104 protein-coding genes, 3 tRNA genes and 1 pseudogene (1 of these 108 running past the window's edge) are annotated in these 111,248 nt (G+C 66.8%); 52 read left to right on the plus strand and 56 right to left on the minus strand.

The features are described from left to right. Window positions 1–256 precede the first annotated feature (256 nt). The 3 genes from L3N39_RS06980 to L3N39_RS06990 are packed head-to-tail and all read left to right on the plus strand — an operon-like array spanning window position 257 to window position 3,823. The gene (locus L3N39_RS06980) at window positions 257–910 is read left to right on the plus strand and encodes a paraquat-inducible protein A (RefSeq protein ID WP_237256616.1); all 654 of its coding nucleotides are present in this window, start codon (window positions 257–259) and stop codon (window positions 908–910) included. Continuing rightward, window positions 897–1,514 carry a paraquat-inducible protein A gene (locus tag L3N39_RS06985; protein WP_237256618.1) on the plus strand — a complete coding sequence of 206 codons (618 nt, stop codon included), beginning with the start codon at window positions 897–899 and terminating at the stop codon, window positions 1,512–1,514. Before L3N39_RS06980 ends, L3N39_RS06985 begins: the two co-directional genes overlap by 14 nt. Continuing rightward, window positions 1,511–3,823 carry a PqiB family protein gene (locus L3N39_RS06990; protein ID WP_237256620.1) on the plus strand — a complete coding sequence of 771 codons (2,313 nt, stop codon included), beginning with the start codon at window positions 1,511–1,513 and terminating at the stop codon, window positions 3,821–3,823. The genes L3N39_RS06985 and L3N39_RS06990 overlap by 4 nt, the downstream gene beginning before the upstream one ends. Window positions 3,824–3,908: 85 nt before the next feature. Here the strand turns inward: L3N39_RS06990 and mksF are convergent, their stop codons facing one another. From mksF to mksB, 3 genes are all read right to left on the minus strand, one after another. After that, the gene (gene mksF, locus L3N39_RS06995; protein WP_237256621.1) at window positions 3,909–6,743 is read right to left on the minus strand and encodes an Mks condensin complex protein MksF; all 2,835 of its coding nucleotides are present in this window, start codon (window positions 6,741–6,743) and stop codon (window positions 3,909–3,911) included. Further along, entirely contained in the window at window positions 6,740–7,429 is a 690-nt protein-coding gene (mksE, locus tag L3N39_RS07000) for an Mks condensin complex protein MksE (protein WP_200593058.1), read from the minus strand. Before mksE ends, mksF begins: the two co-directional genes overlap by 4 nt. 183 nt (window positions 7,430–7,612) lie before the next feature. After that, on the minus strand, window positions 7,613–8,854 hold the full coding sequence (gene mksB / locus L3N39_RS07005) for an Mks condensin complex protein MksB (RefSeq protein WP_162483749.1): 1,242 nt from the start codon (window positions 8,852–8,854) through the stop codon (window positions 7,613–7,615). Window positions 8,855–9,153: 299 nt separating this feature from the next. Between mksB and L3N39_RS07010 the strand changes: the two genes are divergently transcribed. The 5 genes from L3N39_RS07010 (at window position 9,154) to rimI (ending at window position 14,629) form a co-directional block, all read left to right on the plus strand. Next, window positions 9,154–10,251 carry a carboxynorspermidine decarboxylase gene (locus tag L3N39_RS07010; protein WP_237256623.1) on the plus strand — a complete coding sequence of 366 codons (1,098 nt, stop codon included), beginning with the start codon at window positions 9,154–9,156 and terminating at the stop codon, window positions 10,249–10,251. A gap of 30 nt (window positions 10,252–10,281) precedes the next feature. Then, a complete protein-coding gene (locus L3N39_RS07015) occupies window positions 10,282–11,520 on the plus strand; it encodes a saccharopine dehydrogenase family protein (protein WP_043297461.1) in 1,239 nt (412 codons plus the stop codon). A gap of 318 nt (window positions 11,521–11,838) precedes the next feature. Next, window positions 11,839–13,383: a 2-isopropylmalate synthase gene (locus L3N39_RS07020; protein WP_237256624.1), complete on the plus strand. Its 1,545-nt coding sequence runs from the start codon at window positions 11,839–11,841 to the stop codon at window positions 13,381–13,383. After that, window positions 13,380–14,180 carry an energy transducer TonB gene (locus tag L3N39_RS07025; RefSeq protein WP_237256625.1) on the plus strand — a complete coding sequence of 267 codons (801 nt, stop codon included), beginning with the start codon at window positions 13,380–13,382 and terminating at the stop codon, window positions 14,178–14,180. The genes L3N39_RS07020 and L3N39_RS07025 overlap by 4 nt, the downstream gene beginning before the upstream one ends. Beyond that, window positions 14,177–14,629 (plus strand): ribosomal protein S18-alanine N-acetyltransferase, encoded by a 453-nt coding sequence (gene rimI / locus L3N39_RS07030; protein ID WP_237256626.1) that lies wholly within the window; start codon window positions 14,177–14,179, stop codon window positions 14,627–14,629. The genes L3N39_RS07025 and rimI overlap by 4 nt, the downstream gene beginning before the upstream one ends. Here the strand turns inward: rimI and L3N39_RS07035 are convergent, their stop codons facing one another. Continuing rightward, window positions 14,630–15,193, minus strand: a complete 564-nt coding sequence (locus tag L3N39_RS07035) for a hypothetical protein (RefSeq protein WP_237256627.1) — start codon at window positions 15,191–15,193, stop codon at window positions 14,630–14,632. Between the two features lie 151 nt (window positions 15,194–15,344). On the opposite strand from L3N39_RS07035, the gene otsB reads away from it, so the two are divergent. The 5 genes from otsB to L3N39_RS07060 all read left to right on the plus strand — a co-directional run bounded on the left by otsB (window position 15,345) and on the right by L3N39_RS07060 (window position 19,340). Further along, the gene (gene otsB, locus L3N39_RS07040; RefSeq protein ID WP_237256628.1) at window positions 15,345–16,133 is read left to right on the plus strand and encodes a trehalose-phosphatase; all 789 of its coding nucleotides are present in this window, start codon (window positions 15,345–15,347) and stop codon (window positions 16,131–16,133) included. After that, window positions 16,130–17,530, plus strand: a complete 1,401-nt coding sequence (otsA, locus tag L3N39_RS07045; protein ID WP_237256629.1) for an alpha,alpha-trehalose-phosphate synthase (UDP-forming) — start codon at window positions 16,130–16,132, stop codon at window positions 17,528–17,530. Before otsB ends, otsA begins: the two co-directional genes overlap by 4 nt. Window positions 17,531–17,611: 81 nt before the next feature. Then, the gene (gene can / locus L3N39_RS07050) at window positions 17,612–18,256 is read left to right on the plus strand and encodes a carbonate dehydratase (RefSeq protein WP_237256630.1); all 645 of its coding nucleotides are present in this window, start codon (window positions 17,612–17,614) and stop codon (window positions 18,254–18,256) included. Continuing rightward, window positions 18,253–19,161 carry a DMT family transporter gene (locus L3N39_RS07055; RefSeq protein WP_237257062.1) on the plus strand — a complete coding sequence of 303 codons (909 nt, stop codon included), beginning with the start codon at window positions 18,253–18,255 and terminating at the stop codon, window positions 19,159–19,161. The genes can and L3N39_RS07055 overlap by 4 nt, the downstream gene beginning before the upstream one ends. A 102-nt stretch (window positions 19,162–19,263) precedes the next feature. Continuing rightward, window positions 19,264–19,340 (plus strand) — tRNA-Met (locus L3N39_RS07060). A gap of 80 nt (window positions 19,341–19,420) precedes the next feature. Here L3N39_RS07060 and L3N39_RS07065 read toward each other — a convergent pair. From L3N39_RS07065 to L3N39_RS07080, 4 genes and pseudogenes are all read right to left on the minus strand, one after another. Beyond that, a complete protein-coding gene (locus tag L3N39_RS07065; protein WP_237256631.1) occupies window positions 19,421–19,846 on the minus strand; it encodes a type II toxin-antitoxin system VapC family toxin in 426 nt (141 codons plus the stop codon). Then, the gene (locus L3N39_RS07070; RefSeq protein WP_237257063.1) at window positions 19,843–20,088 is read right to left on the minus strand and encodes a FitA-like ribbon-helix-helix domain-containing protein; all 246 of its coding nucleotides are present in this window, start codon (window positions 20,086–20,088) and stop codon (window positions 19,843–19,845) included. The genes L3N39_RS07065 and L3N39_RS07070 overlap by 4 nt, the downstream gene beginning before the upstream one ends. A gap of 88 nt (window positions 20,089–20,176) precedes the next feature. Then, a pseudogene (gene pflM / locus L3N39_RS07075) lies at window positions 20,177–20,347 on the minus strand (lysogeny maintenance protein PflM); the annotation flags it as partial. Then, on the minus strand, window positions 20,344–20,616 hold the full coding sequence (locus tag L3N39_RS07080) for a hypothetical protein (RefSeq protein WP_023445839.1): 273 nt from the start codon (window positions 20,614–20,616) through the stop codon (window positions 20,344–20,346). The pseudogene pflM and the gene L3N39_RS07080, both read right to left, overlap by 4 nt. A 224-nt stretch (window positions 20,617–20,840) precedes the next feature. Between L3N39_RS07080 and L3N39_RS07085 the strand changes: the two genes are divergently transcribed. Then, window positions 20,841–21,170, plus strand: coding sequence for a hypothetical protein (locus L3N39_RS07085; RefSeq protein ID WP_237256633.1), 330 nt, complete (start codon window positions 20,841–20,843; stop codon window positions 21,168–21,170). A gap of 39 nt (window positions 21,171–21,209) precedes the next feature. On the opposite strand, the gene L3N39_RS07090 is transcribed toward L3N39_RS07085, so the two are convergent. The 8 genes from L3N39_RS07090 to L3N39_RS07125 form a co-directional block, all read right to left on the minus strand. Then, complete coding sequence (locus tag L3N39_RS07090; RefSeq protein WP_237256634.1) at window positions 21,210–22,487, minus strand: RelA/SpoT domain-containing protein; 1,278 nt, start codon at window positions 22,485–22,487, stop codon at window positions 21,210–21,212. Window positions 22,488–22,867: 380 nt separating this feature from the next. Next, window positions 22,868–23,263: a MerR family transcriptional regulator gene (locus L3N39_RS07095; RefSeq protein WP_237256635.1), complete on the minus strand. Its 396-nt coding sequence runs from the start codon at window positions 23,261–23,263 to the stop codon at window positions 22,868–22,870. A 54-nt stretch (window positions 23,264–23,317) separates the two neighbouring features. Beyond that, window positions 23,318–24,496: an acetyl-CoA C-acetyltransferase gene (locus tag L3N39_RS07100; protein ID WP_237256636.1), complete on the minus strand. Its 1,179-nt coding sequence runs from the start codon at window positions 24,494–24,496 to the stop codon at window positions 23,318–23,320. Window positions 24,497–24,617: 121 nt separating this feature from the next. After that, the gene (locus L3N39_RS07105) at window positions 24,618–25,520 is read right to left on the minus strand and encodes a hydroxymethylglutaryl-CoA lyase (protein WP_237256637.1); all 903 of its coding nucleotides are present in this window, start codon (window positions 25,518–25,520) and stop codon (window positions 24,618–24,620) included. A 162-nt stretch (window positions 25,521–25,682) separates the two neighbouring features. Next, window positions 25,683–27,593 (minus strand): acetyl-CoA carboxylase biotin carboxylase subunit, encoded by a 1,911-nt coding sequence (locus L3N39_RS07110; RefSeq protein ID WP_237256638.1) that lies wholly within the window; start codon window positions 27,591–27,593, stop codon window positions 25,683–25,685. Then, window positions 27,593–28,390, minus strand: coding sequence for a gamma-carboxygeranoyl-CoA hydratase (locus L3N39_RS07115; RefSeq protein ID WP_237256639.1), 798 nt, complete (start codon window positions 28,388–28,390; stop codon window positions 27,593–27,595). Before L3N39_RS07115 ends, L3N39_RS07110 begins: the two co-directional genes overlap by 1 nt. A 57-nt stretch (window positions 28,391–28,447) precedes the next feature. After that, window positions 28,448–30,055, minus strand: coding sequence for a carboxyl transferase domain-containing protein (locus L3N39_RS07120; RefSeq protein WP_043297477.1), 1,608 nt, complete (start codon window positions 30,053–30,055; stop codon window positions 28,448–28,450). 94 nt (window positions 30,056–30,149) lie between these two features. After that, a complete protein-coding gene (locus tag L3N39_RS07125; RefSeq protein ID WP_237256640.1) occupies window positions 30,150–31,313 on the minus strand; it encodes an isovaleryl-CoA dehydrogenase in 1,164 nt (387 codons plus the stop codon). A 323-nt stretch (window positions 31,314–31,636) separates the two neighbouring features. Between L3N39_RS07125 and L3N39_RS07130 the strand changes: the two genes are divergently transcribed. The 10 genes from L3N39_RS07130 to L3N39_RS07175 all read left to right on the plus strand — a co-directional run bounded on the left by L3N39_RS07130 (window position 31,637) and on the right by L3N39_RS07175 (window position 42,007). Next, window positions 31,637–32,659 (plus strand): apurinic/apyrimidinic endonuclease family protein, encoded by a 1,023-nt coding sequence (locus L3N39_RS07130; protein WP_237256641.1) that lies wholly within the window; start codon window positions 31,637–31,639, stop codon window positions 32,657–32,659. Window positions 32,660–33,051: 392 nt separating this feature from the next. Next, window positions 33,052–34,734 carry an AMP-binding protein gene (locus tag L3N39_RS07135; protein ID WP_237256642.1) on the plus strand — a complete coding sequence of 561 codons (1,683 nt, stop codon included), beginning with the start codon at window positions 33,052–33,054 and terminating at the stop codon, window positions 34,732–34,734. A gap of 55 nt (window positions 34,735–34,789) precedes the next feature. Then, window positions 34,790–35,383 carry a peroxidase-related enzyme gene (locus L3N39_RS07140; RefSeq protein ID WP_237256643.1) on the plus strand — a complete coding sequence of 198 codons (594 nt, stop codon included), beginning with the start codon at window positions 34,790–34,792 and terminating at the stop codon, window positions 35,381–35,383. A 98-nt stretch (window positions 35,384–35,481) separates the two neighbouring features. Next, window positions 35,482–36,753 (plus strand): OprD family porin, encoded by a 1,272-nt coding sequence (locus L3N39_RS07145; protein ID WP_237256644.1) that lies wholly within the window; start codon window positions 35,482–35,484, stop codon window positions 36,751–36,753. Between the two features lie 208 nt (window positions 36,754–36,961). Continuing rightward, the gene (locus L3N39_RS07150; RefSeq protein ID WP_237256645.1) at window positions 36,962–37,738 is read left to right on the plus strand and encodes an ABC transporter ATP-binding protein; all 777 of its coding nucleotides are present in this window, start codon (window positions 36,962–36,964) and stop codon (window positions 37,736–37,738) included. Further along, complete coding sequence (locus tag L3N39_RS07155) at window positions 37,735–38,451, plus strand: ABC transporter ATP-binding protein (protein WP_237256646.1); 717 nt, start codon at window positions 37,735–37,737, stop codon at window positions 38,449–38,451. The genes L3N39_RS07150 and L3N39_RS07155 overlap by 4 nt, the downstream gene beginning before the upstream one ends. Before the next feature lie 77 nt (window positions 38,452–38,528). Continuing rightward, a complete protein-coding gene (locus L3N39_RS07160) occupies window positions 38,529–39,746 on the plus strand; it encodes an ABC transporter substrate-binding protein (protein ID WP_237256647.1) in 1,218 nt (405 codons plus the stop codon). A gap of 69 nt (window positions 39,747–39,815) precedes the next feature. Further along, the gene (locus L3N39_RS07165; RefSeq protein ID WP_237256648.1) at window positions 39,816–40,703 is read left to right on the plus strand and encodes a branched-chain amino acid ABC transporter permease; all 888 of its coding nucleotides are present in this window, start codon (window positions 39,816–39,818) and stop codon (window positions 40,701–40,703) included. 2 nt (window positions 40,704–40,705) lie between these two features. Continuing rightward, window positions 40,706–41,713 carry a branched-chain amino acid ABC transporter permease gene (locus L3N39_RS07170; protein WP_237256649.1) on the plus strand — a complete coding sequence of 336 codons (1,008 nt, stop codon included), beginning with the start codon at window positions 40,706–40,708 and terminating at the stop codon, window positions 41,711–41,713. A 96-nt stretch (window positions 41,714–41,809) separates the two neighbouring features. Next, on the plus strand, window positions 41,810–42,007 hold the full coding sequence (locus tag L3N39_RS07175; protein ID WP_237256650.1) for a hypothetical protein: 198 nt from the start codon (window positions 41,810–41,812) through the stop codon (window positions 42,005–42,007). A gap of 15 nt (window positions 42,008–42,022) precedes the next feature. Here L3N39_RS07175 and L3N39_RS07180 read toward each other — a convergent pair whose 3' ends face one another. The 6 genes from L3N39_RS07180 to L3N39_RS07205 all read right to left on the minus strand — a co-directional run bounded on the left by L3N39_RS07180 (window position 42,023) and on the right by L3N39_RS07205 (window position 46,333). Continuing rightward, window positions 42,023–42,514 carry an Lrp/AsnC family transcriptional regulator gene (locus L3N39_RS07180; protein WP_237256651.1) on the minus strand — a complete coding sequence of 164 codons (492 nt, stop codon included), beginning with the start codon at window positions 42,512–42,514 and terminating at the stop codon, window positions 42,023–42,025. A gap of 16 nt (window positions 42,515–42,530) precedes the next feature. Next, window positions 42,531–43,292 (minus strand): ABC transporter ATP-binding protein, encoded by a 762-nt coding sequence (locus L3N39_RS07185; RefSeq protein WP_237257064.1) that lies wholly within the window; start codon window positions 43,290–43,292, stop codon window positions 42,531–42,533. Between the two features lie 96 nt (window positions 43,293–43,388). Then, window positions 43,389–44,102, minus strand: coding sequence for an ABC transporter permease (locus tag L3N39_RS07190; protein ID WP_237256652.1), 714 nt, complete (start codon window positions 44,100–44,102; stop codon window positions 43,389–43,391). After that, window positions 44,099–44,827 (minus strand): ABC transporter permease, encoded by a 729-nt coding sequence (locus tag L3N39_RS07195; protein WP_348983394.1) that lies wholly within the window; start codon window positions 44,825–44,827, stop codon window positions 44,099–44,101. The genes L3N39_RS07190 and L3N39_RS07195 overlap by 4 nt, the downstream gene beginning before the upstream one ends. A 66-nt stretch (window positions 44,828–44,893) precedes the next feature. Then, window positions 44,894–45,673, minus strand: coding sequence for an ABC transporter substrate-binding protein (locus L3N39_RS07200; RefSeq protein ID WP_237256653.1), 780 nt, complete (start codon window positions 45,671–45,673; stop codon window positions 44,894–44,896). A 228-nt stretch (window positions 45,674–45,901) separates the two neighbouring features. Then, a complete protein-coding gene (locus tag L3N39_RS07205) occupies window positions 45,902–46,333 on the minus strand; it encodes an Lrp/AsnC family transcriptional regulator (RefSeq protein ID WP_237256654.1) in 432 nt (143 codons plus the stop codon). Window positions 46,334–46,489: 156 nt separating this feature from the next. Between L3N39_RS07205 and rocF the strand changes: the two genes are divergently transcribed. Further along, complete coding sequence (gene rocF, locus L3N39_RS07210; protein WP_237256655.1) at window positions 46,490–47,437, plus strand: arginase; 948 nt, start codon at window positions 46,490–46,492, stop codon at window positions 47,435–47,437. Window positions 47,438–47,634: 197 nt separating this feature from the next. On the opposite strand, the gene L3N39_RS07215 is transcribed toward rocF, so the two are convergent. The 10 genes from L3N39_RS07215 to L3N39_RS07260 form a co-directional block, all read right to left on the minus strand. Continuing rightward, window positions 47,635–48,681: an ornithine cyclodeaminase gene (locus tag L3N39_RS07215; protein WP_237256656.1), complete on the minus strand. Its 1,047-nt coding sequence runs from the start codon at window positions 48,679–48,681 to the stop codon at window positions 47,635–47,637. Between the two features lie 272 nt (window positions 48,682–48,953). Further along, complete coding sequence (ychF, locus tag L3N39_RS07220) at window positions 48,954–50,054, minus strand: redox-regulated ATPase YchF (RefSeq protein WP_237256657.1); 1,101 nt, start codon at window positions 50,052–50,054, stop codon at window positions 48,954–48,956. A 24-nt stretch (window positions 50,055–50,078) separates the two neighbouring features. Beyond that, entirely contained in the window at window positions 50,079–50,663 is a 585-nt protein-coding gene (gene pth, locus L3N39_RS07225) for an aminoacyl-tRNA hydrolase (protein WP_237256658.1), read from the minus strand. Between the two features lie 31 nt (window positions 50,664–50,694). Beyond that, window positions 50,695–51,309 carry a 50S ribosomal protein L25/general stress protein Ctc gene (locus tag L3N39_RS07230; RefSeq protein WP_237256659.1) on the minus strand — a complete coding sequence of 205 codons (615 nt, stop codon included), beginning with the start codon at window positions 51,307–51,309 and terminating at the stop codon, window positions 50,695–50,697. A gap of 108 nt (window positions 51,310–51,417) precedes the next feature. Beyond that, window positions 51,418–52,359 (minus strand): ribose-phosphate pyrophosphokinase, encoded by a 942-nt coding sequence (locus L3N39_RS07235; RefSeq protein WP_041107585.1) that lies wholly within the window; start codon window positions 52,357–52,359, stop codon window positions 51,418–51,420. 78 nt (window positions 52,360–52,437) lie between these two features. Then, window positions 52,438–52,512 (minus strand) — tRNA-Gln (locus tag L3N39_RS07240). Window positions 52,513–52,559: 47 nt separating this feature from the next. Then, window positions 52,560–52,634: transfer RNA gene (locus L3N39_RS07245), tRNA-Gln, on the minus strand. An 18-nt stretch (window positions 52,635–52,652) separates the two neighbouring features. Continuing rightward, window positions 52,653–53,510 (minus strand): 4-(cytidine 5'-diphospho)-2-C-methyl-D-erythritol kinase, encoded by an 858-nt coding sequence (gene ispE / locus L3N39_RS07250; RefSeq protein WP_237256660.1) that lies wholly within the window; start codon window positions 53,508–53,510, stop codon window positions 52,653–52,655. Continuing rightward, complete coding sequence (lolB, locus tag L3N39_RS07255; protein ID WP_237256661.1) at window positions 53,510–54,130, minus strand: lipoprotein insertase outer membrane protein LolB; 621 nt, start codon at window positions 54,128–54,130, stop codon at window positions 53,510–53,512. The genes ispE and lolB overlap by 1 nt, the downstream gene beginning before the upstream one ends. 2 nt (window positions 54,131–54,132) lie before the next feature. Next, complete coding sequence (locus L3N39_RS07260) at window positions 54,133–55,860, minus strand: tetratricopeptide repeat protein (RefSeq protein ID WP_237256662.1); 1,728 nt, start codon at window positions 55,858–55,860, stop codon at window positions 54,133–54,135. 180 nt (window positions 55,861–56,040) lie between these two features. On the opposite strand from L3N39_RS07260, the gene hemA reads away from it, so the two are divergent. The 6 genes from hemA to L3N39_RS07290 all read left to right on the plus strand — a co-directional run bounded on the left by hemA (window position 56,041) and on the right by L3N39_RS07290 (window position 61,463). Beyond that, window positions 56,041–57,309: a glutamyl-tRNA reductase gene (gene hemA, locus L3N39_RS07265; RefSeq protein WP_237256663.1), complete on the plus strand. Its 1,269-nt coding sequence runs from the start codon at window positions 56,041–56,043 to the stop codon at window positions 57,307–57,309. Further along, window positions 57,306–58,388: a peptide chain release factor 1 gene (gene prfA / locus L3N39_RS07270; RefSeq protein WP_237256664.1), complete on the plus strand. Its 1,083-nt coding sequence runs from the start codon at window positions 57,306–57,308 to the stop codon at window positions 58,386–58,388. The genes hemA and prfA overlap by 4 nt, the downstream gene beginning before the upstream one ends. Window positions 58,389–58,467: 79 nt before the next feature. Beyond that, on the plus strand, window positions 58,468–59,295 hold the full coding sequence (gene prmC / locus L3N39_RS07275; RefSeq protein WP_237256665.1) for a peptide chain release factor N(5)-glutamine methyltransferase: 828 nt from the start codon (window positions 58,468–58,470) through the stop codon (window positions 59,293–59,295). A gap of 20 nt (window positions 59,296–59,315) precedes the next feature. Beyond that, window positions 59,316–60,071: a molybdopterin-synthase adenylyltransferase MoeB gene (locus tag L3N39_RS07280; protein WP_237256666.1), complete on the plus strand. Its 756-nt coding sequence runs from the start codon at window positions 59,316–59,318 to the stop codon at window positions 60,069–60,071. Continuing rightward, entirely contained in the window at window positions 60,064–60,864 is an 801-nt protein-coding gene (murI, locus tag L3N39_RS07285) for a glutamate racemase (protein WP_237256667.1), read from the plus strand. Before L3N39_RS07280 ends, murI begins: the two co-directional genes overlap by 8 nt. 80 nt (window positions 60,865–60,944) lie before the next feature. Beyond that, window positions 60,945–61,463, plus strand: a complete 519-nt coding sequence (locus L3N39_RS07290) for an acyloxyacyl hydrolase (RefSeq protein ID WP_237256668.1) — start codon at window positions 60,945–60,947, stop codon at window positions 61,461–61,463. 55 nt (window positions 61,464–61,518) lie between these two features. Here L3N39_RS07290 and L3N39_RS07295 read toward each other — a convergent pair whose 3' ends face one another. Next, window positions 61,519–62,778, minus strand: a complete 1,260-nt coding sequence (locus tag L3N39_RS07295; RefSeq protein WP_237256669.1) for a uracil-xanthine permease family protein — start codon at window positions 62,776–62,778, stop codon at window positions 61,519–61,521. 2 nt (window positions 62,779–62,780) lie between these two features. Then, window positions 62,781–63,419, minus strand: coding sequence for a uracil phosphoribosyltransferase (gene upp / locus L3N39_RS07300; RefSeq protein ID WP_237256670.1), 639 nt, complete (start codon window positions 63,417–63,419; stop codon window positions 62,781–62,783). Between the two features lie 227 nt (window positions 63,420–63,646). Here upp and L3N39_RS07305 point away from each other — a divergent pair, with 227 nt between their 5' ends. The 4 genes from L3N39_RS07305 (at window position 63,647) to L3N39_RS07320 (ending at window position 70,800) form a co-directional block, all read left to right on the plus strand. After that, on the plus strand, window positions 63,647–64,204 hold the full coding sequence (locus tag L3N39_RS07305; protein ID WP_237256671.1) for a hypoxanthine-guanine phosphoribosyltransferase: 558 nt from the start codon (window positions 63,647–63,649) through the stop codon (window positions 64,202–64,204). Between the two features lie 417 nt (window positions 64,205–64,621). Next, window positions 64,622–66,502 (plus strand): DUF1302 domain-containing protein, encoded by a 1,881-nt coding sequence (locus L3N39_RS07310; RefSeq protein ID WP_237256672.1) that lies wholly within the window; start codon window positions 64,622–64,624, stop codon window positions 66,500–66,502. Between the two features lie 91 nt (window positions 66,503–66,593). Continuing rightward, the gene (locus tag L3N39_RS07315; protein ID WP_237256673.1) at window positions 66,594–67,955 is read left to right on the plus strand and encodes a DUF1329 domain-containing protein; all 1,362 of its coding nucleotides are present in this window, start codon (window positions 66,594–66,596) and stop codon (window positions 67,953–67,955) included. Window positions 67,956–68,178: 223 nt separating this feature from the next. Continuing rightward, on the plus strand, window positions 68,179–70,800 hold the full coding sequence (locus L3N39_RS07320) for a LuxR C-terminal-related transcriptional regulator (protein WP_237256674.1): 2,622 nt from the start codon (window positions 68,179–68,181) through the stop codon (window positions 70,798–70,800). Between the two features lie 54 nt (window positions 70,801–70,854). Here the strand turns inward: L3N39_RS07320 and L3N39_RS07325 are convergent, their stop codons facing one another. The 4 genes from L3N39_RS07325 to L3N39_RS07340 all read right to left on the minus strand — a co-directional run bounded on the left by L3N39_RS07325 (window position 70,855) and on the right by L3N39_RS07340 (window position 72,556). Continuing rightward, window positions 70,855–71,115, minus strand: a complete 261-nt coding sequence (locus L3N39_RS07325; RefSeq protein WP_237256675.1) for a DUF3509 domain-containing protein — start codon at window positions 71,113–71,115, stop codon at window positions 70,855–70,857. 86 nt (window positions 71,116–71,201) lie between these two features. Continuing rightward, window positions 71,202–71,459: a YebG family protein gene (locus L3N39_RS07330; protein ID WP_237256676.1), complete on the minus strand. Its 258-nt coding sequence runs from the start codon at window positions 71,457–71,459 to the stop codon at window positions 71,202–71,204. A gap of 106 nt (window positions 71,460–71,565) precedes the next feature. After that, a complete protein-coding gene (locus tag L3N39_RS07335; RefSeq protein WP_237256677.1) occupies window positions 71,566–72,030 on the minus strand; it encodes a multidrug transporter in 465 nt (154 codons plus the stop codon). Between the two features lie 70 nt (window positions 72,031–72,100). Next, window positions 72,101–72,556, minus strand: coding sequence for a DciA family protein (locus L3N39_RS07340; RefSeq protein WP_237256678.1), 456 nt, complete (start codon window positions 72,554–72,556; stop codon window positions 72,101–72,103). Window positions 72,557–72,749: 193 nt separating this feature from the next. Between L3N39_RS07340 and secA the strand changes: the two genes are divergently transcribed. From secA to L3N39_RS07375, 7 genes are all read left to right on the plus strand, one after another. Next, the gene (gene secA / locus L3N39_RS07345; RefSeq protein ID WP_237256679.1) at window positions 72,750–75,491 is read left to right on the plus strand and encodes a preprotein translocase subunit SecA; all 2,742 of its coding nucleotides are present in this window, start codon (window positions 72,750–72,752) and stop codon (window positions 75,489–75,491) included. Between the two features lie 112 nt (window positions 75,492–75,603). Next, window positions 75,604–76,821, plus strand: a complete 1,218-nt coding sequence (gene argJ, locus L3N39_RS07350) for a bifunctional glutamate N-acetyltransferase/amino-acid acetyltransferase ArgJ (RefSeq protein WP_237256680.1) — start codon at window positions 75,604–75,606, stop codon at window positions 76,819–76,821. A 64-nt stretch (window positions 76,822–76,885) separates the two neighbouring features. Beyond that, window positions 76,886–77,827, plus strand: coding sequence for a Nudix family hydrolase (locus L3N39_RS07355; RefSeq protein WP_237256681.1), 942 nt, complete (start codon window positions 76,886–76,888; stop codon window positions 77,825–77,827). Window positions 77,828–77,995: 168 nt separating this feature from the next. Then, complete coding sequence (gene ahpC / locus L3N39_RS07360; RefSeq protein ID WP_237256682.1) at window positions 77,996–78,559, plus strand: alkyl hydroperoxide reductase subunit C; 564 nt, start codon at window positions 77,996–77,998, stop codon at window positions 78,557–78,559. A gap of 108 nt (window positions 78,560–78,667) precedes the next feature. Continuing rightward, on the plus strand, window positions 78,668–80,233 hold the full coding sequence (gene ahpF, locus L3N39_RS07365; RefSeq protein ID WP_237256683.1) for an alkyl hydroperoxide reductase subunit F: 1,566 nt from the start codon (window positions 78,668–78,670) through the stop codon (window positions 80,231–80,233). Window positions 80,234–80,438: 205 nt separating this feature from the next. Beyond that, entirely contained in the window at window positions 80,439–81,560 is a 1,122-nt protein-coding gene (locus L3N39_RS07370) for a DUF3182 family protein (protein ID WP_237256684.1), read from the plus strand. Further along, window positions 81,547–82,338: an alpha/beta hydrolase family protein gene (locus L3N39_RS07375; RefSeq protein WP_237256685.1), complete on the plus strand. Its 792-nt coding sequence runs from the start codon at window positions 81,547–81,549 to the stop codon at window positions 82,336–82,338. Before L3N39_RS07370 ends, L3N39_RS07375 begins: the two co-directional genes overlap by 14 nt. A 2-nt stretch (window positions 82,339–82,340) precedes the next feature. Here the strand turns inward: L3N39_RS07375 and L3N39_RS07380 are convergent, their stop codons facing one another. The 5 genes from L3N39_RS07380 to L3N39_RS07400 are packed head-to-tail and all read right to left on the minus strand — an operon-like array spanning window position 82,341 to window position 87,900. Beyond that, entirely contained in the window at window positions 82,341–83,378 is a 1,038-nt protein-coding gene (locus tag L3N39_RS07380) for an ion transporter (protein ID WP_237256686.1), read from the minus strand. Continuing rightward, on the minus strand, window positions 83,362–83,949 hold the full coding sequence (locus L3N39_RS07385; RefSeq protein WP_237256687.1) for a cob(I)yrinic acid a,c-diamide adenosyltransferase: 588 nt from the start codon (window positions 83,947–83,949) through the stop codon (window positions 83,362–83,364). The genes L3N39_RS07380 and L3N39_RS07385 overlap by 17 nt, the downstream gene beginning before the upstream one ends. Before the next feature lie 12 nt (window positions 83,950–83,961). After that, window positions 83,962–85,980 carry a sensor histidine kinase gene (locus tag L3N39_RS07390; protein WP_237256688.1) on the minus strand — a complete coding sequence of 673 codons (2,019 nt, stop codon included), beginning with the start codon at window positions 85,978–85,980 and terminating at the stop codon, window positions 83,962–83,964. 46 nt (window positions 85,981–86,026) lie between these two features. Continuing rightward, window positions 86,027–86,938 carry a putative 2-dehydropantoate 2-reductase gene (locus L3N39_RS07395; protein ID WP_237256689.1) on the minus strand — a complete coding sequence of 304 codons (912 nt, stop codon included), beginning with the start codon at window positions 86,936–86,938 and terminating at the stop codon, window positions 86,027–86,029. Further along, window positions 86,935–87,900 carry a response regulator gene (locus L3N39_RS07400; RefSeq protein WP_237256690.1) on the minus strand — a complete coding sequence of 322 codons (966 nt, stop codon included), beginning with the start codon at window positions 87,898–87,900 and terminating at the stop codon, window positions 86,935–86,937. Before L3N39_RS07400 ends, L3N39_RS07395 begins: the two co-directional genes overlap by 4 nt. 155 nt (window positions 87,901–88,055) lie before the next feature. On the opposite strand from L3N39_RS07400, the gene L3N39_RS07405 reads away from it, so the two are divergent. After that, window positions 88,056–88,535, plus strand: coding sequence for a YajQ family cyclic di-GMP-binding protein (locus L3N39_RS07405; RefSeq protein ID WP_237256691.1), 480 nt, complete (start codon window positions 88,056–88,058; stop codon window positions 88,533–88,535). Window positions 88,536–88,621: 86 nt separating this feature from the next. Further along, entirely contained in the window at window positions 88,622–89,452 is an 831-nt protein-coding gene (locus tag L3N39_RS07410; protein WP_237256692.1) for a mechanosensitive ion channel family protein, read from the plus strand. On the opposite strand, the gene L3N39_RS07415 is transcribed toward L3N39_RS07410, so the two are convergent. Further along, a complete protein-coding gene (locus L3N39_RS07415) occupies window positions 89,449–91,146 on the minus strand; it encodes an AmpG family muropeptide MFS transporter (RefSeq protein WP_237256693.1) in 1,698 nt (565 codons plus the stop codon). The two genes, L3N39_RS07410 and L3N39_RS07415, sit on opposite strands and share 4 nt — an antisense overlap. Before the next feature lie 38 nt (window positions 91,147–91,184). Beyond that, entirely contained in the window at window positions 91,185–91,541 is a 357-nt protein-coding gene (locus L3N39_RS07420) for an MGMT family protein (RefSeq protein WP_237256694.1), read from the minus strand. Between the two features lie 130 nt (window positions 91,542–91,671). Here L3N39_RS07420 and L3N39_RS07425 point away from each other — a divergent pair, with 130 nt between their 5' ends. After that, complete coding sequence (locus L3N39_RS07425) at window positions 91,672–92,676, plus strand: DUF481 domain-containing protein (RefSeq protein WP_237256695.1); 1,005 nt, start codon at window positions 91,672–91,674, stop codon at window positions 92,674–92,676. A gap of 41 nt (window positions 92,677–92,717) precedes the next feature. Here the strand turns inward: L3N39_RS07425 and L3N39_RS07430 are convergent, their stop codons facing one another. After that, the gene (locus L3N39_RS07430) at window positions 92,718–93,476 is read right to left on the minus strand and encodes an SDR family oxidoreductase (protein WP_237256696.1); all 759 of its coding nucleotides are present in this window, start codon (window positions 93,474–93,476) and stop codon (window positions 92,718–92,720) included. 89 nt (window positions 93,477–93,565) lie between these two features. On the opposite strand from L3N39_RS07430, the gene L3N39_RS07435 reads away from it, so the two are divergent. The 5 genes from L3N39_RS07435 (at window position 93,566) to L3N39_RS07455 (ending at window position 97,476) form a co-directional block, all read left to right on the plus strand. Continuing rightward, window positions 93,566–94,306: a HugZ family pyridoxamine 5'-phosphate oxidase gene (locus L3N39_RS07435; protein ID WP_237256697.1), complete on the plus strand. Its 741-nt coding sequence runs from the start codon at window positions 93,566–93,568 to the stop codon at window positions 94,304–94,306. 97 nt (window positions 94,307–94,403) lie between these two features. Continuing rightward, window positions 94,404–94,862: an FxsA family protein gene (locus L3N39_RS07440; protein WP_237256698.1), complete on the plus strand. Its 459-nt coding sequence runs from the start codon at window positions 94,404–94,406 to the stop codon at window positions 94,860–94,862. Window positions 94,863–95,105: 243 nt separating this feature from the next. Continuing rightward, window positions 95,106–95,399, plus strand: a complete 294-nt coding sequence (locus L3N39_RS07445) for a co-chaperone GroES (protein ID WP_011914234.1) — start codon at window positions 95,106–95,108, stop codon at window positions 95,397–95,399. Window positions 95,400–95,446: 47 nt separating this feature from the next. Next, window positions 95,447–97,087, plus strand: a complete 1,641-nt coding sequence (groL, locus tag L3N39_RS07450; RefSeq protein ID WP_237256699.1) for a chaperonin GroEL — start codon at window positions 95,447–95,449, stop codon at window positions 97,085–97,087. A gap of 161 nt (window positions 97,088–97,248) precedes the next feature. Continuing rightward, window positions 97,249–97,476, plus strand: a complete 228-nt coding sequence (locus L3N39_RS07455; protein WP_237256700.1) for a hypothetical protein — start codon at window positions 97,249–97,251, stop codon at window positions 97,474–97,476. A gap of 9 nt (window positions 97,477–97,485) precedes the next feature. On the opposite strand, the gene L3N39_RS07460 is transcribed toward L3N39_RS07455, so the two are convergent. From L3N39_RS07460 to L3N39_RS07495, 8 genes are all read right to left on the minus strand, one after another. After that, window positions 97,486–99,108: a methyl-accepting chemotaxis protein gene (locus tag L3N39_RS07460; protein ID WP_237256701.1), complete on the minus strand. Its 1,623-nt coding sequence runs from the start codon at window positions 99,106–99,108 to the stop codon at window positions 97,486–97,488. Between the two features lie 267 nt (window positions 99,109–99,375). Then, a complete protein-coding gene (locus L3N39_RS07465) occupies window positions 99,376–100,470 on the minus strand; it encodes a DUF1513 domain-containing protein (RefSeq protein ID WP_237256702.1) in 1,095 nt (364 codons plus the stop codon). Window positions 100,471–100,473: 3 nt separating this feature from the next. Then, on the minus strand, window positions 100,474–101,550 hold the full coding sequence (locus tag L3N39_RS07470) for an imelysin family protein (RefSeq protein WP_237256703.1): 1,077 nt from the start codon (window positions 101,548–101,550) through the stop codon (window positions 100,474–100,476). Between the two features lie 45 nt (window positions 101,551–101,595). Beyond that, complete coding sequence (locus L3N39_RS07475) at window positions 101,596–103,014, minus strand: di-heme oxidoreductase family protein (protein WP_237256704.1); 1,419 nt, start codon at window positions 103,012–103,014, stop codon at window positions 101,596–101,598. Window positions 103,015–103,134: 120 nt separating this feature from the next. Further along, entirely contained in the window at window positions 103,135–104,469 is a 1,335-nt protein-coding gene (locus L3N39_RS07480; RefSeq protein WP_237256705.1) for an imelysin family protein, read from the minus strand. A 139-nt stretch (window positions 104,470–104,608) separates the two neighbouring features. Further along, window positions 104,609–106,672, minus strand: coding sequence for a putative bifunctional diguanylate cyclase/phosphodiesterase (locus tag L3N39_RS07485; RefSeq protein ID WP_237256706.1), 2,064 nt, complete (start codon window positions 106,670–106,672; stop codon window positions 104,609–104,611). A gap of 252 nt (window positions 106,673–106,924) precedes the next feature. Then, window positions 106,925–107,506 (minus strand): superoxide dismutase, encoded by a 582-nt coding sequence (locus tag L3N39_RS07490; RefSeq protein WP_237256707.1) that lies wholly within the window; start codon window positions 107,504–107,506, stop codon window positions 106,925–106,927. A 323-nt stretch (window positions 107,507–107,829) separates the two neighbouring features. After that, window positions 107,830–108,441 carry a LysE/ArgO family amino acid transporter gene (locus L3N39_RS07495; RefSeq protein WP_237256708.1) on the minus strand — a complete coding sequence of 204 codons (612 nt, stop codon included), beginning with the start codon at window positions 108,439–108,441 and terminating at the stop codon, window positions 107,830–107,832. Window positions 108,442–108,533: 92 nt separating this feature from the next. Here L3N39_RS07495 and L3N39_RS07500 point away from each other — a divergent pair, with 92 nt between their 5' ends. After that, window positions 108,534–109,442 (plus strand): LysR family transcriptional regulator ArgP, encoded by a 909-nt coding sequence (locus L3N39_RS07500; protein ID WP_237256709.1) that lies wholly within the window; start codon window positions 108,534–108,536, stop codon window positions 109,440–109,442. Here the strand turns inward: L3N39_RS07500 and L3N39_RS07505 are convergent. Further along, window positions 109,433–109,699: a hypothetical protein gene (locus L3N39_RS07505; protein WP_237256710.1), complete on the minus strand. Its 267-nt coding sequence runs from the start codon at window positions 109,697–109,699 to the stop codon at window positions 109,433–109,435. The two genes, L3N39_RS07500 and L3N39_RS07505, sit on opposite strands and share 10 nt — an antisense overlap. 332 nt (window positions 109,700–110,031) lie before the next feature. Here L3N39_RS07505 and L3N39_RS07510 point away from each other — a divergent pair, with 332 nt between their 5' ends. After that, complete coding sequence (locus L3N39_RS07510) at window positions 110,032–110,919, plus strand: ATPase (RefSeq protein ID WP_237256711.1); 888 nt, start codon at window positions 110,032–110,034, stop codon at window positions 110,917–110,919. A gap of 39 nt (window positions 110,920–110,958) precedes the next feature. On the opposite strand, the gene L3N39_RS07515 is transcribed toward L3N39_RS07510, so the two are convergent. After that, on the minus strand, window positions 110,959–111,248 hold the 3' portion of the coding sequence (locus L3N39_RS07515; RefSeq protein WP_237256712.1) for an autotransporter domain-containing SGNH/GDSL hydrolase family protein. Its footprint extends 1,618 nt past the window's final position; only the last 290 of its 1,908 coding nucleotides appear in the window; the start codon falls outside the window, past its right edge; it ends in the stop codon at window positions 110,959–110,961.

The raw sequence follows: 111,248 nt of genomic DNA on the forward strand, positions 1-111,248 counted from the left end.
GACGCATCGCCGATGGTAGTGTGGGGCTTCCCCATGTGAGAGTAGGTCATCGTCAAGCACCTATACCAAACCCCCGACCCGCTATAGCGGATCGGGGGTTTGTCTTTTCCGTGCGGTAAGCCCCCATTGATTGGCTGTCACTTGTCGAGCGGGGCGGACTGATATTGCGTCCAGGCGAATCTGGCCCTGCTTCTGGCTAGGTCCCGACTGAGCGATGGTTTACTCTTCACAGCCTCGTAACCCGACTCTGGACAACATGCCGACGAACGACCCCGTCGCCTTGTACAACCTCCCCATCGATCAGCTGGTGGCTTGTCCCGAATGCGACCTGCTGATGCGCAGGGCCGCGGTCAGGCATGGCCAGGTGGCCGAATGTCCGCGCTGTGGCTATGAGCTGTTCCGCCTGCGACACGCGGTGGTGCGACCGGGGCTGGCGCTGGTGCTGACTGCGCTGTTGCTCTACTTTCCAGCGAATTTCCTGCCGATCATGCGCTTGAGCCTTTTGGGCAGATCGTCCTCGGATACGATCTGGTCGGGCGTCCTCGGGCTCTTCCAAACCGGCATGCAGGGCATCGCCGTGCTGGTCTTTCTCTGCAGCATGGCTGTTCCCTTGCTTAAACTGCTCTGCCAACTGGTGGTGCTCACGAGCATGGCGACCGGCCGTGGCCGCGCGCTGGGCATGCTGCTTTATCGTGCCTACCACCACCTGCGCGAGTGGGGGATGCTCGAGGTGTATCTGCTCGGGATCCTCGTGGCGATGATCAAGCTGCGGGACATGGCCGAGCTCAGCATCGGCGTCGGCCTGGGCTGCTTCATCGCCTTGCTGCTGGTCCAGGTATGGCTGGAACTGGTGATGTCGCCGCAGCAAGTCTGGCAGGCCTTGGCGGGGGACGCGGATGCGCGCGGCTGATCTGGGCCTGATGGTCTGCCTGGAGTGTCACCAGCTGAACGCCAGGTTGCCCGGTGAGCGAAGGCAGCGCTGTACGCGTTGTGGCGCTCGTATTCACCTGCGACGGCCCAACAGCATCGCGCGTACCTGGGCCCTGCTGGTGACCGCCGCACTGCTCTACCTGCCGGCCAACCTGTTGCCGATCATGACCGTCAGCACCTTCGGTAGCGGTACGCCGGATACCATCATGTCCGGCGTCGTGACGCTCGCCAAGCATGGCATGCTGCCTATCGCTGCGGTGGTGTTCGTAGCGAGCATCCTGGTGCCGACCTTCAAGCTGGTCGGAATCGCGCTGCTGCTGGTATCGGTCCAGCGCCGCCAGAAGCTCTCCGCGCACCAGCGGGTCCTGCTGTTTCGCTTCATCGAATGGATCGGTCGCTGGTCCATGCTGGACATCTTCGTCATCGCCATTCTCGTGGCCATCGTCAATTTCGGCAGCCTGGCGCGTGTCGAGGCCGGGCTTGGTGCGGTCGCCTTCGCCAGCGTGGTCATCCTGACGATGCTTGCGGCCATCAGCTTCGATCCACGCCTTATCTGGGATTCCTATTCGGAAGAGGACTCATGACTGAACTTCCCCACACCAGTGTGAGGCCGGCTTCGAGCTGGTCCGCCATCTGGGTGCTGCCGATCATCGCCCTGCTGATCGGTGGCTGGCTCGCATGGCAGGCCTATGCCCAGCGAGGCGTATCGATCCAGATCGTCTTCGACAGTGCCGAGGGAATCGAGGTCGGCAAGACCCACGTCACGCACAAGGGCATGACGATCGGCACGGTGCGCGGGCTCAGCCTCGAGCAGGACGGCCCTCAGCAGCACGTCGTCGCCGAGGTGGAGATGAACAAGGAGGTCGCCGACTACCTGCGCAGTGGCACGCGCTTCTGGCTGGTCCGCCCAAGCGTGACGCTGGCGGGTATCACCGGCCTGGAAACCCTGGTCTCGGGGAACTACATCGGCATCAGCCCGGCAGAGGGCGAGCCGGCTCGCCGGTTCATCGCCTTGACCGAGGAGCCGCCAATCCCGGAAGGGCGCGCTGGCTTGCACATCACCCTCAAGGCCGAGCGGCTTGGTTCGCTCAACCGCGGAAGCCCGGTTTTCTACCGGCAAATCCAGGTGGGCGAGGTGAAGAACTACGTGCTTGCCGAGGACAACGCGACGGTGGAGGTGCAGCTGTTCATCCAGCCGGAATTCGCTCATCTGGTGCGCAAGCACACGCGCTTCTGGAACGCCAGCGGTGTCACCGTCGACGCTGGCCTCACGGGGGTGAAGTTCCGCACCGAATCGCTGGCCAGCATCGTGGCGGGCGGTATCGCCTTTGCCACGCCGGAGCACCGCAAGGACAGTCCGCCTACCGATCCGAAGTTGCCGTTCCGCCTGTACGAGGATTTCGATGCGGCGCAGGCGGGGATCAAGGCGACGCTGACCCTCACCGATTTCGAAGGGCTGCAGGCCGGGCGCACGCCGCTGATCTACAAGGGCATGCAGGTCGGGATGCTCAAGGAGCTGGCGGTGGAGCCGGATCTTTCCCGGGCCGAGGCGACGCTGACGGTCGATCCGCTGATGGAGGACTATCTGGTCGAGGACACCGAGTTCTGGGTGGTCAAGCCATCCATCTCGCTGGCCGGCATCACCGGCCTGGAAGCGCTGGTGAAGGGCAACTACATTGCCGTGCGTCCCGGCGAGAAGGGTGGCGCGGTCAAGCGCAAGTTCGTCGCCCGGGCCAAGGCACCGCCGGTGGATATCCGTGCGCCGGGCCTGCACCTGGTGCTGACCAGCGAACAGCTCGGCTCGCTGGATGTCGGCAGTCCCGTGCTCTACCGGCAGGTGAAGGTTGGTTCGGTGCAGAGCTATCAATTCTCGCGCGACCGGCGGAAGGTCGTCATTGGCGTGCATATCGAGCAGCCCTATGCCGAGCTGGTCAATGCCTCGACCCGCTTCTGGAACGCCAGCGGTATCACCGTCAACGGCGGGCTTGCCGGCGTCGAGGTGCGTAGCGAGTCCCTGCAGAGCCTGCTGGCCGGCGGCATCGCCTTCGATACGCCCGATCCCGAGGCGCCGCTTTCGCGGCAGGTGCCGCAGTTCGTCCTGCACGATGACCGCGAGACGGCGCTGGCACGTGGCGAGGAGATCGAGATCCGCCTTGCCCGCGGCGATGGGCTGGCGGCCGGTACGCCGGTTCGCTACAAGGGCCTGGACGTCGGCAAGGTCCGCACGGTGTCGCTCAGCGACGACCTGGATGGCGTGGTGGTCAAGGCGCGCATCACTACCGGCGCACAGCGGATCGCCCGAGCGGGCAGCCAGTTCTGGGTGGTCCGACCGGAGCTTGGCCTGGTACGGACGGCGAACCTGGAGACGCTGGTTACCGGACCTTACCTGGAAGTCGAACCGGGCAACGCCGCTGCCGCCCGGCAGACGCGCTTCGCCGCGCTGGAGCACCAGCCTCGCGCGGCGGCGCCTGCGGGCCTGGCGCTCACGCTCAGCGCATCGCGGCTGGGCTCCATCCAGCCGGGCAACGCCGTGACCTATCGCGAGGTGAAGGTGGGCGAGGTGATCGATTATGCGCTGGGGCCGACCGCCGATCGCGTGCTGATCAAGGTGCTCATCGAGCCGCGCTATGCGCCGCTCGTGCACAGCGGCAGTCGCTTCTGGGAGACCAGCGGCTTCGGCGTGGATTTCAGCCTGTTCAAGGGCGCCAGCCTGCGCACCGACTCGCTGGAGTCGCTGCTCGAGGGCGGCGTCGCCTTCGCCACGCCGGAGGGCGAGCTGATGGGCAATCGCGCGCTGCCGGGACAGACCTTCGCGCTGTTCAAGGAGCCGCAGGACGAGTGGTTCGGCTGGGCACCGAAGATCGAACTGGGGCGAGCGGCCGGAGACAAGTGACGGTCGACCGGGCGTCACTGTGGGCTGAAGCCCGCCCTACGCACGCATGAAAGGCCCCTCGGGGCCCTTTTTTCGTTGCGGAAGGTCAGGCCGGTTCTTCGGTCCGTTGGGCTGAAGCAGTGGTCTGGCTGGCGACCGGTTCGCGGCGGCTGATGTATTTCCAGTCCGCCTCGTCGATGTAGATGCCGGCCGGCCCGCTGCCGCCCTCAAGGTCGATGGCGACATGGGCCGAGACCTGCGGCTTCACCGATGCAAGGATCGGCACGAAGCCCAGCTGCAGGCTGGTTTCGATCAGCGCCTGCTGGTTGCGCTCGTCGATGTCCGCCGCCTCGTCGAGGTAGTAGGGCAGGCGGATGCGCCCGGCCTGCTCGCGGTCCATCAGGTGCAGCAACAGGTACATGTTGGTCAGCGCCTTGATGGTCATGGTGGTGCCGTTGGACGCCGCACCGTCGATGTCGGTATGAATCACCGGCTGGCCGCCGACCTTGGTGATCTCGAACGCCAGCTCGAACAGGTCCTTCAGGCCTAGCTGGTTGTTGTTCGCCGCCACCAGCCGCGCCAGGTACTCCTTGGCTTCCTCGTTCTTCGCGTCCTGTTCGGCGGACTGGGACAGATCGAACACCGACAGCGTCTCGCCTTCCTCGTACTGCCCAGCGCTGTGGATGATCTGGTCGATGTGCTTGAGCGCATCCTTGTTCGGCGCCAGCACGATGCGGAAGCTCGCCAGGTTGGACACCTGGCGCTTGTTGATCTCGCGGTTGAACAGCGCCAGCTGGTGTTCCAGGCTCTCGTAGTCGCTGCGGATGTTGCGCAGCGTCCGGGCGATGTCGGTAACCGCAGCACGGCGGGCCTTGGCCAGGGTCAGCGCCTCGTCCTGACGGTGGGCGTAGGCGTTGACCAAGAGCTGCAGGCGACGCTCGGGATCTTCCTCGCTGTCGAACTTGGCCACGCCCTTCAGGCGCACCTGGGCATACAGCGCCTCGATCTGACCGTCGACGCGCTGCAGCGCCTGCCAGCTGTCCTGGTAGTCGTTGAGCAGCGGCAGCAGGTTGTCCAGCGAGTCGTCCACCGGGTCCATGTAAGGCGTACCAAACGGCAGATCCGCCGGTAGCAGCTGGCGACGCCGTAGGGCGTCTTCCAGCGTCCGCTCCTTGGCTTCCAGATCCGCCAGCTGACGGCCGACCAGCTGCAGCTTGGCGGACAGGTGCTGCACGCGCTCGGCAAAGGCGTCACTGGTGCGCTTGAGTTCTTCCTGGGCGGCCTCGGCCTGGGCCAGCTGTTCCAGCTTCGCCGGCTCCTCGGCGGCCAGGGTCTGGCTGCGGCGGAAGTCTTCCAGCGCTTTCTGTGCATCCAGCACGGCCTGGTACAGCGCCTCGGCCTGGGCCTTGCTCGCCGCGCGGTCGACGGCCACCGCATGCTGGGTCTTGAGCTGCTTGAGCTCGCGCTCCAGGCGATCCTTCTGGTCGCGCAGGGCGGCACGGTCGGCCAGGGCCTGCAGCGCCGGTGGCTCGATATGCGAGAGGTCGATGGACAGGCCCGGCACCGAGAAGGTGTCGCCCTTAAAACGATCCAGCACCGCTTCCACGGCCTTGACCCAGTCGTCGCCCTCGGCGCTGATGCCTTTCTCACCCAGCGGCAGGCTGAACAGCTGGCCGTTGAACAGGCGCATCAGGCGATCCACATCGGCCTGGGAGAACTCCTCGCGCAAACGCGAGTAGCTGTTGTTGTCGGCATGGTCGAGCTGTTGCCGGACCGACTTCAGGCGTTTTTCCAGATCACGCAGGCGCTCGTCCAGGTCCTCGCTGGAGAACTGACGGGACTGCGCCAGCGCACCGGCCAACTCGTCGTGGGCGTCCTTGGCGGCGAGCAGCTGCTGCTCCAGCACATGGGCGTCCTCGACCAGGGCAAAGCGGTTCTTCAGCACCGCCAGCTCGCCCAGCCAGCGCTGGATTTCGCTGATCTCGCGCTCCAGACGCATCAGTTCGCCAGTCGAACCGCGCTGTTCGTTCTGCAGGCCGTCCTGCTCGCGGCGGTAGTGCTCGGCCTGGATCACCAGCTCTTCCTTGCGCGCATCGGCGTAGTCGTGCCAGGTACCGAGCAGGTTGTCGAGTAGCGGCGACAGGCGATGCAGCTTGCCGCGCAGCAGCTCGCGCTGGGCGACACCAGCGGCCAGCGCCTCGACCAGCGGGCCGGCGGCGACCAGTGCCTGGTAGTCCTGCTCCATGCGGCGCACGTCGCGGAAGGCTTCTTCGGTGGCGGCGATATAGTCGACGCTGCCTGAGCGCAGGCTGTGCTCGAAGGCATCGAGGAACAGCTGCTTCAGTTTGGCAGCCGTGATTTCCCGCATATGCAGCAGGTTGATGAACAGTGCGCGGAAGGTCTTCAGGCTCTGCTCGCTGGTCGAGCGCAGCGGGATCAGCGTCATGTCCAGCGGGATCGAGGTATGCCCGCCGACCAGTAGCCGGCGCAGCTCATCCGGCTTGGCCTCGTAGGCCTTGATGCCGGCGCGTTCGAGGTTGGCGAACAGCTCGCGCTGGCGCAGGCAGGTGCCGTTCTGCTGGTAATGGTCGAGGTCCAGCGAGCCCTGGTAGACGAAGAACTGATGACCGAAGCCGCCGCCTGGCCCGCGGCCGGCCACGCCGATCACATGCGGGCCGTGGGGCAGCATGACTTCGACGAGGATGTAGCTGGTGTCCGAGGCGAAGTAGAACTTGCGCGACTGCTCGAGGCTGTACTTGCCGAAGCTCATGTCCGACATGCGCGCCAGGATCGGGAACTGCAGCGCGTTGATCGACGCGGACTTGCCGAGGTTGTTGGCGCCGTAGACCGACAGCGGGTTTTCCAGCGGAAAGATGCCGAGGCTGTAGCCGGCGGTGTTCAGCAGGGCGAAGCGGCGGATGCCGTAGCGTTCCTGGCTCATGCTTCAAGCTCCTTTTCTTCGGCGATGGCGCGCGCCAAGGCTTCTTCTTCCGATTCTTCGGCTGCTTCCTCGATGAGGATGATGTCGTCTTCGCCCTCGTCCTCGGCGATCAGCTCCGGGGCGGGCAGCGGCAGGTCGCTGCTGTGCAGGCTGGCGGCGAGATCGCGGTCCTGCTGCACCGACAGGCAGACGTCGAGGAAACGGTGCATCGGCGGCAGGAAGCGGTAGACGCCGTTGCTGTCCTCGGCGAAGCCCAGCTGCGTCAGGCGGCGGATGACCTTCTCTTCCAGTTCTTCCCCGGTGGTGACTTCGGCCTGCAGGAACAGGTCGCGGTACTTGTCCAGCAACGCCGGCAGTTCATCGCGACCGAGGCTGCCACCGTCGAGCACCGCCAGCGGGTCGCGGCCCTGGTCGGCCAGGTGCTCGACGAGGATGAAGGTGAACAGCGCCAGGCGCTGGGCGGTCTTGTTCACCTGCGCGCCCATCTGCTCCGGGACGAAGTAGTAGAAGCCGCGCGGATCGCAGACCAGCTCGAAGCCGAGCGCCTTGAACAGTGCGCGGTACTGGTCCTGCATGTTCGACAGCTGCGCGTATGGCTCCGGCTCGCTGCGCGACAGGTGATAGCCCTTGAACAGCTCGCGGAAGATCGGCGCCAGCTGGGTCATTTCCTTGAGGTCGATGTTCATCAATATGGCTCTGTCGTAGCGTGGAAAACGGCGAAGCCTTTTCCACTGGTAAGTTTGGCGTTGGCAAAGGTGGACAAGCTGCGCGTTGTCCACCCTACGGCGGGTTTCGCGAGAGGGGAGGGCGTAGGGTGGAAAACGGCGAAGCCTTTTCCACCGGACGATCCCTCCGGCCGCTCGAATAGCTCAATCATTGGCATTGGCCACCAGCGCAAAGGAGCTGAGGCTGACGCGGTGTTCGCGGGTCAGGTACTCGCGACGTTCCAGGCGATCGCGCTGGAAGCGGCTGTCGCGGGACAGGCGCGAGAACCAGTAGAGCAGCTCGTCGGTGGCGCCCTCGGGTTCCTGCTCCAGCAGCCAGGCCATCAGGTCCGGCAGCGGCAGCGCCTGCTGGCAGCGCTCGACCATTTCGCGGGCGGTACGCGGTGCGCGCGGCTGCTCGCCCTTGCGCTTGCCGCTGGCCCGCGGGAACTGCGCCGGCTTCGGCTCGAAGCGGGCCAGGGCGTAGACGTAGGCCTCGACCTGGCTGGCGGTGCCGAGAAAGGTGCTCTGAGGACGGGTGAACAGCGGCAGCGAGGCCTGCGGTACGGCGTCCAGGCCCTTCTTGCGGATCGCCGACAGCGCCAGTGCCGCGCCGCGGGTCACGGCGTTGTGCCGACGCGCTTCCTCGCGCAGCGGCAACAGCAGTTCGCGGGCCTTGCGCAGGGTCAGCTGGGCGGTGGTCTGCATTTCCAGGATGCGTGCATGGGTGCGCAGCAGGAGGTCGTCATCCACCAGCTGGCCGAGGCGCTGCTGTTCGCCGAGCAGCTTCATCAGCACCTGCTCGACGCGATGAACGCCCTGCTCAAAGGCGCCGTCGGCGGAAACCAGCTGGATCATTGGCTCGACGTACTCGTCCCAGGTCGCCAGCACCTCGGCATAGCGCTGGCGCAGCGGGATCTGGCGGTCGCTGGTCTTGGCCCGGTCGGCCACGGCGACCAGGGCCTGTTCGTCATTGTCGAGCTTCTTCAGTACATCGCGTACGCGCATGTCCAGCAGGCGCAGCTGGCGCGCGAGGTCGTTGCCGTCGCGAATCTCGAAGGCATCGAGGATATGCCCGGCCAGACGCTCCAGATGGCGCAGGTAGGCTTCGATCTCCAGGCACAGGCCGAGGCGGTGCTCGCGGCGCAGGTAGGCGAGGAAGTCGTGGATCTGCGCGTTCAGCTCGAAGCGGTTGGGGCTCTTGGCCACCGGCACCAGGATGTCCAGGCGGATCCACTGGTCGAGCAGGGCGGTGATGTCGGTGGGCGTGCCTTCGGGCAGCTGTGCGGCGAGCTGATGGCGCAACTCCACCAGGCTCAGGGTGCCGGCGTCGAAACGCTCGCACAGCGGCTCGAGCAACGTCCAGTGTTCGGCGAGGGCACGCAGTACGCGCTTGGGTTCGATCATCGTGGCGCCAGTCCCGGTGAAAAGGCGCGAATTGTACTGCATTGGTGCTGAAGTGAAGGCGCCCCGGACGATCGGACGCGCCGCCGGCCGCCTGGCACGGGCGTTGGCCGAGCCGGTCACCCGATCGTCATGGTGGCCGGGTTAGCCTGCCGGGGCGCCCGGCGAACGGCCCCGGACATCGAAATGGCAACGAAGTGTCGAAATGCTATTTCGATATGCGTCGGTTCCCGGCACAATTCGCCCTTTTTGCAATTGGGGAGCTGCCGGCTTCCGCCGGACGAACCGCCTGGGGCACCGACATGATCAAGACGCCGTACTACCTCATCGACAAACAGAAGCTGCTGGTCAACCTGGAGAAGATCGCCTACGTGCGCGAGCACTCCGGGGCCAAGGCGCTGCTGGCGCTGAAATGCTTCGCCACCTGGTCGGTGTTCGATCTGATGCAGCAGTACATGGACGGCACCACCTCGTCGTCGCTGTACGAGCTCAAGCTCGGCCGGCAGAAGTTCGCGGGCGAGACCCATGCCTACAGCGTGGCCTGGGCGGACGACGAGATCGGCGAGATGGTCGCCAACTGCGACAAGATCATCTTCAACTCCATCGGCCAGCTCGAGCGTTTCGCCGAGGCGACCGAGGGCACCATCCGCGGCCTGCGCGTCAACCCGCAGGTGAGCAGCTCGGACTACCTGCTGGCCGACCCGGCGCGGCCGTTCAGTCGCCTGGGCGAGCACGATCCGGCAAAGATCGAGGCGGTGATCGGCAAGATCAGCGGCTTCATGTTCCACAACAACTGCGAGAACGCGAGCTTCGAGCTGTTCGACCAGATGCTGAGCACCATCGAGGAGCGCTTCGGCCATCTGCTCGAGCAGGTCGAGTGGGTCAGCCTTGGCGGCGGCATCCATTTCACCGGCGAAGGCTATCCGCTGGATGCCTTCTGCGCGCGGCTCAAGGCCTTCTCGGAAAGGTTCGGCGTGCAGGTCTACCTGGAGCCCGGCGAAGCGGCGATCACCCTGAGCGCCTCGCTGGAAGTGACGGTGCTCGACACCCTGTACAACGGCAAGAATCTCGCGGTGGTCGACAGCTCGATCGAGGCGCACATGCTCGACCTGCTGATCTACCGCCTCAACGCCAAGATGGCGCCCTCAGGCGGCGAGCACAGCTGGATGGTGTGCGGCAAGTCCTGCCTGGCCGGCGACATCTTCGGCGAATACCAATTCGATCGTCCGCTGGCCATCGGCGATCGGCTGTCGTTCATCGATGCGGCAGGCTACACCATGGTCAAGAAGAACTGGTTCAACGGCCTGAAAATGCCGTCCATCGTGGTGAAGCAGCTCGACGGCAGCGTCGAGCTGGTTCGTGAGTTCACTTTCGACGACTACCTGTCCAGCCTTTCCTGAGGCCGGACAGCTTAAGGAGCGATTCGCAAATTGAAGAAAAACGTTCTTATCATTGGTGCAGGAGGTGTCGCCAAGGTGGTGGCCCATAAGTGCGCGCAGCACAACGACGAACTCGGTCGTATTGCTATCGCGTCGCGCAACATCTCCAAATGCCAGGCCATCATCGACAGCGTGCAAGCCAAGGGCGGGCTGAAGCAGCCCGGCGAAATCAAGGCCTATGCGCTGGACGCCATGGACGTGGAAGCGACCAAGGCACTGATTCGTGAAACCGAATCGCAGATCGTCATCAATGTCGGCTCTGCCTTCCTCAACATGTCCGTGCTGCGCGCTTGCATCGACACCGGCGCCGCGTATCTCGATACCGCGATCCACGAAGAGCCGGGCAAGATCTGCGAAACGCCGCCGTGGTATGGCAACTACGAGTGGAAGCACCTGGCCGAATGCCAGGAAAAGGGCATCACCGCCATCCTCGGAACCGGCTTCGACCCGGGCGTGGTCAACGCCTATGCCGCCCTCGCGCAGCAGGAATACTTCGACAAGATCGAGTCGATCGACATCCTCGACGTCAACGCCGGTTCCCACGGCAAGTATTTCGCCACCAATTTCGACCCGGAAATCAATTTCCGCGAATTCACCGGTCAGGTTTACAGCTGGCAGAACAGCCAGTGGACGACCAACCGCATGTTCGAGGTCAAACGCACCGACGACCTGCCGGTCGTGGGTGAACAGAGCCTCTACCTGACCGGTCATGACGAGGTGCACTCGCTCTCCAAGCACCTCGACGTGCCGAACATCCGCTTCTGGATGAGCTTCGGCGAGCATTACATCAACGTCTTCACCGTGCTGAAGAACCTCGGCCTGCTCTCCGAGCAGCCGGTGCGCACCGCCGAAGGCCTGGAAGTGGTCCCGCTCAAGGTGGTCAAGGCCGTATTGCCTGATCCCGCCTCGCTGGCGCCGGGCTACACCGGCAAGACCTGCATCGGCGACCTGGTCAAGGGCACCAAGGATGGCCAGCCGCGCGAGCTGTTCATCTACAACGTGGCCGACCATGAAGAGGCCTACGCCGAGACCGACAGCCAGGGCATTTCCTACACCGCCGGCGTGCCGCCGGTCGCCGCCGCGCTGCTGATCGCCCGTGGCGAGTGGGATGCCAAGCGCATGGTCAACGTCGAAGAACTGCCGGCACAGCCGTTCCTCAAGCTGCTCGATGTCATGGGCCTGCCGACCCGGATCAAAGACGAGCGCGGCGACCGCCCCTGGGATCAGTAACCCAGCGACGAGCTGCACGTGAGAACGAAAGGCCCCGCTGCTCTGTTAGCGGGGCCTTTTACTTTGTCCGCTGCGCGGCGGTGGATGTAAAAAGCGACATCCACCCTACGGCCAACGTGGGCGTTCGTAGGGTGGAAAACGCCGAAGGCTTTTCCACCGAGGGGGAACGCTGGTGGAAAACGCTTCGCGGTTTTCCACCCTACGCGACGACAACCCAAGCCAAACGCAGCTGCGCCTTCCCGCCCCGTCCATTTCACGCGACAATCCGTCCACTCAGGCGCCCCATGAGAGGCGCCCGGCAGCCGTGAGGAACCCCCTATGAGCAGCAACGATCGCGTCATCATCTTCGACACCACCCTGCGCGACGGCGAGCAGAGCCCCGGCGCGTCCATGACCGGTGAGGAAAAGCTGCGCATCGCCCGCGCGCTGGAGCGGCTGAAGGTAGACGTGATCGAGGCGGGCTTCGCCATCGCCAGCCCCGGTGACTTCGCCGCGGTGAAGCTGGTCGCCGACAACATCAAGGACAGCACCGTGTGCAGCCTGGCGCGCGCCGTCGATGCCGATATCGAACGCGCCGCCGAAGCGCTGGCCGGCGCCAACTCCGGGCGCATCCACACCTTTATCGCCACCAGCCCGATCCACATGCAGTACAAGCTGCGCATGCAGCCGGACCAGGTGGTCGAGCAGGCGGTGCGCGCCGTGAAGAAGGCGCGCAGCCTGTGCGCCGACGTGGAGTTTTCCTGCGAGGATGCCGGGCGTTCGGAGATCGATTTCCTCTGCCGCATCATCGAGGCCGCGATCGACGCCGGCGCGCGCACCATCAATATCCCGGACACCGTCGGCTATGCGATTCCGCACCAGTACGCCGACACCATCCGCCAGCTGCTCGAGCGCATCCCCAATGCCGACAAGGCCGTGTTCTCCGTGCACTGCCATAACGACCTGGGTCTGGCCGTGGCCAACTCCCTCGCGGCAGTGGTGGCCGGTGCGCGGCAGGTGGAATGCACCATCAACGGCCTCGGCGAGCGTGCCGGCAACGCCGCGCTGGAAGAGATCGTCATGGCGATCAAGACCCGCCAGGACCTGCTCGGCGTGCATACCCGCATCGAGACCGAACACATCCTCGCCGCCTCGCGCCTGGTCTCGGGCATCACCGGCTTTCCGGTGCAGCCGAACAAGGCCATCGTCGGCGCCAACGCCTTCGCCCACGAGTCGGGCATCCACCAGGACGGCGTGCTCAAGCACCGCGAGACCTACGAGATCATGTCCGCCCAGTCGGTCGGCTGGAACGCCAACAAGATGGTCATGGGCAAGCACTCCGGCCGCGCCGCGTTCCGTTCGCGCCTGGAGGAGCTGGGCATCGTGCTGGAAGGCGACGAGCTGAACGCCGCCTTTGCCCGCTTCAAGGAGCTGGCCGACAAGAAACACGAGATTTTCGACGAAGACCTGCAGGCGCTGGTCTCCGACACCCTCGCCGACGAGGCACCCGAGCACTTCAAGCTGGCCAGCCTGGAGGTGACCAGCAGGACCGGCACCACGCCCGAAGCGAAGCTGGTGCTCAGCGTCGATGGCGCGGAGCGCCGCGCCGAGGCTCAGGGTTCCGGCCCGGTGGACGCGACCTTCAAGGCCATCGAGACGGTCGCCAATTCCGGTGCCACGCTGCAGCTTTACTCGGTCAACGCCATCACCCAGGGCACCGATTCCCAGGGCGAGGTGACCGTGCGGCTGGAGAAGGGCGGGCGCATCGTCAACGGCAACGGCGCCGACACGGACATCGTCGTCGCCTCGGCCAAGGCCTACCTCAACGCGCTGAACCTGATGCAGGTCGGCGCCAAGGCGCATCCGCAGGTGGAAGGCGTTTGATCAGCGAAACCCGGCGTCGGGCCTACCTCGACGCCATGCAGGTGGCCAGCTGGCTGCCGCGTACGGAACTGCCGTTCGCCGCGCCCTCGCGGTTGCACCTGCTCGAGCCCCTGGCGCCCGCCGACCCGGTGGCGCTACCGGCGCCGACGCCAGCTGTCGTCTCAGCTTCCGTCGCCGAGCCGGCGGGTGCTGCGCAGGCCGCGACGGCGGCACGTCCGCGTGTGCACCTGCCCGAGCCGGCCAAGGCCGAGCCAGTCGAAGAGCCCAGCGTCGCCGCTGCGCCGGTGCAGCCGAGCGAGCCGCCGCCGCGCTTCGCCCTGCAGTTGCTGCGTGCCGGCAGCGTGCTGCTGCTGGTGGAGCTGCCGACGGGCGAACCCTTCCAGAGCCGCGACCCGGCCTACATCCTGCTCAAGGACATCCTGCGCGCGGCCCGGCTGCCGGACAGCCCGCAGCAGGTCGGCGATGGCGAGCCGATCCGCTGGCCGTTGCTGCACAAGGGCAGTCTCGACCAGGGCGCCGAGGCTGCGCGCGACTATGTGCAGGGCGTGCTGATGGTCGAACTCGAGCAGATGGGTTGCGATTGCATCTGGCTGGTCGGCCGCCCGGCGCTGCGCTACGCCGGCGAGGCGGACGAGCAGGCGCTGTGCCGCGAGCTGGCCATCGAGGGCATCGGCCAGGCGCTGGCGCTGCCGGGGCTGGAACAGTTGATGGAGGACCCGGCGAGCAAGGCGCAGCTCTGGCGCGCGCTGCGCCGTAGCATGTCGCGCTGGAGCATAGGGGCTGAGTCGTCTCGATGAGTGAAGCTGTTACCTTCCGCCCGATGACCGAGGCGGATCTCGATGCCGTGCTGAAGATCGAATACGCCGCCTTCAGCCACCCCTGGACGCGCGGCATCTTTACCGATGCGCTGAGCGCCTACGAATGCTGGGTGATGTTCGAGGGCCAGCAGCAGGTCGGCCACGGGGTGATCAACGTCATCCTCGACGAGGCGCACCTGCTCAATATCACCGTCAAGCCGCAGAGCCAGGGCCGCGGGCTGGGCCTGCGCCTGCTTGAGCACCTGATGCAACGCGCCGGCGAGCGCGGTGGCCGCGAATGCTTCCTCGAGGTGCGCGAGAGCAACGTGGCGGCCTACCGGCTCTACGAGCGCTACGGCTTCAACGAGGTCGGCCGCCGCCGCGGCTACTACCCCTCGGCCGACGGTCGCGAGGATGCGCTGGTGATGGCCTGCACGCTGCTGGATTGATTACGCCCCGGGGCGCTTGTCGCGGCCCGAGTCCAGCGGCGCGTCGCCCTCCAGTTCGTCGTCCGACAGCACCTCGGTATCTTCCTCCAGCACGCTGTCGTCGCTCTGCAGCACGGCGCTGCCGCCGCTGAGCCCGGTGTCGGCGTCGCCGTCGGCCGGGCCGTCCCAGGGCTTGCCATCCAGCGGGTCGTAGCGACCCTGCTCGGCCTCGTCCAGGTTCACGTCCGCACCGATGCGGTGCTCGGAGACCACGCTCAGGTCGCGGTCGGCCGGCCCGGCCGGGCCACGCTCGGCGGGCGAGCGTGCGCCGTCGTCGGGAATCAGGGTTTCCGGGGCAAGGTCGTCGAGGGTGGTGTCCCCGTCGGGGACCTCGCCCGCAGTCATGCCGGCCTCGGCCACGCGCTCAGGCGGGTAGAGGGCATCGGCTTCCTCGTCGGGCAGCGGATCGCCGATGCGCCCCTTGCGCTCGTCCTTGCGCGCACTGAAATCCAGCGGCGGCACCGAGCCGATGCGGTCTTCGGTGTCGTCGATCTCGGTCGGCGTATAAGGCTTGCGGTCGCTCATGGAACACCTCCTGCGGGCAGTGGGGTCGTGCAGTTGTGACCGGCCCCGCCGGGTAAGATTCAGGCCTGCCGCCCGGTGGCCGGGCCTGGCCGGGCGGCAGGCTGCGCAATAAGCTCAGAACCACCGGAGGCACACAGGGGTCGTAACATTCATGAACGAATCCTCTTGCGAGCTTGTGCAGCGCGCCGCGCGTTGCGCGTTCTTCTTCGATGTCGATGGCACGCTGGCCGATATCCAGCCCCGCCCCGACGACGTATTCATTCCCCCGCCGATCCTGCTGGCGCTGGCCGACCTGCATCGCCAGGGCGTTCCGGTGGCGGTGATTTCCGGGCGGCCGCTGGCGCAGCTCGACGGCCTGCTGTTTCCCCTGCGCCTGCCGGCCGCCGGCATCCATGGCGCCGAACGGCGAACCGCTGACGGCATCTTCGTGCAGGCCGAGCTGGACCGCGCGCTGCTGGCCGATATCGAGCAGGAGCTGAGCGATGCCTGCGCCGCGCACCCGGGCCTGCGCCTGGAGAACAAGGGCATCGCCTTCGCCTTGCACTTTCGCGAGGCGCCGCAGCTGGAGCCCGTCGCCCAGGCCCTGGCCGACGATTTTGTCGCGCGCTACGGGCATGCCCTGACGCTGCAGCCGGGTAAGTGCGTGTTCGAGCTCAAGCCGCGCGGTGCGAGCAAGGGTGAGGTGATCCGCGCCTTCATGGGCGAGGCACCGTTCCGCGGCCGGCTGCCGGTGTTTATCGGTGACGACCTGACCGACGAAGCCGGTTTCGAGGCCGTCAATGCGCTGGGCGGCGTCTCGGTGAAGGTAGGGCAGGGGCCGACGGTCGCCCGCGAGCGGCTGGCCGACGTGGCCGCGGTGGGCGACTGGCTGCAGCGGCTGGCCGCCACCCTGCCAGGCGCGTCGATCGTTCAACCGGAACAGAAGCGAGAAACTCGATGAGCCGTCTAATTGTGGTTTCCAACCGCGTGGCGCCGATCCGCGCCGGCAAGGTCGCTGCCGGCGGCCTGGCGGTGGGCGTCTACGATGCCTTGCGCCAGTCCGGTGGCATCTGGTTCGGCTGGAGCGGTGATGTCGGCGCCTCCCCCCAGGTACAGAGCGAGACCGTCGGCAACATCACCTACGTCACCCTGGGCCTGACCAAGCGCGACTACGACCAGTATTACCGCGGCTTTTCCAACGCGACCCTGTGGCCGATCTTCCACTACCGCATCGACCTCGCGCGCTACAACCGCGAGGAGTACGACGGCTACCGGCGGGTCAACGCGATGCTCGCCGAGAAGCTCAAGCCGCTGCTCAAGCCCGACGACATCATCTGGATCCACGACTACCACCTGATCCCCTTCGCCGAGGCCTGTCGCCAGCTGGGCATCCGCAACCGCATCGGCTTCTTCCTGCACATCCCGTTTCCGCCGCCGGAAATCCTCACCGTCATCCCGCCGCACAACGAGCTGCTCAAGACGCTCTGCTACTACGACCTCATCGGCTTCCAGACCGAGACCGACCGCCTGGCCTTCCAGGACTACGTCACCCGCGAGGTGCGCGGCGTCATCGAGGCGGACGGCAGCCTGACCGCCTACGGGCAGAACTTTCGCGCCGGCGTCTATCCGATCGGCGTGGTGCCCGACGAGATCGCCCAGCTGGCCGAGGGCTACAAGGGGCGCACCCATCCGATGCGCCGCGCCAGCGACCGCCGCCGGCAGACCATCATCGCGGTCGACCGGCTGGACTATTCCAAGGGGCTGGTCGAGCGCTTCCGGGCCTACGAGAGCTTCCTCGACAACTACCCCGAGCATCGCAACAACGTCGAGTTCCTGCAGATCGCACCGACCTCGCGCTCAGACGTGCGCACCTACCAGCACATCCGCGAGCAGCTGGAAAGCCAGGCCGGGCACCTGAATGGCCGCCTCTCGGACCTCGACTGGACGCCGTTGCACTACCTCAACAAGAGCTACGACCGCCGGGTGCTGATGGGCCTGTTCCGCCAGGCCGACATCGGCTTCGTCACCCCGCTGCGCGACGGCATGAACCTGGTGGCCAAGGAATACGTTGCCGCACAGAACCCTGACGACCCGGGCGTACTGGTGCTGTCGCGCTTCGCCGGCGCGGCGCGCGAGCTGACCTCGGCGCTGATCGTCAACCCGTACGACTGCATCGGCATGGCCGAGGCGCTCGACCGTGCGCTGCGCATGCCACTGGCCGAGCGCCGCGACCGCCACGCGCACATGATGCGGGCCATCCGCGCCGCCGACCTGGACGCCTGGCGCGACAACTTCCTGCGTGACCTGCGTTCCTTTGTCTCACGGCCGAAAGGTAGAGCCCAGGCCGCCGCCAGCTAGCCCTGTGGAGGTACTCCTCCTGCGGGGTCGACACGGGCTCTAGTACAGTGCGGCATCTGTCGCACTGTCTTGGGGATGACCATGAACGATCTGGATCAGCTGTTAGAGAACAACCGGCACTGGGCCGAGGCAATCAAGCAGGAAGACCCGGAATTCTTCGAGAAACTCGCCCGCCAGCAGGTGCCCGAGTACCTGTGGATCGGCTGTTCCGACGCCCGCGTGCCGGCCAACGAGATCGTCGGCCTGCTGCCCGGCGAGCTGTTCGTCCATCGCAACGTGGCCAACGTGGTGCTGCAGACGGACCTCAACTGCCTCTCGGTGATCCAGTTCGCCGTCGACGTGCTCAAGGTCCGGCACATCCTGGTCACCGGCCATTATGGTTGCGGCGGCGTGCGTGCCTCGATGCGCGACGAGCAGCTGGGCCTCATCGATGGCTGGCTGCGCAGCATTCGCGACCTCTACCACGAGCACTACGACGAGATCGCCGCGCTGCCCGACGAGGAGAGCAAGCTCAACCGGATGTGCGAGCTCAACGTCATCCAGCAGGTGGCCAATGTCAGCCACACCAATATCGTTCAGAATGCCTGGCACCGCGGCCAACCGCTCTCCATCCATGGCTGCATCTACGGAATCAAGGACGGCCTTTGGAAGACTCTCGACGTCACCATCAGCAGCCCGGAGCAGCTTCCGGCGCAATACCGGCTCCGCCCGCGACGACCGCTCTGAACCATGGCCAGGCCCGGGCCTGGCTCGGGCTGCTGGTCGCCGTGCTCTGCTGGAGCGGCAACGCATTGGTGGCGCGCGCCTACCATGCCGAGATCCCGCCGCTGAGCCTGTCGTTCTGGCGCTGGATGTTGGCCGGCGCGTTGCTCCTGCCGTTCGTCATCAGGCCGATCCTCGCCCACCGAAAGACCCTGCGGGCCGCCGGCTGGCGCCTGCCGGTGCTCGCCGCGATGGGTATCGCCAGCTACAACTCGCTGCTGTATTCCGCTGCGCAAAGCACCGAGGCGATCAACCTCTCCCTGGTCAATACCTGCCTGCCGCTGGCGACCTTCCTCGGCGCCGGGCTGCTGCTCGGCGAATGGCCGCTGCGCCGCGCCTGGGCCGGCATGGCGGTGGCGGCAGTCGGGCTGTTCTACCTGATCAGCCAGGGCAGCTGGCAGACCGTCGCCCGCCTGGATTTCCGCCCCGGCGACCTGCTGATGCTCGTCGCCGTGCTCGCCTGGGCCCTCTACACCCTGTTGCTGCGGCGCTGGGCATCACGGCTGGCGGTGCCGGCGCTGGTGCTGCTGGCGGTGCTGATCTACATCGGCCTGCCGCTGATCCTGCCGTTCTACCTGTACGAGCTGGCCAAAGTCGGCGGCTTCACGCCGAGCTGGGCCAACCTCGGTGCCATCGGCTACACCGCGGTGTTCGCCTCGCTGGTCGCCTATCTCGCCTGGAACACCGGCGTCGCCCGCGTCGGCGCCGCCCGCGCGGCCCTGGCCAGCTACCTGATGCCGGTCTTCACCGCGTTGCTCGGCTGGCTGCTGCTTGGCGAGGCGCTGAGGCACTACCACTGGATCGGCGGCGGCCTGATCTTCGCCGGCCTGCTCATGGCGACCCGCCCGAACCTGCGCCAGCACAGCTAGAGCCAAGCCGGCGCCCGGCAGGTAAGCGGTTGAAAAGGATGTGGAATTTTTTGCCATCGGGGTTGACAGCGAAAAGCCCCAGGAGAATAATGCGCGCCACTTGGCTACATAGCTCAGTCGGTTAGAGCGCAGCATTCATAATGCTGATGTCCCAGGTTCAAGTCCCGGTGTAGCCACCATACAAAACAAGGGGTTAGCGAAAGCTAGCCCCTTTTTTGTTTGTGCCGGTGACTACGCCCTGTCTACAGACGTAATCCTGTTACCCCCGCCCGCTCCAGGGATCGACCAAAGCCGCCCCCAGTGGCTCGAAATGATGGGTATTACGAGTCGCGATGACTGCATCGTGTAGCCGTCCAATCGCAGCGATCTGCGCGTCTGCCATATCTACTATCCGCCCCTTCGCTTCGGTTGCGGCGGCAATCTCTGCATAGTGAACGGCTGCGTCTGCATCGAACGGCAGGATATTGCCGGCGAAATCTTCCTCAAACATGGCCGAGGCAATTTCGAGCAGCCCTTGTTTGCGCTTGCCGTCCGGCATCCTGGCAATGCCATAAAGAATCTCTGCGACAGTGATCGCACTGATCGTTAACTCGCTCGCCGGCTGGGCGTCGACCCACTCAATTACTTGCGGCGCCGGCTTGGCTCGCATCAGCTCGGACAGCACGTTGGTATCAAGCAGGATCATTCATCGAAGCTCGCTGCTCGGGCCTTGTCTTTTCGCTCAGGCAATGGGAGATCCGCACCGCCGACCGCAGCAAAACGGGAGTGAATGCGAGTACCCAGCCCGCCACGCTTTTCCTGACGCGACAGCGCTTGCCGAATGATGATTCGGGCTTCTTCTTCCATCGAGCGGCCATGACTAGCCGCTACAACGCGCAATTTCGCCTTCAGGTCGTCGTCAAGGTTTCGGATCGTAATGCTGGCCATAGAACCTCCGAGTGAATCCAATGCAATCATTGATAGCATACCTGCAAGGGCCTTATACGGATACCACGGCATAGGGTTACACCGACGCGCCCATTTGCAGCGTGCGAATTGGCCGCGCAGAGGCGGGGCGGCATAGGGCGCAGCGTGTGGACGGGGAGGGAGCGAGTTTCGCCATTTCGCGTCCGGACCAGCAGACAGAGCAGTCGCAGTCCGGTGCATGGGGAGGCCGGTTGTAGGCGCTCGTGGTCGATGGCCTCATTCATCGGCGTAATCCCCCTGGCAGAACACCGACTTGCCCCGCTCGATGTCGCGGCGGATGCGGTGCAGGTTGATGACGCGACGGCGGCCGATCTTCACGGTCGGGAGGGTGTAGGTTTCCACCCAGCCGCGCACCACGTCTTCGGTGATCTGCTCGACGCCCATCATTTCAGCCAGCACGAGCTGAGTGCAGAACGGCGCTTCCCGGAAGCTGACGATCCGTTCCGCTTGGCCTTCGATGGTTAACCCCACTACACCAGACTGTTCCATCAAGCGAGGACGGGCGCGGGTTGGTGCCGACGAAATAGAAATCCTCGCCAAGGTCTTCCCTAGCTATAGGTGGTGGTTGCTTACTGGCGAAGTGCCGCTAGACAATGGCCAGACAAGCCCCGACTACGACGAGGCCAAACGAAACTTGGCCAATCCAAACGCGGGATAGCGATCACACAGGAAGTAGCTAGGCGCTGGTACGCCCGAAGGAATGGAGAAGACCAATGAAACGGATTTTGCTGGCACTGGCCCTAATCGCAAGCCCCGCCCTGGCGGAAGAATCCAAACCCATTGCCACCCAAGTCGGTGAAGCAATGCAGCCCGCTGCCGAAGCCTACGGCAACACCATGACCCGCCTAGTCAACGAGTTCTTCGCTGGGTCCAAAGGCGTGATGGGCGAAGCCGCCCGCGCCAACCTCAAAGCCCAGGATCAACGCGAGCGCGAAGCCAATCGCGGGATTAGGCGCACCATGAAGGAATGCATAAAGCCTGGGAACGTCATTGATGATGACGTGAAGGAGTGCATGGAAGGGCTTCGACAAAAAGAATGGTGAAGCCATTCCATGTGGAAAGTAAATCTACAACTTTTTATATTACAAGTACTGCTCTATCTGAGGTTTCATTCTGATATTAAGGGAAACGCCACCATTTAGGGTGGATGTTAACAAAAGATCTTTATCTGAAAGCGCCTTTAGCGAAGAATCGAAAGTTATTACGCCTTTGCATAGATGGTTTTTCAATGTATCCAGTTGAATGGTTTTCTTACCCCAGCAATGGCGGCGATGCAGGCATGCGAGTATTTGGCGTGAGCCAACATCAATATCTATTTTGCGAGTAAAACCTACAATTGAGCTATCTAAACTCTCAAGAATATTTGTGTAAGTTTCGATGCCAAAATAGTGGCTGTGGGTTTGTCTGACAGTGAGGACTTCTGAGGAGCCAATCAAAACTACCTCATAGCCTTGGTCGGCGGGGTATTGGTTCTCATAATCTATATAGGATTTGACTGCTGGATCAGGGTCTCTGCTGACAATATCCCAAGTCAGAAATGAGCCTTGATTCCAGTCAAAAACTAGAATCCAGTTGTTCATTCCTTTTCCGCTTCTGGACTCTTTTTCGACTAGTGTTTTAATAATGTCTTCATTTACAAAGCTATCAAAAACCTTGTGGCGATCAGAGGATTTAATTATTGTCTCACATGAGTTTCGCAAGGAGTCTATGCTTAGCTTGTGAGCTACTGAGGGCTCTCTGCCTGCTTCTATTTCGTAGAAGACATCAGATAGAACTTTGAAATACTCAATGATCTCAGGATCGCCCTCTTTTTCCTTAAGGTGATATCCGTAGATTACAGAGGTTCGCTCAATGCTTTCAGCCCAATAGTGTTGGATTCGACTTCTGACTTGCAGTTCGAGTGACCTGCCGTCTCGTTCAAGCATAATGTGAAGGGCACGATATCCAGTATCGTCACGGCCTTTTTCTCGATAGTCTGTTGTCCTGATTATATTCAGGGATGCGGACTTATCAGACTCGCTTTTCAGGTATTCAAATAATGCATCTACATCTTTGTTTTTTTGTACAATGATTCTACAGCCTCCAATGTCTTGGAGTTGAGTTAGTCGGACGCTAAGTCTTTGTAGTTTTCTTATAATTTGGGGCTTTCTTTTTAGTCTTTGAGCAATGTAGTAGGGGCCACCATAGCCAGTCAGTAGGCGCTGAATCTCAAGTGTTGTCTCGGTTAATGGTTGTAAGTGTGCTTTTCTATATTCATCGAAGACGTCCTCAAGCTCAATGAAATCTATTTCGTCTTTGAACTTGTCCTTGGAAAGTGCAAGCCCCGCCTTGTCTACTTTGCTTTTCGAGAGAGCTGCCAAGTTAAAATCCCTTTAGATAATTTTAGGCTGGCCAAAAACTTATGATGATGGCCAAAGGCCTTAGGTGCAAGCACTGCCATCGAAACTGATGAGGTAGGGGGACTACATTAGCCAAATTCTATGGAAAGGACTGGCCAAGCCAGCTTGGGGATGGACTGAAAGGCCCGGTCTATGGGGCTTCTGGCGTAGCAGGGCGGTTCGTTGCGGATTCATAGTGCTGATGTCCCAGGTTCAAGTCCCGGTGTAGCCACCATGTAAAGAGAAGGGGTTAGCGAAAGCTAACCCCTTTTTGTTTATCTATCGGTTGTCGCTGCCAGCGCCACGCGGCCGGAGCGGCTGGCGGTGAGTTCGGTCTCACCGCTTGGCTGGTACCTGCTCGCTCAGCGGCTGACTTCGCGCTCTGTCTGGGCCAGCGCGGTGCGGCAGCGCTCCTCGGCGGTGTCCAGTTCCAGTTGCATCTGCTGGATGTCGAGTAGTTGCTGCTCCAGTTGCCGGCGGCGCTCGGCGATCATCTCGAGCATGATGTTCAACTGTTTCTTGTTGCCCGCCTTGGGGTCGTAGAGTTCGATGAGCGTCTTGCACTCGGCTAGCGAGAAACCGATGCGTTTGCCGCGCAGGATCAGCTTGAGGGCCACGCGGTCCTTGGGGGAGTAGATGCGTTCCTGGCCGCGGCGGGTTGGTGAGAGCATGCCCTGCTCTTCGTAGAAACGGATCGCACGGGTGGTGATGTCCAGTTCGGCGGCGAGTTCGGAAATGCTGTAGGTCTGTTTCGGCATCTGTCGGTCCGGTTCGTGTCCCCGCCGCGATTTGCGCGGCGGGGGAGTGCGCCTTTAGCGCTCGATGGCCAGCGCCACGCCCTGGCCGCCACCGATGCAGAGCGTGGCAAGGCCCTTGCGGGCATCGCGGCGCTGCATTTCGTGTAGCAATGTGACGAGGATACGACAACCCGAGGCACCGATGGGATGGCCCAGGGCAATGGCGCCGCCGTTGACGTTGACCTTCTCGCTGTCCCAACCCAGTTCCTGGCCGACCGACAGCGCCTGCACGGCGAAGGCTTCGTTGGCTTCGATCAGGTCCAGCTCGGCCAGCGTCCAGCCGGCCTTTTCCAGGCAGCGGCGGGTGGCGGTGACCGGGGCGATGCCCATGATCGCCGGGTCGACGCCAGCATTGGCGTAGCCGGCGATCTTCGCCAGCACCGGCAGGCCCAGGGCCTCGGCCTTGTTGGCGCTCATCAGCAGCACCGCGGCGGCGCCGTCGTTGAGGGTCGAGGCGTTGCCGGCGGTGACGCTGCCGTCCTTCTTGAATGCTGCACGCAGGCCGCCGAGGGATTCGGCGGTGGTGCCGGCGCGCGGCTGCTCGTCACGGGCGAAGGCGAGCGGGTCGCCCTTGCGCTGCGGGATCAGCACCGGGGTGATCTCGGCGTCGAAGCGGCCGCTTTCGACGGCCGCCGCGGCACGCTGCTGCGACTGGGCGGCGAAGGCGTCCTGCCGGGCGCGGTCGATGCCGTACTGGTCGGCCAGGTTCTCCGCGGTGATGCCCATGTGATAGTCGTTGAAGGCATCCCACAGGCCGTCGCTGATCATGCTGTCGACCATCTGCGCGTGGCCCATGCGCAGGCCGGTGCGTGCGCCGGGCAGGACGTAGGGCGCCAGGCTCATGTTCTCCATGCCGCCGGCGATGACCACCTCGGCATCGCCGCAGCGGATCGCCTGCACGGCCAGGTGCACGGCCTTGAGGCCCGAGCCGCAGACCTTGTTCAGCGTCATGGCCGGCACCGCGTGGGGCAGGCCGGCCTTGATCGCGGCCTGGCGCGCAGGGTTCTGCCCGGCACCGGCGGTGAGCACCTGGCCGAGGATGACCTCGTCGACCCGGGCCGGGTCGAGGCCGGTCTTTGCCAGCAGGGCGCGGATCACGGTGGCGCCCAGTTCGACTGCCGGCACATTGGCCAGCGAGCCCTGGAAACTGCCGATGGCGGTGCGGGTTGCCGCTACGATGACGACGTCTTGCATGTGTGGCTCCAGATTCTTCGATGGCCGCGGCGGCCGTTCGGCCGGGCGGCGGTGACTAGGCAGGGCGGATGGAAACGGAGAGGCAGTATAGGGACAGGAAGATGACTGGCGAGTCCTGCGGCTAGGCGCTGGCGCGCCGGGCCCGTGCCACTCGCGAGCCGTTGTCGCGGCCGAGCAGCTGGCAGATGCGCTCGCCGGCGGCGATCAGGCTGTCCATGTCGATGCCGGTGTGGATGCCCAGGCCGTTCAGCAGATACAGCACGTCCTCGCTGGCGACATTGCCGCTGGCGCCTTTGGCGTAGGGGCAACCGCCGAGGCCGGCGACCGAGCTGTCGAACACCGCGATGCCTTCCAAGAGGCTCGCATAGATATTCGCCAGGGCCTGGCCGTAGGTGTCGTGGAAATGCCCGGCCAACCGTTCGCGCGGCACTTCGCGGGCCACGGTATCGAACAGGGTGCGGGTCTTGCCCGGTGTGCCGGTGCCGATGGTGTCGCCCAGGGAAACCTCGTAGCAGCCCATGGCATATAGCTCGCGGGCCACTTCGGCGACCTTGGCTGGCGATACCTCACCCTCGTAAGGGCAGCCGAGCACGCAGGAAACGTAGCCACGCACGCGAATGTCGTGTTCGCGGGCAGCCTCCATCAAAGGCGCGAAGCGTGCCAGGCTCTCGGCGATGGAGCAGTTGATGTTCTTCTGCGAGAAAGCTTCGGAGGCCGCACCGAACACCGCGACTTCCTTCACGCCGGCCTCGATGGCCGCCTCCAGGCCCTTCATGTTCGGCGTCAGCGCCGCGTAAGTGACCCCGGCCTTGCGCTGGATCTGCGCGAAGACTTCGGCGGAGCCCGCCATCTGCGGCACCCACTTGGGCGAGACGAAGCTGCCGACTTCGATATAGGACAGCCCGGCGGCGCTCAGGTCGTCGACCAGACGCACCTTGTCCGCCACGCTGATCGGCTGCTGCTCGTTCTGCAGACCGTCACGCGGCCCGACTTCCACCAGCCGGACCTGTTTGGGCAGGCTCATATGTCCTCCAGGGGCGAGCGCGATTGGCGGGCTCGCCGGTTCATGTGTGTCAGCCGAGGCGTCCGGCTACTGGTGGAAAAGCCTGCGGCGTTTTCCACCCTACGGCCTTGCGTTCGTGCGTGGGGTGGACAACGGCGAAGCCTTGTCCACCTTGTGCATCCTTCAGGCCTCTTCCATCTCCAGCAGCACCGCGCCTTCGCTGACCATTTCGCCTTCGTTGCAGAACAGGCTCTTGACTACGCCGGCCTGGGCGCTGCGGATGCTGTGTTCCATCTTCATCGCTTCCAGCACGATCAGTGCGGTGCCGGCTTCGACATGCTGACCGGCCTCCACCAGTACACGCACGATACTGCCGTTCATAGGCGCGGTCAGGCCGCCGTGATGCTGGTGGCTGGCCTCGGCTTCGGCGATGGGGTCGAACGCGCGCACGGCCAGCCATTCGCCGTTCCACTGCAGGTACAGCGCATCGCCCTGGCGGATCGCCCTGGGCGTGCGGACGTTCTGCCGCGGCGCTGCCGGGTCGACCTTCAGCCGGCGGCTCTCGCCATTGCACTGCAGATGCAGGCTGACCTGCGCCGGCATGCCGAAACGCAGCCCGCTGCGCTTGGACCACGGCGAATGGGCATCGTCGTCGCGAACGGTGGTCGGCTCGCTCTGCACGAAGCACTCGGCAGCCTGTTGCCAGAAGGCATCGGACAGCTCGCCGGCCGGACGCAGCAGTTCGCTTTCGTGGCGCGGGATAAAGCCGGTATCCAGCTCGGCCTCGGCAAAGGCGCGATGGCCGACGACGCGGCGCAGGAACGCGAGGTTGGTGCGCACGCCGCCGACGGCAGTCTCGTCGAGCATGGCCAAGAGGCGCAGGCGCGCTTCCTCGCGGTTCTCGCCCCAGGCGATCAGCTTGCCGAGCATCGGATCGTAGAACGGCGACACGGTATCGCCCTCGGCGACGCCGCTGTCGACGCGACGGCCCGGGCCATCCGCGGCTTCACGGTAGAGCTCGAGGGTGCCGGTGGCGGGGAGGAAATCGTTGTCCGGGTCCTCGGCGTACAGCCGTACCTCGATGGCATGGCCGATCAGCGGCACCTGCTCCTGGCTGATCGGCAGCGGTTCGCCACGGGCGACGCGAATCTGCCAGGCGACCAGGTCGAGGCCGGTGATGGCCTCCGTGACCGGGTGCTCGACCTGCAGACGGGTGTTCATTTCCATGAAGAAGAACTCGCCACGGGCATCCAGCAGGAATTCCACGGTGCCGGCGCCGACGTAGCCGATGGCCTTGGCCGCCTTCACCGCGGCTTCGCCCATGGCACGGCGCAGCTCGGGGGACAGGCCGGGGGCAGGGGCCTCCTCGACCACCTTCTGATGGCGGCGCTGGATCGAGCAGTCGCGCTCGTTCAGGTACAGGCAGTTGCCGTGCTGGTCGGCGAAGACCTGGATTTCCACATGGCGCGGCTTGAGCACGTATTTCTCGACCAGCATGCGCGAGTCACCGAACGATGACTGCGCCTCGCGCTGCGCGGACGCCAGCGCCTCGGCCAGGTCCGCCTCGCGCTCGACCACCTTCATGCCCTTGCCGCCGCCACCGGCGGTGGCCTTGAGCAGCACCGGGTAGCCGATCCTTTCCGCGGCAGCACGGAAGGTTTCCACGTCCTGCGCTTCGCCGTGGTAGCCCGGCACCAGCGGCACGCCGGCTTCTTCCATCAGCGCCTTGGCGGCGGACTTGCTGCCCATGGCGTCGATGGCGGAGGCGGGTGGGCCGAGGAAGATCAGCCCGGCCTGTTCGATGGCGCGGGCGAACTCGGCGTTCTCCGAGAGAAAGCCGTAGCCCGGGTGGATCGCCTGGGCGCCGCTGGCCTTGGCCGCCTCGATCAGCTTGTCGATGCGCAGGTAGCTCTCGGCCGGCTTGGCGCCGCCCAGGTCGATGCGGATATCGGCTTCGCGGGCATGGCGCGCGCTGGCGTCGATGGCGCTGTGCACCGCAACGGTGGTCAGGCCCATGGCCTTGGCGGTGCGCATCACGCGGCAGGCGATCTCGCCGCGGTTGGCCACCAGCAGGGTATCGATAGGACGATTCATTACTTGTTCTCCTGCCAGGCGGGCGTGCGTTTTTCCAGAAAGGCGCTCAGGCCTTCCTGACCTTCCGAGCTGGTGCGCAGGCGCGCGATGGCCTGTTCGGTGGTCTGGCGCAGGTCGGCGCTGAAATCGCCATCGCCCACTTCCAGCAGCAGGTCCTTGCAGGCCTTGAGCGCCTGCGGGCTGTTGAGCAGCAGGTTGTCGACCCATTGCTCCAGCGCGGCGTCCAGCTCACTGGCCGGGTAGGTCTCGGCGAGCAGGCCCAGTTCGCGGGCACGTGTGCCGTCGAAACGTTCGGCGGTCAGCGCGTAGCGGCGGGTGGCGCGCTCGCCGATGGCCTTGACCACGTACGGGCTGATCACCGCCGGCGCCAGGCCGATGCGCACTTCCGACAGGCAGAACAGTGCGTCGCGGGCGCCGATGGCCATGTCGCAGCAGGCGATCAGCCCCAGCGCGCCGCCAAAGGCCGCGCCCTGTACCACGGCCAGGGTCGGCTGCGGCAGCTGGTAAAGGCGCTGCATCAGCTCGCCGAGTTCGTGGGCGTCAGCCAGGTTCGCCTGGTAGTCGAGTTTGGCCGACTCGCGCATCCAGCCCAGATCCGCGCCAGCGGAGAAGTGCTTGCCGCGCCCGCGCAGGATGAGGAAGCGGATGCCCGCATCGTCCTGCACCTGGGCCAGCGCTGCGTTCAGTTCGCCGATCACCTGGGCGTCGAAGGCATTGTTCTTGTCCGCGCGGTTGAGCCAGAGGGTGGCCACGCCGCGCGCGTCTTTGTCTAGTTCGATGGTCTGGAAATCGGTCATCTCGGCATCCTCGATGCGACTGCAGGCGCCGGCGCGCTCGGCTGCCGGCGGCACGGATTACATGCGGAACACGCCGAAGCGGGTCGGCTCGATCGGCGCGTTCAACGCGGCGGACAGCGCCAGCCCCAGCACCTCGCGGGTCTGCGCCGGGTCGATCACGCCGTCGTCCCACAGCCGCGCGCTGGAGTAATAGGGATGGCCCTGGCGCTCGTACTGTTCGAGGATCGGCTGCTTGATGGCCGCCACCTCATCGTCGCCGAGGCTCTTGCCGGCGCGCTCGCTCTGTTCCTGCTTGACCTGGGCGAGCACCCCGGCGGCCTGTTCGCCACCCATCACGGCGATGCGCGCGTTGGGCCACATCCAGAGGAAGCGCGGGTCGTAGGCGCGGCCGCACATGCCGTAGTTGCCGGCACCGAAGCTGCCGCCGATGAGCACGGTGAACTTCGGCACCTGGGCGCAGGCCACCGCGGTGACCAGCTTGGCGCCGTGCTTGGCGATGCCACCGGCCTCGTATTTCTGCCCGACCATGAAACCGGTGATGTTCTGCAGGAACAGCAGCGGAATGCCGCGCTGGCAGGCCAGCTCGATGAAGTGCGCGCCTTTCTGCGCCGCCTCGGCGAAGAGGATGCCGTTGTTGGCGAGGATGGCGATCGGGTAGCCGTGCAGATGGGCGAAGCCGCAGACCAGAGTGGTGCCGAACAGCGCCTTGAATTCATCGAACTCACTGCCGTCCACCAGCCGCGCGATCACCTCGCGCACGTCATAGGGCTGCTTGGCCTGCGCCGGGATCACGCCGTACAGCTCGTCGGCGGCATACAGCGGTGCGCGCGGTTCGCGGGTCTGCAGCTGGCCGAGCTTGCGCCAGTTGAGGTTGGCCACGCAGCGGCGGGCAATGGAAAGCGCGTGTTCGTCGTTTTCGGCGTAGTGGTCGGCGACGCCCGAGGTCTTGCAGTGCACGTCGGCGCCGCCCAGGTCCTCAGCGGTTACCACCTCACCGGTGGCAGCCTTCACCAGTGGCGGGCCGGCGAGGAAGATGGTCGCCTGGTTGCGCACCATGATGGTCTCGTCGGCCATCGCTGGTACGTAGGCGCCGCCGGCAGTGCAGGAACCCATCACCACAGCGATCTGCGGGATGCCCATGGCGCTCATGTTGGCCTGGTTGAAGAAGATGCGGCCGAAGTGCTCGCGGTCCGGGAACACCTCGTCCTGGCGCGGCAGGTTGGCGCCGCCGGAGTCCACCAGGTAGATGCAGGGCAGGCGGTTCTCGCGGGCGACGGTCTGCGCGCGCAGATGCTTCTTCACTGTCAGCGGGTAGTAGGTGCCGCCTTTCACGGTGGCGTCGTTGGCGATGATCATGCACTCGACGCCTTCGACGCGGCCGATCCCGGCCACTACGCCGGCAGCAGCGACGTCTTCGCCATAGACCTCATGGGCGGCCAGCGGCGCGAGTTCGAGAAAGGCCGAGCCGGCGTCGAGCAGGGTATCGATGCGCTCGCGCACCAGGAGCTTGCCGCGTGAGACATGGCGCTGCTGGGCGGTGGCGCCGCCGCCTTCGCTGACACGGCCGAGCAGGGCGCGCAGGTTGTTCACCTGTTCGAGCATGGCCGCGCTGTTGGCGGCGAACTCCGGGGAACGGGTGTTGATCTGGGTGTGCAGGATGGCCATGGACGGGCTCCCGTAGGGTGGAAATCCGCGAAGCGATTTCCACCTTGTCGTAAATGCGGTGGAAAAGGCCTCTGGCCGTTTTCCACCCTACGGATTATTTGGATTCGTTGAACAGCTCGCGGCCGATCAGCATCCGGCGGATCTCGCTGGTGCCGGCGCCGATCTCGTAGAGCTTGGCGTCACGCAGCAGGCGGCCGGTGGGGAATTCGTTGATATAGCCGTTGCCACCAAGGATCTGGATCGCCTGCAGGGCCATCTGCGTGGCGTTTTCGGCGGTATAGAGAATCACCCCGGCGGCGTCCTTGCGGGTGGTCTCGCCACGGTCGCAGGCCTGGGCGACGGCGTAGAGATAGGCGCGGCTGGCGTTGAGCTGGGTGTACATGTCCGCCACCTTGCCCTGGATGAACTGGAACTCGCCGATGCTCTGACCGAACTGCTTGCGGTCGTGAATGTAGGGCACCACCACGTCGAGGCAGGCCTGCATGATGCCGGTCGGGCCGCCGGCCAGTACCACGCGCTCGTAATCCAGGCCGCTCATCAGCACCTTGACGCCGCCGTTCTCGACGCCGAGCACATTCTCTTGCGGCACCTCGACGTCATCGAAGAACAGCTCGCAGGTGTTGGAGCCACGCATGCCGAGCTTGTCGAACTTGTTGCCGCGGGAGAAACCTTTCCAGTCGCGCTCGATGATGAACGCGGTGATGCCGTGCGGCCCCTTGTCCAGGTCTGTCTTGGCGTAGATCACGTAGGTGTTGGCGTCCGGGCCGTTGGTGATCCAGGTCTTGCTGCCGTTGAGCACGTAGCGGTCGCCGCGCTTTTCGGCGCGCAGCTTCATGGAGACCACGTCGGAGCCGGCATTCGGCTCACTCATGGCCAGCGCGCCGACGTGTTCGCCGCTGATCAGCTTGGGCAGGTAGCGGGCCTTCTGCTCGGGGTTGCCGTTGCGGTTGATCTGGTTCACGCACAGGTTGGAGTGGGCGCCGTAGGAGAGGGCGACCGAGGCCGAGCCGCGGCTGATCTCTTCCATCGCCACCACGTGGGCCAGGTAGCCAAGACCGGCGCCGCCGTATTCCTCGGAGACGGTCACGCCGAGCAGGCCCATCTCGCCGAATTTCTTCCACATGTCGGCCGGGAACAGGTTGTCCTGGTCGATGGCCTCGGCGCGCGGCGCCAGCTCGGCGGCAACGAAGGCCTGGACCTGCTCGCGCAGCATGTCGATGGTTTCACCGAGGGCGAAATTGAGGCTGGAGTAGTTCATGGGGCCACCTGCTTGTCTTGTAATTGTTCTGTGTTCAGAGAATTCGTGCATCCGGCGGGTTCCGGCCGGCGCTCCGGTCGCAGCCTGAGCGCCTTCGGAAGTGGTTGCTCGCTGCTTTACGTTAACGTAAAGGTACGCCGGCGGTCTGTCAACACACCGCCGAGTCGGCATGCCTGCAAGGATAGGCCCGGCAGGGTGCGGTCGCTGGCGGCCGGCCTGGTGGCGTGCGGCGGTGATTCGTCGGTGGTCGGGCACTCGCTTCGGCGGGGTGGGACTAAACTGGCGATGGCCGACGACACCGACCTGCCATCGACGAGGAATCCATGCCCCGCATCGGCTTCGCCTGCATGTATCGCCATCCGCAACAGAGCCTCTCGCTGAAGGAACTGGAGCGCATCGAGCGCACCTTCAACCCGCGCAGCACCACGCTGCGCTGGATGGCCTCGGCGGGGCGCGAGGCGGCCGAAGCGAAGCTCGAGGAGATCGTCGAGCACAACCTGAACGCTCAGCGGGTACTGCTCGAATACGTCGCCACGTTGCCGCCGATGCTGCGCATGTTGCGCCTGTCCAGCGACCTGCTGCCGTTCTACAGCCATGCCGAGATCGCGCCGTTCTACCGCCGCGCCGAAATGCAGAGCCGCCTCGAGGCGGGTTTCGCCGCGATCGGCGAGCTGGCGCGGGCCCACGACATCCGCCTGTCGATGCATCCCGGCCAGTACTGCGTGCTGGGGTCGGACAAGCCGCAGGTGGTGGAGAACAGCCTGGCGGAATTCGAGTACCACGCCGACATGATCCGCATGATGGGGTATGGCCGGCGCTTCCAGGACTTCAAGTGCAACCTGCATATCGCCGGGCGGCTCGGCGCCGAGGGTGTGCGTGCCGTGTGGCTGCGCCTGTCGAGCGAGGCGCGCCAGTGCATCACCTTCGAGAACGACGAAAAGACCTATGGCCTGGACGACTGCCTGGGTCTCGCGGACCTCGCGCCGGTGGTGCTGGACATCCATCACTGCTGGATTCACGAGGACCGCTACATCGAGCCGGACGACCCGCGCATCGAGCGCATCCTGGAAAGCTGGCGCGGCGTGCGGCCGACCATGCATTACTCGCAGCCGCCGGAGAGCCTGATGGAGCTCGGCTTCGCGCCGGAGCGGAAGCTGGAGATCCCGGAGTTGCTGGAGCAGGTCAGCAAGCGCGACCTCTATGCGCACAGCAAGCGCATGTGGAACCGCTGGACGAATCGCTATGCGTGTCAGTTTCTCGATCGCTTCGACATCATGCTCGAAGCCAAGGACAAGAACCTCGCTGCGCTGGACTTCCATCAGGAGTACCAGCGCGAAAGTGCCTGACGTTGCCGTGGCCGGCAGATGCGGTTATAGCCTCGGCTCGTTCTGGTGGGCTGAAGCCCACCCTACAACGGTGCCGAGATGCCCGCCGCAGCGTAGCGGTTCGACTGGCTACGATCTCCCGGCAGGGTGGGCTTTAGCCCACCGAGGGGCACCGCAGTTTCCGTGAGCCGAAAGCCCATCAGCGAGGCGCGCCACTAAGGACTGTAGCCAGGTCGCATGTCACCAATACCGGCCATTTGACTGCGTGCTATCCCTCGACTTTCGCCTACCCCGCGACATGTTGTCACTTAGTTACCTTTACGTTAACGTAATCGCAACCTAGGGTGACTGTCAGCAGCGCCAGCGCCCTTGCGAGTACGCCTCATAACAAACATAAGACTGAGGAAATCGTCATGAGTCTCCCGAGCTATACCTGCGGACCGCAGAGCAAACCCCTGTTGCCCATGACCATCGGCGCGGCGTTCGACCGTACCGTGGAGCGCTTTCCCCAGCGTGAGGCCCTGGTGGTGCGCCATCAGCAGCTGCGTTACACCTGGGCGCAGCTGGCGGAGGCGGTGGACCGTTGCGCGCGTGGCCTGCTGGCGCTCGGGCTGCAGCCCGGCGAGCGGCTGGGGATCTGGTCGCCGAACAATGCCCAGTGGTGCATCACCCAGTTCGCCACCGCGAAGATCGGCGTAGTGCTGGTCAACATCAACCCGGCCTACCGCCTCAACGAACTCGAATACGCGCTCAAGCAGTCCGGCTGCCGCTGGCTGGTCTGCGCCGATGCCTTCAAGACCTCCGACTACCACGCCATGCTCCACGAGCTGCTGCCCGAGCTGGCCTCCAGCGCCACCGGCGCGCTGCACAGCCACATGCTGCCGGAGCTGCGCGGGGTGATCAGCCTCGGTGCCCAGCCGGCCGACGGCATGCTCGGCTGGAATGCGCTGCAGGCGCTGGCCGAGCAGGTCGGCCCCGAGCAGCTGCGCCAGTGCGGCGAGCGCCTGCAGTTCGACGAGCCGATCAACATCCAGTACACCTCCGGTACCACGGGCTTTCCCAAGGGCGCCACGCTCAGCCACTACAACATCCTCAACAACGGCTACATGGTCGGCGAGAGCCTCGGCCTGACCGAGCAGGACCGCCTGGTGATCCCGGTGCCGCTGTACCACTGCTTCGGCATGGTCATGGGCAACCTCGGCTGCGTGACCCACGGCACCACCATGATCTACCCGAGCGCGGCGTTCGAGCCGCAGGCCGCGCTGCTGGCGGTGGCCGAGGAACGTGGTACCGGCCTGTACGGCGTGCCGACCATGTTCATCGCCATGCTCGACCACCCCGAGCGGGCACAGATGGACCTGTCGTCCCTGCGCACCGGCATCATGGCCGGCGCCACCTGCCCGATCGAAGTGATGAAGCGGGTGATCGACGAGCTGCACATGAGCGAGGTGCAGATCGCCTACGGCATGACCGAGACCAGCCCGGTGTCCACCCAGACCGGCCCCGAGGATGACCTCGAGCGGCGCGTCACCAGCGTCGGCCGGACCCAGCCGCACCTGGAAAGCAAGATCGTCGACGAACACGGCAAAGTGGTGCCGCGCGGGCAGATCGGCGAGCTGTGCACCCGCGGCTACAGCGTGATGCTCGGCTACTGGAACAACCCGGAGGCCACCCGCGAGGCCATCGACGGCGCGCGCTGGATGCACACCGGCGACCTCGCGGTGATGGACGAGCAGGGCTACATCAAGATCGTCGGGCGCAACAAGGACATGATCATCCGCGGCGGCGAGAACGTGTACCCGCGCGAGATCGAGGAGTTCCTCTTCACCCATCCGGCGGTGGCCGACGTGCAGGTCATCGGCGTGCCGGACAAGACCTACGGCGAGGAGATCGTCGCCTGGGTCAAGCTGCACCCCGGCCACGCGGTCGAGGCCGAGACGCTGCGCGAGTTCTGCAAGGGGCGCATCGCCCACTTCAAGACGCCGCGGCATATCCGCTTCGTCGACGACTTCCCGATGACCATCAGCGGCAAGGTGCAGAAGTTCCGCATGCGCGAGATCAGCGTGGTCGAGCTGGGGCTCGGCGAGCACCACTGACAGCCGGCCGGCTCGCCCGGCCAGCTCCGCCTGCATCCATACGAAGGACTGCCCGATGACCCGGACGATCAGCCGCTTTCCCGTGCCCGAAAGCCTCGACGCCCTGCCCGATGACCTGGGCGAGCGCATCCTCGCGGTGCAGGAGAAGGCCGGCTTCATTCCCAACGTGTTCCTCATGCTGGCGCACCGGCCGGCGGAGTTCCGCGCCTTCTTCGCCTACCACGACGCGCTGATGGAGCGCGCCTCCGACAGCCTGACCCAGGCCGAGAAGGAGATGATCGTGGTCGCGGTCAGCGCCGATCACGGCTGCCTGTACTGCGTGGTGGCGCATGGCGCGATCCTGCGCATCCTCGCCAAGGACGCGCAGCTGGCCGACCAGTTGGCCGTCAACTACCGCACCGCGCCGATCGCCGAGCGCCAGCGAACCATGCTCGACTTCGCCCTGCACCTGGCCGCCGGGCGCGGCGTGCTCGACGACGCCTGGCAGGCGCGGCTCGAGGCCCAGGGCTTCAGCCTCGACGACATCTGGGACATCGGCGCCATCGCCGGGCTGTTCGGCCTCTCCAACCGCCTGGTGTCCATGGCGCGCACCCCGCCGAACGACGAGTTCTATCTGCTGGGCCGCGTGCCCAGGGATGCCGCGCGCTGAGCGCGGCCACCGCATTGCCGCATGACGCGGTAATCCGGGCCCGGCTGTTTCGCGGTCGGCCCACAGCTGCATCAACGACAACAACAAGAGAGAAACCCATGCAACTGAAACCATCCAGCCGCACCTTCCTGCTCTCGGGCCTGGCCATGGCCATCCTGGGCACCGCCAACACCGCCTCGGCGGCCTTCATCGAAGACAGCAAGGCGTCCGTCGAGCTGCGCAACTTCTATATGAACCGTGACTTCCGCGGCAGCGAGTCGACCCAGGCCAAGGCCGAGGAATGGGCCCAGGGCTTCATCCTCAAGATGGAATCGGGCTACACCGAAGGTCCGGTCGGCTTCGGCCTCGACGCCCTCGGCCTGCTCGGTGTCAAGCTCGACTCCAGTCCTGAGCGTACCGGCACCGGCATCCTGCAGCGTGATCGCAACGCGCCCAACCGCGCCCAGGACGACTATGGCTCGGCCGGGCTGACCGCCAAGGCCAAGCTGTCGGCGACCACCCTGCATGTCGGCACCCTGCAGCCGGTGTTGCCGGTGATCATGCGCAACGACAGCCGCCTGCTGCCCAACACCTACCGTGGTGCCTGGCTGCAGAGCAAGGAGATCGACGGCCTGACCCTCGATGCCGGCAAGCTCACCGACATCAGCTACCGCGATTCCTCCGACAGCGAGGACATGACGGTCTTCAACGGCGGCAAGCGCAACATCACCTTCGGCAGCGGCGGCAGCACCAGCGACGAATTCCTCTTCGCCGGTGGGCGCTACCAGTTCGCCCCCGAGCTGAGCGGCAGCTACTACTACGGCGGGCTGGACGGCATCTACAAGCAGCACAACCTCAATCTGGTGCACGTGCTGCCGCTGGGCGACGGCCAGAGCTTCAAGACCGACCTGCGCTATGTGCGCTCCACCGACGACGGTGGCAGCAACGTCGACAACAACGCCTTCGGCGCGCTGTTCACCTACCGTCTCGGCGGTCATGGCTTCACCGCCGGCTACCAGAAGATGAGTGGCGACACCGGCTTTGCCTACATCTCGGGTGGCGACAACGCGTTGATCAACCTGCTGCAGATCAACGACTTCGGCAACCAGGACGAAAAGTCCTGGCAGGTCCGCTACGACTACGACTTCGCTGCCATGGGCATCCCCGGGCTGAGCCTGATGACCCGCTACGTCTCCGGCGACAACGTCGACCTGGGCGCGGCCGGCGAGGGCAAGACCTGGGAGCGCAACACCGACATCGCCTATGTGATCCAGAACGGCGCGTTGAAGGGCCTGGGGGTCAAGCTGCGCAACGCCACCACGCGCAGCAACTTCCAGAGCGACCTGGACGAGAACCGCCTGATCATCAGCTACAGCCTGGCGCTCTGGTAAGTCGCCCTGCTTCACACCTTTCCTCGGAGGTGCTTTTTCCCGGGCCCTCGGGCCCGGGTTTTTTTCGCTCAACCCGGCATCCGCGAGTCAAGCGAGCGTTTGAAAACCCTGCTTGCCGTATACGGAAACCGGTTGTTATCGTTTACGTAAAGGTCACGCCAGACCTGCGCCATAACCAACAACAACAATCAAGGTTAGAGGGCACTCCATGGAACCAGAGTTCGTGCTGGAAACGCGCGGCCTGACCAAGGAATTCCGCGGCTTCACCGCAGTGGATTCCGTCGATCTCAAGGTTCGCCAGGGCCACATCCATGCGCTGATCGGCCCCAACGGCGCCGGCAAGACCACCGTCTTCAATCTCCTCACCAAATTCCTCACGCCCACCCGTGGGCAGATCCTCTATCGCGGCCACGACATCACCGCGATGAAGGCCAACCAGATCGCCCGCCAGGGCCTGGTGCGCTCGTTCCAGATCTCCGCCGTGTTCGGCCACATGAGCGTGCTGGAGAACGTGCGCGTCGCCCTGCAGCAGAAGATGGGCACCTCCTTCCACTTCTGGAAATCCGAACGCAGCCTGCGCGAGCTGGATGAGCAGGTGATGCAGCTGCTCGCCGAGGTCGACCTGCAGGCCTTCGCCCAGACCCTGGCCATCGAGCTGCCGTACGGCCGCAAGCGTGCGCTGGAACTGGCCACCACCCTGGCGCTGGACCCCTTCGTGCTGCTGCTCGACGAGCCGACCCAGGGCATGGGCAGCGAGGACGTCGACATGGTCGTCGAACTGGTGCGCCGCGCCGCGGCCAAGCGCACGGTGCTGATGGTCGAGCACAACCTCAGCGTGGTCAGCCGGCTGTGCGACCGCATCACCGTGCTGGCGCGCGGTGCGGTGCTCGCCGAGGGCGACTACGACAGCGTCTCGGCCAACTCGCAGGTCCGCGAGGCCTACCTGGGCAGCGAAGCCGCCGCACTCGAGGAGGCCCACGCATGAACCCACCGATGGATCGCGACCAGCTGCGCATCAGCGACCTGCACGCCTTCTACGGCGAATCGCACATTCTCCACGGCGTCGACCTGGTGGTCGGGCGCGGCGAGCTGGTGACCCTGCTCGGGCGCAACGGCGCCGGGCGCACCACCACGCTGCGGGCGATCATGAACATGGTCGGCCGGCGGACCGGCTCCATCGTGGTCAACGGCAACGAGACCATTGGCCTGCCGGCGTTCCAGATCCCGCGGCTCGGCGTCGGCTACTGCCCGGAGGAGCGCGGCATCTTCTCCAGCCTGAGCGTCGAGGAGAACCTGCTGCTGCCGCCCACCGTGCGCAGCGGCGGCATGAGCCTGGATGAGCTCTACGAAATGTTCCCCAACCTCTACGAGCGGCGCTACAGCCAGGGCACGCGGCTGTCCGGCGGCGAGCAGCAGATGCTGGCCATGGCGCGCATCCTGCGCACCGGCGCCAACCTGCTGCTGCTCGACGAGATCACCGAGGGCCTGGCGCCGGTGATCGTGCAGAAGCTCGGCGAGGTGCTGGTCAAGCTCAAGCAGCGCGGCCTGACCATCGTCCTGGTGGAGCAGAACTTCCGCTTCGCCGCGCCGCTGGCCGACCGTCATTACGTGATGGAGCACGGCCGCATCATCGAGGAGATCGAGGCGGCCGAGCTGGATTCGAAAAAGGAGTTCCTCAATTCCTGTCTCGGGGTGTGAACCGCAGGAAGCTGCAACACCGGCCGCAGTGGATGTCGGGCCGAACCACAACAAAAACAATCGAGAGTGGTGAATACATGAGCTTTTTCCGCAAGAGCGCGAGCGCCATCCTGGCTTCTTCGCTGATCGCCTCGGCCGCCCAGGCCGAACTCAGCAACGACGAGATCCGCATTGGCTACCTGGCCGACATGTCCGGCACCTACCGCGACCTCTCCGGCCCCGGCGGCCTGGAGGCGCTGAAGATGGCGGTGGAGGACTTTGGCGGCACGGTCGACGGCAAGAAGATCACCATCTTCCACGCCGACGACCTGAACAAGCCGGACGTCGGCGCCAACACCGTGCGCCAGTGGATCGACGAGCGCAACGTCGACATGGTGACCGGCATGGTCGCCAGCTCCGTGGTGCTGGCAGCGAGCAAGGTGGTGGAGCAGGGCGGCAAGCTGGCGCTGATCTCCGGCGCGGCGGCTTCGAGCATCACCAACGAATACTGCTCGCCCAACCACATCCACTGGACCTACGACACTTACGCGCTGGCCAACGGCACGGCCAGGGCGGTGCTCGCCGACGGCGGCAAGAAGTGGTACATCCTCACCGCCGACTACGCCTTCGGCCATGCGATGGAAACCGACATCACCAAGGTGGTGGAAGGCGACGGCGGCAGCGTCGTCGGCAAGGTCCGCCATCCGTTCCCGAGCAGCGACTTCTCCTCCTACATGCTGCAGGCCCAGGGTTCCGGTGCCGACGTGATCGCCCTGGCCAACGCCGGTGCCGACACCGTCAACTCGCTGAAGACCGCCAGCGAGTTCGGCGTCACCCAGGCCGGGCAGAAGCTCGCCGGCATGGTGGTGTTCCTCAACGACATCCATGCGATGGGCCTGGAGGTGACCCAGGGCCTGATGCTGACCACCGGCTGGTACTGGGACATGAACGAGGAGACCCGCGCCTGGGCCCAGCGCTACTACGAGCGCACCAAGCGCATGCCGGGCATGGTGCATGCCGGCATCTACTCGGCGACCACCCACTACCTGAACGCGGTGAAGGCCGCCGGCACCGACGAGACCGTGGCGGTGCGCGCGCAGATGGCCAAGACGCCGGTCAACGACATGTTCGCCAAGGGCGGGCAGATCCGCGAGGACGGCCGCATGGTCCACGACATGTACCTGGTGCAGGTCAAGACGCCGGCCGAGTCCAAGGGCGAGTGGGACCTGTACAAGGTGGTCAGCACCATCCCCGGCGACCAGGCCTACCGGCCGATGGCCGAGAGCCAGTGCAGCAAGCTGGTCGCCAAGCAGTGACCGGCTGATCCGCACCCTCACCCGGCCGGCGACGGCCGGGTACCACTGACTTCCCTCGGGTGGTGAGCCATGACTCTCGTATTCGGTGTTCCCCTGAGCGTACTGCTCGGGCAGCTGTTGCTCGGCCTGATCAACGGGGCCTTCTACGCCCTGCTGAGCCTGGGCCTGGCGATCATCTTCGGCCTGCTGCGCATCATCAACTTCGCCCACGGCGCGCAGTACATGCTCGGCGCCTTCGTCGCCTTCCTCAGCCTCAACTACCTGGGTGTGAACTACTGGGCCGCGCTGCTGCTCTCGCCGCTGCTGGTCGGTTGCCTGGGCATGGCCATCGAGCGCGGGCTGCTGCGGCGCATCGCCAATGAAGACCATCTCTACGGGCTGCTGCTGACCTTCGGCCTGGCGCTGATCGTCGAGGGCAGCTTCGTCAAGCTGTTCGGCGTGTCCGGCTCGTCCTATCCGATGCCCGAGGCGCTGCGCGGCGGCTTCAACCTCGGCTTCATGTTCCTGCCAACCTACCGCGGCTGGGTGATCGTCGCCGCGCTGGTGGTCTGCCTGGCGACCTGGTACGTGATCGAGCGCACCCGCCTGGGCTCCTACCTGCGCGCCGGCACCGAGAACCCGCGGCTGATGCAGGGCTTCGGCATCAACGTGCCACTGCTGGTGACCCTGACCTACGGCTACGGCGTGGCCCTGGCGGCCTTCGCCGGCGTGCTGGCGGCGCCGATCTACGCGGTGACCCCGGGCATGGGCTCGAACCTGTTGATCGTGGTGTTCGCCGTGGTGGTGATCGGCGGCATGGGCTCGATCCTCGGCGCCATCGTCACCGGTGTGGCCATGGGCCTGATCGAGGGGCTGACCAAGGTGTACTACCCGGAGGCAGCCAATACCGTGGTCTTCCTGGTGATGGTGCTGGTGCTGCTGGTGCGCCCGGCAGGACTCTTTGGCAAGGAGGCATGAGCATGAGCAATCCGATCGATCTTCCGGGCACCCCGGTGTTGCAGGCCAGCGTGGTACGCGAGCGGCGACATGCCGCGGCGCGGCGGCAGAAGTTCTTCTACGGCGCGCTGCTGGCGGTCGCCCTGGTCGCGCCGCTGGCGGTCTACCCGGTGTTCCTGATGAAGCTCTTGTGCTTCGCCCTGTTCGCCTGCGCCTTCAACCTGCTGCTCGGCTACGCGGGGCTGCTGTCCTTCGGCCACGCGGCGTTCTTCGCCACCGGCGGCTACATCACCGGCTACATGCTGAGCAGCTACAGCGGGCTGAGCACCGAACTGGGCATCCTCGCCGGGACCCTGGCCTCGACCGCGCTCGGCACCCTGTTCGGCCTGCTGGCGATCCGCCGGCAGGGTATCTACTTCGCCATGATCACCCTGGCGCTGGCGCAGCTGGTGTTCTTCGTCTTCGTCCAGGCGCCGTTCACCGGCGGCGAGAACGGCCTGCAAGGCGTGCCGCGCGGGCACCTGTTCGGCCTCGTCGACATGCAGAACAACCTGGCCATGTACTACTTCGTGCTGGCAGTGTTCGTGTTCGGCTTCGCCATCATCCAGCGCGCCATCCATTCGCCTTACGGCCAGGTGCTCAAGGCGATCCGCGAGAACGAGCCGCGCGCGGTGTCGCTCGGCTACAACGTCGATGCGCACAAGCTGCTGGCCTTCGTCATCTCCGCGGCGCTGGCCGGGCTGGCCGGAGCGACCAAGACGGTGGTGTTCCAGCTGGCCTCGCTGACCGACGCGCACTGGCATATGTCCGGCGAAGTGATCCTGATGACCCTGCTCGGCGGCGTCGGTACCGTGCTCGGCCCGCTGGTCGGTGCCGGCGTGGTGGTGACGCTGCAGAGTTCGCTGTCCAACGGGCCGCTGGGCGAGTGGGTGCACGTGATCCTCGGGGTGATCTTCGTGCTCTGCGTGCTGCTGTTCCGCTCCGGCATCGTCGGCTGGCTGGAGCGGCTGGTGAAGCGCAACTTCAAGTGACCGCCCGGCGCGACGCCTGGCCGCGCGCCGGGCGTCGCGAACCTGGCCGGCCAATGCCTGCCTAAGTCCTCAGGCCCCTTTGCGAGGACTTACGTCATGCCTGCAAGCGAACCGCTCATGCACCCGCAGCCCGCCTGGCCCTGGCGCGCCGACGAATCGCCACTCAACGACCTCGACGAAGCCGAAGGCGAGAACGAGCTGGACGGCCCGGACGAGCTGCCCGAAGAAACCCTGGAACAACTGGAGAAGGTGCCGCCGCCACCTGACCCGATGCCCGAGCCCGGCCCGCTGTAGCGCGGGAAGCGAGGCTCAGCCGGGCACCGGCGCGGGGTTCTTCACCGTGGCCAGTTCGGGGTGGGCGACCAGCTTGTCGATGTGCAGCTCGGGGTTGTCCAGCCAGGCCTCGGTGAGGCGCCAGTAGTGCTCCATGTCGCGACAGCGCATGCGCAGGCTGTAGTCGAAGGTGCCGCTGATCAGGTGGCATTCGAGCACCTGCGGGCATTCGCGCATGCTCGCCTCGAAGGCCTTCTGCGCGGTGCGGCCGCTCTGGTTGGACAGCGCCACCAGCACCAGCAGCGACAGCCCGGGGGAGAACTGGCGCAGGTCGACGATGGCGCCGTAGCCGAGGATCACGCCCATGCGCTCGAGCTTGCGTACCCGTTCCAGGCAGGGCCGCGGGGTCAGGTGCACCAGCTCGGAGAGCTTCTGGTAGGTGATCCGCCCGTTGTGACGCAGCACCTCGATGATCGCCAGGTCGATACGGTCCAGGGCGAGGCTGTGATCTTGGCTGGGTTCGAGCATGTCTCTGGGCTGCATGTCACTTCAGGCGGTTGGAAAGGAACTGTTGCAGGCGCTCGCTGGCGGGATGGTCGAGGATCTGCGCGCTGCCCTGTTCCTCGACGCGGCCCTGGTGCAGGAACAGCACCTGGCTGGAAACCTGCCGGGCGAAGCCCATCTCGTGGGTGACCATGATCATGGTACGACCTTCTTCGGCCAGTGTCTGGATCACCTTGAGCACCTCGCCGACCAGTTCCGGGTCGAGCGCCGAGGTCGGTTCGTCGAACAGGATGATCTCCGGCTCCATGGCCAGCGCGCGGGCGATCGCCACGCGCTGCTGCTGGCCGCCGGAGAGAAAGGCCGGGTACTGCTCGGCGACCCGCGCCGGCAGGCCGACCTTGTCCAGGTAGGCGCGGGCACGCTCGGAGGCCTCGCGCGCCGGGACGCCGAGCACCTGGCGCGGCGCCATGCTGATGTTGTCCAGCACGCTCATGTGGCTCCACAGGTTGAAGTGCTGGAAGACCATCGCCAGGCGGGTGCGCAGGCCCTGCAGCTGGGCCTTGTCGGCGACCGTGGTGCCGCCGCGGGTCTGGCGCAGGGCGATGGTCCGGCCGTCGAGGGTGATGCGGCCGGCGTCCGGCTGTTCGAGGAAGTTGATGCAGCGCAGCAGGGTGCTCTTGCCCGAGCCGCTGGTGCCGATCAGGCTGATCACGTCGCCGCTGCTGGCGTTGAGCGATACGCCCTTGAGCACCTCGTGGTCGCCGTAGCGCTTGTGCAGGTCTTCGACCTGCAGCTTGTGCAGGGCCGTGCCGGCGACGCTGAGCGGCTGGGCGAGGCGCTGGGTGCAGAGGCCGGCCGGGTCGGCGGGCATGGCGTAGGCGGTCTGGTTCATCACGAGTTACCCCCGGGTTGGGCCAAGAAAGGTCATCCAGCGTCGTTCGGCGAGGCGGAACAGGCCGACCAGCAGGAAGGACAGCAGCAGGTAGAGCAGGGCGGCGATGCCGAATGCCTGGAAGGTCATGAAGGTGGCGGCATTGGCGTCGCGGGCGACCTTGAGGATGTCCGGCACGGTGGCGGTGAAGGCCAGCGAGGTGGCGTGCAGCATGAGGATCACCTCGTTGCCGTACTGCGGCAGCGCCCGGCGCAGCGCCGAGGGGATGATCAGGTGCAGGTACAGGCGCCAGCCGCTCAGGCCGTAGGCCTGCGCCGCCTCGATCTCGCCGTGCGGGATGTTGCGGATGGCGCCGGCGAAGATCTCCACCGTGTAGGCGCAGGTGTTCAGCACGAAGGCCAGCAGGGTGCAGTTGATCGCCTCGCGGAAGAAGCCGTCGAGCAGCGGCTGGGCGCGCACCGCCTCCAGGCTGTAGAGGCCCGTGTAGCAGATCAGCAGCTGGATATACAGCGGCGTGCCGCGGAACAGCCAGGTGTAGAACTGCACGGGCCAGCGCAGCAGGCGCTTGCGCGAGACCCGGGCGATGGCCAGCGGCAGGGCGAGCAGGAAGCCGAGGACGATCGAGGCGACCAGCAGCCAGAGGGTCATGGCCAGGCCGGAGAGGTTGTAGCCGTCGCTCCAGAGGAAGGCCTGGCCGTATTGTTGCAGCAGCTCGATCATGGCAGCAGCCCTCCCTTGATGCCGGTGTTATAGCGGCGCTCCAGGCGGCGCAGAACCAGGTTCGACAGGCTGGTGATCAGCAGGTAGACCACGGCGGCGAGGACCAGGAAGTACAGCGGGTCATTGGTGGTCTTGCCGGCGTTCTGCGCGGCCTTGACCAGGTCGGACAGGCCGATGATCGACACCAGCGCGGTGGCCTTGAGCAGCACCAGCCAATTGTTGCCCAGGCCCGGCAGGGCGAAGCGCATCATCTGCGGGAACAGCACCAGGCGAAAGCGCTTGAGCGGGCCGAGGCCATAGGCGGTGGCCGCCTCCAGCTGGCCGCGCGGCACGCTGAGGATGGCGCCGCGGAAGGTCTCGGTGAAATAGGCGCCGTAGATGAAACCGAGGGTGGCCACGCCGGCGCTGAACGGGTCGATCTCCAGGTAGTCCCAGCCGAGCAGGTCGGTCAGCTCGTTGAGCCAGGTTTGCAGGCTGTAGAAGATCAGCAGGATCAGCACCAGGTCCGGCACGCCGCGGATCAGCGTGGTGTAGCCGGCGCCCAGCAGGCGCAGCCAGCGCAGCGGGGCGAGCTTGACGCAGGCGCCGAACAGGCCGAGGGCGATGCTGAGCAGCATCGACAGCAGGGCCAGCTTCAGGGTCATCCAGATGCCCTGCAGCAGCAGGGGGCCGAAGCCTTGCAGGTCGAGGACCGGCAGGCCGAACGAATGCAGGAGGTCGTTCACGCGCGAATACCTGTGCGGGAGGCGAGGGCGGTGCCCGGCCGCCGCAGCAGGCCGGGCGACGGGCGATTACTCGCTGTAGATGTCCTGCGTACCGAAGTACTTGCGCTCGATTTCCTTGTAGGTGCCATCGGCGTGCAGCGCGGCGATGCCCTTGTCGATCAGCGCCTTGAGCTCGGCGTCGTTCTTGCGCAGGCCGACGGCGATCACCGAGGGCAGGCCCGGGTCGTTGATCGCCGCGCCGCTCTTGAACGCCTCGCCCTTGGGCTGGGAGAGGAAGTTCAGCTCGGCCTCCAGCTTGTCGGTGACGATGGCGTCGAGGCGGCCGTTGGCCAGGTCGGCGTAGTTCTGGTCCTGCGACTGATAGGCCTTGATCTGCGCGCCAGCCGGGGCCAGCTTGGCGCGGGCGTAGACTTCCTGGATCGAGCCCTGCAGCACGCCGACCTGCTTGCCCTCGAGCGATTCGGGGGTGGCGCCGAAGTCGGCGTCCTTGCGGGTGACCAGCGCGGTGGGGCTGAGGAACAGCTTGTCGGAGAAGGCGATCTGCTGCTCGCGGGCCGGGGTGACGGCCATCGACGACATGATGCCGTCGAACTTGCGGGCGCGCAGGGCGGGGATCAGGCCGTCGAAGTCATTGGTCACCCAGCTGCACTTGACCTCCAGCTTGGCGCAGATGGCGTTGCCCAGCTCGATATCGAAGCCCTGCAGGCTGCCATCGGCGGCCACCGATTCGAAGGGCGGGTAGTCGGGGAAGACACCGAAGCGGATTTCCTTCCATTCCTTGGCCTGGGCCAGCCCGGCGGACAGGAGGAGGACGGCTGCGGCAACCAGCAAGCAGATTTTTTTCATCGGGATGTTCCCACCGTAGGTCTTGTTCTTGTTATGCCGGCGCCGGCGGTGGTCGACACCGAACCGGCTGCGGCTGGGCACAGAGAATGACCCGTGGCGTTCCGCCGTTGGTGTCGTAAAGGATTGTCCTGCGGGTGAAAAATAGTTGAAAAAAGTGGCCAAACAGCCGAAACGGCTGCAGCCCGCCGCCTTTATGTCCCGCGGACTGGCTGGCCGGCGGCCAGGCGCCTACTTGTAGGCCGCCAGCAGCAGGTTGCTTTCCGAGTTGGCGACGCCCTTGAGGGCGCGCAGTTCGCGCAGTACCCGGTCGAACTCGCTGAGGGTTTCGCTGCGGATTTCCACCACCAGGTCCCAGCGTCCGTTGGTGGTGTGCACCTGCACCACTTCCGGAATCTGCCGCAGGGTGGCGATCACCGCATCGCTGGCGCCGCCGCGCAGCTCGATCAGGGTGATGGCGCGCACGCCGCTGTCGTCCAGCTCGTTGCGCAGCCGGATGGTGAAGCCCACCAGCAGGCCGGAGCGCTGCAGGCGGTCGATGCGGTTCTGCACCGTGCCGCGCGAGACCTTCAGGCGCTCGGCGAGGGCAGAGGTGGCGGCGCGGCCATCTTCGCGCAGGAGGGCGAGCAGGCGGCGGTCGAGTTCGTCGGCTTGGTCATGCATGGTCGGGGCACCGGTTGCATGAAGGTTTCGGCATAACGTCAACTAGTGCTGACAATATGCGTAATACATTGGCAGAAAATGTAACTTGGCTATCTATCTGCTAGGCAGGCACTTTCCTAGAATTTTCCAGCCTTGTCACCAACCGGAGTCACCAACGTGCCAGCCTTGCCTGTTTCTTCCCGCCTGCCCAAGACCGTCAGCCTGGTCGGGGCGCCCACCGATGTCGGCGCCGGCGCCCGCGGTGCCTCCATGGGCCCCGAGGCGCTGCGTGTCGCCGGCCTGGCCGCCGCCCTGCGCGCACGCGGCTTCGAAGTGCTCGACCGCGGCAACCTCAGCGGCCCGGCCAACCCCTGGCAGCCGCCGCAGCAGGGCTACCGCCATCTGCCCGAGGTGATCGCCTGGAACCAGGCGGTGCACGACGCCCTCTATGCCGAGCTGCGCGAGGAGCGCCTGCCGATCCTGCTCGGCGGCGACCACTGCCTGGGCGTCGGCTCGATCAGCGCCGTCGCACGCCACTGCCGGGATACCGGCAAGAAGCTGCGGATCATCTGGCTGGACGCCCATGCCGACTTCAACACCTCGGCGCTCACGCCGTCTGGCAACCTGCACGGCATGCCCGTGGCCTGCCTGTGCGGCACCGGCCCGCAGGCGCTGGTGGAGATGGCCGGCGTGGTGCCGGCGATCCAGCCCGAGGCGATCCGCCAGATCGGCATCCGCAGCGTCGACGAGGGCGAGCGCCTGCGCGTGCACGAGGCGGGGCTCGAGGTGATGGACATGCGCTACCTCGACGAGATGGGCATGCGCGCGGCCATGCAGCAGGCGTTGGCTGGCCTTGATGGCGACAGCCACCTGCACGTCAGCTTCGACGTCGACTTCCTCGACCCGGAGATCGCCCCCGGAGTCGGTACCACGGTGCCCGGCGGGCCGAGCTACCGCGAGGCGCAGCTGTGCATGGAGATGATCGCCGACACCGGCCTGCTGGGTTCGCTGGACATCGTCGAGCTGAATCCGGCGCTGGACCAGTTCAACCGCACCGCGCGGGTGGCGGTGGAACTGACCGAAAGCCTGTTCGGCAAGTCGACGCTGATGCGCGCGGCGCGCTGAGCCCTTCCTGCCGCGACGCTACGACGACCGGGGTCGCCGCCGCGCGCCCCCGGTCTTGCCTTGCGCCTTGCAGGCATGCGCCCAGCGCACCGCCGCGACACCGACGCGGGGTAGCGTGCGAACTCGCGCTGGTGGCTGGCTGCAACGACAAAGCGCCCCGGGCCTTGCGGCGCGGGGCGTTGCGGCGCGGCCCGGGATCAGGCGCGCTTGAGCAGCGGCTGTTCGGTGTCCTCGGCGAGTAGGGCGAACAGGTTCTTCGGATCGCGCGGGCTGGGTACCAGCTCGATCAGGCTGCCGATATCCAGGCGCTCGGCGACATCGCGCACGTAGCGCATGGCCGAGTAGTCCTCCAGGGCGAAGCCGACCGAGTCGAACAGGGTGATCTCCTCGTCGCTGCGGCGGCCCGCGGCCGCGCCGCTCAGCACCTGCCACAGCTCGGTGGTCGGCGAGCCGGCCGGCAGCTGCTGGATCTCGCCCTCGATGCGGCTCTGCGGCTCGTATTCGACGAACACGCTGGCCGCCTCGACGATGGCGCGGTGCAGCTCGGTCTTGCCCGGGCAATCGCCGCCGACGCCGTTGAGGTGCATGCCCGGCTCGATCATCTCCGGGGTGAGGATGGTCGCGTTGGTCTTGTCGGCCGTCACCGTGGTGACGATGTCGGCGCCGCGTACCGCCTCGGCGGTGGAGTCGGCGATGATCACCCTGATGCCCGGGAAGCCGGCCAGGTTGCGGGCCAGCTTGCGGGTGGCCTGCGGGTCGACGTCGTACAGGCGGATCTCGTCGATGCCGAGGATGCTGTGGAAGGCGATGGCCTGGAACTCGCTCTGCGAGCCGTTGCCGATCAGCGCCATGCTGCGTGCGTCCTTGCGCGCCAGTACGCTGGCGGCCAGCACCGAAGTGGCGGCGGTGCGCAGGGCGGTGGTCAGGGTCAGCTCGCTGAGCAGCAGCGGCTTGCCGGTGTCGACGTCGCCGAGGGCGCCGAAGGCCATCACGGTGAGCATGCCGGCGCGGGTGTTCTTCGGGTGGCCGTTGACGTACTTGAACGAATACAGCGAAGCGTCGGAGACCGGCATCAGCTCGATCACGCCCTCGGCCGAGTGGTTGGCCAGGCGCGCGCACTTCTCGAATTCCGGCCAGCGCAGGTAGTCCTGGCGCAGGTACTCGGTCATCTCGGCCAAGCAGGTGGTCAGCCCCTGGCGGGCGACCAGGCGGCTCAGGTCATTGACGTCGATATAGCGGGTCATGTTGTTGTTCCTTCTGGGCTATTCGGCTCGGGCGGCTTCGGATCGAGGCGCCGCGTTTCGGCTCGCTGCCAGGCCACCGGGTGGCTGGCTCGGCGACCATTGTCTGCCGGCACGGGCGGCAATCCCGGCTGAACTGCGCGCGCCGCTCAGCTTGTAGAGCTGAAAGGCGATGGGCCGCAGCCGATCCTGCTGTCGCCGCGGCGTGCGCCCGGAAGGGAAGGGCACAAAGCAAAAGCCCCGCACGGGGCGGGGCTTGCTGGCTGGGGTGAGGCTCAGACGTTGAAGCGGAAATGCATCACGTCGCCGTCCTTGACGATGTATTCCTTGCCTTCCAGGCGCCACTTGCCGGCTTCCTTGGCGCCGGCTTCGCCCTTGTAGGCGATGAAGTCGTCGTAGGCGATGACTTCCGCGCGGATGAAGCCCTTCTCGAAGTCGGTATGGATCACGGCGGCGGCCTGTGGCGCGGTGGCGCCGACGCGCACGGTCCAGGCGCGGACTTCCTTGACCCCGGCGGTGAAGTAGGTCTGCAGGTTGAGCAGCTGGTAGCCGGCGCGAATCACGCGGTTCAGGCCCGGCTCGTCCATGCCCATGGTCTCGAGGAACATCTGCATCTCTTCCAGATCGTCCAGCTCGGCGATCTCGGCCTCGATCTTGTTGCACACCGGCACCACGATGGCGCCTTCTTCCTCGGCGATGGCGTTGACCACGTCCAGGTGCGGGTTGTTCTCGAAGCCGTCCTCGGCGACGTTGGCGATGTACATCACAGGCTTGGTGGTCAGCAGGTGGAAGGTCCTGGCCAGGCGCTTTTCCTCGTCGCTGAAGTTCTTCAGCAGCGAGCGCGCCGGCTTGCCTTCGGTGAGGTGCGGGATCAGCTTCTCCAGCAGTGCCTTCTGCGCCACGGCTTCCTTGTCGCCACCCTTGGCGGTACGGGCCACGCGCTGCAGCTGCTTCTCGCAGCTGTCGAGGTCGGCCATGATCAGTTCGAGGTCGATGATCTCGATGTCGCGCTTGGGGTTGACGCTGTTGGCGACGTGGATGACGTTCTCGTCCTCGAAGCAGCGCACCACATGCGCAATCGCATCCGTCTCGCGGATATTGGCGAGAAACTTGTTGCCCAGGCCTTCACCCTTGGAGGCACCGGCGACCAGGCCGGCAATGTCGACGAACTCCATGGTGGTGGGGATCACCCGTTCCGGCTTGACGATCTCGGCCAGCGCATCGAGGCGCGAATCGGGCATCGGCACGATGCCGCTGTTCGGCTCGATGGTGCAGAACGGGAAGTTCTCTGCGGCGATGCCGGATTTGGTCAGGGCGTTGAACAGGGTGGACTTGCCGACGTTGGGCAGGCCGACGATGCCGCAGTTGAATCCCATGGTGATCTTGCCTCGGAGTTAGGTTCAGGCCTTCTGGCTGTGCAGGCGCTGCATGGCGCGCGTCCAGTCGCCGGCCAGGATTTGCGGCACGACGTCCAGCGCGAAGTCGATGCTGGCGTCGAGTTTCTCGCGTTCGGCCTGCGGTGCACGACCCAGCACGTAGCCGCTGACCAGGCTGGCATGGCCCGGATGGCCGATGCCCAGGCGCAGGCGATGGAAACCGTTCTGGTTGCCGAGCCTGGCGATGATGTCGCGCAGCCCGTTGTGCCCGCCATGACCGCCGCCCTGCTTGAGCTTGGCGACGCCCGGGGGCATGTCGAGTTCATCGTGGGCGACCAGGATGGCCTCGGGGGGAATTCGGAAAAAACCGGCCAGTGCCGCCACCGCCTGACCACTGCGGTTCATGTAGGTGGTGGGGATCAGCAGGCGGATGTCTTCACCCTGGTGGCTGAACTTGCCGACCAGGCCGAAGTACTTCTTGTCGGCGCCCAGGTGCACGCCTTCGCGGGCGGCCAGGCGCTCAACGAAAAGGGCCCCCGCGTTATGCCGGGTCTGGTCGTATTCCGGGCCTGGATTTCCCAGGCCGACGATCAGCTTCACGGCAGTCACGACGGGGGCCCTTCCTCAGGCGAGCGCGAGATTACTCGGCAGCACCTTCTTCCTTGGTGTCTTCCTTGCTCACGCGCGGGGCGTGAACGTTGGCGACCGGCAGGTCACTGCCGTGGGCCAGGGAGACCAGCTCGACGCCCTTCGGCAGCTTGAGGTCGGTCATGTGCAGGACCTGGCCGACTTCGACGTTGGACATGTCGACTTCGATGAACTCCGGCAGATCCTGCGGCAGGCAGGACACTTCCACTTCGTTCAGGTTGTGCAGGATCTCGCCGCCCTGCTGCTTCACGCCAATGGAGGACTCCTGGTTGACGAAGTGCAGCGGAACGGTGGCGGTCAGCTTCTGGCCAGCGATGACGCGGACGAAGTCGGCGTGCAGGACGAAGCCCTTGGCCGGATGACGCTGCAGCGCCTTGATCACCACGGACTCGTTCTGGCCGTCGACGTTCAGGTTCAGCACGTGGCTGAAGGACGCCTCGTTCTCCAGCATCTTGGCCAGGTCCTTGGCGAGGATGCTGATGGACAGCGGAGCCTTGTCGCCGCCGTAGACGACAGCGGGAACCAGGCTGGCGTTACGACGCAGGCGGCGGCTCGCACCTTTCCCCAGGTCGGAACGCGCTTGGGCATTCAGGTTGAAATCGGTCATTTCGTTTCTCCAGTAACAACAGGACCCGTGGCGCTTGCGACCAGTGCCCGGGCTGTTGGGCAAAAAGCCCCGCGCAAGCGGGGCGCATACATCGGTGCGCGTTCCGCCTCAGCGGAACATCGCACTGATCGATTCGGCATTGCTGATGCGGCGTACCGCTTCGGCCACCACCGGCGCGATGTCCAGCTGGCGGATGCGGGTGCAGGCCTGGGCGGCGGCCGACAGCGGGATGGTGTTGGTCACCACCAGCTCGTCGAGCACCGAGCCTTCGATGTTCTCGATGGCGCGGCCGGACAGGATCGGGTGCGTGCAGTAGGCGTAGACCTTGGCCGCGCCGTGCTCCTTGAGCGCCTTGGCGGCGTGGCAGAGGGTACCGGCGGTGTCGACCATGTCGTCGACCAGGATGCAGGTACGGCCGTCCACGTCACCGATGATGTGCATCACCTCGGACTGGTTGGCCTTCGGCCGGCGCTTGTCGATGATCGCGAGATCCACGCCGAGGGACTTGGCCACGGCACGGGCGCGTACCACGCCGCCGATGTCCGGCGAGACCACCAGCAGGTTCTCGAAGCGCTGGGCCTGGATATCGTCGACCAGGACCGGCGAGCCGTAGATGTTGTCCACCGGCATGTCGAAGAAGCCCTGGATCTGGTCGGCGTGCAGGTCGACGGTCAGCACGCGGTTGACGCCGACGACGTCGAGCATGTCGGCCACCACCTTGGCGCTGATCGGCACGCGGGCCGAACGCGGGCGGCGGTCCTGGCGGGCATAGCCGAAGTAGGGCACGACCGCGGTGATGCGGGTCGCCGAGGAACGGCGGAAGGCATCGGCCATCACCACCAGTTCCATCAGGTTGTCGTTCGTCGGAGCGCAGGTCGGCTGGATGAGGAAGACATCCTTGCCACGCACGTTCTCGTTGATCTCTACGCTGATCTCGCCGTCGGAGAATTTACCGACATAGGCGTCACCGAGGGGGATATGCAGCTGACGTACGACACGCCGGGCCAGGTCGGGGTTGGCGTTCCCCGTGAAGACCATCATCTTGGACACGCGCAGTACCTGCCTGAGGGTGGGTCCGATGAATAAAAAGCTGTTCAAAAGGCGAGCTCTTGAACAGCTTCGAGTGTATGGCAGGGGCGGCTGGATTCGAACCAACGCATGGCAGGATCAAAACCTGCTGCCTTACCGCTTGGCGACGCCCCTGTAATGTCAATCGGATGCGCTGCAGCTGTACGTTCCCGGAGGATGAATGGCAGGGGCGGCTGGATTCGAACCAACGCATGGCAGGATCAAAACCTGCTGCCTTACCGCTTGGCGACGCCCCTGTAACGTACAACCGGATGCTAGGCATCCACCTCCTGCCCCAGTCTCGCGAGTGCTCGGTGCAGCATCGAAACGTTGCTGCCGCGTGCCACGAAGCCTGGCAAAGTGGCTGGAAGTTGGCGGCGGACTTTATCAGCCTCGCCCTGGTTTGGGAAGCTCCCAAACACACAAGCTCCAGTGCCCGTCATCCGAGCCGGAACGAATTTGTTCAACAGGCTCAAAGCGTTACATACTTGCGGGTAACGCTTCTCGACAACCGGCTGGCAGTCGTTACGACCACCCCCTGCAAGAAGGCTGCGAACTGTAATGGCCGGGGTATTACGTGTCAACTCTGGGTCGGAAAATATTTCTGCTGTACTAACAGAGACTTGCGGTGCAATGACGAGGTACCAGGGTTCAGGCAGCTCGACCGGCTGCAGGCGCTCGCCGACGCCCTCGGCGAAGGCCGCCCGGCCGTGGACGAACACCGGTACGTCGGCGCCTAGGCGCAGGCCCAGCGTGGCCAGGCGCTCGAGGTCGAGGCCCAGCTGCCACAGGTGGTTCAGGCCGAGCAGCGTGGTGGCGGCATCCGAGCTGCCGCCGCCGATGCCGCCGCCCATGGGCAGGCGCTTGTGCAGCTGGATGTCGGCGCCCAGCCGGCAGCCGCTTTCCTGCTGCAGCAGGAAAGCCGCGCGCACGATCAGGTTGCTGTCGTGGTCGACCCCGGGCAGCTCGGTCAGCAGGCGGATTTGGCCGTCGTCGCGGCGTTCGAAGGTCAGCTCGTCGCCGTGGTCGAGGAACTGGAACAGCGTCTGCAGCTCGTGATAGCCGTCGGCGCGGCGACCGAGCACGTGCAGCATCAGGTTGAGCTTCGCCGGCGCCGGCAGGGTGATCGCCATCAGCGGCCCAGCTGGCGTGGCTGCCAGTCCTTGATCACCAGGGTGATCCGCAGGTCGTGGCCCTCCAGGCGGATGCGCTCGGGCAGGGCATAGCCGTTGTCGTCGCGGTAGGCGAGGTAGTCCACCTGCCAGCCGTCCTGTTGCAGGCGGGCCAGGTGGCTGTCGGCGTCCAGGCTCAGGCGGCTGCGGCTGTCCGGGGCCGGCAGGCCGCGAATCCACCAGAGCAGGTGCGAGACCGGCAGTTGCCAGCCGAGCTGCTGCTCGACCAGCGCTTCCGGGGAATCCGCTTCGAAGCGGCCCTGGCCGGCCACTTCCAGCGAAACCGCATCCGGTCGGCCGGTCAGGCGCGTGGCGCCGCGGCCCAGCGGGCCGGACAGGCGGATGTCGAAGTAGTCCTGGCGCTGCAGCCAGAACAGCGTGCCGCTGCCCGAGTCCTGCGGTGCGCGGATGCCGATCTTGCCGCTGATCTGCCAGCCGTCGATCGCGCTGACCTGCGCCTTGTGGCTGCGCCAGTCGGCGGTGTTGCCGGCGCCTTCCAGCGATTCACGCGGGCCGAGGCCGGCACAACCGGCCAGCAGGGCACTCAGCAGGGCCGGCAGTAGGTAACGCATCAGGGGCATGTTCAGGGGGTCTCCGATCGGGTCAGGCGCTGGATCGTCTCGCGCAGGATCTGGCTGTCCGGCTCCTTCTTCAGGGCCTCGGCCCAGATGCGCCGGGCCTGTTGCTGATCGCCGCGGGCCCAGAGCACCTCGCCGAGGTGCGCCGCCACTTCGTGATCCTGGAACTGCGCATGGGCCTTGCGCAGCAGGCGCTCGGCGTCGGCGAGGTTGCCGAGGCGGTAGTTGACCCAGCCGAGGCTGTCGAGGATGGCCGGGTCGTCGGGGTTGATCCGGTAGGCCTGCTCGATCAGGCGCAGCGCCTCCTCGTGCCGGTCGGTACGGTCGGCGAGGGTGTAGCCCAGGGCGTTGAGCGCCATGGCGTTGTCCGGCTCGCGGGCGATCACCTGGCGCAGGTCGCGCTCGAGTTGGGCCAGGTCGCCGCGTTTCTCCGCCAGCATGGCGCGGGTGTAGAGCAGGTTGAGGTCGTCCGGATAGCTGGCCAGGGCCTGCTCGACCAGCGTCCAGGCCTGTTCGGTGCGGCCGTGCTCGGAAAGTGCCTCGGCCTCGATCAGGTACAGCTGGATCGCATAGTCAGGCTGCTCGTCGCGGGCGCGGGCGAGGATCGACGAAGCTTCGCGGTCGCGCTTGGCAGCAAACAGCAGTTGCGCCTGGAACAGCTTGGCCGGCAGGTATTCGTTGCCGGGGCCGACCTGCTCGAAGGCCGCCAGTGCCTTGGTCGTCCGCCCCAGCGCCTGGTAGGCGCGCCCGAGGTTGAACTGCGCGGCGTCGACATGGCTGCCGCGCTCGACCAGTTCCTCGAGGTAGACGATCGCCTCGCGCCAGGCCTCGGCCTCCATGCAGACCAGTGCCATGGAGAAGCGCAGATCGTCGTCGGTGGGGTTCTGCTGGACCAGCGTGGCGAACTCGCCCATCGCTTCCTCCAGCCGGTCATGCTCGACCAGCAGGCGCGCATAGGTCAGGCGCAGGCGCTTGTCCTCGGGGTAGCGCCCGAGCGCCTTCTCCAGCAGGCCGAGCGCCTCCTTGCCGCGATCCATGGCCTGCAGCAGGCGCGCGCGCAGCAGGATCGAGGGCACCTGCTGGGTCTTGACCGGGCGGCCTTCGAGCAGGGCGAGCGCCTCCTCCTGGCGGCCGTCCTGCTGCAGCAGGACGGCCTTGCCGAAGGCCAGCTGCTCGTTGCCCGGATGCTTCTCCAGCAGGCGATCGAAGCTGTGCAGCAGGCCGGCGCGGGTGTCCGGGTCGCTCTCGGCCGCCGACAGTGCGAGAAAGTCGAAGTGGGTGCTGCCCTGGCCCTGCAGCACCTTTTCCATGAATTCCATGGATTCCTCGTAGCGCCCGCCGCGCGCCAGCTGGACGGCAGCGGCGCGCTGCGCGTCGAGGTTGTCGGTGGCGTTGCGTGCCCAGACCAGTGCGGTGTCCAGCGCCGCCTGCTCCGCGCCCAGGTATTCGGCGATGCGGAACGCCCGCTCGGCCACCGCCGGGTCCTGCGTGGCGTTGGCCTGCTGCACGTAGTTGCCCAGGGCGATGTCGAAGCGGTTGCGCTGGCCGGCCAGCTCCGCCACCAGCAGCGCGTAGAGCGTCTCTTCGCTGAACGAGCCGGCCGGCGCGGTGCTCGCGACGGGTGCGCCCGGCTCGGCCTCCTGCACCGGCGGGCTGTCTTGCGGCGCGTCCGGCAGGAAGTTCTGGCAGCCGCCGAGAAACAGCAGGGCAGAGAGGGCGAGGATTCTGTTCATAGGGGGCGGTGGGGCTGGAATGCGGTCGCGGCATGATGACACAAGCGGCCAGGCAAGCCCATGGGGCTGGCGGCCGGGCGCAGGCGTCGTGTGCAGCATCGGACAATCAGGGGCACAGGTTGTTCTGGCCCCGGCGAAGTAGGAGAATTGCGCGCTCCGTTTTCTGATCAGCGACCTCGCATGGCTTTTCTCGCGCTTGGCATCAACCACAAGACCGCCTCGGTGGACGTGCGCGAGCGCGTGGCCTTCACCCCCGAGCAGATGGTCGAGGCGCTGCAGCAGCTGTGCCGCGTCACGCCGACGCGCGAGGCCGCGATCCTGTCGACCTGCAACCGCAGCGAGCTGTACCTCGAGCAGGATCAGCTGGAGGCCGATGCGGTGCTGGCCTGGCTGGCCAACTACCACCACCTGAGCCTCGACGAACTCAAGGCCTGCGCCTACGTGCACGCCGACGAGCACGCCGTGCGCCACATGATGCGCGTCGCCGCCGGGCTCGACTCGCTGGTGCTCGGCGAGCCGCAGATTCTCGGGCAGATGAAATCAGCCTACGCGGTGGCGCGCGAGGCCGGCAGCGTCGGGCCGTTGCTGGGGCGGCTGTTCCAGGCCACGTTCAGTACCGCCAAGACGGTGCGCACCGACACCGCCATCGGCGAGAACCCGGTGTCGGTCGCCTTCGCCGCGGTGAGCCTGGCACGGCAGATCTTCAGCGACCTGCAGCGCAGCCAGGCGCTACTGATCGGCGCCGGCGAGACCATCACCCTGGTGGCGCGCCACCTGCACGAGCAGGGGGTGAAGAAGATCGTCGTTGCCAACCGGACGCTGGAGCGCGCCAGTGCCCTGGCGGCCGAGTTCGGCGCGCAGGCGATCCTGCTGGCCGACATCCCGCAGGAGCTGCACAACAGCGACATCGTCATCAGCTCCACCGCCAGCCAGCTGCCGATCCTCGGCAAGGGCGCGGTCGAGCAGGCGCTGAAGAAGCGCAAGCACAAGCCGATGTTCATGGTCGACATCGCCGTGCCGCGCGACATCGAGCCACAGGTCGGCGAACTGGACGACGTCTATCTGTACAGCGTCGACGACCTGCACGAGGTCGTCGCGGAGAACCTCAAGAGCCGCCAGGGTGCCGCCCAGGCCGCCGAGGAGCTGGTCGCCGCCGGGACCACCGACTTCATGCAGCGGCTGCGCGAGCTGGCCGCGGTGGACGTGCTCAAGGCCTACCGGCAGAACGCCGAGCGCATCCGCGACGAGGAGCTGGGCAAGGCCCAGCGCCTGCTGGCCAACGGCGCCAACGCCGAGGATGTGCTCGCCCAGCTGGCACGCGGCCTGACCAACAAGCTGCTGCACGCGCCCAGCGTGCAGCTGAAGAAACTCTCCGCCGAAGGGCGCGTGGAAGCCCTGGGCATGGCCCAGGAGCTGTTCGCCCTCGGCGATGGCACGGACAATCGATGAAACCTTCCCTGCTCAAGAAACTGGACGTGCTCCAGGATCGCTTCGAGGAGCTCACCGCGCTGCTCGGCGATGCCGAGGTCATCAGCGACCAGAACCGTTTCCGCGCCTATTCGCGCGAGTATGCCGAGGTCGAGCCGGTGATCGCCGCCTATCGCCAGTTGTGCAAGGTGCAGGGCGACCTGGAAGGCGCCCAGGCGCTGCTCAAGGACAGCGACCCGGACCTGCGCGAAATGGCCGAGGAGGAAGTGGCCGAGGCCAGGGCGCAACTCGAGACGCTGGAAGGCAATCTGCAACGCATGCTGCTGCCCAGGGACCCCAACGACGGGCGCAACGTGTTCCTCGAGATCCGCGCCGGCACCGGCGGCGACGAGGCGGCGATCTTCGCCGGCGACCTGTTCCGCATGTACTCGCGCTACGCCGAGAAGCAGGGCTGGCGCGTCGAGATCCTCTCTGAGAGCGAGGGCGAGCACGGCGGCTACAAGGAGGTGATCTCCCGCGTCGAGGGCGACAACGTCTACGCCAAGCTCAAGTTCGAGTCCGGTGCGCACCGCGTGCAGCGGGTGCCGGAGACCGAGTCGCAGGGGCGCATCCATACCTCGGCCTGTACCGTGGCGGTATTGCCGGAGCCGGACGAGCAGGTCGCGGTGGAGATCAACCCGGCGGAACTGCGCATCGACACCTATCGCTCCTCCGGCGCCGGCGGCCAGCACGTCAACAAGACCGACTCGGCGATCCGCATCACCCACCTGCCGACCGGTATCGTCGTCGAGTGCCAGGAAGAGCGTTCGCAGCACAAGAACCGCGCCAAGGCCATGGCCTGGTTGGCGGCCAAGCTGCAGGACCGCCAGGATGCCGCAGCGCACAAGGAAATTTCCGAGACGCGCAAGCTCCTGGTCGGCTCCGGCGACCGCTCCGAGCGCATCCGTACCTACAACTTCCCGCAGGGCCGGGTGACCGACCACCGCATCAACCTGACGCTCTATTCGCTGGGCGAGGTGATCGCCGGTGCGGTGGAGCAGGTGATCGAGCCGCTGCTGCAGGAATACCAGGCCGACCAGTTGGCGGCGCTGGGCGATTGAGTCAATGCGTGCAGGGTGCGCCGCGCGCATCCTGCAGGTGCCGTGGTGCGCGTGGCGCGCCCGACGACCGGAGAACCCCATGGCCACCATCGAATCGCTGCTGAACGAAGCCGCGCTGCCCGAGTCGCCGAGTGCGCGGCTGGACACCGAGTGGTTGCTGGCCGCGGCCCTGGGCAAGCCGGCCAGCTACCTGCGCACCTGGCCGGAGCGCGAAGTGCCGGCCGACAGCGCCGAGCGTTTCGCCGCCATGCTCGCCCGTCGCCGTGCCGGCGAGCCGGTGGCCTACATCCTCGGCCGGCAGGGCTTCTGGAGTCTCGAACTGGAGGTCGCGCCGCACACGCTGATCCCGCGACCGGATACCGAACTGCTGGTGGAGACCGCGCTGCAGCTGCTCCCCGGCACGCCGGCAGATATCCTCGACCTGGGCACCGGCACCGGTGCGATCGCCCTGGCGCTGGCCAGCGAGCGGCCGCATTGGCGCGTGCTGGGCGTCGACCGCATCGCCGAGGCGGTGGCGCTGGCCGAGCGCAATCGGGCCCGGCTGCAGCTGGCCAATGCCGCCTTCCGCCAGAGCCACTGGTACCAGGCGCTGGCCGGCGAGCGCTTCGCGCTGATCCTGAGCAACCCGCCATACATCGCCGCGAGCGATCCGCACCTGGCCGAGGGCGACGTTCGCTTCGAGCCACCGAGCGCACTGGTCGCCGGTGCCGATGGGCTGGACGACATCCGCACTATCATCGCCGGCGCCGCGCCGCACCTGACCCGGCCGGGCTGGTTGCTGCTCGAGCACGGCTTCGACCAGGCTGACGCGGTGCGCCGGCTGCTGGCCGCCGCCGGCTTCGTCGAGGTACACAGCCGAACGGACCTGGGTGGCCACGAGCGCATCAGCCTCGGCCGCCTGGATTGAGAACAGAGCGAGGCCATCACATGCTCAGTGACGAAGAACTGCTGCGCTACAGCCGACAGATCCTGCTGCGCCAGGTCGATATCGAGGGCCAGCTGCGCCTCAAGTGCAGCCGGGTGCTGCTCGTCGGTCTCGGCGGGCTCGGTTCGCCGGTGGCGCTGTACCTGGCGGCTGCCGGTGTCGGCGAGCTGCACCTGGCGGATTTCGACCGGGTCGACCTGACCAACCTGCAGCGGCAGATCATCCATGACAGCGCGTCGGTCGGCCTGCACAAGATCGATTCGGCCATCGCCCGCCTCGAGCGCCTCAACCCGCAGGTGAAGCTGGTCGCCCATCGCGCCGCGATGGATGCCGACAGCCTGGGTGCGGCCGTCGCGGCGGTGGACCTGGTGATCGACTGCACCGACAACTTCGCCGTGCGCGAGGCGGTGAACGCGGCCTGCGTCGCCGCCTGCCGGCCGCTGGTCAGCGGCGCGGCGATCCGCCTCGAGGGCCAGCTCTCGGTGTTCGACCCGCGGGTCGACAGCAGCCCCTGCTACCACTGCCTGTACGGGCATGGCAGCGAAGCCGAGCTGACCTGCAGCGAGGCCGGCGTGCTCGGGCCGCTGGTCGGCCTGGTCGGCAGCCTGCAGGCCCTCGAGGCGCTCAAGCTGCTGGCAGGTTTCGGCGAGCCGCTGGTCGGCCGCCTGCTGCTGGTCGATGCGCTGTCCACGCGCTTTCGCGAGCTGAAGGTGCGTCGCGATCCGGCCTGCGCAGTCTGCGGACACCGCGATGGCTGACGCCACGGCGCCCATCGGCGTGTTCGACTCCGGGGTCGGCGGGCTCTCGGTGCTCGGTGAGATCCGCCGGCGCCTGCCGGGCGAGGCGCTGCTCTACGTCGCCGACAGCGCACACGTGCCCTACGGCGAGAAGACCCCCGAGTTCATTCGCGAGCGTTGCCGGGCGATCGCCGGCTTTTTGCTGGAGCAGGGGGCCAAGGCACTGGTGCTGGCCTGCAACACCGCCACCGCGGCGGGGGTGGCGGAGCTTCGCGAGTTGCACCCGGGCCTGCCGATCGTCGGCATGGAGCCGGCAGTGAAGCCGGCGGCGCGGGCGACCCGCAGTGGCGTGGTCGGCGTGCTCGCCACCACCGGGACGCTGAAGAGTGCGCGGTTCGCCGCCTTGCTCGATCGCTTCGCCTGCGATGTGCAGGTCATCACCCAGCCCTGTCCGGGGCTGGTCGAGCGGATCGAGGCGGGCGACCTGCACGGTCCGCAGACCCGCGCACTGCTCGAGGGCTGGGTACGGCCGCTGCTGGCGCAGGGCTGCGACACCCTGATCCTCGGCTGCACGCACTACCCATTCATCAAGCCGCTGCTCGGCGAGCTGGTGCCGCCCGCGGTGCAACTGATCGATACCGGTGCTGCCGTGGCGCGCCGGCTCGAACAGCTGCTGGCCGCAGAGGGGCTGTTGAACGAGTCTGGGAACATGGCGCCGGCGCGTTTCTTCAGCAGTGCGCCACCGCAGCAGATGGCCGCGATACTGCCGCTGCTCTGGGGCGAGGCCGCCGAGGTGCGGCCCTGCCCGGTGTAGGAACTCCTGGCGGCGCCATCTCTCAGATTCAGAGCTAACCTGAAGAACAACCAACGCAGTTGTAGATAAGGAAGTTACGGATGAAGAAGCTGATCCCTCTTGGTCTGGTCGCGGCGCTGTGCACCGCTCCGTTCGCCGCTGCCCACGCGATGGGCGTCACCGGCGCGGTGGGCGTGACGGGCGAATCCACCATGACCTACCGCCTCGGTTTGCAGTTCGATTTCGGTACCAGCTGGTTGCAGAGTTCCACCGGCCGCCTGACCGGCTACTGGGACGCGGCATACACCTATTGGGAAGGTGACGAGAGCGCGGCGAACCACAGCCTGTCGTTCTCGCCGGTGTTCGTCTATGAGTTCAGCGGAGAGTCGGTCAAGCCCTACATCGAGGCGGGCATCGGCATCGCCGGCTTCGAGAGCACCGAGATCGAGGATCGCGATCTCGGCTCCTCGTTCCAGTTCGAGGACCGCCTGGGTGTCGGCCTGCGGTTCGCCGGCGGCCACGAGGTCGGCATCCGCGCGCTGCATTACTCCAACGCCGGGCTGAAGAACCCCAACGATGGGGTCGAGAGCTACGCGGTGCACTACCGCATGGATTTCTGATCCGCGAAGGTGCTGCCCGGCAACCGGCGTCGATACCGCGGTTGCCGGGCTGCGTTCAGAGGTTCTCTTCCAGCTGCTTGTTCTTCCAGCCTTCCGCGCCGGGCAGCAGCAGGTTCAGCAGCAGCGCCGCGATGGCGCACAGCGAGATGCCGGACAGGCTGAACTCGCCGGCACCGAACACCATCCCGCCAATGCCGAAGACCAGCGTCACCGAGACGATGATGAGGTTGCGCGCCTCGGAAAGGTCCACCTGATGGCGGATCAGCGTGCTCAGGCCGACCACGGCGATGGAGCCGAACAGCAGGCAGAGGATCCCGCCCATCACCGGGACCGGAATGCTCAGCAACGCCGCGCCGAACTTGCCGATGAAGGCCAGGGTGATGGCGAACACCGCGGCCCAGGTCATGATCTTCGGGTTGTAGTTCTTGGTCAGCATCACCGCGCCGGTGACTTCGGCATAGGTGGTGTTCGGCGGGCCGCCGAACAGGCCGGCGGCCGAGGTGGCCAGGCCGTCGCCCAGCAACGTGCGATGCAGGCCGGGGTTCTTCAGGTAGTTGTTGCCGGTCACGCTGCCGACCGCCACCACGCCGCCGATGTGCTCGATGGCCGGCGCCAGCGCGACCGGAACCATGAACAGGATGGCGCCGAGGTGGAACTCGGGGGCGACGAACTTCGGCATCGCCAGCCAGGGTGCGGCGAGCATGCCGCTGGTGTCGACCACGCCGAAGGCCAGCGACAGGCCGTAGCCGACGAACACCCCGGCGAGGATCGGCACCAGGCGGAACAGCCCGCGGCCGAGCACGGCCACCAGCAGGGTGGTCAGCAGTGCGGGCATGGAGATCAGCATGGCGGTGGCATAGGGCACCAGTTCCACCGCGCCGTCGCCGGACTTGCCCATGGCCATGTTGACCGCCACCGGCGACAGCGCCAGGCCGATGGAAATGATCACCGGCGCGATCACCACCGGCGGCAGCAGGCGGTCGATGAAGCCGGCGCCCTTGATGCGAACCGCGAAGCCGAGCAGCACGTAGACCAGGCCGGCGGCGACCACGCCGCCGAGTACCGCCGGCAGGCCGAACTCGCCCTTGGCGGCGATGATCGGGGCGATGAAGGCGAAGCTGGAGGCGAGGAACACCGGCACCTGGCGGCGGGTGACCAGCTGGAACAGCAGCGTCCCGAGACCGGCGGTGAACAGCGCGACGTTCGGGTCCATGCCGGTGATCAGCGGCATCAGCACCAGCGCGCCGAAGGCGACGAACAGCATCTGCGCGCCGGCCAGCACCTGGCGGGCCACTGGCTCGTGGGTGGCGGTCATGCTCAGACGTCCTTCTGCTTGGTGCCGAAGATCTTGTCACCCGCATCGCCCAGGCCGGGCACGATGTAGCCGTTGTGGTCCAGGCGTTCGTCGATCGAGGCGGTGAAGATGGTGACGTCCGGGTGGGCCTTTTCCACCGCGGCGATGCCCTCCGGGGCGGCGACCAGCACCAGCGCGCGGATCTCGCGGCAGCCGGCCTTCTTCAGCATGTCGATGGTGGCGACCATCGAGCCGCCGGTGGCCAGCATCGGGTCGATGATGATCGCCAGGCGCTGCTCGATCTCGGGCACCAGCTTTTCCAGGTAGGTCTGCGCCTGCAGGGTCTGCTCGTTGCGGGCGATGCCGACGGCGCTGACCTTGGCCCCGGGGATCAGGCTGAGCACGCCGTCGAGCATGCCGATGCCGGCCCGCAGGATCGGTACTACGGTGATCTTCTTGCCGGAGATCTTCTCCACCTGGACCGGGCCGCACCAGCCGTCGATGCTGTACTGCTCGAGCGGCAGGTCCTGGGTCGCTTCGTAGGTGAGGATGGAGCCGACTTCCTGGGCCAGTTCGCGGAAGTTCTTGGTGCTGATGTCGGCTCTGCGCATCAGGCCGAGTTTGTGGCGGATCAGCGGATGGCGGATCTCACGAATGGGCATGGAGGGGCTCCGGCGAGGTGGATAACCGGCGTAGAGTAAAGCATCGCCGGGCCACGGGCTATGAGGCTTCGCCTGTCCGGCCACCTTGCCTGGCAGCGCGGGGGTGGGTATCGTCCCGCCCCTTTCCCGGTGGGCCGCATTCGGATTTTTCCTGACTGATTGGTCAGCCCTCGAAGCCGGCCGAAACCACCGTCCCGTTCATTATTTTTTCCAGTGGGGAAATCGCCATGTCCGTCGATCTCGAACACATCCGTCAAGTCATGGCAGAGAGCGACTGCCTCTACAGTGAGGCCGAAGTCGAGGCGGCCATCGATGCGGTGGCGGTGAAGATCAATGCCGAACTGGCCGAGCGCAATCCGGTGGTGTTCTGCGTGATGAACGGCGGCCTGATCTTCTCCGGCAAGCTGCTCACCAAGCTGAATTTCCCGTTGGAACTGTCCTACCTGCATGCGACCCGTTACCGCAACGAGACCAGCGGCGGCGAGCTGTTCTGGAAGGCCAAGCCGGAGATCTCCTTCATCGATCGCGACGTGCTGATCATCGACGACATCCTCGACGAGGGGCACACGCTGGGCGCCATCATCGACTTCTGCCGGCATGCCGGGGCACGGGCGGTGCACACCGCGGTGCTGATCGACAAGGATCACCAGCGCAAGGCGCGCCCGGACCTCAAGGCCGACTTCGTCGGGCTGAGCTGCATCGACCGCTACATCTTCGGCTATGGCATGGACTACAAGGGCTACTGGCGCAATGCGCCGGGCATCTACGCGGTGAAGGGGCTGTAATCCCTTCGGCCGTTGCCGCGCCTGCGGTGCGGCGTGCGGTGTTTCCTTTCTCCCCACCCCTCGGGCCGGGAAACGTAACCTTCGGTGCGTTTCCCGGCCGGCGGGCGCCTCGCCGGGCGCCGGCCCTGCAACCTGCGGATGAGTCGCCGGTTGCCCGGTCCTGGGCCGGCGCTACCTTGGTCACAGAAACCGACGTTCGTCTATGCGCCGCTCTATCTCGGACTTTGCGGCTAGACTGAGCCTCGCTAAGCTCAGCCCCGACTTGCCCGCCGAGGCACTTTGCTATCGCGCGCGAAGCCAGCGGCCAGCGGGTTTTTCATACTTAAGGATTACACGACAAATCAAACCTTAGTGCGCTTAACCCCCTTCCAGGCTCTGGGTAGGGTTGACGTACTTCGAACCAACCAGGAGCGCCTCATGACAAGAACAACAAGGCAAGGAATCTTCCGGCCCACATCGCTAGCCCTCGCCATCGCGCTGAGCACGGCCGCCCCGGCCTACGCCGTGAACTTCAACATCGGCGAGATCGAGGGACAGTTCGACTCGTCCATGTCCATCGGCGCCAGCTGGTCGACGGCGGACCGGGACATGGACCTGGTGGGGGCCGCCAACGGAGGCACCGGCTTCACCCAGACCGGCGACGACGGCCGGCTGAACTTCAAGAAGGGCGAGACCTTCTCGAAGATCTTCAAGGGCGTGCACGACCTGGAGCTGCGCTACCGCGAAAGCGGCGCCTTCATCCGCGGCAAGTACTGGTACGACTTCGAGCTGAAGGACGAGAGCCGCCTGTTCAAGGACATCAGCGACAGCAACCGCAAGGAAGCCGCGCAGTCCTCCGGCGCCGAGATCCTCGACGCCTTCCTCTACCACAACTATTACCTGGGCGAGCTGCCGGGCACGGTGCGTATCGGCAAGCAGGTGGTGAGCTGGGGCGAGAGCACCTTCATCGGTAACTCGATCAACTCCATCAACCCGCTGGATGCCGCCGCATTCCGCCGCCCGGGCGCGGAAATCAAGGAAGGCCTGATTCCGGTCAACATGCTCTACGTCTCCCAGGGCCTGACCGACCGCCTGAGCATGGAGGCGTTCTATCAGCTGGAGTGGGACCAGACCATCGTCGACAACTGCGGGACGTTCTTCTCGGGCGCGGATGTGGCGGCGGATGGCTGTGATACCAACTATCACGTCGGCCCTGCTGCACTTGCCGGTGTCCTGAACAGCCCGCTCGGTGCCTTTGCGAGCAACGCGGGCGTTACTTATACGAGCGAAGGCGTGATGATCCCGCGCGGCGGGGATCGTGACGCCAGGGATTCGGGCCAATTCGGCCTGGCCCTGCGCTGGCTTGGCGATAGCACCGAGTACGGCGCCTATTTCATGAACTACCACAGCCGCACGCCCATCCTGAGTACCCATACGGCGGGGCTGTCGACCTTTGCAGCTGCCCAGGGTGCAGGAGCAGCAGGCGGGCAGGCGGTAATCGAGTCGGTGGTGGCTCAGTTGCTGGCAGCAGGCGTACCTCTTGCCCAAGCTATCCCGATGGCGCAGCAAATGGCTGGGGATGTGGCCACCGCCGCTGGTTCGGCCATCGGTGGGGCGGTCCTGCTCGGCAACGGCCAGTACTACCTGGAGTACCCGGAAGATATCCGTCTGTATGGCTTGAGCTTCTCCACCACGCTGCCTACCGGTACGGCCTGGTCCGGCGAGATGAGCTACCGGCCGAATGCGCCGGTGCAGATCAACACGACTGACGTCACGCTCAATCTGACCAATCCGGCCCGTGCCGGGATGGATAACCGCGGCTACAACCGCAAGGAAATCACCCAGCTGCAGACCACCTTCACCCACTTCTTCGACCAGGTGCTGGGCGCCGAACGCTATACCGTGGTCGGCGAGATTGGCTACGCGCATGTGGGCGGGCTGGAAAGCACCAGCGAGGTTCGCTACGGCCGCGATGCAATCTTCGGCACGCCGACCGATCCGGTCGCACTGGCCGCCAATGGCCGGCACGGCTTCGTCACCGCCAATTCCTGGGGCTATCGCCTGCGTGCCATCGGCGAGTACAGCAACGTCTTCGCCGGCATCAACCTCAAGCCCAACCTGTCGTTCTCCCATGACGTCGACGGCTATGGCCCGAACGGCCTGTTCGTCGAAGGTTCGAAAGCTGTGAGCGTCGGGCTGGATGCCGAGTACCAGAACACCTACACCGCCAGCCTGTCGTACACCGATTTCTTCGGTGGCGATTACAACATGCTGGTCGACCGTGACTTCCTGGCCTTCAGCGTGGGCGTCAACTTCTGACGAGACGTCTCCCGGCGGGCGCTTGCGTCCGCCGGGTGCAGGCAGGTTTCACGGCTGGCAGCCGAACAAGATCACGAGGAAACTGGACGATATGAAAACAACAAGAAAACTATTCAGTGTCTTGGCTCTCTCCCTGCTCGCGGGCAGCGTGATGGCCGCGGTATCGCAGGACGAGGCAGCGAAGCTCGGCAACTCCCTCACCCCGCTCGGCGCGGAAAAGGCCGGCAACGCCGACGGCAGCATCCCCGCCTGGTCCGGCGGCCTGGGTACCGATGCCGCCCCGCTGAAAAGCGGCCACCTGACCAACCCGTTCAAGAACGAGCAACCCAAGTTCGTCATCACCGCGCAGAACGTCGAGCAGTACAAGGACAAGCTCACCGCCGGCCAGCTGGCCATGTTCAAGCGCTATCCGGAGACCTACAAGATCCGCGTCTTCGACACCCATCGCAGCGCGGCCTTCCCGGATTCGGTCTACGAGGCGGCCAAGAAGAGCGCGCTGAACGTCGAACTGGTCGAAGGTGGCAACGGTGTCGCCAACTTCACCGACAGTCGCTACTACGCCTTCCCGATTCCGCAGAACGGCCTGGAGGTGATCTGGAACCACATCACCCGCTATCGCGGCGGTAACGTGCGCCGCAACATTGTCCAGGCGACGCCGCAGACCAATGGCAGCTACACCCTGGTGCACTTCGAGGACGAGGTTGCCTTCCCCAGCAACATGTCCGACCTGGATCCGGAGCGCGCCAAGAATGCGCTGCTGTTCTTCAAGCAACGGGTGACCGCGCCGTCGCGCCTGGCTGGCAACGTGCTGCTGGTGCACGACTCGCTCGACCAGGTGAAGGACCCGCGCCAGGCCTGGATCTACAACGCCGGCCAGCGCCGCGTCCGCCGAGCGCCGCAGGTGGCCTACGACGGGCCGGGTACCGCATCGGACGGCATGCGTACCACCGACAACTTCGACATGTTCAGCGGTGCGCCGGATCGCTACGACTGGAAACTGGTTGGCAAGAAGGAGCTGTACATCCCCTACAACAGCTACGACATCGCCTCCAGCGACCTGAAGTACAGCGACATCATCAAGGCCGGGCACGTCAACCAGGACCTGGCGCGCTACGAGCTGCACCGGGTGTGGGAGATCGAGGCCACCCTCAAGAGCGGCGAGCGCAACATCTACGCCAAGCGCCGCTTCTTCGTCGACGAGGATACCTGGACCATCGTGCAATCCGAGCTGTACGACGGGCGTGGCCAGCTCTGGCGCGTGGGGGAAGGCCATCTGGTGCAGTACTACCAGCACAAGGTCCCGGCCTACGCGTTCGAGGCGCTGTACGACATCATTTCCGGTCGTTATATCGCCATCGGCATGAGCAACGAGGAGAAGCCGTTCGAATGGGGCTACAAGGCCTCTGCGCGCGACTTCACGCCAGCCGCGCTGCGCAACGCCGGGGTGCGTTGACGGCGCATCCTGCCTGAACGAAAGGAGGCGGCCCACGGGCCGCCTTCTTCGTTTGTGCCGTGCCACAATTGCCTTCGGTCGCCTCGAGGTGCCGACCGAGGTCGACAAACCGCTTCGTTTGCGGCAGTTTTGCAGCAGACGCCAGCCAGATCGGCAAACAAGCCGGGCGAAGGCTGCCGTCGAAGGTTCGACGGACCGAACGATTCCAATAAGAGATGCTGCCATGTCCGTAAGCTTCCTGCCGGATGTCATGACCGGCGAGGCGCCCACCCGGGTGCCCGGTCCGGTGATCCCTCGCTTGCCCCCTGTGCATGTGGCGCGGCCACGCCTGGCGGGCGCGCTGCTTGCCTCCGACTGCCGGCTGCGGCTGATCTGCGCCCCGGCCGGTTTCGGCAAGAGCGTGTTGATGAACGAATGCGCCAGGCAGGTGCCCGACGACACCCTGCTGGTCTGGCTCGACATCGGCGGTCGCCCGCTGTCCATCGCGCAGCTCTACCTGCGGCTGGCCGCGGCCCTGGGCCACCCGCCGGCCGAGGGACAGTCGCGCGAGGACATCCTGCGCCTGCTCGGCCACGTTCGGCAGCCGCTGTGGATCATGCTCGACGATTACCCGCGCCAGCCCAGCCCCGAGCTGGACGACTGCCTGGACATGCTGCTCGAGTTCGGCCCCGAATCGGTGAGCTGGTGGGTTGCTAGTCGCCGGCAGCCGGCCTGGAAGCTGCCGCGCCTGCTGCTGCAGGGGCATCTGTTCGAATGCGAGGCGCAGGCGCTGGCCTTCACCTCCGACGAGCTCGGCCAGCTGCTGCGTGCCCATCGGCTGCAGCTGCCCAACGATAGTTTTCGGCAGTTGCAGCAGGGCACCGAAGGCTGGCCGGCTGGTGTCTGCCTGCTGTTGCTCAACGCCGACGAGCAGGCGGTGCGCGAGCGCCTGCTGGCCGGTACGCCGCTGTTGCGCGACTACGTGCAGCGCGAGGTGCTGGACGGGCAGGGCGAGGACATCCGTCGGGCGCTGTTCGCCCTGGCGCGACTGCCGCGCTTTTCCGCCGCGCTGTGCGAGCACGTGCTCGACGGCCTCGGCGGCCAGGTGCTGGAGGTGCTGACCACCCGCCAGCTGTTCGTCCGGCAGATCGACAACTGCGGCGAATGGTTTCGCCTGTGGCGGCCGCTGGCGCTGTTGCTGCAGCGCATGCCGGAGGCGCTGCCGTCCAGCCAGATCCATCTGCGTGCCTGCCAGTGGTTCGCCAGCCGCGACGAGATGCGCGAGGCGGTCGAGCATGCGTTGTGGGCCGGCCAGCCGGAGGTGGCGGCCAACTACCTGCAGCGCTACGGGCAGGAGCAGTTGCTGATCGGCGACAACGTCTCGCACTTCCTCAAGTGGCGCAGCCAGCTGCCGCAGGACCTGTTCGTCAGCACCACGCGGCTGATCGTCCTGCAGGGCTGGGCGCTGATCGTCTCGGCCCGCCTCGACGAGGTCGACGAGAGCCTTGCCGAGCTGGCCAAGTTCTTCCCCCAGCCGGACGCCCGGCGCCAGGCGCAACTGCTGGCGCACTGGCAGGCGCTGCGCGGCTTCGCGGCGCGCCTGCGCGGCGATGCCTCGGCGCGCGAGCTCTGCCTGCAGGCGCTTGAGGTGCTCAGCGACCACGCCTGGGCCCAGCGCGTGCTGTGCTACCAGACGCTGTGCCAGCAGGCGATGGCCGAGGGCAGCCTGGAGCTGGCGCAGCACTACAACAGTGAAGGCATGAAGCTGGCACGCTCCAAGGGCAGCGTGCTCTACGAGGTGATGCTGACCGTCGATCGCATCCAGCTGCTCGAGCTGACCGGCGAGTTCGAGCGCGCGGTCGGCGTGCTCGACGAGGCGCTGCGGGTGCTGCGCGACAGCGTCCGGCACAGCCCGATCATCGGGCGGCTGCGCCTGCTGCAGGGCCATCTGCTGGCCTACCAGGGGCTGGATGAGCCGGCGCGCGAGGCGTTCCAGAAAGGTCGCATGGAAACCGAGACCTGTGGCGATTCCTACGTGTTCTTCGGCTATGTCGGGCTGGCCGAGCTGGCCGCGCGCAACCAGGAGTTCACCGACGCCTACCATTGGTTGCGCGAAGCCGAGCGCCTGACCCAATGGCGGCACGTACCCGAGGCGCGCTTCCGCGGCATCCTGCGGCTGGTGAACGCGGTGGCCTGGCTGCACCAGGGCGAGCTGAGCAAGGCGCGGGCGGCGATGCTGCAGGTGCGCGAGCAATACGAGGAGGGCGGGCACCTCGCGCCGTCGGGCTACTACGAGCTGCTGCCGCGGGTGTCGCGCTACCTGGCGGTCATCGACATGCTCGAAGGGCAGGTCGGGCAGGCGATCGAGACGCTACAGCAGCTGATCGACGAGAATCTGCGCGCCCAGCGCCTGGGGTTGGCCTGCGAGTGCCGCTTCACCCTGGCCGAGGCGCTGTATCGCCGGGGCGCGCTGACCGAGGCCGAGCAGGAGTTGCGTCGCGCGCTGGGCGAGGCGTTGCGCCAGCAACTGGTCAAGCCGCTCTACGAACTGCAGCATCGCCAGCCGCAATGGCTGGCGCGCATCCTCCCGGCGGCGACCCGCGGCGAGAGCCTGAGGGATCGCCTGCTGCAATACGAGCGTTCGCCGGAAGATACCCAGGTCACCAGCGACGACATGGTCCTGAGCAATCGCGAGCTGACGGTACTGCGGCTGATCGCCCAGGGCTGCTCGAACCAGGAGATCGCCGAGCAGCTGTTCATCTCGCTGCATACCGTCAAGACCCATGCGCGGCGCATCAACACCAAGCTCGGCGTGGCGCGGCGTACCCAGGCGGTGGCCAAGGCCAAGGCGCTCGCCTGGCTCTAGGCGCGCAGGCAGCCCAGTGCCGTTGCGGGTCGAGGGGCAGCCCGGCAGTTGTGCTCAGAGCGCCGGGCGCAGCTCGCCGGAAGCGCCGACGGGCGGCTCGCCGTGCTCGATGGCCAGGCTGAACTTGAGGCTGGTGATCAAGCGCCGCAGCTGTCCCTGGTCCCGCCACTGCGCGGCGCTGATGTAGCGCTTGACCGCCACGCCCTGGGCCCCGGTGAGCGTCAGCAGGATGCTGCCGTCGGGCTTCTCGATGCTGAAGTTGACGTTATAGCGGGGCTGAAAGGCGTCGCTGATCTCCTGAAACGAGCTTTTCATTCCGACGTACCTGTGTGGAAGTGGCTGCGACTAGAGACCTGCGCCGGGCGCTACAGTTTCATCGCAACCCTGCCCCGCGTCGTGGTTCAGCCCTGCGCAGCGGCCAGCTCGGTCAGTGCGTCGGGATTGCCCTTGAATGCCTTGGCGAAGACCTCGCGGTTGCGCGCCATGTAGATGCCGAGCTCCTCGGCCTCGCGTTCGTCCAGCGACGGTGCCGCGGCATGCAGCACGGCGGTCAGTGCCTCCGCCAGTTCCAGCATCTTGTCGTGACGATCGGCTTCGGCTTTATCCATGAACAGGCGCTCCAGATCCCGGCTACTGCGATAGACCACTTCTACGGCCATTGGCTACCTCGGTCAGATTGGCAAATACTGTTTATTCATACAGCATAACGATTTGGCCGGCGACGCGAAACCCCGGATTCCAGCGTCGTGCTGGCTGCGGGGCCGCTCAGTCGCCGAAGCGGCCGTCGAGGTCTTCGGCGCGAAAGGTCAGCGTGCTCGGCCGATAGCCTGCACGCAGCGGTGGCAGGGGCATGCAGGCTTCCCAGCTGGCACCGGGCTGCAGTTCGCCTGGCTCCTGGTAGTCGGGCGTCTCGAAACTGCGCTCGGCGACATTCAGGCGCGTGCCCGGGGCGTAGGCCGCCACGCGCCAGCTCAGCGCGAGCAGCGAGCGCGGGCCGTGGTTGGTCAGCTTCACCCACAGCGGCCGCGCGGCCGGGCAGAGGTCGGCGCGGTGCTGCAGCTGCAGCTCCAGCCGCGCGATCAGCCGGGCCTCGCGCTGCTCCTCGACGAGCACCCAGCCGGCCACCAGCGCCAACGCCAGGGCCGCGCCGAGCGAGATGGGGGCGGCCCGCAGCGGATAGCGAAGCAGCAGGATCAGCCAGGTCAGGACGAGCAATACACCGATCAGCATGGGCGCTCCGGTTCGATCGAGGCCCGCCTCGCGCAGGTGCGGACGTTGGCGGAGTGGGCCTGGCCCATGCTCAGCCGTCCGTGCGGCCGTGGCGGGCCAGGCGTTCGAGGGCTTCGCGTAGCCGTGGGTCGGCGATGCCCTCGGCACTGGCTCTTATATGGTCCGCCGAGGGGCCGGAGATGTCCTTTGGCCGCCGCGGCGCCGGGCGTGGCGGTTGCGGCGGCTGCACACGGAAGAGGATCCGTTCCAGCCCGGCGAAAATCGGGTTGGCCTGCAGCTGGCGTTGCAGTCGGCGCTGCTGGTAGCGCAGCCGCGTGGCCCAGTGGCCATCGGTGACGATCAGCAGCAGCGCACCGTCGCGCCAGGATGCCACCCGGCAGTGCGGGCGTGCGGCCGGTTGTAGCTGGCTTTCGACGATCTGCTGCAGCTGATCGAGCCGCTGCGCCTCGCCGAACAGGGCCCGCAGCGGCCGGGCCTCGCGCAACAGGCTTGCCGGGGCACGGGCGGGAAGTGGGCGAAAGGCCATCGTCTGGGGAATCCGAGTCTGCACGAGCCTGGATATTAGCAGAAGGCCCGTCGCTGGCAGGCTTGCCCAGGTCGCCGCGGTGCAAAACCGTGCCGCTTTTCATGAGAACGTTTCCGAGTAGAATGCCCCCTTTGCACGCAGGGCCAGCCGGCGCTGGCGTGCCTCCATCCCCAGCATGGAAACCCTTGTCGATATGTTTGCGCCTTTGTTGAAGAAACTCTTTGGAAGCAAGAACGAGCGTGAGGTCAAGCGCATGCTCAAGGCGGTCCAGGCCGTCAACGCCTTCGAAGAGCAGATGGTGTCGCTCGGCGACGAGCAGCTGCGAAACAAGACCCAGGAGTTCAAGGCGCGCCTGGAGCAGGGCGAGACGCTCGACAAGATCCTTCCCGAGGCCTTCGCCGTCTGCCGCGAGGCCGGCAAGCGGGTGATGGGGATGCGTCACTTCGACGTCCAGCTGATCGGTGGCATGACCCTCCACGAAGGGCGCATCGCCGAGATGCGCACCGGCGAGGGCAAGACGCTGGTGGCGACGCTGGCGGTGTACCTGAACGCGCTGTCCGGCAAGGGCGTGCACGTGGTCACGGTGAACGACTACCTGGCCCGCCGCGACGCCAACTGGATGCGCCCGCTGTACGAATTCCTCGGCCTGTCGGTCGGTATCGTCGTGCCCTTCCAGCCGCCGGAGGAGAAGCGCGCCGCCTATGCCGCCGACATCACCTACGGCACCAACAACGAATTCGGCTTCGACTATCTGCGCGACAACATGGCCTTCAGCCTGGCCGACAAGTTCCAGCGCGAGCTGAACTTCGCGGTGATCGACGAGGTGGACTCCATCCTCATCGACGAGGCGCGCACGCCGCTGATCATCTCCGGCCAGGCCGAGGACAGCTCCAAGCTGTACATGCAGATCAACCAGCTGATCCCGCGCCTGAAGCAGCACATCGAGGAAGAGGAGGGTGTCGTCACCCAGGAAGGCCACTACTCGATCGACGAGAAGACCCGCCAGGTCGAGCTGAACGAGGCCGGGCACCAGTACATCGAGGAGCTGCTGACTGCCGCCGGGCTGCTCGGCGAGGGCGAGAGCCTCTATTCGGCGCACAACCTGGGCCTCTTGACCCACGTCTACGCCGGCCTGCGCGCGCACAAGCTGTTCCATCGCAACGTCGAGTACATCGTGCAGAACGGCCAGGTGATCCTGATCGACGAGCACACCGGCCGCACCATGCCGGGGCGCCGCCTTTCCGAGGGCCTGCACCAGGCCATCGAGGCCAAGGAAGGGGTGAACATCCAGGCCGAGAGCCAGACCCTGGCCTCGACCACCTTCCAGAACTACTTCCGCCTCTACGCCAAGCTGTCCGGCATGACCGGCACCGCCGACACCGAGGCCTTCGAGTTCCAGCAGATCTACAACCTGCCGGTGGTGGTCATCCCGACCAACCGGCCGGTCGCGCGCAAGGACTACAACGACCTGGTCTACCTGACCCAGGCCGAGAAGTACGCGGCGATTATCACCGACATCAAGGAATGCCAGGCGCAGGGCCGCCCGGTGCTGGTCGGTACCGCCTCGATCGAGAGCTCCGAGTACGTCTCGCAGCTGTTGCAGAAGGAGGGCATCGCCCACCAGGTGCTCAACGCCAAGTACCACGACAAGGAAGCCGAGATCATTGCCCAGGCCGGCAAGCCCGGCTCGGTGACCATCGCCACCAACATGGCTGGCCGCGGGACCGACATCCTGCTCGGCGGCAACTGGGAGGTCGAGGTCGCCAGGCTGGAGAACGCGAGCGAAGATCAGGTCGCGCAGATCAAGGCCGACTGGCAGAAGCGTCACCAGCAGGTCATCGAGGCCGGCGGCCTGCACGTGATCGCCTCCGAGCGCCACGAGTCGCGGCGTATCGACAACCAGCTGCGTGGCCGCGCCGGTCGCCAGGGCGACCCGGGTTCCAGCCGCTTCTACCTGTCGCTGGAAGACAACCTGATGCGCATCTTCGCCTCCGACCGGGTGAAGAACTTCATGAAGGCGCTCGGCATGGAGTCGGGCGAGGCCATCGAGCATCGCATGGTCACCAATGCCATCGAGAAGGCCCAGCGCAAGGTCGAAGGCCGCAACTTCGACATCCGCAAGCAGCTGCTCGAATACGACGACGTTGCCAACGAGCAGCGCAAGGTCATCTACCACATGCGCAACAGCCTGCTGGCCGCCGACGACATCGGCGAGACCATCGCCGAGTTCCGCGAGGACGCGCTGGGCGCCGCCATCAGCACCCACATCCCGCCGCAGTCGCTGCCCGAGCAGTGGGACATCCCCGGCCTGGAGGCCGTGCTCTACAGCGATTTCGGCCTGCGCCTGCCGGTGCAGCAGTGGCTCGACGAGGACGAGAAGCTCTACGAGGAAACCCTGCGCGAGAAGATCATGCAGGCGCTGCTCGAGGCCTACCGCGAGAAGGAAGAGCTGGCCGGCGCCGAGGCGCTGCGTACCTTCGAGAAGCAGATCGTGCTGCGCGTACTGGACGACCTGTGGAAGGACCACCTGTCGACCATGGACCACCTGCGTCACGGCATCCACCTGCGCGGTTATGCGCAGAAGAACCCCAAGCAGGAATACAAGCGCGAGTCCTTCGCGTTGTTCCAGGACCTGCTCGAATCCATCAAGCGCGACAGCATCCGCGTGCTGTCCCACGTCCAGGTGCGTCGCGAAGACCCGGCCGAGGAGGAGGAGCGCCTGCGCCGCGAGGCCGAGGAACTGGCGCGGCGGATGCAGTTCCAGCATGCCGAGGTCTCGGCGCTGGACGAGCCCGAGCAGGAGCCGGCCGAAGCCGGGCAGGAAGGCACATCGAACGTGACGCCGATCCGCAGCGAGCCGAAGATCGGGCGGAACGAACCCTGCCCCTGCGGGTCCGGCAAGAAGTACAAGCACTGTCACGGGCAGGTGCAGTAAGCACCATCCCGCGCCAGGTATCCGCGCCGCGACCGGCCAGCAGCCGCTCGCGGCGTTTTTCTCTGTTGATCGCGCGGCCCGGGCGGCCGTCGCAAGTTGAGGAGTGCGTTCAATGGCTGTCGGTCTCGGTCCTCTACCCAAGCTGCATCCGGTTCCCGGCTTCGAGCTGGGGATTGCCTCGGCGGGCATCAAGCGTCCCGGGCGCAAGGACGTGGTCGTCATGCGCTGCGCCGAAGGCTCGCGCGTTGCCGGCGTCACCACCACCAACGCCTTCTGCGCCGCGCCGGTGCTGGTTACCCGCGAGCGCATGCAGGGCGAGGTCCGCTACCTGCTGACCAACACCGGCAATGCCAACGCCGGCACCGGCCCGCAGGGGCTGGCCAATGCCCGGCGCACCTGCGCCGCCCTGGCGAGCCTGACTGGCGTGGCCGAGGAGGCGGTGCTGCCGTTCTCCACCGGCGTGATCGGCGAGCCGCTGCCGGTGGAGAAGATCGAGTCCGCGCTGCAGGCTGCGCTGGACGACCTCGACGCCGATCACTGGGCCGAGGCCGCCACCGGCATCATGACCACCGACACCCTGCCCAAGGGCGCCAGCCGCCAGTTCCAGCACGACGGCGTGACCGTCACCGTGACCGGCATCAGCAAGGGCGCCGGCATGATCCGCCCGAACATGGCCACCATGCTCGGCTACATCGCCACCGACGCCAAGGTCGCCCGCGACGTGCTGCAGGACCTGGTGCGCGACGCCGCGAACAAGTCGTTCAACCGCATCACCATCGACGGCGACACCTCGACCAACGACTGCTGCATGCTGATCGCTACCGGCCAGGCCGCCCTGCCGGAGATCACCTCCGCTTCCGGCGAGCTGTTCGCCAAGCTCAGGCAGGCCGTGCTGGAGGTCTTCATGGAAGTGGCCCAGGCCATCGTTCGTGACGGCGAGGGCGCCACCAAGTTCGTCACCGTGCAGGTCAACGGCGGCGGTAACCACCAGGAGTGCCTGGACGTCGCCTATGCCGTGGCCCACTCGCCGCTGATCAAGACCGCGCTGTTCGCCTCGGACCCGAACTGGGGGCGCATCCTCGCCGCGGTCGGCTATGCCGGCGTGCCGAACCTGGATGTGAGCCTGATCGACGTGTTCCTCGGCGAGGTCTGCATCGCCAGCCAGGGTGGCCGTGCCGCCAGCTACACCGAGGAGCAGGGCGCTGCGGTGATGGCGCGCGAGGAGATCACCATCCGCATCGAGCTGGGCCGGGGTGATTGCAGCGAGACGATCTGGACCACCGACCTGTCCCACGAGTACGTCAAGATCAACGCCGAATACCGTACCTGAACGGTCCTGCCGGTGCGGCCTGCCTGCCGGCGCACCGCCGCCGGCAGGCCAGGAGCCTCGAGCGATGCAACGAATCCATGTAGCCGCCGCCGTGATCCGCGATGCCGCCGGGCGCGTGCTGATCGCCCGCCGCCCGCTGGACAAGCACCAGGGCGGACTCTGGGAGTTTCCCGGCGGCAAGGTCGAGGCGGGCGAGGGTGTCGAGGTCGCGCTGGCCCGCGAGCTGCACGAGGAGCTGGGGATCGACGTGACCAGGGCCGAGCCGCTGATCCAGGTGCGCCACGACTACCCGGACAAGCAGGTCCTGCTCGACGTGTGGGAAGTGCTGGCGTTCGCCGGCCAGGCCCATGGCGCCGAGGGCCAGCCGCTGCAGTGGGTCGACGCCGATAGCCTGCCGGCCTTCGAGTTCCCGGCGGCCAACCGGCCGATCGTCGCGGCGGCGCGGCTGCCGAGCCGCTACCTCGTCACGCCCGACGGCCTGGCCGCGCAGCGCCTGCTCGACGGCCTGGCGCGGGCGCTGGATGCCGGCATTACGCTGGTCCAGCTGCGCGCGCCCTCGCTCGTCGCAGCCGACTATCGGGCGCTGGCGCAACGGGCCATCGCACTGTGTGCCGGGCGCGCCCGGCTGATGCTCAAGGGGCCGCTGGAGTGGGCCGCTGATTTTCCCGAGGCTGGTTGGCACCTGACCGCGGGCCAGTTGCGCGAGGCTGTGGGCCAGATCCGACCGCTGCCGGCCGCGCGCTGGCTGGCAGCCTCCTGCCATGATGCCGCGGAGCTGGAGATGGCCACGGTGCTGGGAGTGGATTTCGTTACCCTGTCGCCGGTGCAGGCCACCGCCAGCCATCCCGGCGCGGCGCACCTGGGCTGGACGCGGGCGGCCGAACTGCTGCTAGGCTTCAACCAGCCGGCCTACCTGCTGGGCGGGCTGGCTGCCGCCGATCTCGACCAGGCCCGGCGGGTCGGTGCCCAGGGCATCGCGGCGATCCGGGCATTCTGGCCGGACTGAACCGCACGCCGAATCGCAGGTCACTGGCCATACACTTTCGATTCCGGCAGCTGTGAATTCGATAGATAACGTCAATCGGCCTTATGCCCTTAATCAATTAACAGTATGTGGATGGCTGCGCTATCGTAGGCGCCGTCAAAGTTCTGAACCCCCTAAAGGAGTTAGCAGATGTCCCTGATCAACACCCAGGTCCAACCGTTCAAAGTCAACGCTTTCCACAACGGCAAGTTCATCGAGGTCACCGACGAGTCCCTGAAGGGCAAGTGGTCGGTAATGATCTTCATGCCGGCTGCCTTCACCTTCAACTGCCCGACCGAGATCGAAGACGCTGCCAACAACTACGCCGAGTTCCAGAAGGCCGGCGCCGAGGTGTACATCGTCACCACCGACACCCACTTCTCGCACAAGGTCTGGCACGAGACTTCGCCGGCCGTTGGCAAGGCCCAGTTCCCGCTGATCGGCGACCCGACCCACCAGCTGACCCGCGCCTTCGACGTGCACATCGAAGAAGAAGGCCTGGCCCTGCGCGGCACCTTCCTGATCAACCCGGAAGGCGTGATCAAGACCGTCGAGATCCACTCCAACGAGATCGCCCGCGACGTCTCCGAGACCCTGCGCAAGCTGAAGGCCGCCCAGTACACCGCCGCTCACCCGGGCGAAGTCTGCCCGGCCAAGTGGAAGGAAGGCGAGAAGACCCTGGCTCCTTCGCTGGACCTGGTCGGCAAGATCTAAGGCCTACGCCTCGCTTGCTCCGAAGGCACCTCCGGGTGCCTTCACCCCGACGCCTGGACGCGACCCGTCCGGGCGTTTTGCTACCTGATACCCGATGAGGTGCTGTTGATGCTCGATGCCAATCTCAAGACCCAACTGAAGGCCTACCTGGAAAAGGTCACCCAGCCGTTCGAGATCGTCGCCTCGCTCGACGACAGCGCCAAGTCCGAGGAAATGCTCGCGCTGCTGAACGACATCAACGGCCTGAGCGACAAGATCAGCCTGAACACCGCCGGCAACGATGTGCGCCGGCCGTCGTTCGCCCTGGTGCGCCCCGACCGCGAGATCGACCTGCGTTTCGCCGGCCTGCCCATGGGCCACGAGTTCACCTCGCTGGTACTGGCGCTGCTGCAGGTCGGCGGCCACCCGTCGAAGCTGTCGGCCGAGCTGATCGAGCAGATCCAGGCGCTCGAGGGCGAGTACCGCTTCGAGACCTACTTCTCGCTGTCCTGCCAGAACTGCCCGGACGTGGTCCAGGCGCTGAACCTGATGGCGGTGCTCAACCCCAACATCCACCACGTGGCCATCGACGGCGCGCTGTTCCAGGACGAGGTCGAGGCACGGCAGATCATGTCGGTGCCGAGCCTCTACCTCAACGGCGAACCCTTCGGCCAGGGGCGCATGGGCGTCGAGGAGATCCTCGCCAAGCTCGACACCGGCGCCGGTGCGCGTGATGCCGAGAAGCTCAAGGCCAAGAGCGCCTTCGACGTGCTCGTCATCGGTGGTGGCCCGGCTGGCGCCGCGGCGGCGATCTACGCGGCGCGCAAGGGCATCCGCACCGGCGTCGCCGCCGAGCGCTTCGGCGGCCAGGTGCTCGACACCATGGCCATCGAGAACTTCATCTCGGTGCAGGAAACCGAAGGCCCGAAACTGGCCCGCGCCCTGGAAGAACACGTGCGCGCCTACGAGGTCGACGTGATGAACCTGCAGCGCGCCAGCCAGCTGATCCCGGCTGGCGACGACGGCCTGCACACCGTGCGCTTCGACAACGGCGGCGAGCTCAAGGCCAAGACCCTGATCCTCGCCACCGGTGCCCGCTGGCGCGAGATGAACGTGCCCGGCGAGCAGGAGTACCGCGGCCGTGGCGTGGCCTACTGCCCGCACTGCGACGGCCCGTTGTTCAAGGGCAAGCGCGTGGCGGTGATCGGCGGCGGCAACTCCGGCGTCGAGGCGGCCATCGACCTGGCCGGCATCGTCGCCCACGTCACCCTGCTGGAGTTCGGCGAGAGCCTGCGCGCCGACGCGGTGCTGCAGCGCAAGCTCAACAGCCTGCCCAACGTCACCGTGCTGAAGATGGCGCAGACCACCGAGGTCAAGGGCGACGGGCAGAAGGTCACCGGGCTGGTCTACAAGGACCGCCACACTGACGCGCTGCACGACGTCGAGCTGGAAGGCATCTTCGTGCAAATCGGCCTGCTGCCCAACAGCGAATGGCTCAAGGGTACCCTGGAGCTGTCGCGCTTCGGCGAGATCGTGGTCGACGCCAAGGGCCAGACCAGCCTGCCCGGCGTGTTCGCCGCCGGCGACGTGACCACGGTGCCGTACAAGCAGATCGTCATCGCGGTGGGCGAAGGCGCCAAGGCCTCGCTGTCGGCCTTCGACCACCTGATCCGCAGCAGCGCACCGGTGGTCTGAGGCGCCTGCCCGGCACTGCGAACCCCGCCCTGTGGCGGGGTTTTCTTTTTCCGGACGGCAATCAGCCCATTCGCCGATGCGGCCGCGGCGGCTGGATCGTTACGCCCGTCCCGCGGTCTAGATTGGGACACCGGTCCGCTCGAGGCTCGGATGAAACGCGCGCGCCAGCCGGCGCAACGCCTTACGCAGTCCAGGGAGCTGTCTGATGAACAACGAGGGTTCTTCGCACGTGCCGCGCGGGGTGGTGATGACCTACCCCAATCGCAGCCACGAACCGCTGCACGAACGCCGCGTCCATGCCGCGCTGGCCGAGCGCCTGGCCGCGCTGCTCGGCTATCGCTATGCCGGCGACTACACGCCCGGTGCCGCGCCGGCCGGCCACGTCTACCTGGTGCCGTCGGGCACCATCGTCGGCAGCAGCGAGGCGCGCGAACTCGGCCTGGAAAGCGAGCAGGACCTGTTCGGCGGGTTGGTGCCGCATCCCTTCGTGCAGACCAAGGCCATCACCCATCCGCTGGTGCGCAGCGAGGCCGACGCGCCGGTGGGCTGGTCGCGCGAGTTCTGCGCCGAGGTGCGCGACAGCGTGCTGCCGGGCTACAGCGCCTTCACCCTGGCCGATGCACGGGATGCCGGGCTGCGCCTGCTGCATGACGGCCCGCTGCGACTCAAGCCGGTGCGCGCCACCGGCGGGCGCGGGCAGGTCGAGGTGGCGGACCAGGCGGCGCTCGACCAGGCCCTGGCCGAACTCGACGCGCATGAGCTGGAAACCTACGGCCTGGTGCTGGAGAGCAACCTCGACCAGGTGACCACCTTCAGCGTCGGCCAGGTGCGGGTCGGCGAGCAGCTGGCCAGCTACTACGGCACCCAGCGGCTGACCGAGGACAATGGCGGCCAGCAGGTCTACGGCGGCTCCGACCTGGTAGTGGTCAGCGGCGATTTCGATGCCCTGCTGCGCTGCGAGCTGGACGATGCCACGCGCCTGGCGATCCGCCAGGCGCAGGTCTACGACCGTGCCGCGCGCAGCGCCTATCGCGGCCTGATCGCCTCGCGGCGCAACTACGACATCGCCCAGGGCGTGGACCCGCGCGGGCGCCTCTGCTCGGGTGTGCTGGAGCAGTCCTGGCGGATCGGCGGGGCGAGTGGTGCGGAGATCGCCGCGCTGGGACTGCTGCGCGAAGACCCGGCGCGGGTGGTGCGCGCCGCGACCCGCGAGTGCTATGGCGAGGGCTGTGCGATCCCGCCGAACGCCGAGGTGCTGTTCCGCGGCGAGGATGCCGAAGTCGGATTCCTGACCAAGTACGTGGTGCTCGAGCATGGCAACCCATAGCGAGGCGGTCGACATCCTGGTCGACGACGAACACATCGCCGGGACCTTCCTGACGCCGCCGCCGCGCATGCCGGGCGTGCTCTTCGTCCATGGCTGGGGCGGCAGCCAGGAGCGCGACCTGGCGCGCGCGCGCGGCATCGCCGGGCTGGGTTGCGTGTGCCTGTCGTTCGACCTGCGCGGCCACGGCCAGACGCTGGCGCAGCAGCAGACGGTGACGCGCGAGCAGAACCTGCGCGACGTGCTGGCCGCCTACGACCTGCTGGCGGCGCACCCGCACATCGACCCGGCCGCCATCGCCGTGGTCGGCACCAGCTACGGCGGCTACCTGGCCGCGCTGGTGAGCGGCTTGCGCCCGGTCAAGTGGCTGGCCCTGCGGGTGCCGGCGTTGTACCGCGACGACGACTGGCGCGTGCCCAAGCGCCAGCTCGACCGCGCCGTGCTCGACGAGCTGCGTGGCAGCCGTGTGCTGCCTACCGAGAACCAGGCGCTTGCCGCCTGCGCGCGCTTCGAGGGCGACGTGCTCATCGTCGAGTCGGAGAAGGACCACCTGGTGCCGCACCAGACCATCATGAACTACCGCGCGGCGTTCCAGAAAACCCACTCGCTGACCCACCGGATCATCTTCGGCGCCGACCACGCCCTGAGCGACGAGCGCTGCCAGGAGGCCTATACCTCGATCCTGGTCAACTGGGCCACGGAGATGGTCATCGGCGCGCGCCTGCACGAGCGCTCGGCGGCCGGCTTCCGCGCGGTGGACGAGGACGAGGCGCCGGGCTGAGTTCAGCCTGGCGGGGTGGGCGGCGGGTTGGGGCCGACGAAGCGGCTCCAGCGGCGGTCCAGCACCTGCTGCTTGAGCACCTCGATGATGTCCACCAGCACCTCTTCCAGCGCCAGGTCGGTGCGTTCGTCCTGATACAGCCAGGCGTCGAAGAACTCGTCGGCCAGGCGGTTGGCCAGGGCCTGGAACTGCGGGCCGCGCAGGCCGTCGACGCTGGCCTGGATCAGCCGCGTGGCGATGTCCGCCAGGGCCTCGTCCAGGCTGTCGGCCAGATGCCCGCCCAAGGGCAGGCGCCGCAGGCGGCGCAGCTCGGGATTGTCCTGCAGTGCACGGTGGATCAACTGGCCGACATAGCCTTCGATATCGCCGCGGTTGTCGCGGTAGCCGGTCTCCAGCATGGCCTGCAGGCGCCGCGCGACATCGGCGATCAGACGCTGCTTGCGCGGCCGGATGACGTCCTCGATCAGCCGGCGCGACAGGTCGTCGGTACTGCCGAGCTCCTGCTGCAGGCGGCCGAACAGGCGGACCATCACGCGGTCGGCGAGCTCCTCGATCAGCAGCAGGTAATAGCGGTTGAGCACGCCGTAGACCGGCCAGCCGCGCATGTCGATCAGGCCCAGCCGCTGCAGGCGGACCAGCAGCGCGCCGACCCGCAGCACGCGCAGCCAGCGAAAACCCGACAAGGGGATGCAGCCGAGCACGTCGTACCAGTGGGCGAAGGGGTAGTAGTACCAGCGTGCGTAGCGGCGCTCGCACAGCGCCACGGCCCAGCCGAGCAGCACGTCGAAGATGAACACCGCGACGAAGGCCAGGTCGATGAGCGCGAAGTTGGCGTGGATGCGCTCGGCATAGAGCGCGTGGGCGCCGGGTGCCAGGCCGGCGAGCAGCTGGCTGACCGGCGGAACGGCGAACAGGCTGTCGAACACGATCAGCCCCAGGTTGAAGCACACCAGCAGCACCACCAGCGCTTCCCAGGCGGCATGCAGCGCCTCGCGGGTGCGCCGGCGCCGGTCGAGCGGCGGGTCAGTCGTGCGCGGCATCGTGCGCGGCGGCCTGCCAGAGCACTTCGGCGCAGCCCTGGCGGCGGGCGATCAGCCGGGCCGCGACGAACAGCAGGTCCGACAGCCGGTTGAGATAGGCCAGCAGCGTCGGGCGCAGCGGCTCGCTGGCGTTGAGCTGCTGGCAGCGGCGCTCGGCGGTGCGGGCCAGGCTGCGGCACAGGTGCGCCTGGGCGATGAGCCGCGAGCCGCCGGGCAGGATGAACTCCTTGAGCGGGCCGAGTTCCTGGTTCCAGCGGTCGATCGCCGCCTCCAGGCGTTGCACCTCGGCCTCGCCGAGCGCCTGGTAGTCGGGCATCGCCAGCTCGCCACCGAGGTCGAACAGGCGGTGCTGGCACGGCGCGAGCACCGGGATCAGCTCGTCCAGCGCGGGCCAGCGGATCTGCGCCTCGGCCAGTTCGGCGAGCAGCAGGCCGAGGTGGCTGTTGAGGCTGTCCACCTCGCCCATGGCCTCGACGCGCGGGTGGTCCTTGGCCACCCGGCGGCCGTCGCCCAGGCCGGTTTCGCCGGCGTCGCCGGTGCGCGTGTAGATCTTCGAAAGTCGGTTGCCCATCGTCTGTCCTTGTCAGCTGGAGGCCGGCTCGTTGGCGGTAGCCAGCGGTAAACGCAGGGTGAAGGTGGCGCCCTGGCCGGGTTGCGACTGGACCTCCATCTGCCCCTTGTGGTTGTTGGTGATGATGAAATACGAAACGGAAAGGCCCAGTCCGGTTCCCTGGCCTACTTCCTTGGTGGTGAAGAACGGCTCGAAGATGCGCGTGCGCACCGCCTCGGGAATGCCGCCACCGTTGTCTTCCACCTGGATCTCGACCCAGGGCGGCTGCAGGCGTGTGCGCAGGGTGATCTGCCCCGGCGCGTCGCGGTCCTGCTTCTGGTGGATGGCTTGTGCTGCGTTCTTCAGCAGGTTGAGCAGGACCTGCTCGAGCTCGTTGCCGATGCAGGGGACGCGATCGACCCGCGGGTCGTAGTCGCGCACGATGCGGATCGCCTTGAAGTCGAAGCTGTCGAGCAGGGCGAAGTCGTTGCCGGCGATTTCCAGGGCCTGCTCGATCAGCGCCGGCAACTGGCATTCGGCCAGCTGGCGGTTGCTCATGCGGCTGAAGCTGAGCATGTGGCTGACGATCTTCGCCGCCCGCGAACCGGCGTGCTGGATGCCGTCGAGCATCTGCGGGATCTCGCGCCGCTGCAGGTAGCGGTTCACCGCCTCGAGCTGCACGCCGGTCTCTTCGGCGGCTTCGCGGTTGCGTTCCAGTTCCGGCGACAGGCGCCGGCGGATGTTCTGCACGTTGTGCAGGATGGCGCCCAGCGGGTTGTTGATCTCGTGGGCCATGCCGGCCGCCAGGCTGCCGACCGAGAGCATCTTCTCGGACTGCACCATGATTTCCTCCATGCCCACGCGCTGGGTGATGTCGTCGATGCGGATCACCACGCCGCGCCCGCCGGCGCCGCTCAGCGGATAGAAGGTCAGGGTGTAGTGGCGCGACTCGTCGTTCAGCGTCCAGGTGACCCGCTCGATCACTTCCACCTCGTGGCGTTCGGCGGTACGGCGGATCTGCGCCAGGTAGGGCTTGAGCGGCTCGAAGGCGATGAACACCGGCTGGTTCAGCGCATCGTCCAGCGGGGTGCCGGAGAGCACGCTGGCCTCGTGGTTCCACTGGGTGACGTAGAGCTGCTCGTCGAGGGCGATCAGCGCCGAGGGCATCGAGTCGATGATGCTGTTGAGGTAGTTCTGGAAGCCGGTGAGCTTCTGCTCGATCTTGCTGCGCACCTGGACTTCCAGCTCCAGCCGGCGGTTGGAATTGCGCGTTTCCTCGGCCAAACCCTGGGCCTGGCTGAACGCGGCCTGGGCGTCGTCGCGGGCGCGCTTGAGCTGCTGCTCGCGGGCCTCGATGCGCGACAGCATGGTGTTGAAGGCATCGCCCAGCCGGCCGATCTCGTCCTCGTTGCCCGGCGCGGCCCGCAGGCCGTAGTTCTCCTCGCGGGTGACCTGGCGCGACAGCGCCTCGAGGCTGCGGATCGGCTGGGTGATCAGCCGGCGGATCTGCCGCGCCACCAGCAGCCAGAGCAGCAGGCTGATGAGCAGGATCGCCACGCTGGCGGTCAGCGTGCCGGTGTAGAAGGCGCCGGGCAGTTCGCTGCTGATCACCAGCAACAGGTGCGCCGGCGGCCCGTCGGCCTGTGGCAGGTCGGTGAGGAAGCTGGCGCGAATTTCATTGGCCCGCCAGCGGGCGACGTCGTCGATGCGCCCGGGCAGTACCAGTGGCTGGCCGCGTTGCAGCTGGGCGAACAGGTTGCCGGCCGGGTCGTAGATCGCCGCCACGCGCAGCGGCGGGTAGTCGCCCAGGCGCTGGAGGAAGTCGTTGGCCGCCTGCGTCGAGGTCAGCACGCTCCGGCTCAGCTGCGGGGTGGCCGACAGCGCGCCGATGGTGTGCATCGCCTGGGGTGCCACGCTCTGCCGCGAGATCCAGTAGGCGGCGCTGATGAAGGCCAGGTTGGAGACCAGCAGCACCGCCGCGAGCAGGGCGAGCAGGGCGGTCAGCAGCTTGCGACCGACCGGCAGATTGGCGAGGCGCTGGCGCAGGTTCATCGGGCTCGGCCATGCAGCAGAAAGATGCCTGCAGGGTAGCGGCGCCTCAATCGGTGGGCAATCCGCGCGCGGCCAGGCACTGGCGCAGGCGTTCGTCGAGCGCCTGCAGGCGCGGCAGGGCGAGGGCGTGATCGGCGGCGGTCCGGCAGGCATGGCCGAGCAGGTAGGCGATCTCCGTGCGGCGGCCGGCGGCGACGTCCTGCTGCATCGAGGAAAGGTTGGCGGCGGTGGCCTCGATCACCCGCAACACCTCGTCAGCCAGGTCGTCGGCGGCCTGTGCTTGGCCGACCGCCTGCAGCAGCCGGGCCAGCTCGTCGCACAGTGCCAGCACCTCGTCGCGCCGCGCCAGCAGCCCGCCGTTGCGGCAGTCGTGCAGTACCGTCAGCGGGTTGATCGCGCAGTTCAGCGCCAGCTTGCGCCAGAGTCGCGCGAGGATCGCCGGCGTCCACTGCAGGGGGATGCCGGCCTGCTCCAGGGTCGCCAGCCAGGCCGGCGGTGTCGGATCCTGCGGGTCGCCCAGCCAGTTCTGCCCGCGCCCGGCGAAGACCACCTGGAAATCGGCATGGCGATAGGCGCCCTCGGTGCTGGAGACGAACAGGCAACGTGCCTGTGGCCAACGCGCGGCGATCGCCTGCTGGCTGCCGAGGCCGTTCTGCAGCAGCAGGAGCTCGCAGCCCGCTACCAGGCGCCGGGCGACACTGGCCACGGCCGCCTCGGCGTCGTAGGCCTTGCAAGCGACCAGCAGGCGGGTGATCGGCGCCTCGGCGCCGGGCAGCTCGGCGGCAATGGCCAGGCGCTGCCAGTGGCCGTCCTGCTGCAGCGCCAGGCCGCCGGCCTGCCGGTAGGCGGCCAGGCGGGCGGCGTCACGCAGGATCAGCCGCACCGGCGCGCCGGCCTGCGCCAGGCGGCAGGCCCACAGGCTGCCAAGGCTGCCGGCGCCGAGGATGTGCCAGGTCATGCCGGCTGCCGCAGGTGCAGCGGGACGATGCGCCCGGCGCTGTAGGCGCTGGGCAGCAGGGCATCGGCCTGTCGCAAGAGTTCCGGTGCGCTGGCCGGCAGGCCGCTGGCATCCAGCGTGAGCAGGACGATGCCCGCCTTCACCGAGACGAAGCCCTCGCGCGTCCTGAAGGCCTTGAGGTTGAGCCCTTCGTGCAGGCGCTTGAAGCTGCCCGGCGAGCAGCCCCGGCTGCTGTCGACCTGGGCCAGCACGCCGAAGTGGCGGTCGTCCAGGCGTACCAGGGTGTCCAGCGGGCGGACCAGCTGCTGCAGGCGCCGGGCCAGCGCCTGCAGCAGTTCGTCGTGCTGCGCAGCGCCCAGTTCGGCGCGCAGCTGGGTGCCGTTCTGCAGGCCGATGTGCAGGTAGCACAGCGCGGTCTCGCGACGCTCCAGCTGGCGCAGGGTGGCGGCCAGGCGCTGCTCGAGGCAGCGGCGATTGCCGAGGCCGGTGAGCGGATCGGTCAGGTTGTGCCGTTCGAGCATGGCCACGTCGCTGGCCAGCTGGCGGTTTTCCTGCTTGAGTCGCTGCAGCGAGCCGCACAGGCGGTCGGCGGCCAGCACCCGCGGCAGCAGCTGCTCGTGCATGGCCGCCTTGCTGATGAAGTCGTCCACGCCCTGGTCGAAGGCCCGGGCCAACTCATCGACGCCGTCGCGGCCGGTGAGCAGGATGACGTAGGTGTAGTGGCCGCTGTGGCCGTCGAGCTCGCGCACGCGCGCGGTCAGTTGCAGACCGTCGGTTTCGGGCATCAGCCAGTCGGCGAGCAGGACGTGGGTCGGGCGTTCGGCCAGCTGGCGCAGGGCATCCTCTGCGCTACTGGCGAAGCGGACATCCTGGTAGCCGGCCTTGTTCAGTGCGCGGCCGATCATGACGCTGGAGAACTTGGCGTCATCGACGACGAGGATTCCGAGTTGGGGGTTGGGCATGGGCTGATTCATCGAGAAAGGTGACATCCTGTCGCTTTGCCGCGTGGCGCCGGCGGTCTCGTGTCGAGCAGTTATAATGACGGCGCATTTGCAACCGTCAAGCCAGGCGCCGGGGGCTTCGCCAACCGTCGCGCTCATTGAATTGGAGAAGATTCATGCCTTCGTTCGACGTGGTGTCCGAACTGGACAAGCACGAAGTGACCAATGCGGTCGACAACGCCATCAAGGAACTCGACCGCCGCTACGACCTGCGCGGAAAGGGTTCGTTCGAGCTGAAGGATCTGACCGTCCAGCTCACGGCCGAAGCCGATTTCCAATTGGAGCAGATGATCGAGATTCTCAAGTTGAGTCTGGTCAAGCGCAAGATCGACATCCAGTGCCTCGAGTTCAAGGACGCCTACCCGTCGGGCAAGGTGGTCAAGCAGGAGGTCACGCTGCGCGAGGGCATCGACAAGGAGCTGGCCAAGAAGATCGTCGCCCACATCAAGGACGCCAAGCTCAAGGTGCAGGCCGCCATCCAGGGCGAGCAGGTGCGGGTGACCGGCAAGAAGCGCGACGACCTGCAGGAAGCCATCGCCCTGCTGCGTAGCAAGGATCTGGGCATGCCGCTGCAGTTCAACAATTTCCGCGACTGAAGACTCGCGAGCGGGGCCGCAGGGCTCCGTCATCCCTGGCGCCGGCACCTTTGCCGGCGCTTGTGCATCGAAGAGGAGGAAAACCCTTGGAACTGAACGTCGACTACCTGATCGACCTGTCCGAATCCTGGCTGCCGCTGGTGCTGCAGTACGCCGGCCAGCTGGGCCTGGCGCTGATCACCCTGGCGCTGGGCTGGTGGCTGATCAATCTGGTGACGACCCGTGTCTCGCGCCTGCTGCAGCGCCGCCAGGTCGATCCGATGCTGCACAGCTTCATCGGCAGCCTGGCCAGCGTGATATTCAAGGTGCTGCTGCTGGTCAGCGTGGCCTCGATGGTCGGCGTCGAGACCACCTCGTTCATCGCCGCCATCGGCGCGGCGGGGCTGGCCATCGGCCTGGCCCTGCAGGGCAGCCTGGCGAACTTCGCCGGTGGCGTGCTGATCCTGGTGTTCCGCCCGTTCCGCGTCGGCGAGTTCATCGAGGCCCAGGGCAACAGCGGGACGGTGGACTCGATCCAGATCTTCCACACCATCCTGCGCACCCTGGACAACAAGACGGTGATCATGCCCAACGGCAGCCTGTCCAACGGCAGCATCATCAACTATTCGCGACAGTCGCAGCGACGCGTCGAGACCGCGGTGGGCATCGACTACGGCAGCGACATCAAGAAGGCACGGCAGGTGCTGCTGGCCATCGCCAGCGATCCGCGCGTGCTCAGCGAGCCGGCGCCGGTGGTGGTGGTTACCGGGTTGGGCGACAACGCGGTGAACCTCGCGCTGCGCTCCTGGGTGGCGACCGCGGACTTCGGGGCGGTGAACGCCGAGTTCCTCGAGCTGGCCAAGGAGCGCCTGGGCGAGGCGGGCATCGGCATTCCGTTCCCGCAGCGCGTGGTGCACCTGGTGCAGCAGCCGGGCTAGCCGCGCTCGCTGCCGGGTTCGGTCTCTGGCAGTGGCGTGCCGCCGCCGCGCCGCCATTGCCAGAGGATCAGCGCCAGGGTCGGCACGCCGAGCAGGGCGGTGACGAGGAAGAAGTCCTTGTAGCCGAGATGCTCGACCATCACCCCCGAATAGCCGCCCAGCAATCGGGGCAGCAGCAGCATCAGCGAGCTGAGCAGGGCGTACTGGGTGGCCGAGAACTTCACGTTGGTCAGGCTCGAGAGGTAGGCGACGAACGCCGTCGAGGCCAGGCCGCCGCTGAAGTTGTCGCAGGAGATGGTGACCACCAGCATGTTCAGGTTCGCGCCCATCTCCACCAGCAGCATGAACAGCAGGTTGGTCGCCGCCGACGCCACGCCGCCGATGAACAGGATCGGCAGGATGCTGAAGCGCACGATCAGCAGGCCGCCGAAGGCCGCGCCGAGCAGGGTCATCACCAGCCCGAACAGCTTGCTGACGCTGGCGATCTCGTCCTTGGAAAAGCCCTGGTCGATGTAGAACACGTTGGCCATCACCCCCATCACCGTGTCCGACATGCGGTAGGTGGCGATCAGCCCGAGCAGCAGCAGCGCCTGCCAGCGGTAGCGCAGGATGAAGTCGGTGATCGGCGTCAGCACCGGGCCCATGAGGATGCGCCCTGGCGCCGACAGGCAGCCCCAGCAGATCAGCAGGTACATGGTGCCGCGCGGCCAGTAGCCGCCCCAGTACGACTGGAACATGCCGGTGGTGGAGACGATGAGGATGATCAGCACGATCACCGACACCGCCTGGTGGACGAAGTCGAAGCGGGCCGGGCGCTCGCGCTGCGAGGCCTGGTGCAGCATCACCCGCACCGGGACCAGCAGCATGCGGCCCATCGGCGACAGGCTGCCGAGGATGAACAGCGCATAGAGCGTCGCCCGCGGCCAGGCCTGGGCGATCAGCGCATTGATCATCGCCGGCAGCGAGATCAGCAGCACCAGCAGCAGGCCGACGGCCGCCAGCTGATGATTGAAGCTGTAGCGCGGCGGCGTGCTCGGCAGCGGCGCAATGACCTGCGGTTCGCGGATCACCAGGCTGGTGACCAGCCCGGGCACGATGAGCAGGGCGAAGGCCACGTAGGTAGCGGCCCAGGCCGCATGGTTGTACTCCAGGCTGCTCGAGCCCAGCCACTCGGCGAGAAACAGCGCGCCGGCGCTGGCCAGCAGCATGGCCACCCGGTAGCCGGTCATGTAGCTCGCCGCCAGGGTGGCCTGCAGGCGATCCTCGGCGATCTCCAGGCGGTAGGCGTCGATGGCGATGTCCTGGGTGGCCGAGGCGAAGGCCACCGCCACCGCCAGGGCGATCAGCAGGGTCAGGTTGGTTTGCGGGTTGCACAGCGCCATGCCCACCAGCCCGAGGGCGATCACCGCCTGCGACAGCACCAGCCAGGAGCGCCGGCGCCCCAGGCGGCCGAGCCAGGGCAGGCGCCACTGGTCGAGCATCGGCGACCACACCCACTTGAACGCATAGGCCAGGCTGATCCAGCTGGCGAAACCGATCGTCTCGCGCGACACCCCGGCCTCGCGCAGCCAGACCGACAGCGTGGAGAACACGAGGATCGCGGGCAGCCCGGCGGCGAAGCCGAGCAGGAGCAGGGCGATGCTGGCCGGGCTGGCGTAGGCGAGGATGGCAGCACGCCAGGTTTCACGGGACATACAGCGGTTTTCTACGACGATCGGGCGAAGCGCGCACTCTAACCGCTCGGCTCCGTGGAGCGCCAGCCGTGGCGACGCATGTCCACCCGGTCGTTGACGATGCTCAGGCCCTCGGCGCGCAGGCGCATACGTTGTTCGTGCCCGGCAGGCGTGCCGGCCGGCAGGCTCAGGCGGCCGCCGGCGGCGATCACCCGGTGCCAGGGCAGGCGCGTGTCGTCCGGCAGTTGCGCCATCAGCCGGCCGACCCAGCGTGCGGCACGGCCAAGCCCGGCCAGCGCGGCCAGCTCGCCATAGCTGATGACCTTGCCCGGCGGGATCTGCGCCATAAGCGTATAGACCGCACTGCGCCGCGCCGCGGCATCGTCGGGAGGGAGGACTGGCTGGCTGTCGCGCATCGGCGGCCTCGCATGGGCTGGGCGGAACTGAACTCGACTGCCGCCTGGCGGTCTGAGTTTGCTGCTGCTGTGGGCATAGGGATAATGCCAGGCTTTTTTACACCACTCCCATCGCTGCCTACCAATCGATATGTTTTCCAGAACCCTGTTGTGCGCTTCGCTCTGCGCGATCTCCCTGCCGGCCCTCGCCGATACCATCTGGCTGAAGAACGGTGACCGTCTGACCGGCAAGATCAGCCTGCTCGACGGCGGCAAGCTGTTGGTCAAGACCGACTACGGCGGCTCGATCCCGGTGCAGTGGAACAAGGTCCGCACCCTGCAGAGCGACCAGAAGCTGCTGATCAAGGAAGGCGACGTCACCGGTGAGGTGGCGCATGCGCTGCAAGCCGCCGAAGACGGCAAGGTCACCCTGACCAACGGCGCCGCGCCGCGGACCATCGAGCTGGCGAGCATCTCGCAGATCATCCATCCGCGGCCGGTGGTCGAGGACTTCCTCTGGGAAGGCAACGTCGACGTCGCGCTCGACTACAAGCGTGCCGAGACCGACACCGACGACTACGACATCGACTTCGATACCAAGGCCCGGCATGGCCGCTGGCGGCACAACGGCAAGGCCAGCTACAACCGCGAATACCGCGACGGCGTGACCGTCACCGACAACTGGGACGCCGAGTACGCGCTGGACCGCTTCCTCGACGACAAGTGGTTCTGGCAGGGGCGCCTGGACTACAAGCGCGACCAGATCGAGGACGTCCGCCGGCAGCGCACCATCGGTACCGGTCCGGGTTACCAGTTCTGGGACAACGACCTGGGCGCCTTCTCCCTGGCCGGTCTGATCAACCGCAGCGACTACGAGTTCGCCGACGGCAGCCAGGAGAACTTCTACCTGCTGGCCGGCAAGTGGGACTACAACCGCTACCTGATCGGCAAGACCTTCGAGCTGTTCAGCACCGGCGAGCTGGGCAAGCCGCTGGAGAACGTCGCCGACTACTCGCTCGATGCCGAGATCGGCCTGCGCTACAAGGTCACCGACTGGGCCTCGCTGAACATGAAGGCCGAGAAGGACATCATCAGCGGCGCCGAGAACGATCTCGACGAAACCCGCTATACCCTCGGCTTCGGCGTCGGCTGGTAAGCAGAGCGGCGGGCTTGCAAGGCGCGCCCGCCGCCGCCTGGTTACAGGCGCAGGCCGCCGTCGAGTTCGAGAATGCGTCCGCTGTAGTAGTCGTTCTCGAAGATGAAGGCCACCGCCTGGGCGATCTCCACCGGCTTGCCCATGCGCTTGAGCGGAATGCCGGCGGTCATCTTCTCCAGCGCCTCGGGCTTCATGCTGGCGACCATCTCGGTCTCGATGAAACCGGGCGCGACGCCGGCGACGCGGATGCCGTAGCGCGCCAGCTCCTTGGCCCAGACCACGGTGGCCGAGGCCACGCCGGCCTTGGCCGCCGAATAGTTGGTCTGGCCCATGTTGCCGGCCCGCGAGATCGACGAGATGTTGACGATCGCGCCTTCGCTCTTGAGCTCGACCATCTTTGCCGCGACCTCGCGGGTGCAGAGGAACACGCCGGTCAGGTTGACGTCGATCACCGCCTGCCACTGGGCCAGGCTCATCTTGCCGATCTGCCCGTCCTTGACCTTGAGCAGCAGGCCGTCGCGCAGGATGCCGGCGTTGTTGACCAGTCCGTGCAGCGCGCCGAATTCGCTGGCCACCTGCTCGACCATCGCCACCACCTGTGCTTCGTCGGCCACGTTGCAGAGGTAGGCGCGGGCTTCGCCGCCGGCGTCCCGGCACGCCGCGACGGCCTCGGCCAGGCGCTCCTGGTTGAGGTCGACCAGGGCGAGGCGGGCGCCGCGGCCGGCCAGGTGTTCGGCCATGGCGCGGCCCAGGCCCTGGCCGCCGCCGGTGATGATGATGACCTTGTCTTCGAGCTGCATCCGAGCCTCCTGATGGTTGTCCGTTGCCGAGTCGTGCGCTCGGCAAAACGGTATGCTGGGCGCCCCTGTCTGCCTACGAGGATGTCCCGTTGAGCGCCGAATCCGTAAAGAATGCCCGACAACTGCTGCTCGCGGAATATCGCGGCGTGCTGTCGACGCACTCGCAGGCCATGCCCGGGTTTCCCTTCGGCTCGGTGGTGCCCTACTGCCTCGACGCGCAGGGCTGGCCGCTGATCCTCATCAGCCGTATCGCCCAGCACACGCGCAACCTGCAGGCCGATCCGCACTGCTCGCTGCTGGTCGGCGAGCGCGACGCCGACGACGTGCAGGCCGCAGGGCGCCTGACCCTGCTGGCCGAGGCCGAGCGCTTGGCCGAGCCGGCTGCCATCGAGGCGGCCGCGCAGCGGTACTACCGCTACTTCCCCGAGGCGCAGGACTACCACCGCGTCCACGACTTCGACTTCTGGGTGCTGCGGCCGGTACGCTGGCGCTACATCGGCGGCTTCGGTGCCATCCACTGGCTCGAGCAGGTCGCGCTGGCCAACCCGTTCGCAGCCGAGGACGGCGCCGCCGAGCGCTCGATGGTCGAGCACATGAATGCCGACCACGCGGCCGCCATCGCTCACTATGTGCGCGAGGCCGGGCTGCCGCAGACGCCGCCGGCCACGCTGGCGGGCATCGACAGCGAGGGCTTTCACCTGCGCATCGGCCGCCGGCTGTTCCGGCTGGCCTTCGCCGAGCCGTGCCCGACGCCGCTGGCGGTGCGCCAGGCGCTGGTGGCCATGGCGCGGACCAGCCGTTCAGCCCCGCTTCAGCCTGGCGGGGAATAATCCGGTTACAGGCGGCGCCGGTGCCGGCTTGAATTCGCCGCGCGGCGCCGTCATCTACCGTGCACGGGAAGCTCGTCGCTTCCACCAAGGATTTGTGATGCGAATATTTCTGCTGCTGTTTTTGCTGTTCCCACTCGCCGAGCTGTTCCTGCTGATCAAGGTCGGCAGCGAGATCGGCGCGCTGGCGACCATCCTGCTGCTGGTGATCGCCGGCCTGGCCGGCATCCTGCTGATGCGCCTGGCCGGTTTCGCCACTGCCTGGCGCGCGCGCGAGCGCCTGGCACGCGGCGAGCTGCCCGAGCGCGAGATGCTCGAGGGCCTGATGATGGCCGTTGGTGGCGGCCTGCTGTTCCTGCCCGGCTTCATCAGCGATGCGCTGGCGCTGGTCATCCTCTTCCCGCCGACCCGCAAGTTGCTGTTCGGCTTCTTCAGTCGCCGGCTCGAGGCCCAGGCGCAGCGCCGCCGGGCCTTCGCCGACGACCTGCAGGCGCGCTCCGCGGCGCAGCGCCCGAACGTGATCGAAGGCGAATACGAACGCCGTGATCGCGATCGCTGAGCCGGCGCCCTGCGCGTGGCAAGGCCGCAGCCTGCGGCCTTGATCGGCGTTATGAAATTTTCATCGTTGCCCCTTGAAATCATTTTGCGCGCCCGCATGTAGCGGTCACCGCAAGGTCGCTGTCGCATGACAGTCCGTCTTCTGCGGCTCGCCCCCGGCGAGTCGCAACCGGCCCCGCCGGAATTTGCCAACCCGCCGATGACCATCATCGGCATGGAACCACTCTACTGGGAGAGATCGACAATGAAGCTTCGTCCTCTGCATGACCGCGTCGTGATTCGTCGCAGCGAAGAAGAAACCAAGACCGCAGGCGGCATCGTCCTGCCGGGCTCCGCTGCCGAGAAGCCGAACCGTGGCGAAGTCGTTGCTGTGGGTACCGGCCGCGTGCTGGACAACGGCGAAGTGCGCGCGCCGGCCGTGAAGGTCGGTGACAAGGTGGTGTTCGGCCCGTACTCGGGCAGCAACACCGTCAAGGTCGACGGCGAAGACCTGCTGGTGATGAGCGAGAACGAAATCCTCGCCGTCATCGAAGCCTGATTACCGCGAATCTCCGTACATAATTCACGAATTGAGGATCAATCAAGATGGCTGCTAAAGAAGTCAAGTTCGGTGACTCCGCCCGCAAGAAGATGCTGGTCGGCGTGAATGTCCTGGCCGACGCGGTCAAGGCCACCCTCGGCCCGAAAGGCCGCAACGTGGTGCTGGAGAAGAGCTTCGGCGCTCCGACCATCACCAAGGACGGCGTTTCCGTTGCCAAGGAAATCGAGCTGAAGGACCGCTTCGAGAACATGGGCGCCCAGCTGGTCAAGGACGTTGCCTCCAAGGCCAACGACGAGGCCGGTGACGGCACCACCACCGCCACCGTGCTGGCCCAGGCCATCGTCAACGAAGGCCTGAAGGCCGTCGCTGCCGGCATGAACCCGATGGACCTCAAGCGCGGCATCGACAAGGCCACCGTCGCCATCGTCGCCGAGCTGAAGAGCCTGGCCAAGCCGTGCACCGACTCCAAGGCCATCGCCCAGGTCGGCACCATCTCCGCCAACTCCGACGAGTCCATCGGCCAGATCATCGCCGAGGCCATGGAGCGCGTGGGCAAGGAAGGCGTGATCACTGTCGAGGAAGGCTCGGGCTTCGAGAACGAGCTGTCGGTCGTCGAGGGCATGCAGTTCGACCGTGGCTACCTGTCGCCGTACTTCATCAACAAGCCGGACACCATGGTGGCCGAGCTGGAAAACCCGCTGCTGCTGCTGGTCGACAAGAAGATCTCCAACATCCGCGAACTGCTGCCGGTGCTGGAAGGCGTCGCCAAGTCCGGCCGCCCGCTGCTGATCGTCGCCGAGGACGTCGAGGGCGAAGCCCTGGCCACCCTGGTCGTGAACAACATGCGCGGCATCGTCAAGGTCGCCGCGGTCAAGGCGCCGGGCTTCGGCGATCGCCGCAAGGCCATGCTGCAGGACATCGCCATCCTGACCGGCGGTACCGTGATTTCCGAGGAAGTCGGCCTGAGCCTGGAAACCGCTACCCTGGAGCACCTGGGTAACGCCAAGCGCGTCGTGCTGAACAAGGAAAACACCACCATCATCGACGGCGCTGGTGCCCAGGCCGACATCGAGGCTCGCGTGGCGCAGATCCGCAAGCAGATCGAAGACACCACCTCCGACTACGACAAGGAAAAGCTGCAAGAGCGCCTGGCCAAGCTGGCTGGCGGTGTTGCCGTGATCAAGGTCGGTGCCGGTACCGAAGTCGAGATGAAGGAGAAGAAGGCCCGCGTCGAAGACGCCCTGCATGCGACCCGTGCGGCCGTCGAAGAAGGCGTGGTGCCTGGCGGTGGCGTGGCCCTGGTGCGTGCGCTGCAGGCCATCTCCGAGCTCAAGGGTGACAACGAAGACCAGAACGTCGGTATCGCGCTGCTGCGTCGCGCCGTCGAGGCTCCGCTGCGCCAGATCGTCGCCAACGCCGGTGGCGAGCCGAGCGTGGTGGTCGACAAGGTCAAGCAGGGCGAAGGCAACTACGGCTTCAACGCCGCGTCCGACGTCTACGGCGACATGATCGAGATGGGCATCCTCGACCCGGCCAAGGTCACCCGTTCCGCGCTGCAGGCTGCTGCCTCCATCGGTGGCCTGATGGTCACCACCGAGGCCATGGTTGCCGAGATCGTGGAAGACAAGCCGGCCCCGGCAATGCCGGACATGGGCGGCATGGGTGGCATGGGCGGCATGATGTAAGCCGCTGAGCCCTCCGCTCCCGAAGAACCCCGCCGCGTGCGGGGTTTTTCATGCCCGCAAGAAAACCGGCGCGATGCCAGGCGACCGCTGGTCGCAATTCCAGCGGCACGAAAACCCTTGGGCTACGGTCACTAGAGTCCCTACTCTCAAGGACTTGCGCGATGAAGCTTGAAATTGCACGAGGAGTCTTCCTCGTCGGCGCGCTGGCCGTCGCATCGCTGTGTTTCGCCGCCTGGAACGAACCCTCGCCGACCGTGGTGCGCGGCAACCTCGACCGCGACCACTGTCCGGTTCCGCCCGCCCAGCGCATGGCGCTGCAGGTCAGGCCCGACGCCGACCTGCTGCTGTTCCTCTACGGCCTCTCGCAGCAGCTCGGCCAGCGCGGTTGAGCCGGGCGCTCAGCTGCCCAGGCGGGCAGTGACCGCATTGAGTTGCAGGGCCAGGCCGTGCAGGTTGCGGCTGGCACCTTCGGTACGCTCGACGTTGTGCTGGTTGCCCTCGGCGATGGCGGTGATCTCGGTGAGGTTGCGCGAGATGTCCTCGACCACCGAGGTCTGCTCCTCGGCGGCGGTCGCGATCTGCCGGTTCATGTCGCGGATCGCCTCGACTGCCTGACCGATCTGCTGCAGCGCCTGTCCGGCCTCGGTGACCTGCGCCAGGCCTGCGTCGCCATGCTCGCGGGTGTTGTCCACCGCGCTCACCGCATCGGCGGCGCCCTGCTGCACGGTGGCGATGATCTGGTGGATCTCGGCGGTGGATTCGGCGGTGCGCTGGGCCAGAGTGCGCACCTCGTCGGCGACCACCGCGAAACCGCGGCCGGCCTCGCCGGCGCGCGCCGCCTCGATGGCCGCGTTCAGCGCCAGCAGGTTGGTCTGGTCGGCGATGCCGCGGATCACCTCGAGGACCTTGCCGATGCGCCCGCTGTCATGCTCGAGCCGGCCGATCACCTCGCTGGTGGTGGCGATCTCGCGGCTCATGCGGGTGATGGTCTCGATGGTCGAGGCCATCACCGCTTCGCTACGCTGCGCCGACTCGTCGGCCGCATCGGCTGCCTGCGCCGCCTCGGCAGCATGTCGCGAGACTTCCTGGGCGGTGGCGGACATTTCGTGCATGGCGGTGGCCACCTGGTCGGTGCGCTCGAACTGCTCGCGGGCACCCCCGGCCATCTGCGTGGCGATGGCGTTCAGCTCGCCGCTGGCGCTGTCCAGGTTGCTCGCGCCCTGGTGCAGCTGGTTGAAGGTCTCGGCAAGGAAGTCGCGCAGGGTGTTGGCGGCACGCGCCAGCTGGCCAAGCTCGTCGCGCCGCGTCACTTCCAGGCGGACGCCGAAGCGGCCGTGGCTGAGCTCGCTGATATGTGCGATGAGCCGGCCGATCGGCGAGACCAGGTTGCGGTTGACCAGCCAGAGGCTCAGCAGGGCGACCAGCAGGCTGGCGCCCAGCATCAGCAGCGGGCCGGTCAGTGCGGCGGTCTCGGCCTGCTTGCGCAGCGAGTCGGAGGACTGCGCCGCCAGGCGCTCCATCTGCGTGACCAGCTCGGCGAGTTGGCTGCTGGTGGCGCGGTCGATGCCGGCCACCGCCTGGTCGCCGGCCACCGGGTCGTAGCCGGCGGCGACGAATGCCTCCAGGCCCTGGCGATAGGCGGCGCCCAGCCGGCGGTGCTCATCCCGCAGCTGGGTCACGGTGGCGGCCAGCGCCGGATCCTCGCCGAGACGCCCAAGCAGCTCGCCGAGGGTCTGCTGGACCTTGGCCTCCTGGGCCTGGAACTGCTGCCAGTAGCGCTCGCGCTGGGCCGCATCACGGCCGCGCAGCAGGACGTTCTTCCACTCCTGCACCTGGGTCTTGAACTCCAGGTTGGCACCGTCGATCAGCTGTGACTGGCGGATCGGGCCATCGAGCACGCCGGCCAGCTCGGTGACCTGGCGCGACAGCAGGTGGATGCACAGCAGTGCGATGCAGAGCAGGACCAGCAGGCTGCCGCCGATCAGGCCGAGCAGCTTGGCACGCAGGGAAGTATCGAACATGGATGAACCTCGGGACATCGGCGGGAGCGGGCGGCGCGCCCGGTCCCTCCTAGTCGGCCGAGGGCCGGTGAACTTGAATCGGCCCCGGTGCAAAGGGGCGTCCCAGAGCCCCGGGCCGTTTCGATCGGGAGGGAGTTGCAGGTAGGTACGCCCCGCAGGGAACGCGCGTACAGAAGTCGGGCGGCTGGTGCGCATGGCGCACCCTATGCGTGCCGGAACTGCCGCGGTTGCCTCGTAGGCCGTGCGCGCCAGGGGCGCTCGCCGGCCTCAGACGACCCGCAGGTGGTTGTCCCAGAGCCCTGCCGGCAGGTCCAGCGGCTGCGCGACGATGCCAGGGCCGCGGCAGTCGAACAGCCGGCAGCGGCCCTGGCCGGAGCTGACCACGAAACCGTCGGCCACCGCGGCGACCCCGGCGCAGTCCGGCAGGTGCGCCTGCTGGCGCAGTTCGGCGCTGTCCAGGTCCCAGAAGAACACGCTGTTGCCGCGCGGCGCGGTCACCGCCAGCAGGCGCAGCTCGTCGTGGATCGCCAGGCTGGCGGTGTACTGGTTCATCGCCTGGCGCTGTTGCTCGCCCAGCGGGAATGCCTGGAAGGCCTGGCCGGGCCGCTTGATCGCCACCAGCGGGGCGCGGTCCAGCGGGTCGCCCTCGTACTGCTGGCCGGCGACCACGGTGCCGTCGGCAGCGACGGCGAGGTGACGCACGCTGTTCATCTGCTCGGGCAGTTGCTCCTTGCTGATCAGCGTGCCGTCACGGCGCAGCAGCACGAGGCTCGGCTCCATGGCGTCGAGGTTCATCTTCTCGCGGCTGTCAGCCTCGGTGCGGATGCCGCCGTTGGCGACCACCAGGGTCTCGCCGTCGGGCATCCATAGCAGCTGGTGCGGACCGATGCCGTGGGTGGGATGCTCGCCGACCCGTTGCAGGCGGCGCTCCTCGACGCGGTAGACGCCGAGCACGCCGCGCCCGGCGGCGGCGGTGTCGTTCTCGGTGGCGTAGAACCAGTCGCCGCTGGCATGGAACACGCCGTGCCCGTAGAAGTGGCGATCGGCTGCGGTCTCGAGCACCTGCAGCAGGGTGCCGTCGCGGCTGTCGAGCAGGTAGCTTTCGCGGCTCGGGCGGCGCCCGACGAACATCACCAGCGGCAGGTGCGGGTGGACGTAGACGTCGTGGCAGCGCTCGCCGACCGGAGTGGCGAACAGGCGGCTGCCGTCGAGGCGGTAGCCGACGGCATAGTGGCGGCCGTCGGCGTCGTCGCGGGCGGAGAACAGCACGGGCTGGTCGCCACGGCGGCCGATGGCCCAGCCGCCGATCGCGCCGGCGGCGAGCAGGGTGGAACCGAGGCCCAGCAGGGTGCGGCGCTTCATGCGTCAGTCTCCGTCGTGGGCGTTGAAGCCGATCTGTACGCCCAGGGCGCGGGCGAGTTCGCCCTGGTGCAGGCGATGCAGGTCGTCGAGTTGCTTGTACAGCGCCGCCAGCTGCGCGCGGCCGGCCTGGTCGGCGAGCAGTTCGGCGAACGGCCGCTCGAGTGCGGCGATGCCCTGGCGCAGCCCGGCATAGCCCTGGTCGATCCGCTCGGCGAGGGCGCGCTGGTCGTCGCCGAGCAGCGCGCGCAGCCCGTCACGCTCGCCGCCCTGCCAGAGGCGCTCGGCCGAGGCGGTCGCCGCGTCGAGGCTGGCCAGGGTGGTCGCGCTGCGCCAGCCCTCGGCCTGGAACGGCTGCGGATGCCCCTTGGTCTGCCGGCCCAGCGGTGCGCCGAGCTTCTTCTTCAGCCCGTCGAGGCCGTTGACCTGCACCCGCAGCAATTCGGCGATGGCCTCGCGCGGCTCGGCATAGCGGCTGCTGGGAAAGGCCTGGAGCTGGGCGGCCATGCCGTCCTTGGCCTGCCATTGTTCGAGGATGCGCGCGGAAAGCTGCTGCTGGTGCTCGCCGATGGCCACCAGCAAGGGGCAGTAGCGCGCCTGGGTGGCGCGCTCGGCCATGTCCAGCTGCGGGTCGAACAGCACGTACTCGTAGGCGCTCAGGCCCTGGACCACCACGCTGGCCTGGTCGAGGTCGGCGCGGCCGAGCTGCGGCTTGTCGTCGAGCAGGCGATTGACCTGGCGCGCCACCAGGTTCTTCTTGTCCGGCCAGAACTGCACCTGCCAGGCGGTATTGCCTTCGCCCAGCGGGCCGATCAGCAACGGCTGCAGCGCGGCCCAGGCGGTCTGCGCCTGGACGAACGCCTGGCGCGCCTGCTCCAGGGGCTGCTCGCCGGCGCAGTAGGCGCTGGCGCTGGAAGCCAGTTGCCGGTTCTGCTCGGCCCAGTTCGCATAGGCTGGCAGCAGCACCCGGTCGGTCAGCGCCTTGCTGGTCCCGGCGAGCGGGTCGGCCGGCGTGCAGGCGGTGAGCAGCAGGCTGCCGAGCAGCGCGCCGGTGAGGCTGCGAAGAGCGGATCTAGGTGCCATATGTCCTCTTCAGGTCGTGTGCCGGGCCAGGCCGCGGCGGTGGAGTCAGAGCGATTCGAGAAAACGCAGCAGGGCGGCGCGCTCCTGGTGGTCGAACTGCAGGACCGCCTGGCGCGCACGTTCGGCCTCGCCACCGTGCCACAGGATCGCTTCCATGAGGTTGCGCGCACGGCCGTCGTGCAGGAACTGGGTATGCCCGTTGACCGCCTGGGTCAGGCCGATGCCCCACAGCGGCGGCGTGCGCCACTCGCGGCCGCTGGCCTCGAACTCGGGACGGCCATCGGCCAGGCCGTCGCCCATGTCGTGCAGCAGCAGGTCGGTATAGGGACGGATCAGCTGGTTCGCCAGTTCCGGCTCGACACCTGCGCTGGCGGTGGTGAACTGCGGCGTGTGGCAGCCCTGGCAGCCGGCGCGGTGGAACAGGCGCTTGCCGGCAAGCACCTCGGGATGCTCGACCTCGCGGCGCTGCGGCACGGCGAGGTTGCGGGTGTAGAACAGTACCTGGGCGAGGATGTGGTCGCTGACCTCCGGCTCGCCGCCGTGGGGCATGCCGGCGCAGGCGCGTTGTGCCTCGGTACAGCTGTTGCCGCCGAGCAGGCTGCTGCTCAGGCCCAGGTCGTTGAAGAAGGCATCGGCGTTCTGCTGGTTGAGCGTGGGCTGCCCGGCCTTCCAGCCGAAGCGGCCGACGGCCGTCTCGCCGCTGGCCTGGTCGTAGACGCGATTGGGCCGCCCGGAGATGCCGTCGCCGTCGCGATCGTCCGGGTCGGCGTTGGCCAGCAGCGCCGCCTCGGGAATCGCCTCGAGCAGGCCGAGGCCGATCATCGGCGGCGCGACACGCAGCGAGAACAGGGCCTGGGGATGCAGCTCGCCATAGCCCAGGGCGCCGAGCAGCAGGCGTGGCTTGCGCAGTTCGACCTCGCTGCCGTCGGCGAAGCGTACCGGATGGTGGTCATAGGCCAGGCGGATCTTCGCCTCGGGGGCCACGCCGGGGACGGCCATGTCCTGCAGCTGGCCGCCGTAGTTCGGCTCCGGGGCGATGCCGCGCCGGCGCACCACCTCGGCGTGCTGCGGCCCGGCCGGGATCGACACCCGCACCAGCATCGAGACGGCACTGGCGGCGCCGTCCTGCACCGGATGGCCGCGGCCGTCCTTGATGTGGCAGCTCTGGCAGGCGTTGGTGTTGAACAGCGGGCCGAGGCCGTCGCGTGCCGTGGTGGTAGCCGGTGCGATGACCCAGGGATTGCGAAAGAAGCTGTTGCCGACGCTGAAATCCAGCCGCCGGCTGGGCGACAGGTTCGCCGAGGGCAGCGAGTAGGCGTTCTGGTCGAAGCGCCGCACGCTGGTGGCCCCGCCACTCAACGCCTCGCCGGGCTCGGCCTGGGCGAAGGGATCGGCAGGGGAGTCGCAGGCCGAGGCGCCAAGGACGGCGAAGGCTGCGAAGGCAAGACGGGCGAGAAGGCGCATGACGGACCGACAGGGGCAGGACGGGAATCTTAGCAGGCTGTTGCCGCTTGGATCAGAGCGGTGAGCATCGTAAACAGGCTGCGGGAACGAAGGGGGCGGCTTGCCCGCCCCCCCAGGTGATCAGAACTCGTGATCGGCGGTATCCGGGTTCAGATCGGAGATGCCCAGCGCCGCGGCCGCCTGCTCGATGGCGCTGGTCTGCTTGACCAGCGCGGCGATGGCGTTGCGCACCTTTTCCTGGCCTTCGGCGTTGTCCGAGGCGATCAGCTGGTCGAAGGCCTCGCCGTTGTTGGCGCTTTCCACCAGTACCTGCAGCTTGGCCTCGGTGCTTTCCAGGTCGGTCTTCAGCGTGCTGTCGACCTCCGGGCTGCTCGCGGCGACCAGCGAGGACAGGCTCGGGCCGCTCAGCGTGGTGCCGTCGATGCGCTGGTACTCGCCCAGGTAGACGTTGCGGATGCCCTTGGCGTTGTAGAAGTGCGAGTTGTGGGTGTTGTCGCTGAAGCAGTCGTGCTCGTCCTCGGTGGAGTTGGCCTCCAGCGCGACCTTCATGCGCTCGCCGGCCAGCTCGCCGAGCGACAGGCTGCCCATGCCGAAGAGCATCTTGCGCAGGCCGTTGCCGGCGGACTCGGCCAGCAGCGAGGCGCGGTAGTTGTCGGCCTGGTCGGCCTGCCACTGGCCGACCATCTCGGCCAGGTCGCTGACCAGCAGGTCGGTGGCGGCCTTCAGGTAGGCGCGGCGGCGGTCGCAGTTGTCGCCGCTGCAGCCCTCGCCCTCGACGAAGTCGCTGGCCGGGCGCTGCCCGGCGCCGGGGTTGGTGCCGTTGAGGTCCTGGCCCCAGAGGAGGAACTCGATGGCGTGGTAGCCGGTGGCGACGTTGGCCTCCGAGCCGGCCAGTTCGTTCAGGCTGGCCAGCTTCTCGCCGGTGATCTCGCTGACGTCGATCTTGTCCTCGCCGACCTGGATCTCGCGGTTGGCGACGATGTTGGCGGTGGCGCCCGGGTTGCCCAGCGCGTGCTGGTAGTCGCCCTGCACGTAGTCGATCAGGCCTTCGTCCAGCGGCCAGGCGTTGAGCTGGCCTTCCCAGTCGTCGACCACCGCGTTGCCAAAGCGGAACACCTCGGTCTGCATGTAGGGCACCCGGGCGGCCAGCCAGGCCTGCCGGGCTGCCTGCAGCGTCTCCTCGCCGGGGTTGGCCAGCAGCGCGTCGACCGCCTGCTGCAGCTTGACGCCCGCGGCGTGGGCATCGCTGAACACGGCCAGCGCCAGGTCGGCGTAGTGGTTGACCACGGCCTTGGCGGCGGTGTCATCGAGCTTCGGCGCGGCCTCGGCCGCCGGCGCCTGGGTGGTCGCCTGGGGCGCGGCGGTCTGGTTCAGCGGCTCTTCTTTTTCGCAGCCGGCCAGGGAGACGGCAAGGGCCAGCAGGGTAACGGTTGCCCAGGTGGGAGTGCGTAGCATGAGCGGGATCCTTTTGCATTCGACGTCAGCATCTGACGGGCGTGGCGCCGTCGGGCTGGTAATAATGCGAAAGATTTGCATTTTGTGCAAAGGCAAAGCTTGATCATGCGCAAGGTTGGCCGTGCGGCGCCGGCCAGGCTCAGGGGATGGTCGAGCCGTCCAGCCGCTCGAGCTGGCGCGAGTGCTGCAGCAGCGGGGTGAGCTCGTCGGCGGTGACCGGCCGGCTGTAGTGGTAGCCCTGGCCCTCGTTGCAGCCTTCGGCGATCAGGTAGCGCTCCTGGTCGTCGGTCTCGACGCCTTCGGCGATCACCGTCATGCCCAGACTCTTGCCGAGCTGGATCACCGCCCGCACGATGGTGGCGCCGCCGCCGTCGCGCTGGATGTCCTGGACGAAGCTCTTGTCGATCTTGATCTTGTCCAGCGGCAGGCTCTTCAGGTAGCTCAGCGACGAATAGCCGGTGCCGAAGTCGTCGATGGCGATCAGCGCGCCGGAGCGGCGCAGGTTGTGCAGGTTCTCGGCGGCGGCCTGGATGTCTTCCATCAGCCCGGTCTCGGTGACTTCCAGCTCCAGCGTCTCGGCCGGCAGCTGGTAGCGCTGCAGCAGCTGCTCGACCCGGGCCGGCAGGTCGCGATGGTGCAGCTGCGCCGAGGACAGGTTGACCGCCACCCGCAGCCAGGTCAGGCCCTGGCTGCGCCACTCGTGCAGCTGGCGGCAGGCCTCCTCGAGCACCCACTCGCCGATCGCCAGGATGCTGCCGTTCTGCTCGGCCAGCGGGATGAACACATCCGGTGGCACCAGCTTGCCATCCGGGCGCTTCCAGCGGATCAGTGCCTCGACACCGGTGATGCAGTGCAGCCGATAGTCCACCTGCGGCTGGTAGACCAGGTAGAACTCGCCGCGCTTGAGCGCCTCGCCCAGCTCGGTCTCCAGCTCGCGGCGCTGGCGCATCTGCTGGTCGATGCTGGCGACGTAGAACTGGTAGCGGTTGCGCGCCCGGCTCTTGGCCAGGGTCATGGTCTGCTCGGCCTTCTGCAGCAGTTTTTCCGGGCTGTCGCCGTCCTCGGGGTAGAGGGTCACGCCGATGGTTGCGCGCAGGCGCACCTGCTGGTCGTCGATCGGCACCGGGTTTTCCAGCTCGTCGAGCACCTTCTGCGCCAGCTCGGCCGCCTCGTAGGGCTGCTCCAGGCTGCTGAGCACCAGCACGAACTGGTCGCCGCCCAGGCGCGCCAGGGTGCCGAGGTGGCCGCTCAGCTCGCCCAGGCGCTCGGCCAGCGCCACCAGCAGGCGGTCACCGGCCTGGTAGCTGTAGCGCTCGTTGACGTCCTTGAAATCGTCCAGGCCCAGGCACAGCACCGCGACCTTGCCCTGCTGGCGGCGGGCTTCGTCGAGGATGTGCTCGAGCTGGCGCTGCAGCTGCTGGCGATTGGGCAGGCCGGTGAGCGGGTCGTACAGCGACAGGCGCTGCAGGCTGCTCTCGGCTTGCTGGCGCAGGCGCATGTTGTGCTCGATGGAGCTGAGCAGGCCGTTGGCGGTTTCCACCCACAGGCCCAGCTCGTTGCGTTCGTGGCCCTTGAGCAGCGGCAGCTTGTACTCGCCCGGGCGGTCCGGGTTGATGTGCGCCAGGTGTTCGATGAGCTTGGTCAGCGGGCGCGTCAGCAGCCACTGGTAGATCAGGTAGAGGATCAGGCCGAGGGTCAGCGCGCGGAGGATGCCGACGATGATGATCACCACCGAGTCGTCGAGGAATTCCTCGCCGTAGCGGGCGGTGTCCAGGGTGATGCGCAACTCGCCATAGTGCTCGTTGTAGGGCGGCTGGCCGATCAGGGCGACCGAATACTGCTGCTCGGCACCGAAGATCGCATCGGTGAAGCGGCGTAGCGGCAGCTCCAGCGGTGGCCGGCTCTTGCTGGCCAGCGGCTCGTCGCCGGGCGCGCCGATCATGGCCAGGCGGATCGATTCGTGCTGGAACAGCCCTTCCATGACCTGCTGGCCCATCTCGCGGTCGAGGCTGTAGATCGCCTGGGTGGACGGATCGCGGGTCATGCGCAGGATGCGCTGGGCGTCATCGGCGATCAGGTGGCGCACCTTGTAGGCGCCGACGATGATCTGCGCGCAGCTGAGTACCAGGCCGACCGCCAGGGCCGACAGCAGGACTACTCGCAGGAGCTTTCGTGACAGGCTGTTGCGCAGTTCCAACTTCAAGGGGATTACCTTTCTCCGCGCCTGTGCATGGCTGACGAGTATTGGCAGTGCAGCCCATCTCGTCAAAGGCACGGCAAGCTCGTGTGACAAACCTCTTGTTGTTATCGGTTCGTGGCAGGAACCGCGTCCTGCCGGTCCTGTTGTTAGCGGCCGTCAGGGGGCGCTTCTTAAATGAAAAATGCCCGTTCTGACGAAACGGGCATTTCAGGGTTGCCGCGCGGCCGGCCGGGCAAACCGCGGGCGAGGTCAGGCTCAGCCGGCGAAATTCTTCGCCACGAAGTCCCAGTTGACCAGGTTCCAGAACGCTTCGACGAACTTCGGACGGGCGTTGCGGTAGTCGATGTAGTAGGCGTGCTCCCAGACGTCGCAGGTCAGCAGCGGCTTGTCGCCGGCGGTCATCGGGTTGCCGGCGCCGATGGTGCTGGCCAGGCCCAGGCTGCCGTCGGACTTCTTCACCAGCCAGGCCCAGCCGGAGCCGAAGGTGCCGATGGCGGTCTTGGTGAACTCTTCCTTGAACTTGTCGAACGAGCCGAAGGAGGCGTTGATGGCATCGGCCAGGGCGCCGCTCGGCTGGCCGCCGGCGTTCGGTGCCAGGCAGTTCCAGAAGAAGGTGTGGTTCCAGACTTGGGCGGCGTTGTTGAAGATGCCACCGGAGGAGGTCTTGATGATGCTTTCCAGGTCCTTGCCTTCGAACTCGGTGCCCGGGACCAGGTTGTTCAGGTTGGTCACGTAAGCGGCGTGGTGCTTGTCGTGATGGTAGTCCAGGGTCTCGGCGGACATGTGCGGCTCGAGGGCGTTCTTTTCGTAAGGCAGCGGCGGCAATTCGAAAGCCATGATGTATCTCCTGCTCAGGTGTCGAGAATGGATGCGGCAGCTTGGAAGGCGAGGCGGCGCCGTTGGCCGTCGAGAAGTCTTGCAGCTTCCTGGACCTCGCCCGGCGTTCCTTCGCACGCCACACGGATTGCGCAAATCTATGGCCGTCACGGGCGGCCGGACTGGCGGGGCGGAGCCTTGTGTCTCCGACCCGCAGGCCAGGGATCATAGCACCCGACCTGCGGCAAAACCACGCGGCAACTGTACGGGAAACCCCATCGCAGGCGGCGGCGTCTGCTGCCTTGCGTGGACCGCGCGGGGCGGTAGACGTTCCGCCGCACGCCTCAGCCGTTGAACGCCAGTTGCGCGGCGACGGCGAACATCATGCCGGCCACCCCCAGGTCGATCAGCCGCCAGGTCAGCGGGCGCGCCAGCCAGGGGGCGAGCCAGGCGCCGCCGAGGGCCAGCGCGCTGAACCAGGCCAGCGAGGCGCTCGCCGCGCCGGCGGTGTAGGCGCCCGGCTCGGCCTGCTGCGCGCCGAGCGAGCCGATCAGCAGCACGGTGTCGAGGTAGACGTGCGGGTTGAGCAGGGTCACCGCCAGCGCAGCGAGCAGCACCGCGCGCAGCGAACGCGGCCGACGGCTTTCGCTCTGCGCCAGGGCCTGCGGACGCAGCGCCCGGCGCAGGGCCTGCAGGCCGTACCAGAGCAGGAAGGCGGTGCCGGCCCAGCGGGTCACGGCGAGCAGTGTCGGGCTCTCGGTCAGCAAGGCCGCGAGGCCGAACACGCCGAGGCTGATCAGGACTGCATCGCAGAGCACGCAGAGGGCGGCGACCGGCAGGTGATGCTCGCGCCGCAGGCTCTGCGCCAGGACAAAGGCGTTCTGCGCGCCGATGGCGACGATCAGCCCGGCGGTGACCGCCAGGCCGTTCAGGTAGCTGCTCCAGAGGGTACCCATGCTTGCCGCCTTGTCGAAGTCGAGGCTGGCAGTCTGGGATGGAGGGGTTTATAAGAGAAACGAATCTTCGTTAACCCTCATTAGGAAAACAGATGTTCGACTACAAGCTGCTCGCGGCCCTGGCCGCCGTCGTCGAGCAGGCCGGTTTCGAACGCGCCGCGCAGGCGCTGGGGCTGTCGCAGTCGGCGGTGTCGCAGCGCATCAAGCTGCTCGAGGCGCGGGTCGGCCAGCCGGTGCTGCTGCGCGTCGCCCCGCCCAGGCCCACCGAGCTGGGCCAGCGCCTGCTCAACCATGTGCAGCAGGTGCGCCTGCTCGAGCGCGACCTGCAGGACCAGGTGCCGGCCCTCGGCGAGGACGGCCTGCCCGAGCGCCTGCGCATCGCCCTGAACGCCGACAGCCTGGCGACCTGGTGGGCCGGGGCGGTGGCACCGTTCTGCGCGGGCCACCGGGTGCTGCTCGACCACGTGGTCGAGGACCAGGCCGTGGGCCTCAAGCGCATGCGCGCCGGCGAAGTGGCGGCCTGCGTCTGCGCCGCGGAGCGGCCGCTGGCCGGGGCGCGCAGCCAGTACCTGGGCTCGATGCGCTACCGCGCGCTGGCCAGCCCGGCGTTCATCGCGCGCCACCTGGCCGGGCAGCCGAGCGCGGCGACGCTGGCCCGCGCGCCGGCCATCGTGTTCGGCCCGGACGATCGCCTGCAGCACCGCTTCATGGCCGCGGTCGGCGGCACGGACGGCTTCATTCACCATCTCTGTCCGTCCTCCGAGGGTTTCGTACGCCTGTTGCGCAGCGGCCTGGGCTGGGGGCTGGCGCCGGAGCTGCAGGTGCGTGGCGAACTTGATCGCGGTGAGCTGGTCGATGTGCTGTCCGGGCCGCCCATCGACGTGCCGCTGTACTGGCATCACTGGCGCAATGGCGGGGCGCTGCTGGACGAGCTGACCCAGCACCTGGTGCGCTGCGCGGGAAGCTGGCTGGTGCCGGGCGACGCGGCGAGTCAGGCGTAGACGCGCTGGCCGCGGTAGATGCGCACCCGGTCGGCGGGCGTTGTCGGTGGTGCCGGGCGCGGTGCCGGTTCGGCATCGGTCAGGCTGGCCAGCTGGCGGCCGAGGGCCTGGGTGGCGTCGTCGGCCGAGTGCAGGCAGGCGGCGAGCATCGCGGCCACCGCATCGGGCTGGTCGAGGTGGATGTCGAGCCGCTGCTCGTCGCGCAGGCGACGGCGCAGCTGGCGCATGCAATCGATGATGGCCTTGTTCAGCTCCATGTGCTTCTCCGTTGGCCCGTTGGGCCGACATCCGTGTCGAGGGTGTCTATCCGTTGGCAACCGATACCCAGCAAGGGCCATACCAACCCGCGCCTGCCGGCCGTACGCTTCGCGACGAACGGCGCCAGGCCGCGGCTGACGGGCCTTGTGGCCCTGCGCAGGGGCGCTGGCGGCCTGGCGGGGCGGCGTGCTGCGCACCGCAATGAGCGCGACTGGCGCCGGCGTGCCTTGTCGCGGTGCAGGCTCGGCCTGTGCGCCCGGCGCTGCCGGGGCCTTCGACTAACCGTTATACTGCGCGACTGTTTTTCTGCCGCGCGACGAAAGGTAATTCCATGCGCAACGATGCCCATGACGAAGTGGATCCGATCACCAGCCTGAGTGCCGCGCGTGATCGCGATGCGCCCTATCCGGCCCCCGAGCTCGAGCCCATCACCCGGCCGACCCCGCACGATGAGCCGGAGGCGGCACGCTCGCGCCAGCGGCGGCGCGGCCCGAGCACCGCGCCGCTGTGGGCGCTGGTGGTGGCCCTGCTGATCGGCCTGGTGGCGCTGGGCTGGTGGAGCAACCAGCGCATCGGCGCGCTGGAGCTGCAGCTGGTGGCGACCCAGGAGAGCTTCGCGCGGATCAGCGAGGATGCCGCCGGCCGCCTGCAGGACATCTCCGGCAAGGTGGTCGCGACCGAATCCAACGTCACCACCGAGAGCGAGGCGGTCAAGCTGCGCATCCGCCAGCTGGAGAACCAGGTCCAGGAGCTCGGCCGCAAGCAGCAGGCCTTCGCCACCGAGCAGCAGAGCCTCGACGGGCGCCAGGGCAACCAGGAGCGCCGCCTGGAAGAGCAGGGCAAGCGCATGGAGGCCGCCGCCAGCGAGCAGCAGGCGCAGCAGGCCGCGCTGGCGCGCCTGGGCGAGACGGTCAAGGCGCTTGGCAGCGAGCAGGCCACGCTGAAGACCTCGGTGGAAGGCCAGGCGCGGCTGTCCGCCGCGGTCGATGCCCTGCGCAAGGATGTCGAGGCCCTGCAGCAGCGCGGCAATCCGAGCCAGGCGATCAGTCGCCTCGAGCAGGACCTGCTGGTGCTGCGCAGCGAGCTGGAGAACCGCCCGGCCGCGGCGCAAGGCCCGTCCACCGGCGAGTTCGACGCCTTCCGCGCGCAGATGACCCGCCACATCAACACGCTGCAGGGCCAGATCGCCAACCTGCAGGGCCAGCTCGACGCGCGCTGACCGGTAGGCAGGGGCAACCGCCAGGTTGCCCCGAACGGCTTACAGGTCCCAGCTGATCGACAGGTTCAGGCCGTGGTCGCGGTCGTCGTTGCCGCGATAGTGGTAGTTGGCCCGCAGCGCCAGATCGCGGGTCAGCTGGTGCGCCAGGCCGAGGCTGAAGCGCGTCTGGTCGCCCGTCGGCACCGCGCCGGGTAGCTCGAAGCTGTTGCCGGGCACGCTGTTGAGCGACAGGCGCAGGTCCTGCGCGTCCTCGTCTTCACGTTCCACTTCGCGGGCCACTTCGCCGTACAGGCGGGTGCACTCGCTCAGCGCCAGGTCGCCGAACAGGC

Origin of the sequence: Pseudomonas oligotrophica (assembly GCF_021726475.1) — a bacterium.
Lineage (GTDB): Bacteria > Pseudomonadota > Gammaproteobacteria > Pseudomonadales > Pseudomonadaceae > Stutzerimonas > Stutzerimonas oligotrophica.

Excerpts from the sequence above, each read along its gene's own strand:
- L3N39_RS06980 (WP_237256616.1), top strand. The coding sequence starts at position 257 with ATGCCGACGAACGACCCCGTCGCCTTGTACAACCTCCCCATCGATCAG.
- L3N39_RS06985 (WP_237256618.1), top strand. The coding sequence starts at position 897 with ATGCGCGCGGCTGATCTGGGCCTGATGGTCTGCCTGGAGTGTCACCAG.
- L3N39_RS06990 (WP_237256620.1), top strand. The coding sequence starts at position 1,511 with ATGACTGAACTTCCCCACACCAGTGTGAGGCCGGCTTCGAGCTGGTCC.
- mksF (WP_237256621.1), bottom strand. The coding sequence starts at position 6,743 with ATGAGCCAGGAACGCTACGGCATCCGCCGCTTCGCCCTGCTGAACACC.
- mksE (WP_200593058.1), bottom strand. The coding sequence starts at position 7,429 with ATGAACATCGACCTCAAGGAAATGACCCAGCTGGCGCCGATCTTCCGC.
- mksB (WP_162483749.1), bottom strand. The coding sequence starts at position 8,854 with ATGATCGAACCCAAGCGCGTACTGCGTGCCCTCGCCGAACACTGGACG.
- L3N39_RS07010 (WP_237256623.1), top strand. The coding sequence starts at position 9,154 with ATGATCAAGACGCCGTACTACCTCATCGACAAACAGAAGCTGCTGGTC.
- L3N39_RS07020 (WP_237256624.1), top strand. The coding sequence starts at position 11,839 with ATGAGCAGCAACGATCGCGTCATCATCTTCGACACCACCCTGCGCGAC.
- rimI (WP_237256626.1), top strand. The coding sequence starts at position 14,177 with ATGAGTGAAGCTGTTACCTTCCGCCCGATGACCGAGGCGGATCTCGAT.
- L3N39_RS07035 (WP_237256627.1), bottom strand. The coding sequence starts at position 15,193 with ATGAGCGACCGCAAGCCTTATACGCCGACCGAGATCGACGACACCGAA.
- otsB (WP_237256628.1), top strand. The coding sequence starts at position 15,345 with ATGAACGAATCCTCTTGCGAGCTTGTGCAGCGCGCCGCGCGTTGCGCG.
- otsA (WP_237256629.1), top strand. The coding sequence starts at position 16,130 with ATGAGCCGTCTAATTGTGGTTTCCAACCGCGTGGCGCCGATCCGCGCC.
- can (WP_237256630.1), top strand. The coding sequence starts at position 17,612 with ATGAACGATCTGGATCAGCTGTTAGAGAACAACCGGCACTGGGCCGAG.
- L3N39_RS07065 (WP_237256631.1), bottom strand. The coding sequence starts at position 19,846 with ATGATCCTGCTTGATACCAACGTGCTGTCCGAGCTGATGCGAGCCAAG.
- L3N39_RS07070 (WP_237257063.1), bottom strand. The coding sequence starts at position 20,088 with ATGGCCAGCATTACGATCCGAAACCTTGACGACGACCTGAAGGCGAAA.
- L3N39_RS07080 (WP_023445839.1), bottom strand. The coding sequence starts at position 20,616 with ATGGAACAGTCTGGTGTAGTGGGGTTAACCATCGAAGGCCAAGCGGAA.
- L3N39_RS07085 (WP_237256633.1), top strand. The coding sequence starts at position 20,841 with ATGAAACGGATTTTGCTGGCACTGGCCCTAATCGCAAGCCCCGCCCTG.
- L3N39_RS07095 (WP_237256635.1), bottom strand. The coding sequence starts at position 23,263 with ATGCCGAAACAGACCTACAGCATTTCCGAACTCGCCGCCGAACTGGAC.
- L3N39_RS07100 (WP_237256636.1), bottom strand. The coding sequence starts at position 24,496 with ATGCAAGACGTCGTCATCGTAGCGGCAACCCGCACCGCCATCGGCAGT.
- L3N39_RS07105 (WP_237256637.1), bottom strand. The coding sequence starts at position 25,520 with ATGAGCCTGCCCAAACAGGTCCGGCTGGTGGAAGTCGGGCCGCGTGAC.
- L3N39_RS07110 (WP_237256638.1), bottom strand. The coding sequence starts at position 27,593 with ATGAATCGTCCTATCGATACCCTGCTGGTGGCCAACCGCGGCGAGATC.
- L3N39_RS07115 (WP_237256639.1), bottom strand. The coding sequence starts at position 28,390 with ATGACCGATTTCCAGACCATCGAACTAGACAAAGACGCGCGCGGCGTG.
- L3N39_RS07120 (WP_043297477.1), bottom strand. The coding sequence starts at position 30,055 with ATGGCCATCCTGCACACCCAGATCAACACCCGTTCCCCGGAGTTCGCC.
- L3N39_RS07125 (WP_237256640.1), bottom strand. The coding sequence starts at position 31,313 with ATGAACTACTCCAGCCTCAATTTCGCCCTCGGTGAAACCATCGACATG.
- L3N39_RS07130 (WP_237256641.1), top strand. The coding sequence starts at position 31,637 with ATGCCCCGCATCGGCTTCGCCTGCATGTATCGCCATCCGCAACAGAGC.
- L3N39_RS07135 (WP_237256642.1), top strand. The coding sequence starts at position 33,052 with ATGAGTCTCCCGAGCTATACCTGCGGACCGCAGAGCAAACCCCTGTTG.
- L3N39_RS07140 (WP_237256643.1), top strand. The coding sequence starts at position 34,790 with ATGACCCGGACGATCAGCCGCTTTCCCGTGCCCGAAAGCCTCGACGCC.
- L3N39_RS07145 (WP_237256644.1), top strand. The coding sequence starts at position 35,482 with ATGCAACTGAAACCATCCAGCCGCACCTTCCTGCTCTCGGGCCTGGCC.
- L3N39_RS07150 (WP_237256645.1), top strand. The coding sequence starts at position 36,962 with ATGGAACCAGAGTTCGTGCTGGAAACGCGCGGCCTGACCAAGGAATTC.
- L3N39_RS07155 (WP_237256646.1), top strand. The coding sequence starts at position 37,735 with ATGAACCCACCGATGGATCGCGACCAGCTGCGCATCAGCGACCTGCAC.
- L3N39_RS07160 (WP_237256647.1), top strand. The coding sequence starts at position 38,529 with ATGAGCTTTTTCCGCAAGAGCGCGAGCGCCATCCTGGCTTCTTCGCTG.
- L3N39_RS07165 (WP_237256648.1), top strand. The coding sequence starts at position 39,816 with ATGACTCTCGTATTCGGTGTTCCCCTGAGCGTACTGCTCGGGCAGCTG.
- L3N39_RS07170 (WP_237256649.1), top strand. The coding sequence starts at position 40,706 with ATGAGCAATCCGATCGATCTTCCGGGCACCCCGGTGTTGCAGGCCAGC.
- L3N39_RS07175 (WP_237256650.1), top strand. The coding sequence starts at position 41,810 with ATGCCTGCAAGCGAACCGCTCATGCACCCGCAGCCCGCCTGGCCCTGG.
- L3N39_RS07180 (WP_237256651.1), bottom strand. The coding sequence starts at position 42,514 with ATGCTCGAACCCAGCCAAGATCACAGCCTCGCCCTGGACCGTATCGAC.
- L3N39_RS07190 (WP_237256652.1), bottom strand. The coding sequence starts at position 44,102 with ATGATCGAGCTGCTGCAACAATACGGCCAGGCCTTCCTCTGGAGCGAC.
- L3N39_RS07200 (WP_237256653.1), bottom strand. The coding sequence starts at position 45,673 with ATGAAAAAAATCTGCTTGCTGGTTGCCGCAGCCGTCCTCCTCCTGTCC.
- L3N39_RS07205 (WP_237256654.1), bottom strand. The coding sequence starts at position 46,333 with ATGCATGACCAAGCCGACGAACTCGACCGCCGCCTGCTCGCCCTCCTG.
- L3N39_RS07215 (WP_237256656.1), bottom strand. The coding sequence starts at position 48,681 with ATGACCCGCTATATCGACGTCAATGACCTGAGCCGCCTGGTCGCCCGC.
- ychF (WP_237256657.1), bottom strand. The coding sequence starts at position 50,054 with ATGGGATTCAACTGCGGCATCGTCGGCCTGCCCAACGTCGGCAAGTCC.
- L3N39_RS07230 (WP_237256659.1), bottom strand. The coding sequence starts at position 51,309 with ATGACCGATTTCAACCTGAATGCCCAAGCGCGTTCCGACCTGGGGAAA.
- ispE (WP_237256660.1), bottom strand. The coding sequence starts at position 53,510 with ATGGCGATCACCCTGCCGGCGCCGGCGAAGCTCAACCTGATGCTGCAC.
- lolB (WP_237256661.1), bottom strand. The coding sequence starts at position 54,130 with ATGCCCCTGATGCGTTACCTACTGCCGGCCCTGCTGAGTGCCCTGCTG.
- L3N39_RS07260 (WP_237256662.1), bottom strand. The coding sequence starts at position 55,860 with ATGAACAGAATCCTCGCCCTCTCTGCCCTGCTGTTTCTCGGCGGCTGC.
- hemA (WP_237256663.1), top strand. The coding sequence starts at position 56,041 with ATGGCTTTTCTCGCGCTTGGCATCAACCACAAGACCGCCTCGGTGGAC.
- prfA (WP_237256664.1), top strand. The coding sequence starts at position 57,306 with ATGAAACCTTCCCTGCTCAAGAAACTGGACGTGCTCCAGGATCGCTTC.
- prmC (WP_237256665.1), top strand. The coding sequence starts at position 58,468 with ATGGCCACCATCGAATCGCTGCTGAACGAAGCCGCGCTGCCCGAGTCG.
- L3N39_RS07280 (WP_237256666.1), top strand. The coding sequence starts at position 59,316 with ATGCTCAGTGACGAAGAACTGCTGCGCTACAGCCGACAGATCCTGCTG.
- murI (WP_237256667.1), top strand. The coding sequence starts at position 60,064 with ATGGCTGACGCCACGGCGCCCATCGGCGTGTTCGACTCCGGGGTCGGC.
- L3N39_RS07290 (WP_237256668.1), top strand. The coding sequence starts at position 60,945 with ATGAAGAAGCTGATCCCTCTTGGTCTGGTCGCGGCGCTGTGCACCGCT.
- L3N39_RS07295 (WP_237256669.1), bottom strand. The coding sequence starts at position 62,778 with ATGACCGCCACCCACGAGCCAGTGGCCCGCCAGGTGCTGGCCGGCGCG.
- upp (WP_237256670.1), bottom strand. The coding sequence starts at position 63,419 with ATGCCCATTCGTGAGATCCGCCATCCGCTGATCCGCCACAAACTCGGC.
- L3N39_RS07305 (WP_237256671.1), top strand. The coding sequence starts at position 63,647 with ATGTCCGTCGATCTCGAACACATCCGTCAAGTCATGGCAGAGAGCGAC.
- L3N39_RS07310 (WP_237256672.1), top strand. The coding sequence starts at position 64,622 with ATGACAAGAACAACAAGGCAAGGAATCTTCCGGCCCACATCGCTAGCC.
- L3N39_RS07315 (WP_237256673.1), top strand. The coding sequence starts at position 66,594 with ATGAAAACAACAAGAAAACTATTCAGTGTCTTGGCTCTCTCCCTGCTC.
- L3N39_RS07320 (WP_237256674.1), top strand. The coding sequence starts at position 68,179 with ATGTCCGTAAGCTTCCTGCCGGATGTCATGACCGGCGAGGCGCCCACC.
- L3N39_RS07325 (WP_237256675.1), bottom strand. The coding sequence starts at position 71,115 with ATGAAAAGCTCGTTTCAGGAGATCAGCGACGCCTTTCAGCCCCGCTAT.
- L3N39_RS07330 (WP_237256676.1), bottom strand. The coding sequence starts at position 71,459 with ATGGCCGTAGAAGTGGTCTATCGCAGTAGCCGGGATCTGGAGCGCCTG.
- L3N39_RS07335 (WP_237256677.1), bottom strand. The coding sequence starts at position 72,030 with ATGCTGATCGGTGTATTGCTCGTCCTGACCTGGCTGATCCTGCTGCTT.
- L3N39_RS07340 (WP_237256678.1), bottom strand. The coding sequence starts at position 72,556 with ATGGCCTTTCGCCCACTTCCCGCCCGTGCCCCGGCAAGCCTGTTGCGC.
- secA (WP_237256679.1), top strand. The coding sequence starts at position 72,750 with ATGTTTGCGCCTTTGTTGAAGAAACTCTTTGGAAGCAAGAACGAGCGT.
- argJ (WP_237256680.1), top strand. The coding sequence starts at position 75,604 with ATGGCTGTCGGTCTCGGTCCTCTACCCAAGCTGCATCCGGTTCCCGGC.
- L3N39_RS07355 (WP_237256681.1), top strand. The coding sequence starts at position 76,886 with ATGCAACGAATCCATGTAGCCGCCGCCGTGATCCGCGATGCCGCCGGG.
- ahpC (WP_237256682.1), top strand. The coding sequence starts at position 77,996 with ATGTCCCTGATCAACACCCAGGTCCAACCGTTCAAAGTCAACGCTTTC.
- ahpF (WP_237256683.1), top strand. The coding sequence starts at position 78,668 with ATGCTCGATGCCAATCTCAAGACCCAACTGAAGGCCTACCTGGAAAAG.
- L3N39_RS07370 (WP_237256684.1), top strand. The coding sequence starts at position 80,439 with ATGAACAACGAGGGTTCTTCGCACGTGCCGCGCGGGGTGGTGATGACC.
- L3N39_RS07375 (WP_237256685.1), top strand. The coding sequence starts at position 81,547 with ATGGCAACCCATAGCGAGGCGGTCGACATCCTGGTCGACGACGAACAC.
- L3N39_RS07380 (WP_237256686.1), bottom strand. The coding sequence starts at position 83,378 with ATGCCGCGCACGACTGACCCGCCGCTCGACCGGCGCCGGCGCACCCGC.
- L3N39_RS07385 (WP_237256687.1), bottom strand. The coding sequence starts at position 83,949 with ATGGGCAACCGACTTTCGAAGATCTACACGCGCACCGGCGACGCCGGC.
- L3N39_RS07390 (WP_237256688.1), bottom strand. The coding sequence starts at position 85,980 with ATGAACCTGCGCCAGCGCCTCGCCAATCTGCCGGTCGGTCGCAAGCTG.
- L3N39_RS07395 (WP_237256689.1), bottom strand. The coding sequence starts at position 86,938 with ATGACCTGGCACATCCTCGGCGCCGGCAGCCTTGGCAGCCTGTGGGCC.
- L3N39_RS07400 (WP_237256690.1), bottom strand. The coding sequence starts at position 87,900 with ATGCCCAACCCCCAACTCGGAATCCTCGTCGTCGATGACGCCAAGTTC.
- L3N39_RS07405 (WP_237256691.1), top strand. The coding sequence starts at position 88,056 with ATGCCTTCGTTCGACGTGGTGTCCGAACTGGACAAGCACGAAGTGACC.
- L3N39_RS07415 (WP_237256693.1), bottom strand. The coding sequence starts at position 91,146 with ATGTCCCGTGAAACCTGGCGTGCTGCCATCCTCGCCTACGCCAGCCCG.
- L3N39_RS07420 (WP_237256694.1), bottom strand. The coding sequence starts at position 91,541 with ATGCGCGACAGCCAGCCAGTCCTCCCTCCCGACGATGCCGCGGCGCGG.
- L3N39_RS07425 (WP_237256695.1), top strand. The coding sequence starts at position 91,672 with ATGTTTTCCAGAACCCTGTTGTGCGCTTCGCTCTGCGCGATCTCCCTG.
- L3N39_RS07430 (WP_237256696.1), bottom strand. The coding sequence starts at position 93,476 with ATGCAGCTCGAAGACAAGGTCATCATCATCACCGGCGGCGGCCAGGGC.
- L3N39_RS07440 (WP_237256698.1), top strand. The coding sequence starts at position 94,404 with ATGCGAATATTTCTGCTGCTGTTTTTGCTGTTCCCACTCGCCGAGCTG.
- L3N39_RS07445 (WP_011914234.1), top strand. The coding sequence starts at position 95,106 with ATGAAGCTTCGTCCTCTGCATGACCGCGTCGTGATTCGTCGCAGCGAA.
- groL (WP_237256699.1), top strand. The coding sequence starts at position 95,447 with ATGGCTGCTAAAGAAGTCAAGTTCGGTGACTCCGCCCGCAAGAAGATG.
- L3N39_RS07455 (WP_237256700.1), top strand. The coding sequence starts at position 97,249 with ATGAAGCTTGAAATTGCACGAGGAGTCTTCCTCGTCGGCGCGCTGGCC.
- L3N39_RS07460 (WP_237256701.1), bottom strand. The coding sequence starts at position 99,108 with ATGTTCGATACTTCCCTGCGTGCCAAGCTGCTCGGCCTGATCGGCGGC.
- L3N39_RS07465 (WP_237256702.1), bottom strand. The coding sequence starts at position 100,470 with ATGAAGCGCCGCACCCTGCTGGGCCTCGGTTCCACCCTGCTCGCCGCC.
- L3N39_RS07470 (WP_237256703.1), bottom strand. The coding sequence starts at position 101,550 with ATGGCACCTAGATCCGCTCTTCGCAGCCTCACCGGCGCGCTGCTCGGC.
- L3N39_RS07475 (WP_237256704.1), bottom strand. The coding sequence starts at position 103,014 with ATGCGCCTTCTCGCCCGTCTTGCCTTCGCAGCCTTCGCCGTCCTTGGC.
- L3N39_RS07480 (WP_237256705.1), bottom strand. The coding sequence starts at position 104,469 with ATGCTACGCACTCCCACCTGGGCAACCGTTACCCTGCTGGCCCTTGCC.
- L3N39_RS07490 (WP_237256707.1), bottom strand. The coding sequence starts at position 107,506 with ATGGCTTTCGAATTGCCGCCGCTGCCTTACGAAAAGAACGCCCTCGAG.
- L3N39_RS07495 (WP_237256708.1), bottom strand. The coding sequence starts at position 108,441 with ATGGGTACCCTCTGGAGCAGCTACCTGAACGGCCTGGCGGTCACCGCC.
- L3N39_RS07500 (WP_237256709.1), top strand. The coding sequence starts at position 108,534 with ATGTTCGACTACAAGCTGCTCGCGGCCCTGGCCGCCGTCGTCGAGCAG.
- L3N39_RS07505 (WP_237256710.1), bottom strand. The coding sequence starts at position 109,699 with ATGGAGCTGAACAAGGCCATCATCGATTGCATGCGCCAGCTGCGCCGT.
- L3N39_RS07510 (WP_237256711.1), top strand. The coding sequence starts at position 110,032 with ATGCGCAACGATGCCCATGACGAAGTGGATCCGATCACCAGCCTGAGT.